The organism is Marinibacterium sp. SX1, assembly GCF_050389775.1.
In the GTDB taxonomy this organism is placed as follows: domain Bacteria; phylum Pseudomonadota; class Alphaproteobacteria; order Rhodobacterales; family Rhodobacteraceae; genus Marinibacterium.
Genome location: NZ_CP177144.1, coordinates 1,894,982 through 2,007,558 on the forward strand (window position 1 = coordinate 1,894,982; position 112,577 = coordinate 2,007,558).

The 112,577-nt window shown below is 68.0% G+C and carries 98 protein-coding genes and 1 tRNA gene (2 of these 99 running past the window's edge); 50 read left to right on the forward strand and 49 right to left on the reverse strand.

From position 1 onward, the window contains the following. The 3 genes in view from pgeF to lgt are tightly spaced (each overlapping or abutting the next) and all read right to left on the reverse strand, a layout consistent with a single transcriptional unit that may run on beyond the window. A protein-coding gene (gene pgeF, locus ACK3BB_RS08380; protein WP_428928269.1) for a peptidoglycan editing factor PgeF crosses the window boundary here: on the reverse strand, nt 1–621 show its 5' portion. It extends 135 nt beyond the left edge of the window; 621 of the gene's 756 nt are visible here — the first part of the coding sequence; it begins with the start codon at nt 619–621; its stop codon lies off the left edge, out of view. Further along, nucleotides 618–1,676: a class I SAM-dependent methyltransferase gene (locus tag ACK3BB_RS08385; protein ID WP_428928270.1), complete on the reverse strand. Its 1,059-nt coding sequence runs from the start codon at nt 1,674–1,676 to the stop codon at nt 618–620. Before ACK3BB_RS08385 ends, pgeF begins: the two co-directional genes overlap by 4 nt. Further along, complete coding sequence (gene lgt, locus ACK3BB_RS08390) at nt 1,673–2,593, reverse strand: prolipoprotein diacylglyceryl transferase (protein WP_428928271.1); 921 nt, start codon at nt 2,591–2,593, stop codon at nt 1,673–1,675. Before lgt ends, ACK3BB_RS08385 begins: the two co-directional genes overlap by 4 nt. 94 nt (nt 2,594–2,687) lie before the next feature. Between lgt and ACK3BB_RS08395 the strand changes: the two genes are divergently transcribed. The 4 genes from ACK3BB_RS08395 to ACK3BB_RS08410 all read left to right on the forward strand — a co-directional run bounded on the left by ACK3BB_RS08395 (nt 2,688) and on the right by ACK3BB_RS08410 (nt 5,300). Next, nucleotides 2,688–2,942, forward strand: a complete 255-nt coding sequence (locus ACK3BB_RS08395) for an accessory factor UbiK family protein (RefSeq protein WP_428928272.1) — start codon at nt 2,688–2,690, stop codon at nt 2,940–2,942. Between the two features lie 465 nt (nt 2,943–3,407). Then, nucleotides 3,408–3,908, forward strand: a complete 501-nt coding sequence (locus ACK3BB_RS08400) for a YbjN domain-containing protein (RefSeq protein ID WP_428928273.1) — start codon at nt 3,408–3,410, stop codon at nt 3,906–3,908. 248 nt (nt 3,909–4,156) lie between these two features. Further along, nucleotides 4,157–4,969 carry a pyrroline-5-carboxylate reductase gene (proC, locus tag ACK3BB_RS08405; protein ID WP_428928274.1) on the forward strand — a complete coding sequence of 271 codons (813 nt, stop codon included), beginning with the start codon at nt 4,157–4,159 and terminating at the stop codon, nt 4,967–4,969. Then, nucleotides 4,962–5,300 (forward strand): tRNA-binding protein, encoded by a 339-nt coding sequence (locus ACK3BB_RS08410; protein ID WP_428928275.1) that lies wholly within the window; start codon nt 4,962–4,964, stop codon nt 5,298–5,300. The genes proC and ACK3BB_RS08410 overlap by 8 nt, the downstream gene beginning before the upstream one ends. 245 nt (nt 5,301–5,545) lie before the next feature. Here the strand turns inward: ACK3BB_RS08410 and ACK3BB_RS08415 are convergent, their stop codons facing one another. The 3 genes from ACK3BB_RS08415 to ACK3BB_RS08425 all read right to left on the reverse strand — a co-directional run bounded on the left by ACK3BB_RS08415 (nt 5,546) and on the right by ACK3BB_RS08425 (nt 10,883). After that, entirely contained in the window at nt 5,546–6,142 is a 597-nt protein-coding gene (locus ACK3BB_RS08415) for a thymidine kinase (protein WP_428928276.1), read from the reverse strand. A gap of 246 nt (nt 6,143–6,388) precedes the next feature. Next, nucleotides 6,389–9,724 (reverse strand): carbamoyl-phosphate synthase large subunit, encoded by a 3,336-nt coding sequence (gene carB, locus ACK3BB_RS08420; protein ID WP_428928277.1) that lies wholly within the window; start codon nt 9,722–9,724, stop codon nt 6,389–6,391. Between the two features lie 124 nt (nt 9,725–9,848). Beyond that, nucleotides 9,849–10,883, reverse strand: coding sequence for a class I SAM-dependent methyltransferase (locus ACK3BB_RS08425; RefSeq protein WP_428928278.1), 1,035 nt, complete (start codon nt 10,881–10,883; stop codon nt 9,849–9,851). Between the two features lie 697 nt (nt 10,884–11,580). Here ACK3BB_RS08425 and aspS point away from each other — a divergent pair. The 3 genes from aspS to ACK3BB_RS08440 all read left to right on the forward strand — a co-directional run bounded on the left by aspS (nt 11,581) and on the right by ACK3BB_RS08440 (nt 16,119). After that, nucleotides 11,581–13,365: an aspartate--tRNA ligase gene (aspS, locus tag ACK3BB_RS08430; RefSeq protein ID WP_428928279.1), complete on the forward strand. Its 1,785-nt coding sequence runs from the start codon at nt 11,581–11,583 to the stop codon at nt 13,363–13,365. A 148-nt stretch (nt 13,366–13,513) separates the two neighbouring features. Beyond that, entirely contained in the window at nt 13,514–14,899 is a 1,386-nt protein-coding gene (locus ACK3BB_RS08435; protein ID WP_428928280.1) for a DUF1800 domain-containing protein, read from the forward strand. A gap of 11 nt (nt 14,900–14,910) precedes the next feature. After that, nucleotides 14,911–16,119, forward strand: a complete 1,209-nt coding sequence (locus ACK3BB_RS08440) for a DUF1501 domain-containing protein (protein WP_428928281.1) — start codon at nt 14,911–14,913, stop codon at nt 16,117–16,119. Between the two features lie 473 nt (nt 16,120–16,592). Here the strand turns inward: ACK3BB_RS08440 and ACK3BB_RS08445 are convergent, their stop codons facing one another. Continuing rightward, entirely contained in the window at nt 16,593–17,312 is a 720-nt protein-coding gene (locus tag ACK3BB_RS08445) for a response regulator (RefSeq protein WP_428928282.1), read from the reverse strand. A 129-nt stretch (nt 17,313–17,441) separates the two neighbouring features. On the opposite strand from ACK3BB_RS08445, the gene mce reads away from it, so the two are divergent. Next, nucleotides 17,442–17,846, forward strand: a complete 405-nt coding sequence (gene mce, locus ACK3BB_RS08450; protein ID WP_428928283.1) for a methylmalonyl-CoA epimerase — start codon at nt 17,442–17,444, stop codon at nt 17,844–17,846. A 3-nt stretch (nt 17,847–17,849) separates the two neighbouring features. Continuing rightward, a complete protein-coding gene (locus ACK3BB_RS08455; protein WP_428928284.1) occupies nt 17,850–18,125 on the forward strand; it encodes a DUF1467 family protein in 276 nt (91 codons plus the stop codon). A 154-nt stretch (nt 18,126–18,279) separates the two neighbouring features. Here ACK3BB_RS08455 and ACK3BB_RS08460 read toward each other — a convergent pair whose 3' ends face one another. The 3 genes from ACK3BB_RS08460 to ACK3BB_RS08470 form a co-directional block, all read right to left on the reverse strand. Next, nucleotides 18,280–18,990, reverse strand: coding sequence for an EI24 domain-containing protein (locus tag ACK3BB_RS08460; protein WP_428928285.1), 711 nt, complete (start codon nt 18,988–18,990; stop codon nt 18,280–18,282). After that, nucleotides 18,987–19,565: a nitroreductase family protein gene (locus tag ACK3BB_RS08465; RefSeq protein ID WP_428928286.1), complete on the reverse strand. Its 579-nt coding sequence runs from the start codon at nt 19,563–19,565 to the stop codon at nt 18,987–18,989. Before ACK3BB_RS08465 ends, ACK3BB_RS08460 begins: the two co-directional genes overlap by 4 nt. A gap of 570 nt (nt 19,566–20,135) precedes the next feature. Beyond that, nucleotides 20,136–21,245 (reverse strand): class II histone deacetylase, encoded by a 1,110-nt coding sequence (locus tag ACK3BB_RS08470; RefSeq protein WP_428928287.1) that lies wholly within the window; start codon nt 21,243–21,245, stop codon nt 20,136–20,138. Nucleotides 21,246–21,319: 74 nt separating this feature from the next. On the opposite strand from ACK3BB_RS08470, the gene ACK3BB_RS08475 reads away from it, so the two are divergent. Then, nucleotides 21,320–21,595: a DUF167 domain-containing protein gene (locus ACK3BB_RS08475; protein ID WP_428928288.1), complete on the forward strand. Its 276-nt coding sequence runs from the start codon at nt 21,320–21,322 to the stop codon at nt 21,593–21,595. Nucleotides 21,596–21,600: 5 nt separating this feature from the next. On the opposite strand, the gene ACK3BB_RS08480 is transcribed toward ACK3BB_RS08475, so the two are convergent. Then, on the reverse strand, nt 21,601–21,852 hold the full coding sequence (locus tag ACK3BB_RS08480; RefSeq protein WP_428928289.1) for a hypothetical protein: 252 nt from the start codon (nt 21,850–21,852) through the stop codon (nt 21,601–21,603). 461 nt (nt 21,853–22,313) lie between these two features. Between ACK3BB_RS08480 and ACK3BB_RS08485 the strand changes: the two genes are divergently transcribed. Next, a complete protein-coding gene (locus ACK3BB_RS08485; protein ID WP_428928290.1) occupies nt 22,314–23,021 on the forward strand; it encodes a M48 family metalloprotease in 708 nt (235 codons plus the stop codon). Nucleotides 23,022–23,164: 143 nt separating this feature from the next. Then, complete coding sequence (locus tag ACK3BB_RS08490) at nt 23,165–23,434, forward strand: DUF6455 family protein (protein WP_428928291.1); 270 nt, start codon at nt 23,165–23,167, stop codon at nt 23,432–23,434. Nucleotides 23,435–23,492: 58 nt separating this feature from the next. On the opposite strand, the gene rimO is transcribed toward ACK3BB_RS08490, so the two are convergent. The 5 genes from rimO to ACK3BB_RS08515 all read right to left on the reverse strand — a co-directional run bounded on the left by rimO (nt 23,493) and on the right by ACK3BB_RS08515 (nt 30,380). Beyond that, nucleotides 23,493–24,881 (reverse strand): 30S ribosomal protein S12 methylthiotransferase RimO, encoded by a 1,389-nt coding sequence (gene rimO, locus ACK3BB_RS08495; protein WP_428928292.1) that lies wholly within the window; start codon nt 24,879–24,881, stop codon nt 23,493–23,495. Nucleotides 24,882–25,138: 257 nt separating this feature from the next. Further along, nucleotides 25,139–26,635 (reverse strand): phosphomannomutase/phosphoglucomutase, encoded by a 1,497-nt coding sequence (locus ACK3BB_RS08500; protein WP_428928293.1) that lies wholly within the window; start codon nt 26,633–26,635, stop codon nt 25,139–25,141. Between the two features lie 23 nt (nt 26,636–26,658). Beyond that, a complete protein-coding gene (kdsA, locus tag ACK3BB_RS08505) occupies nt 26,659–27,492 on the reverse strand; it encodes a 3-deoxy-8-phosphooctulonate synthase (protein WP_428928294.1) in 834 nt (277 codons plus the stop codon). A 430-nt stretch (nt 27,493–27,922) separates the two neighbouring features. Continuing rightward, nucleotides 27,923–29,743 (reverse strand): capsule biosynthesis protein, encoded by a 1,821-nt coding sequence (locus ACK3BB_RS08510; protein WP_428928295.1) that lies wholly within the window; start codon nt 29,741–29,743, stop codon nt 27,923–27,925. Continuing rightward, the gene (locus ACK3BB_RS08515; protein WP_428928296.1) at nt 29,721–30,380 is read right to left on the reverse strand and encodes an ABC transporter ATP-binding protein; all 660 of its coding nucleotides are present in this window, start codon (nt 30,378–30,380) and stop codon (nt 29,721–29,723) included. The genes ACK3BB_RS08510 and ACK3BB_RS08515 overlap by 23 nt, the downstream gene beginning before the upstream one ends. Before the next feature lie 280 nt (nt 30,381–30,660). On the opposite strand from ACK3BB_RS08515, the gene ACK3BB_RS08520 reads away from it, so the two are divergent. The 4 genes from ACK3BB_RS08520 to ACK3BB_RS08535 all read left to right on the forward strand — a co-directional run bounded on the left by ACK3BB_RS08520 (nt 30,661) and on the right by ACK3BB_RS08535 (nt 34,044). Next, entirely contained in the window at nt 30,661–31,272 is a 612-nt protein-coding gene (locus ACK3BB_RS08520) for a uracil-DNA glycosylase family protein (protein ID WP_428928297.1), read from the forward strand. Continuing rightward, nucleotides 31,269–32,060: an SseB family protein gene (locus tag ACK3BB_RS08525; protein WP_428928298.1), complete on the forward strand. Its 792-nt coding sequence runs from the start codon at nt 31,269–31,271 to the stop codon at nt 32,058–32,060. Before ACK3BB_RS08520 ends, ACK3BB_RS08525 begins: the two co-directional genes overlap by 4 nt. 261 nt (nt 32,061–32,321) lie before the next feature. Next, nucleotides 32,322–33,059, forward strand: coding sequence for a class I SAM-dependent methyltransferase (locus ACK3BB_RS08530; protein WP_428928299.1), 738 nt, complete (start codon nt 32,322–32,324; stop codon nt 33,057–33,059). Between the two features lie 445 nt (nt 33,060–33,504). Continuing rightward, nucleotides 33,505–34,044, forward strand: coding sequence for a YHS domain-containing (seleno)protein (locus ACK3BB_RS08535; RefSeq protein WP_428928300.1), 540 nt, complete (start codon nt 33,505–33,507; stop codon nt 34,042–34,044). A gap of 137 nt (nt 34,045–34,181) precedes the next feature. Here ACK3BB_RS08535 and ACK3BB_RS08540 read toward each other — a convergent pair whose 3' ends face one another. Further along, nucleotides 34,182–34,781 (reverse strand): GcrA family cell cycle regulator, encoded by a 600-nt coding sequence (locus tag ACK3BB_RS08540; RefSeq protein ID WP_428928301.1) that lies wholly within the window; start codon nt 34,779–34,781, stop codon nt 34,182–34,184. A gap of 171 nt (nt 34,782–34,952) precedes the next feature. On the opposite strand from ACK3BB_RS08540, the gene ACK3BB_RS08545 reads away from it, so the two are divergent. From ACK3BB_RS08545 to argF, 3 genes are all read left to right on the forward strand, one after another. After that, entirely contained in the window at nt 34,953–35,753 is an 801-nt protein-coding gene (locus tag ACK3BB_RS08545; RefSeq protein WP_428928302.1) for an ABC transporter permease, read from the forward strand. 625 nt (nt 35,754–36,378) lie between these two features. Continuing rightward, the gene (locus tag ACK3BB_RS08550) at nt 36,379–37,560 is read left to right on the forward strand and encodes an aspartate aminotransferase family protein (RefSeq protein ID WP_428928303.1); all 1,182 of its coding nucleotides are present in this window, start codon (nt 36,379–36,381) and stop codon (nt 37,558–37,560) included. Between the two features lie 79 nt (nt 37,561–37,639). Next, nucleotides 37,640–38,566, forward strand: a complete 927-nt coding sequence (gene argF / locus ACK3BB_RS08555) for an ornithine carbamoyltransferase (protein WP_428928304.1) — start codon at nt 37,640–37,642, stop codon at nt 38,564–38,566. 167 nt (nt 38,567–38,733) lie between these two features. On the opposite strand, the gene hrpB is transcribed toward argF, so the two are convergent. Together hrpB and ACK3BB_RS08565 are read right to left on the reverse strand one after the other, a co-directional pair. Further along, a complete protein-coding gene (gene hrpB, locus ACK3BB_RS08560; RefSeq protein ID WP_428928701.1) occupies nt 38,734–41,181 on the reverse strand; it encodes an ATP-dependent helicase HrpB in 2,448 nt (815 codons plus the stop codon). Between the two features lie 471 nt (nt 41,182–41,652). Further along, a complete protein-coding gene (locus ACK3BB_RS08565) occupies nt 41,653–42,396 on the reverse strand; it encodes a DUF3108 domain-containing protein (RefSeq protein ID WP_428928305.1) in 744 nt (247 codons plus the stop codon). A 112-nt stretch (nt 42,397–42,508) separates the two neighbouring features. Here ACK3BB_RS08565 and meaB point away from each other — a divergent pair, with 112 nt between their 5' ends. From meaB to ACK3BB_RS08585, 4 genes are all read left to right on the forward strand, one after another. Further along, the gene (meaB, locus tag ACK3BB_RS08570) at nt 42,509–43,498 is read left to right on the forward strand and encodes a methylmalonyl Co-A mutase-associated GTPase MeaB (RefSeq protein ID WP_428928306.1); all 990 of its coding nucleotides are present in this window, start codon (nt 42,509–42,511) and stop codon (nt 43,496–43,498) included. Between the two features lie 300 nt (nt 43,499–43,798). Next, the gene (gene rpmB, locus ACK3BB_RS08575; RefSeq protein ID WP_428928307.1) at nt 43,799–44,092 is read left to right on the forward strand and encodes a 50S ribosomal protein L28; all 294 of its coding nucleotides are present in this window, start codon (nt 43,799–43,801) and stop codon (nt 44,090–44,092) included. A 259-nt stretch (nt 44,093–44,351) separates the two neighbouring features. After that, nucleotides 44,352–44,702: a hypothetical protein gene (locus ACK3BB_RS08580; RefSeq protein WP_428928308.1), complete on the forward strand. Its 351-nt coding sequence runs from the start codon at nt 44,352–44,354 to the stop codon at nt 44,700–44,702. Nucleotides 44,703–44,773: 71 nt separating this feature from the next. Beyond that, nucleotides 44,774–45,232, forward strand: coding sequence for a copper chaperone PCu(A)C (locus tag ACK3BB_RS08585; protein ID WP_428928309.1), 459 nt, complete (start codon nt 44,774–44,776; stop codon nt 45,230–45,232). A 43-nt stretch (nt 45,233–45,275) separates the two neighbouring features. Here ACK3BB_RS08585 and ACK3BB_RS08590 read toward each other — a convergent pair whose 3' ends face one another. After that, a complete protein-coding gene (locus tag ACK3BB_RS08590; RefSeq protein WP_428928310.1) occupies nt 45,276–46,016 on the reverse strand; it encodes an NAD-dependent deacylase in 741 nt (246 codons plus the stop codon). A gap of 37 nt (nt 46,017–46,053) precedes the next feature. Here ACK3BB_RS08590 and ACK3BB_RS08595 point away from each other — a divergent pair, with 37 nt between their 5' ends. Further along, nucleotides 46,054–46,506: a low molecular weight protein-tyrosine-phosphatase gene (locus ACK3BB_RS08595; protein ID WP_428928311.1), complete on the forward strand. Its 453-nt coding sequence runs from the start codon at nt 46,054–46,056 to the stop codon at nt 46,504–46,506. Nucleotides 46,507–46,529: 23 nt separating this feature from the next. On the opposite strand, the gene ACK3BB_RS08600 is transcribed toward ACK3BB_RS08595, so the two are convergent. Both ACK3BB_RS08600 and ACK3BB_RS08605 read right to left on the reverse strand, forming a co-directional pair. Continuing rightward, nucleotides 46,530–47,492 (reverse strand): LysR family transcriptional regulator, encoded by a 963-nt coding sequence (locus ACK3BB_RS08600; protein WP_428928312.1) that lies wholly within the window; start codon nt 47,490–47,492, stop codon nt 46,530–46,532. Nucleotides 47,493–47,833: 341 nt separating this feature from the next. Then, entirely contained in the window at nt 47,834–48,142 is a 309-nt protein-coding gene (locus tag ACK3BB_RS08605) for a hypothetical protein (protein ID WP_428928313.1), read from the reverse strand. Nucleotides 48,143–48,302: 160 nt separating this feature from the next. Between ACK3BB_RS08605 and lepA the strand changes: the two genes are divergently transcribed. The 3 genes from lepA to ACK3BB_RS08620 all read left to right on the forward strand — a co-directional run bounded on the left by lepA (nt 48,303) and on the right by ACK3BB_RS08620 (nt 51,267). Next, entirely contained in the window at nt 48,303–50,102 is a 1,800-nt protein-coding gene (gene lepA / locus ACK3BB_RS08610) for a translation elongation factor 4 (protein ID WP_428928314.1), read from the forward strand. Nucleotides 50,103–50,215: 113 nt separating this feature from the next. After that, on the forward strand, nt 50,216–50,638 hold the full coding sequence (locus ACK3BB_RS08615; RefSeq protein WP_428928315.1) for a hypothetical protein: 423 nt from the start codon (nt 50,216–50,218) through the stop codon (nt 50,636–50,638). Between the two features lie 155 nt (nt 50,639–50,793). Continuing rightward, nucleotides 50,794–51,267 carry a hypothetical protein gene (locus ACK3BB_RS08620; protein ID WP_428928316.1) on the forward strand — a complete coding sequence of 158 codons (474 nt, stop codon included), beginning with the start codon at nt 50,794–50,796 and terminating at the stop codon, nt 51,265–51,267. Nucleotides 51,268–51,295: 28 nt separating this feature from the next. Here the strand turns inward: ACK3BB_RS08620 and ACK3BB_RS08625 are convergent, their stop codons facing one another. After that, on the reverse strand, nt 51,296–52,081 hold the full coding sequence (locus ACK3BB_RS08625) for an alpha/beta fold hydrolase (RefSeq protein WP_428928317.1): 786 nt from the start codon (nt 52,079–52,081) through the stop codon (nt 51,296–51,298). Nucleotides 52,082–52,157: 76 nt separating this feature from the next. On the opposite strand from ACK3BB_RS08625, the gene ACK3BB_RS08630 reads away from it, so the two are divergent. After that, nucleotides 52,158–52,532 carry a hypothetical protein gene (locus tag ACK3BB_RS08630; RefSeq protein WP_428928318.1) on the forward strand — a complete coding sequence of 125 codons (375 nt, stop codon included), beginning with the start codon at nt 52,158–52,160 and terminating at the stop codon, nt 52,530–52,532. A gap of 64 nt (nt 52,533–52,596) precedes the next feature. On the opposite strand, the gene glyA is transcribed toward ACK3BB_RS08630, so the two are convergent. Then, a complete protein-coding gene (gene glyA, locus ACK3BB_RS08635; RefSeq protein WP_428928319.1) occupies nt 52,597–53,892 on the reverse strand; it encodes a serine hydroxymethyltransferase in 1,296 nt (431 codons plus the stop codon). 174 nt (nt 53,893–54,066) lie between these two features. Between glyA and ACK3BB_RS08640 the strand changes: the two genes are divergently transcribed. Continuing rightward, nucleotides 54,067–54,822 (forward strand): NAD kinase, encoded by a 756-nt coding sequence (locus ACK3BB_RS08640; RefSeq protein ID WP_428928320.1) that lies wholly within the window; start codon nt 54,067–54,069, stop codon nt 54,820–54,822. Nucleotides 54,823–55,005: 183 nt separating this feature from the next. Here the strand turns inward: ACK3BB_RS08640 and ACK3BB_RS08645 are convergent, their stop codons facing one another. The 3 genes from ACK3BB_RS08645 to ACK3BB_RS08655 all read right to left on the reverse strand — a co-directional run bounded on the left by ACK3BB_RS08645 (nt 55,006) and on the right by ACK3BB_RS08655 (nt 61,410). Then, on the reverse strand, nt 55,006–56,436 hold the full coding sequence (locus ACK3BB_RS08645) for an amidase family protein (RefSeq protein WP_428928321.1): 1,431 nt from the start codon (nt 56,434–56,436) through the stop codon (nt 55,006–55,008). 326 nt (nt 56,437–56,762) lie between these two features. Further along, nucleotides 56,763–58,667, reverse strand: coding sequence for a propionate-CoA ligase PrpE (prpE, locus tag ACK3BB_RS08650; protein WP_428928322.1), 1,905 nt, complete (start codon nt 58,665–58,667; stop codon nt 56,763–56,765). A gap of 460 nt (nt 58,668–59,127) precedes the next feature. Next, nucleotides 59,128–61,410, reverse strand: coding sequence for an NADP-dependent malic enzyme (locus tag ACK3BB_RS08655; RefSeq protein WP_428928323.1), 2,283 nt, complete (start codon nt 61,408–61,410; stop codon nt 59,128–59,130). 513 nt (nt 61,411–61,923) lie between these two features. Between ACK3BB_RS08655 and ACK3BB_RS08660 the strand changes: the two genes are divergently transcribed. Genes ACK3BB_RS08660 through ACK3BB_RS08670 form a run of 3 tightly spaced genes read left to right on the forward strand, consistent with a single transcriptional unit; the run spans nt 61,924 to nt 64,847 of the window. Beyond that, nucleotides 61,924–62,325: a cytidine deaminase gene (locus tag ACK3BB_RS08660; protein WP_428928324.1), complete on the forward strand. Its 402-nt coding sequence runs from the start codon at nt 61,924–61,926 to the stop codon at nt 62,323–62,325. Between the two features lie 3 nt (nt 62,326–62,328). Then, a complete protein-coding gene (locus ACK3BB_RS08665) occupies nt 62,329–63,633 on the forward strand; it encodes a thymidine phosphorylase (RefSeq protein WP_428928325.1) in 1,305 nt (434 codons plus the stop codon). Beyond that, nucleotides 63,633–64,847 (forward strand): phosphopentomutase, encoded by a 1,215-nt coding sequence (locus tag ACK3BB_RS08670; RefSeq protein WP_428928326.1) that lies wholly within the window; start codon nt 63,633–63,635, stop codon nt 64,845–64,847. The genes ACK3BB_RS08665 and ACK3BB_RS08670 overlap by 1 nt, the downstream gene beginning before the upstream one ends. Nucleotides 64,848–64,890: 43 nt before the next feature. Here ACK3BB_RS08670 and ACK3BB_RS08675 read toward each other — a convergent pair whose 3' ends face one another. The 3 genes from ACK3BB_RS08675 to ACK3BB_RS08685 form a co-directional block, all read right to left on the reverse strand. Then, on the reverse strand, nt 64,891–65,931 hold the full coding sequence (locus ACK3BB_RS08675; protein WP_428928327.1) for a zinc-dependent alcohol dehydrogenase family protein: 1,041 nt from the start codon (nt 65,929–65,931) through the stop codon (nt 64,891–64,893). Between the two features lie 132 nt (nt 65,932–66,063). Beyond that, a complete protein-coding gene (locus tag ACK3BB_RS08680) occupies nt 66,064–66,825 on the reverse strand; it encodes a class II aldolase/adducin family protein (protein ID WP_428928328.1) in 762 nt (253 codons plus the stop codon). Then, the gene (locus ACK3BB_RS08685) at nt 66,822–67,982 is read right to left on the reverse strand and encodes a TauD/TfdA family dioxygenase (RefSeq protein WP_428928329.1); all 1,161 of its coding nucleotides are present in this window, start codon (nt 67,980–67,982) and stop codon (nt 66,822–66,824) included. Before ACK3BB_RS08685 ends, ACK3BB_RS08680 begins: the two co-directional genes overlap by 4 nt. 120 nt (nt 67,983–68,102) lie before the next feature. On the opposite strand from ACK3BB_RS08685, the gene ACK3BB_RS08690 reads away from it, so the two are divergent. Continuing rightward, on the forward strand, nt 68,103–68,993 hold the full coding sequence (locus ACK3BB_RS08690; protein ID WP_428928330.1) for a LysR family transcriptional regulator: 891 nt from the start codon (nt 68,103–68,105) through the stop codon (nt 68,991–68,993). Between the two features lie 19 nt (nt 68,994–69,012). On the opposite strand, the gene ACK3BB_RS08695 is transcribed toward ACK3BB_RS08690, so the two are convergent. Both ACK3BB_RS08695 and ACK3BB_RS08700 read right to left on the reverse strand, forming a co-directional pair. Further along, nucleotides 69,013–69,087 (reverse strand) — tRNA-Gln (locus tag ACK3BB_RS08695). 220 nt (nt 69,088–69,307) lie between these two features. Next, nucleotides 69,308–69,793, reverse strand: a complete 486-nt coding sequence (locus tag ACK3BB_RS08700) for an SH3 domain-containing protein (protein ID WP_428928702.1) — start codon at nt 69,791–69,793, stop codon at nt 69,308–69,310. A 182-nt stretch (nt 69,794–69,975) separates the two neighbouring features. Here ACK3BB_RS08700 and ACK3BB_RS08705 point away from each other — a divergent pair, with 182 nt between their 5' ends. The 3 genes from ACK3BB_RS08705 (at nt 69,976) to ACK3BB_RS08715 (ending at nt 74,795) form a co-directional block, all read left to right on the forward strand. Further along, nucleotides 69,976–70,962, forward strand: a complete 987-nt coding sequence (locus tag ACK3BB_RS08705; protein WP_428928331.1) for a 2-hydroxyacid dehydrogenase — start codon at nt 69,976–69,978, stop codon at nt 70,960–70,962. A 273-nt stretch (nt 70,963–71,235) separates the two neighbouring features. After that, a complete protein-coding gene (ggt, locus tag ACK3BB_RS08710; RefSeq protein WP_428928703.1) occupies nt 71,236–72,984 on the forward strand; it encodes a gamma-glutamyltransferase in 1,749 nt (582 codons plus the stop codon). 407 nt (nt 72,985–73,391) lie between these two features. Continuing rightward, nucleotides 73,392–74,795: an FAD-binding oxidoreductase gene (locus ACK3BB_RS08715; protein WP_428928332.1), complete on the forward strand. Its 1,404-nt coding sequence runs from the start codon at nt 73,392–73,394 to the stop codon at nt 74,793–74,795. Nucleotides 74,796–75,095: 300 nt separating this feature from the next. Here ACK3BB_RS08715 and ACK3BB_RS08720 read toward each other — a convergent pair whose 3' ends face one another. Further along, entirely contained in the window at nt 75,096–75,749 is a 654-nt protein-coding gene (locus ACK3BB_RS08720; protein WP_428928333.1) for a DUF938 domain-containing protein, read from the reverse strand. A 327-nt stretch (nt 75,750–76,076) separates the two neighbouring features. On the opposite strand from ACK3BB_RS08720, the gene ACK3BB_RS08725 reads away from it, so the two are divergent. Next, the gene (locus ACK3BB_RS08725; protein WP_428928334.1) at nt 76,077–77,033 is read left to right on the forward strand and encodes an SHOCT domain-containing protein; all 957 of its coding nucleotides are present in this window, start codon (nt 76,077–76,079) and stop codon (nt 77,031–77,033) included. A gap of 148 nt (nt 77,034–77,181) precedes the next feature. Then, nucleotides 77,182–77,613 carry a CBS domain-containing protein gene (locus ACK3BB_RS08730; protein ID WP_428928335.1) on the forward strand — a complete coding sequence of 144 codons (432 nt, stop codon included), beginning with the start codon at nt 77,182–77,184 and terminating at the stop codon, nt 77,611–77,613. A gap of 138 nt (nt 77,614–77,751) precedes the next feature. Here ACK3BB_RS08730 and ACK3BB_RS08735 read toward each other — a convergent pair whose 3' ends face one another. The 9 genes from ACK3BB_RS08735 to ACK3BB_RS08775 all read right to left on the reverse strand — a co-directional run bounded on the left by ACK3BB_RS08735 (nt 77,752) and on the right by ACK3BB_RS08775 (nt 89,046). Next, nucleotides 77,752–78,819 carry a BMP family ABC transporter substrate-binding protein gene (locus tag ACK3BB_RS08735; RefSeq protein WP_428928336.1) on the reverse strand — a complete coding sequence of 356 codons (1,068 nt, stop codon included), beginning with the start codon at nt 78,817–78,819 and terminating at the stop codon, nt 77,752–77,754. 38 nt (nt 78,820–78,857) lie between these two features. Further along, entirely contained in the window at nt 78,858–79,775 is a 918-nt protein-coding gene (locus ACK3BB_RS08740) for an ABC transporter permease (RefSeq protein ID WP_428928337.1), read from the reverse strand. Between the two features lie 175 nt (nt 79,776–79,950). Next, nucleotides 79,951–81,033 (reverse strand): ABC transporter permease, encoded by a 1,083-nt coding sequence (locus ACK3BB_RS08745; protein WP_428928338.1) that lies wholly within the window; start codon nt 81,031–81,033, stop codon nt 79,951–79,953. Nucleotides 81,034–81,288: 255 nt separating this feature from the next. Then, a complete protein-coding gene (locus ACK3BB_RS08750) occupies nt 81,289–82,803 on the reverse strand; it encodes an ABC transporter ATP-binding protein (protein ID WP_428928339.1) in 1,515 nt (504 codons plus the stop codon). After that, nucleotides 82,800–83,936, reverse strand: a complete 1,137-nt coding sequence (gene xdhC / locus ACK3BB_RS08755) for a xanthine dehydrogenase accessory protein XdhC (RefSeq protein WP_428928340.1) — start codon at nt 83,934–83,936, stop codon at nt 82,800–82,802. The genes ACK3BB_RS08750 and xdhC overlap by 4 nt, the downstream gene beginning before the upstream one ends. Further along, nucleotides 83,926–86,268, reverse strand: a complete 2,343-nt coding sequence (gene xdhB / locus ACK3BB_RS08760; protein WP_428928341.1) for a xanthine dehydrogenase molybdopterin binding subunit — start codon at nt 86,266–86,268, stop codon at nt 83,926–83,928. Before xdhB ends, xdhC begins: the two co-directional genes overlap by 11 nt. Beyond that, the gene (gene xdhA, locus ACK3BB_RS08765) at nt 86,265–87,626 is read right to left on the reverse strand and encodes a xanthine dehydrogenase small subunit (RefSeq protein WP_428928342.1); all 1,362 of its coding nucleotides are present in this window, start codon (nt 87,624–87,626) and stop codon (nt 86,265–86,267) included. The genes xdhB and xdhA overlap by 4 nt, the downstream gene beginning before the upstream one ends. Before the next feature lie 518 nt (nt 87,627–88,144). After that, the gene (locus tag ACK3BB_RS08770) at nt 88,145–88,621 is read right to left on the reverse strand and encodes an SRPBCC family protein (protein ID WP_428928343.1); all 477 of its coding nucleotides are present in this window, start codon (nt 88,619–88,621) and stop codon (nt 88,145–88,147) included. 86 nt (nt 88,622–88,707) lie between these two features. After that, nucleotides 88,708–89,046 carry an ArsR/SmtB family transcription factor gene (locus ACK3BB_RS08775; RefSeq protein WP_428928344.1) on the reverse strand — a complete coding sequence of 113 codons (339 nt, stop codon included), beginning with the start codon at nt 89,044–89,046 and terminating at the stop codon, nt 88,708–88,710. 298 nt (nt 89,047–89,344) lie between these two features. On the opposite strand from ACK3BB_RS08775, the gene dnaE reads away from it, so the two are divergent. Further along, a complete protein-coding gene (gene dnaE, locus ACK3BB_RS08780; protein ID WP_428928345.1) occupies nt 89,345–92,845 on the forward strand; it encodes a DNA polymerase III subunit alpha in 3,501 nt (1,166 codons plus the stop codon). 23 nt (nt 92,846–92,868) lie between these two features. Here the strand turns inward: dnaE and ACK3BB_RS08785 are convergent, their stop codons facing one another. Together ACK3BB_RS08785 and ACK3BB_RS08790 are read right to left on the reverse strand one after the other, a co-directional pair. Then, the gene (locus ACK3BB_RS08785) at nt 92,869–93,264 is read right to left on the reverse strand and encodes a GFA family protein (protein WP_428928346.1); all 396 of its coding nucleotides are present in this window, start codon (nt 93,262–93,264) and stop codon (nt 92,869–92,871) included. A 27-nt stretch (nt 93,265–93,291) separates the two neighbouring features. Further along, nucleotides 93,292–93,486: a SlyX family protein gene (locus ACK3BB_RS08790; protein ID WP_428928704.1), complete on the reverse strand. Its 195-nt coding sequence runs from the start codon at nt 93,484–93,486 to the stop codon at nt 93,292–93,294. Between the two features lie 789 nt (nt 93,487–94,275). On the opposite strand from ACK3BB_RS08790, the gene hisS reads away from it, so the two are divergent. Genes hisS through hisG form a run of 3 tightly spaced genes read left to right on the forward strand, consistent with a single transcriptional unit; the run spans nt 94,276 to nt 97,546 of the window. Further along, nucleotides 94,276–95,769, forward strand: a complete 1,494-nt coding sequence (hisS, locus tag ACK3BB_RS08795) for a histidine--tRNA ligase (RefSeq protein ID WP_428928347.1) — start codon at nt 94,276–94,278, stop codon at nt 95,767–95,769. Then, on the forward strand, nt 95,769–96,857 hold the full coding sequence (locus tag ACK3BB_RS08800) for an ATP phosphoribosyltransferase regulatory subunit (RefSeq protein ID WP_428928348.1): 1,089 nt from the start codon (nt 95,769–95,771) through the stop codon (nt 96,855–96,857). Before hisS ends, ACK3BB_RS08800 begins: the two co-directional genes overlap by 1 nt. Next, entirely contained in the window at nt 96,854–97,546 is a 693-nt protein-coding gene (hisG, locus tag ACK3BB_RS08805; protein WP_428928349.1) for an ATP phosphoribosyltransferase, read from the forward strand. Before ACK3BB_RS08800 ends, hisG begins: the two co-directional genes overlap by 4 nt. On the opposite strand, the gene ACK3BB_RS08810 is transcribed toward hisG, so the two are convergent. Then, a complete protein-coding gene (locus tag ACK3BB_RS08810; RefSeq protein WP_428928350.1) occupies nt 97,543–97,701 on the reverse strand; it encodes a hypothetical protein in 159 nt (52 codons plus the stop codon). The genes hisG and ACK3BB_RS08810 overlap by 4 nt on opposite strands. Before the next feature lie 47 nt (nt 97,702–97,748). Between ACK3BB_RS08810 and ACK3BB_RS08815 the strand changes: the two genes are divergently transcribed. Then, nucleotides 97,749–98,741 carry a GNAT family N-acetyltransferase gene (locus ACK3BB_RS08815; protein WP_428928351.1) on the forward strand — a complete coding sequence of 331 codons (993 nt, stop codon included), beginning with the start codon at nt 97,749–97,751 and terminating at the stop codon, nt 98,739–98,741. A 75-nt stretch (nt 98,742–98,816) separates the two neighbouring features. Here the strand turns inward: ACK3BB_RS08815 and ACK3BB_RS08820 are convergent, their stop codons facing one another. Then, nucleotides 98,817–99,248 (reverse strand): DUF1489 family protein, encoded by a 432-nt coding sequence (locus ACK3BB_RS08820; protein WP_428928352.1) that lies wholly within the window; start codon nt 99,246–99,248, stop codon nt 98,817–98,819. A 153-nt stretch (nt 99,249–99,401) separates the two neighbouring features. Between ACK3BB_RS08820 and ACK3BB_RS08825 the strand changes: the two genes are divergently transcribed. Then, nucleotides 99,402–101,903: an adenosylcobalamin-dependent ribonucleoside-diphosphate reductase gene (locus tag ACK3BB_RS08825; protein WP_428928353.1), complete on the forward strand. Its 2,502-nt coding sequence runs from the start codon at nt 99,402–99,404 to the stop codon at nt 101,901–101,903. 315 nt (nt 101,904–102,218) lie between these two features. Further along, nucleotides 102,219–102,467, forward strand: coding sequence for a hypothetical protein (locus tag ACK3BB_RS08830; protein WP_428928354.1), 249 nt, complete (start codon nt 102,219–102,221; stop codon nt 102,465–102,467). Nucleotides 102,468–102,775: 308 nt separating this feature from the next. Here ACK3BB_RS08830 and ACK3BB_RS08835 read toward each other — a convergent pair whose 3' ends face one another. Beyond that, entirely contained in the window at nt 102,776–103,675 is a 900-nt protein-coding gene (locus ACK3BB_RS08835) for a LysR family transcriptional regulator (protein WP_428928355.1), read from the reverse strand. Nucleotides 103,676–103,807: 132 nt separating this feature from the next. On the opposite strand from ACK3BB_RS08835, the gene ACK3BB_RS08840 reads away from it, so the two are divergent. From ACK3BB_RS08840 to ACK3BB_RS08850, 3 genes are read left to right on the forward strand one after another with little or no spacing between them, the layout of a single operon-like run. Further along, a complete protein-coding gene (locus tag ACK3BB_RS08840; RefSeq protein ID WP_428928356.1) occupies nt 103,808–104,956 on the forward strand; it encodes an MFS transporter in 1,149 nt (382 codons plus the stop codon). A gap of 12 nt (nt 104,957–104,968) precedes the next feature. After that, nucleotides 104,969–105,802: an SDR family NAD(P)-dependent oxidoreductase gene (locus ACK3BB_RS08845; RefSeq protein WP_428928357.1), complete on the forward strand. Its 834-nt coding sequence runs from the start codon at nt 104,969–104,971 to the stop codon at nt 105,800–105,802. A 32-nt stretch (nt 105,803–105,834) separates the two neighbouring features. Then, nucleotides 105,835–106,662, forward strand: a complete 828-nt coding sequence (locus tag ACK3BB_RS08850; protein ID WP_428928358.1) for an aldo/keto reductase — start codon at nt 105,835–105,837, stop codon at nt 106,660–106,662. A gap of 916 nt (nt 106,663–107,578) precedes the next feature. Here the strand turns inward: ACK3BB_RS08850 and ACK3BB_RS08855 are convergent. Both ACK3BB_RS08855 and ACK3BB_RS08860 read right to left on the reverse strand, forming a co-directional pair. After that, nucleotides 107,579–108,694 carry a metallophosphoesterase gene (locus ACK3BB_RS08855; RefSeq protein WP_428928359.1) on the reverse strand — a complete coding sequence of 372 codons (1,116 nt, stop codon included), beginning with the start codon at nt 108,692–108,694 and terminating at the stop codon, nt 107,579–107,581. Nucleotides 108,695–108,800: 106 nt separating this feature from the next. Beyond that, the gene (locus tag ACK3BB_RS08860) at nt 108,801–110,018 is read right to left on the reverse strand and encodes an NAD(P)-dependent alcohol dehydrogenase (protein WP_428928360.1); all 1,218 of its coding nucleotides are present in this window, start codon (nt 110,016–110,018) and stop codon (nt 108,801–108,803) included. A gap of 397 nt (nt 110,019–110,415) precedes the next feature. Between ACK3BB_RS08860 and ACK3BB_RS08865 the strand changes: the two genes are divergently transcribed. Together ACK3BB_RS08865 and ACK3BB_RS08870 are read left to right on the forward strand one after the other, a co-directional pair. Beyond that, nucleotides 110,416–111,207 carry an SDR family NAD(P)-dependent oxidoreductase gene (locus ACK3BB_RS08865; RefSeq protein ID WP_428928361.1) on the forward strand — a complete coding sequence of 264 codons (792 nt, stop codon included), beginning with the start codon at nt 110,416–110,418 and terminating at the stop codon, nt 111,205–111,207. Between the two features lie 170 nt (nt 111,208–111,377). After that, nucleotides 111,378–112,577, forward strand: the 5' portion of a protein-coding gene (locus ACK3BB_RS08870; RefSeq protein ID WP_428928362.1) for a multidrug effflux MFS transporter. 39 nt of this gene lie beyond the right edge of the window; only the first 1,200 of its 1,239 coding nucleotides appear in the window; the start codon lies at nt 111,378–111,380; its stop codon lies beyond the right edge, outside the window.

Below are 112,577 nucleotides of genomic sequence, written 5' to 3' on the forward strand. Positions count from 1 at the left end.
GCGCAGCCGGTGCAGCCCGTAGGCCGGCAGGTCGAATTGCAGCCGATCGCCCTGGCCATTGGCAAAGAACCGGGCATTGTCGGGCGTCTCGGCCAGGAAGGTATCCAGGAATTCCGGGCCGACCTCGTAATTGCGCTGGCTGATCGTCGGGCCGATCACGGCAACGATATCCGCTCGCCGGGCGCCCGCCGCTTCCATCGCCTCGACGGTGGCATCCAGCACCCCGTCCAGCGCCCCGCGCCAGCCGGCATGGGCCGCGCCGACCACGCCGGCCCTGGGATCGGCAAAGAGCACAGGCTGGCAATCGGCGGTCAGCACGCTCAGCACCAGGCCGGGCGTGGCGGTGACGATGGCATCGGCCTCGGTCTCGGGGTCGAGCGGCCCGTCGACGGTGATCGCCCGGGCCGAATGGACCTGGCGCACGCCGACCAGGGCGTCGTGGTCGGCATCCATGGCCTCGGCCACCCGGGCACGGTTGATCGCCACGGCCTCGGACTGGTCCGAAGACCCCCGGCCGCAGTTCAGCCCGGCAAAGATGCCGGAGGACGCCCCGCCGCGGCGGGTGAAGAACCCGTGCGAGACGGGAGAGAGTTCGGCGGAAGTGAGACGTTCGAGCATCAAGTCTGGAACCCTGCGGGAGGGATGGCTCGTGCCGGATGGAAGCCCAGCACCTTGAACAGGTTTCCCATTTCCTGCGGATGCGTCAACCGCCGATGTGCGGCAATGTGGCTGTCGAGCGCCGCGTCGCGCAGACCGCGGGCCAGCGCCTGGGCCCGGGCGGTGATGCCCAGCCGTTCGAGAAAGACACCCTGCGGGGTCATGGCCGTCACCGCCGAGGGCGTGGCCCGGGCCAGGGCCTCGAAATCCACATGGGCGGTCAGGTCGGCGGTTCCCGGGGTGTCCAGCACGTCGACCGGCGCATGGGCGCGCAGGGCCTGAAGCGTGTCGCCGCGCGAACGCCAGTCGCCGTAATCGATGATCAGCGCCGCGCCGCCATGGGATTCGATGCGCTGTCCGATCTCTTCGGCGATGGCCGGCAGGGCGGGGCAGATCTCGACCAGGTCACCGTCGCCCGTATCGGCCAGCCGCCCGGCCAGGGCCGGCTGCGGGCCGGTCGGCCCCAGGCCCCAGGCCAGCGCCTCGCCTTCCAGCCCGATCCGCCGCTCGCGCCAGCCCGCGCCGTCTCGGACGAACTGGCGGATCGGCAGGGCGTCGAAGAATTCGTTGGCCACCAGCCAGAGCGGGGCGTCGGGCAGGGCGCCGGCATGGTCGATCCAGTGCGGCGCGTGGGGCGCCAGCGTTGCGGCCTGGGCCTTGCGCAGGGTGGGCGATGCCTCGACCAGCACGATCCGCGCGGCCTGGTGAAACCCGGGCACGGCGGCCGTGGCGCGCATCACGTCGGCCATCAGCGTGCCCCGGCCCGGCCCCAGCTCGGCCAGGGTAAAGGCCCCGGGCGCGCCCTGGTCCAGCCAGCTTTGCGCCAGGCACAGGCCCAGCATCTCGCCGAACATCTGGCTGATCTCGGGGGCGGTGGTGAAATCGCCCGCCGCGCCCAGCGGATCGCGGGTGGTGTAATAGCCATGGACGGGGTGCAGCAGGGCATCGCCCATGTAATCGGCCAGGCTCAGCGGCCCCTCGGTGCGAATCCGCGCGGCGAGGTGATCGGCCAGGCTCATGCGCCGGCCTTGCGCCCCGCGTCCCCCGCCCGGGCCCGGCGCTGCGCGCGCAGAGCCAGCCACAGGCCGAAGGCGATCATCGGCAGCGACAGGGCCTGGCCCTGGGTCAGCCCCCAGCCGCCGACCTGCCAGGCCAGGCCCAGCGGGTTGCCCGGGGTGATGAACTGGGGATCGGGCTGGCGGAAGAACTCGACGATGAACCGGGCCATGCCGTAGCCCGCAAAGAACGTGCCGCAGACCAGCCCCGGTTTCTTCAGCGCCCCGCGCCGCCAGACCATGACCAGCAGCAGCCCGCCCAGCAACAGGCCTTCGAGCCCGGCCTCGTAGAGCTGCGAGGGATGGCGCGCGCAGACCCCGGCCACGCCGTCGCAGATCTGCGCCCGCGGATCGGGAAAGATCACGGCCCAGGGCGCATCCGAAGCCCGGCCCCAAAGCTCGCCATTGACGAAATTGGCCAGCCGGCCCAGCAACAGGCCCGGCGGCACGGTGCAGGCAATGAGGTCGGCGGCCTGCATCTGGGCGATGCCCTGGCGCCGGGTATAGAGCCAGGCCGCCACGATCACGCCCAGCAGCCCGCCGTGAAAGGCCATGCCGCCCTGCCAGATTCGCAGGATCTCGCCCGGATGGGTCAGGTAATAGCCCGGCTGGTAGAACAGCACGAAGCCCAGTCGCCCGCCCAGGATGACGCCCAGGATGATCCAGGTCAGCATGTCCTCGATCTGGCGGTCGGTCATCGGCGGGCTGTCACCCGGCCACAGCTGCGGCCGGCGCACGGCGGCCACGCCCAGCCGCCAGGCAATCAGGATGCCGGCGATATAGGCCAGCGCGTACCAGCGCAGGGCAAAGGCGAATCCGCCGATCTCGAAGGACAGCAGTTCCGGCGACAGGTCGGGGAATTGGAGGGCAGCGGCGATCATGGCGGCTCCTTTGCCTGCGGTCCGGGCGCGCGTCAACCTTGCCCCTTCCGCCCGGTGCCTCCATATAACGGACAAGCCCACAGGGAGATGACAGATGCAGACCCGCAACAAGCTCATGGACGATATCTCGCAGCTGGTGACCAACGCCATGGGCGTGGCGCACGGTGCGCGGGAAGAAGCCGAAACCGCGATGAAATCGATGATCGACCGCTGGCTGGCCGACCGCGATTTCGTCACCCGCGAGGAATTCGACGCCGTGCGTGCCATGGCCCAGAAGGCCCGCGAGGAAAACGCCGCCCTCGAAGCGCGCCTGGCCGTGCTGGAAGCCAAGGCCGCCACGCCCGAGTGATCCCCGGCCCCCGGTTTTCCGGGCCGGGATGACCACAGATGCTGCACGCCCCCGCTGTCCCGGCGGGGGCGTCACTTTTTCGTGGCCCGCCTTTGGTGCCCGGTTGTCCGGCCCGGCCCGCCGGTCTGCCCCGGCGCCATGATCCGGGCGTGCCGGCGCGGGATTCGCCCCTTTACCCGCGCCGCGGCCCCTGTCACACCGCATGCCCTTGCGTCCATGTTCCGCCTTGGGCCGGCCCGGCGCAGGATCCGCGCATCCCGGCGCCCGGGTTTGACGACATTTCGGTGCGTTTGCCCGGTCATCCACAAGTAATTGGGCTTATCCCCAAAATAATGGTTGCCACGGGCTTTCTGCGCCCGCACCATATTTAGTGCGGGCACGGGGGCGAGCCCCGGCTTGTAGAACAGGCACCTAAGGGTCGGGGGCCATTGGCTCACTTACCCCAGCGATACACGAGGTGGCACCATGGCCCTTTCCGAGCATTATCTGGAAGACGAGATTCACCCCATCGACATCGTCGAGCACCTGGCCGAACACCATGACTGGGATTTCGACCGGATCGGCGATGACCAGATCGCGATGGCCGTCGAAGGACAATGGCGCACCTATTCGATCACCCTGGCCTGGTCGGCCTATGACGAAACCCTGCGCATGGTCTGCACCTTCGAGATGGAACCGCCCGAAGAGCGCCATTCCGATCTCTACGAACTGCTCAACCTGGTCAACGATCAGTGCTGGACCGGGTCGTTCACCTTCTGGGCGGCGCAGAAACTGATGGTCTACCGCTACGGGCTGGTCCTGTCGGGCGGCCAGGTTGCCACGGCCGACCAGATCGACACGCTGATCACCGCGGCCGTGCTGAACGCCGAACGGTTCTACCCGGCGATGCAGCTGCTGGTCTGGGGCGATCGCAGCCCGGCCGATGCCATGCAGGTGGCCATTGCAGAGGCCTACGGTCGCGCCTAATGTCCCGGCCTCGGGGCCCGGTCGGGCCGGGCCCCTCTACAGGATGTGGGGGGCTGGCTGGACCGGCCTCCGGTGCGGGGTGACCGCCGGGGCCGACAGGCCCGGGCCATCCCGCCGGTCGGGGCCGCGCATGCCGTGCCCCGATGCCATGAAAGGGCCGGGGCAGGGCGCGTGTCCCCCCGGGCCGTGAACACGCGGGGCCGCAAGCAGACCGGATGGCCCCGCACAGGGACTTGGGGGCCAGGATCATGAACATGGATGAACTCGCGTCCCGGGGGCTGGTGCTCCTGGGCTGTGGCAAGATGGGCTCGGCGATGCTCGAAGGCTGGCTGTCCGGCGGCCTGCCGGCCACGTCGGTCTGGGTGCGCGACCCGCGCCCGGGCGATTGGCTGACGGCCCAGGGCGTCCATCTCAACACCGATCTGCCCGCCGATCCGGCCATCGTGCTGGTGGCCGTCAAACCTCAGATCATGGCCCAGGCCCTGCCCGAGCTGCAGGCCTTCGGCGGCGGGCGCACGGTCTTCCTGTCGGTCGCGGCCGGCACGCCCATCGCCTATTTCGAAGAGGTGCTCGGCGCGGCGACCCCGGTGATCCGGGCCATGCCCAATACCCCGGCCGCCATCCGCCGGGGCATCACCGCCGTGGTCGGCAATGACCACGTGGCCGATGCCGAGCTCGACCTGGCCGAGGCGCTATTGTCGGCCATCGGCCGCACCGTCCGGCTGGACAGCGAGGCCCAGATCGACGCCGTCACCGGGCTCAGCGGTTCGGGCCCGGCCTATGTCTTTCACATGATCGAAGCCATGGCCGCCGCGGGCGAGGCCCAGGGCCTGCCGGCCGACATGGCCATGCAACTGGCCGTATCCACCGTGGCCGGGGCCGGAGCGCTGGCCGAAACCTCGGGCGAGACGGCCGAACAGCTGCGCATCAATGTCACCAGCCCCAACGGCACCACCCAGGCCGGGCTCGATGTGCTGATGGCTCCCGACGGGCTGAAACCCCTGATCGCCCGCACCGTGGCCGCGGCGACCGACCGGTCGAAGGAACTGGCCAATGGATGAGATCAGCTTCGACGATTTCCTCAAGGTCGACGTGCGCGTGGGCACCGTGCTGCGGGCCGAGCCCTATCCCGAGGCCCGCAAGCCGGCGATCAAGCTCTGGATCGATTTCGGCCCCGAGATCGGCGAGAAACGCTCCTCGGCCCAGATCACCGTGCATTACGATCCGGCCAGCCTGGTCGGCAAGCAGGTCATGGCCGTGGTCAATTTCCCGCCCCGCCAGATCGGCAAGTTCATGTCCGAAGTGCTGGTCCTGGGCTTCCCCGACGCCGAAGGCGCCATCGTCCTGGCCCGCCCGGATCTCGACGTGCCCAGCGGCGGCCGTCTGCACTGATCCCGTCCCCGGGCCCCCTCGGCCCGGGGCTGCTTCCCGGCCCGACCGACCACCCGGCCACCACCCGTCGCCCAGTCGGGGGCGTCTCGTCCGGCCCTGTCTTCTTCTTGGCAAAAATACCAGACACAACGCCCGCCACCCCGCGCCGCACTTTCCATTCCGGGCGCCCCCTCCGACGACGCCCGCCACCCCGCGCCGCACTCTCCATTCCGGGTCTCAACCCCCGGCGACGGCCAGTCCGAGCCTCAGCCCTCGGCGACGTCCGCCCGGTCGCCCACCGCTTCCCGCCAGTGCCGCCGGCACAGCGACACATAGCTCTCGTTCCCGCCGATCTGCACCTGTGCACCCTCGGTGATCACCGCGCCATTGGCCTTGCGCACCACCATCGTCGCCTTGCGCCCGCAATGGCAGATCGTGCGCACCTCGCGCATCTCGTCGGCCAGCGCCAGCAGAACGGCCGAGCCCGGGAACAGCTCGCCCCGGAAGTCCACCCGCAGCCCGTAACACATCACCGGCACGTTCAGATCGTCGACCACCCGCGCCAACTGCCAGACCTGCTCTGGTGTCAGGAACTGGGCCTCGTCGACAAAGACGCAATTGACCGGCGCCTCGGCCTGCACCGCCGCGATCCGGGCCTGCAGGTCGTCCTCGGGCAGGAAGGTCTCGGCCTCGGCCGCGATGCCGATGCGCGAGGCAATGCGGCCTTCTCCCGCCCGCGCATCGATCCGCGCCGTCAGCAGGAAGGTCCGCATGCCCATTTCCCGGTAATTGTAGGAGGCTTGCAGCAGAACCGCCGACTTGCCGGCGTTCATGGTCGAATAATGAAAGAAGAGCTTGGCCATGGCCGCGGTCTACGCGGGATCGCGGGCGGCGGGCAAGCGGTGTTTGGACAGCGTGTCAGCGGGGTGGCCAAGGCGCACCCCGCGCCGGATCAGATGATCGGGATCAGCGGCACGCCGCGCCCGCAGGCCGCAAGCGCGGCGAGGAGGGTCAGGGCGAGGGCAGGGCGGATCAGGCGCATTTTGCGCTCCTTTGGGTGGGGTGCTCGATGCGGCGAAGTCTCCGCCGCATCGCGCCTTGCGTCAAGCTCAGGCGTCGGCGCCCTGCAGGGATTTCACGCTGACGCCGCCTTCGTTCTGTGCCCGGATCGCCAGCGCCGCCGCATGGGCCCCGGCTGCCGTGGTGAAATAGGGGATCTTGTCGTACAGCGCGATCGACCGGATCGACCGGCTGTCCTCGACGGCCTGCGCCCCCTCGGTCGTGTTGATCACCAGCTGCACGCCCCCGTCCTTCATCAGGTCGGTGATGTCGGGCCGGCCTTCATAGACCTTGTTGACCTGCTCGCAGGCCACGCCCTGGTCCTTGAGCCAGGCCGCCGTGCCCCGGGTGGCCACGATGGCAAAGCCCTGGCCGGCCAGCACCTGCGCCGCCTCGACCATCTGCGGCCCCTTGTCCAGGTCGCGGATCGACACGAAGGCACAGCCCGTCGACGGCAGCACCATGCCCGCGCCCATCTGCGCCTTGAGGAAGGCTCGCGGGAAATCGCGGTCCCAGCCCATGACCTCGCCGGTCGAACGCATCTCGGGGCCCAGGATCGTGTCGACGCCCGGGAAGCGGGCGAAGGGCAGCACGGCCTCCTTGACCGAGAACCACGGCATGTTCGGATCGGCCAGCGTCATCGGATCGGCCAGCGGCAGGTTGGTGTCGTAATCGACATCGGCATAGGGCGCGCGCAGCGGGAAGGTCGTCAGCGGCTCTCCGGCCATGACCCGCGCGGCGATCGAGGCGATCGCGCTGTCGGTGGCCTTGGCCACGAAGGGCACGGTGCGCGAGGCGCGGGGGTTGACCTCGATCAGGTAGATCTCGCCGTCCTTGACCGCGAATTGCACGTTCATCAGGCCGACGACATTCAGCGCCTTGGCCAGCGATTCGGTCTGGCGCTTGACCTCGTCGATGATCTCGGCCGGCAGCGAGTAGGGGGGCAGCGAACAGGCGCTGTCGCCCGAATGCACGCCGGCTTCCTCGATGTGCTGCATGATGCCCGCCACATGCACCTGGGTGCCGTCCGACAGGGCGTCGACATCCAGCTCGACCGCGCCCGACAGGTAGCTGTCGAGCAGCACCGGGCTGTCGCCCGACACGACCACGGCCTCGTTGATGTAACGTTCCAGCTGGCCCATGTCGCGGACGATCTCCATCGCCCGCCCGCCCAGCACGTAGGACGGCCGGATCACCAGCGGAAAGCCGATGTCCTTGGCGATCTTCAGCGCCTGCGCGTCGGTCGAGGCAATGCCGTTGACCGGCTGTTTCAGGCCCAGGTCCTGCACCAGCTTCTGGAACCGCTCGCGGTCCTCGGCCAGGTCGATGGCGTCGGGCGTGGTGCCCAGGATCGGGATGCCCTCGGCCTCCAGCGCATTGGCCAGCTTCAGCGGCGTCTGGCCGCCGAACTGCACGATGACCCCGTGCAGGTTGCCGGCCGATTGCTCGACCCGCAGGATTTCCAGCACGTGTTCCAGCGTCAGCGGTTCGAAATACAGCCGGTCCGACGTGTCGTAATCGGTCGACACGGTCTCGGGGTTGCAATTGACCATGATGGTCTCATAGCCCGCATCGGTCAGCGCAAAGCAGGCATGGCAGCAGCAATAGTCGAACTCGATCCCCTGGCCGATCCGGTTCGGCCCGCCGCCCAGGATGACGACCTTTTTCTTGTCCGACGGCCGCGCCTCGCATTCGACCTCGCCCATCATCGGCACTTCATAGGTCGAATACATGTAGGGCGTCTGGGCCTCGAACTCGGCCGCGCAGGTGTCGATGCGCTTGAACACGGCCGTGACGCCCAGGTTGTGGCGGGCGCGGCGGACGTTGGCCTCGTCGCGCCCGGTCAGCTCGCCCAGCCGGGCATCGGTGAAGCCCATCATCTTGAGCGCGCGCAACCCGGCTTCGGTGACCGGCAGGCCCTCGGCGCGGATTTCGGCCTCGGCATCGACGATCTCGCGGATGCGGTCCAGGAACCAGGGGTCGAATTTCGTGACCGCCTGGATTTCGTCATTGGTCAGCCCGTGGCGCATGGCCTGGGCGATGGTGCGCATGCGGTCCGGCGTCTGGACCGAGATCGCCTTGATCACGGCAGCCTTGTCGGGCGCGCCGGGGATGTCGACCTCGTTGAAGCCCGTCAGGCCCGATTCCATCGATGCCAGCGCCTTTTGCAGCGATTCGTGGATCGTGCGGCCGATGGCCATGGCTTCGCCCACGGATTTCATCGCGGTGGTCAGCAGCGGTTCGGAGCCGGGGAATTTCTCGAACGCGAATTTCGGGATCTTGGTGACGACATAGTCGATGGTCGGCTCGAAGGAGGCCGGGGTCACCTTGGTGATGTCGTTGTCCAGCTCGTCCAGCGTGTAGCCCACGGCCAGCTTCGCCGCGATCTTGGCGATCGGGAAGCCGGTAGCTTTTGAGGCCAGCGCCGAAGAGCGCGACACGCGCGGGTTCATCTCGATCACGACCATGCGGCCGTCCTCGGGGTTGATCGCCCATTGCACGTTCGACCCGCCGGTCTCGACGCCGATCTCGCGCAGGACGGCAATCGAGCCGTTGCGCATGATCTGGTATTCCTTGTCGGTCAGCGTCAGGGCAGGGGCCACGGTGATCGAGTCCCCGGTGTGCACGCCCATGGGATCGACGTTTTCGATGGAACAGACGATGATGGCGTTGTCGGCGGTGTCGCGGACCACCTCCATCTCGTATTCCTTCCAGCCCAGCAGGCTTTCATCGACCAGGATCTGACCCACGGGCGAGGCATCCATGCCGGACCGGCAGATCGCCTCGTAATCGTCGCGGTTATAGGCCACGCCGCCGCCGGTGCCGCCCATGGTGAAGGCGGGGCGGATGATGGCCGGCAGGCCGATGTCTTCAAGCGATTCGAGCGCCAGCTGCACGCCGGCGGCCAGGTCTTTCTTGCCGTCGACCTTGGGGGCGGTGACGATGGTGGCGCGGGGGTTTTCGATGCCCAGCCGGTCCATCGCCTCGCGGAAGAGCTTGCGGTCCTCGGCCATCTCGATGGCCTCGCGCTTGGCGCCGATCATCTCGACGCCGAATTTCTCGAGCACGCCCATCTCTTCGAGCGCCAGCGAGGTGTTCAGCCCGGTCTGCCCGCCCATGGTCGGCAGCAGCGCGTCGGGGCGTTCCTTTTCGATGATCTTGGCGACGATCTCGGGGGTGATCGGCTCGATATAGGTGGCGTCGGCCAGGCCGGGGTCGGTCATGATCGTGGCCGGGTTCGAGTTCACCAGGATGACCCGGTAGCCTTCCTCGCGCAGGGCCTTGCAGGCCTGGGCGCCGGAATAGTCGAACTCGCAGGCCTGCCCGATGACAATGGGTCCTGCACCGATGATCATGATCGACTTGATGTCGGTACGCTTCGGCATGGAGGGCCCCTTTCTGACATGCTGGCGATTCCCGGCGCGAGCGCGCCCGGTCAAATCGGCCTGCGTTATAGGCAAGGGGCGCACGGGCGCAAGGCCCCCATGCGCGTTTATGCGGGCCGCGGCCCTATTCGGCCGCCGCGATGGCCCGGGCGCCGGCGCCGGGCGGATAGAGATACTCGCGGGTAAGTGGCAGGGTTTCAACGGATTTCGCCAGTTGCAGCTGGAAAACCCCGTGCGGCTGTTCTTCGAAGGCCATGATGCAGGCGGTCAGGTAATACTCCCACATTCTCACGAAAGTCTCGTCGTACATCTGGCGGACCCGGTCGACATTGGCGCGGAACCGCGTCTGCCACTGGCGGATCGTCAGGGCGTAATGCAGGCGCAGGGTCTCGACGTCGCAGGTCCACAGCCCGGCCCGTTCGACCGGCACGGCCAGTTCCGACAGCGAGGGGATATAGCCGCCGGGGAAGATGTAGCGGTCGAACCAGGGGCTGGGCGTTGTCGGCGGAGCGGCCCGGCCGATGGTATGGACCAAGGCGACGCCATCGTCGCGCAGCAGCCCGGCCACCTTGTCGAAATAGGTGCCGTAGTGGGGCAGGCCCACGTGTTCCAGCATGCCCACGCTGACCACCCGGTCGAACTGCCGGTCGATCGCCCGGTAATCCTGCAGGCGGAAGTCGACCATGTGCTCCAGCCCGGCCTCGCGGGCCCGGGCCCGGGCGGTGGCCAGCTGGTTGTCCGACAGGGTGACGCCGGTCACGCGCACGCCGTGGTCGCGGGCCAGGGTCAGGGCCATGCCGCCCCAGCCGCATCCGATGTCGAGCACCTCCATTCCCGGTTCAAGCGCCAGCTTGGCGGCGATATGGGCCTTCTTGGCGGCCTGCGCTTGGTCCAGGGACATGTCGGGCCGGGCGAAATAGGCGCAGGAATATTGCATGTCGGCATCCAGGAAGAGCCGGTAGAGATCGTCGGATATGTCGTAATGATGCGCCACGTTGGCCCGCGACCGGGCGGCGGTGTTGTGCTGCAGGATGCGGCGAGCGGCGTAGAGCGCGCGGTCGGCCCAATCGACCCAGAAAGGCATCGTGCCGGGCCGGCGGTTGCGGATGATCAGCCGCAGGAAGGCATCGAGATCGTCGGGCACGAAGGTGCCGGCCATGTAGGCCTGGCCCAGGCCCAGGTCGGGGTTGAGGCAGAGCGCCCGGATCGCCGAGGCATCGGTGAAGCGGACGGCTGTCGTGATCGGCGCGCGGTGTTGCGGATTGCCGGCTTGTCGGGCGGAGAAGGGGGCCGATCCGGGATCCCCGCCCGGATCCCCGCCCTGTGCCGCTGCGGGCCGGTGTCTCGGCCCCTTGGCAGGTGGTCTGTCTGATGTTGGCCCGTTTGCCGTTTGAACGTCCGGTCCGGTCTGCGGCCCGGTGCCCGGTTGGCCGTCCTGTCCCGTGGCCTGCTCCGCAGCCTGCCGCCTGTCCTGTTGCGCTTGCGGCCCCGCATCCTGCCGCGAGGCCGGTGCCATGTCCGGCCCGGTGCCTTGCGCAGAGCCTTGGCCAATGCCTTGCCCCGCATACGGCCCCGTGTCGGGCCTTTGGTCATCGCCGTATCGCTGCCGGCGCCCGTCGGGATATGTGACCGTCAATGCCCCGGTGCGAACGAGGCGCGTCAATGTCGTGTGTAATACCGTTTCCCACATGGAACTCACCCAGATGGTCGTTTGACCTCCCTTTCACGGTTAACAAACTAGGGTGTCGGAAGGTTTTTCCCAAACTCCGCGCGGCACATTCACGGCCAAGCTTGACTTCACCGCCCGCGCGATGTGTATCGGCGCGGAACTTTTCAGCACTCCGGGAGCCGCTTTCATGCATGCCTATCGCAGCCATACCTGCGCCGATCTGACCAAAGCCGAGGTCGGCCAGACCGTTCGGCTGTCCGGTTGGGTGCACCGCGTCCGAGATCACGGCGGCGTGCTCTTCATCGACCTGCGCGACCATTACGGCATCACCCAGGTGCTCTGCGACCCCGACAGCCCGGTCTTTGCCGCGGCCGAGAAGGTGCGCTCGGAATGGTGCATCCGCATCGACGGCACGGTGAAGGCGCGCGACGAGAGCCTGATCAATCCCAAGCTGCCCACCGGCGAGATCGAGGTCTATATCCGCGACATCGAAGTGCTGGGCGCGGCCGAGGAACTGCCGCTGATGGTCTTCGGCGACCAGGAATATCCCGAGGAAACCCGCCTGCGCTATCGCTACCTCGACCTGCGCCGCGAGGCGATGCAGCGCAACATGACCCTGCGCTCGGACGTGATCGCCTCGATCCGCCGGCGGATGTGGGACAAGGCGTTCCGCGAATACCAGACCCCGGTCATCACCGCCTCGTCGCCCGAAGGCGCACGCGACTTCCTGGTGCCCTCGCGGCTGCATCCGGGCAGGTTCTATGCCCTGCCGCAGGCGCCCCAGCAGTTCAAGCAGCTGATCATGGTGTCGGGCTACGACAAGTATTTCCAGATCGCGCCCTGTTTCCGCGACGAAGACCCGCGGGCCGACCGCTCGCCCACCGATTTCTACCAGCTCGACATGGAGATGTCCTTTGTCGAGCAGCAGGATGTCTTTGACACCGTGGCCCCGGTCATCGCCGGGATCTTCGAAGAGTTCGGTGGCGGCCGCAAGGTCGATGCCCCCGGCGACTGGCCGCAGATCCCCTATGCCGAGGCGGCGCTGAAATACGGCACCGACAAGCCCGACCTGCGCAACCCGATCGAGATGCAGATCGTGTCCGAGCATTTCGCCGGCTCCGGCTTTGCCATCTTTGCCAAGCTGCTGGAACAGGACGGCACCCAGATCCGCGCCATCCCGGCCCCCACGGGCGGCTCGCGCAAGTTCTGCGACCGGATGAACGCCTTTGCCCAGAAAGAGGGCCTGCCGGGGATGGGTTATATCTTCTGGCGCGACCAGGGGGACGGCATGGAAGCCGCAGGCCCGCTGGCCAAGAACATCGGCCCCGAGCGCACCGAGGCGATCCGCCAGCAGCTGGGCCTGGGCGTGGGCGACGCGGCCTTCTTCCTGGGCGGCAAGCCGGCGTCCTTTGAACGGGTTGCCGGCCGGGCGCGCGATGTCATCGGCGACGAGCTGGGACTGACCGACAAGGACCGTTTCGCCTTTGCCTGGATCGTCGATTTCCCGATCTACGAGAAGGACGAGGAAACCGGGGCGATTGATTTCGAACACAACCCCTTCTCGATGCCCCAGGGCGGGATGGACGCGCTGAACGGCGACCCGCTGGCCGTGCGCGGGTTCCAGTACGACCTGGCCTGCAACGGCTATGAACTGGTGTCCGGCGCGATCCGGAACCACAAGCCCGATGTCATGCTGAAAGCCTTCGAGATCGCCGGCTATGGCGAGGACGAGGTCAAGAACCGCTTTGGCGCGCTCTACAATGCCTTCCATTTCGGCGCCCCGCCGCACGGTGGCTGCGCGGCGGGCATCGACCGGATCGTCATGCTGCTGGCCGACCAGGAAAACATCCGCGAGGTCATCATGTTCCCGATGAACCAGCGGGCCGAGGACCTGATGATGCAGGCCCCGTCCGAGCCGACGTCGGACCAGCTGATGGAACTGGGCCTGCGGGTCATTCCGCAGGACAGCTGACCCGCGCGGGGCAGGGGCGGCAGGAACCGGCCGCCCGCCGACCGCTGTGGTTGCAAAGTGACCCCGGGCCCGTGACGGCGGGCGCGGGGTATCCTATATCTGGGAGCAGATGCCCGGCCGTCCGGCCGGCCCGAAAGGGAAGATCTGCGTGACGTTTTCGCCCTACCTTGCCGAGATCCGCTTTGGCTGCGGCCTGTCCCCGGTGTTGGATCCGCCGGCTGATGCCGCGGCCCTGCTTGACGGTCTGTCGGCCCTCGACGCGATGGTCCAGCGCCATCCGATCGAGGATTTCGCCGGGTTCAACGAACGCATCCTGCGCATCCAGGGCCTGTATCGCCAGCGCAACGAGGCCGGCGAGACGGCCGAAAGCGACCGGCTGACCGAAGAGATCCGCGCCCTGCGCCGCGACACCGATCAATCCAGGGTGCGCTGGGCGATGCAACGCTGCCTGCGCTGGGCCCATACGACGACCGGTTTCCGCGAGCGGCTTGTGCAGTTCTGGGCCGATCATTTCACGGCCACGGGCAAGACCGACCTGATGCTCTATTCCAACGCGGCCTTTGTCGAATCGGCCATCCGGCCCAACCTGGCCGGGCGGTTTGCCGATCTGCTGATTGCGGCCGTGACCCATCCGGTCATGCTGAACGCCCTCGACCAGATGAACTCCGCCGGGCCCAACAGCCCGGCCGTCGCCCGCCAGAAGAACCTGAAGGGCATGAATGAAAACCTCGCCCGCGAGGTGCTTGAGCTGCACACGCTGGGCGCCGGCGGGCCCTATGGCCAGGGTGACGTGCGCGAGTTTGCCGAGCTGCTGACCGGCATCACCTATCGGGCCAAGCACGGCGGGCTGCGCTATTTCGAAGGCTGGGCCGAGCCGGGCGCCGAGACCCTTCTGGGGCGCACCTACGGGGCGGAGCCGGGGCTGGACAATATCCACGACGCGCTGACCGACCTGGCCCGCCACCCGGCCACGGCCGCCCATGTCGCCCGCAAGCTGGCCGTGCATTTCGTGGCCGACCGGCCCGATCCCGATCTTGTCGCCCATGTCGAACGCCGGTTCACCGAGACCGACGGCGACCTGGCCCAGGTCTATGCCGCGCTGCTCGAACATCCCGCGTCCTGGGCGCCGGGCCTGTCCAACGTCAAGCCGCCCTTCGATTTCATGGCCTCCGCCGGGCGGGCGCTGAACCTGCCCGACGAACCGGCCGGCCAGATGGATCACGGCCAGCTCTACGGGCTGCTCTTTGCGCCTTTGGCCCTGATGGGCCAGCCCTGGGCCGAACCCTCGGGCCCCGACGGCTGGCCCGAAGAGGACGAGGCCTGGATCACGCCGCAGGGCCTGTCGGCGCGCATGCGGTGGGCCATGGACGCGCCCCAGCGGTTCCGCCCCGATCTGCCCGACCCGCGCGAGTTCGTCGACCAGGCGCTGGGGCCCTATGTCACCGAGCCCGTGCGCTTTGCCGCGCGCGCCGCCGAAAGCCGGTCCGAGGCCATCGGCCTGGTCCTGTCGTCCCCGGCCTTTCAGCGCCGATAGGAGGTGTTGCCATGCGTTCCGACCGCCTGACCCGCCGCGCCCTGCTGGGCCGTGCCGCGCTGCTGGGATGCTCCGCCGCGGCCAGCCCCTGGATGACGCCCGTCAGCCTGGCCGCCGCGCCCTGGGACACGCGGGTTGTCGTCATCATCCTGCGGGGCGGGATGGACGGGCTGGATGCGTTGCGGCCCTACGGCGATGCCGCGTTTTCCGACCTGCGGCCGGCCGCCGCGGCCACCCGGGCCGAGGCGCATGAGCTGGCCGGCGGCTTTGCCATGCACCCCGCGCTGGGGCCGCTGATGCCGCTGTGGCAGGCCGGCCAGCTGGGGTTTGTCCATGCGGTGTCGACGCCCTATCGCGACAAGCGCAGCCATTTCGACGGCCAGGACATCCTCGAGGCGGGCACCGCCGGGGTGGGCCAGCGGCGTGACGGCTGGCTGAACCGGATGTTGCAGGAAATGCCCGGGGTCGAGGCCCAGACGGCCTATGCCGTGGGCCGGGGCGAGATGAAGGTGCTGCTGGGCGCGGCCGAGGTGGCCGACTGGACGCCGGACGCGCGGTTGCAGATGAGCCCCCAGGCGCTGCGCCTGGCCGAGCGGATGATGGAAGAAGACCCGGCCTTTCACGCGGCGCTCAGCGAGGCGGTGATCCTGTCGGACGAAGGCGACGGAATCATGGCGGCCGGCACGCCGATCGAGCGGGACATGGTCCGGGCGATGCGCGGGGCGCAGCATGTGAAGATGGCCGAATTCGTCGGCGAGCGGCTGCGGGGAGACACCCGCGTGGCGGCCTTTTCGCTGATGGGCTGGGACACCCACCGCAACCAGGACCGTGACATCGGCCGCTCGCTGGGCCGGCTGGCGGATACGCTGCTGGGCCTGCAGAGGGCGGCCGGGGCGGATGTCTGGAACCGGACGGCTGTCGTGGCGATGACCGAATTCGGGCGCACGGCGCGGCTGAACGGGACGAACGGCACCGATCACGGCACCGGCGGACTGATGGTGCTGGCCGGCGGGGCGGTGCGCGGCGGCCGGGTGCTGGGCGACTGGCCGGGCGTGGCCGAGGCCGATCTCTATGCCGGGCGCGACCTGGTGGCCACGGGCGATGTCCGCGCGCCGGCGGCCTGGATGCTGAAGGCCGCCACGGGGCTGGACCGGGCCATCCTGGAAAGCGTGGTCTTTCCGGGGCTGGACATGGGCGCCGATCCGGGCGTGATGCTCTAGGCTCTAGGCTCTAGGCTCTAGGCTCTAGGCTCTAGGCTCTAGGCTCTAGGCTCTAGGCTCTAGGCTCTAGGCTCTAGGCTCTAGGCTCTAGGCTCTAGGCTCTAGGCTCTAGGCTCTAGGCTCTAGGCTCTGGCCCTGGCTCTGGCAATGATTCACGCGGTGGATCTATGCCGCAGCCGAAGGCCCGCCGCCTGACCCGTAACAGCCCTTTCCGACCACGGCCCCGGAACGCCATGCCACATCGCCGCCCAACACATTCCCCGGGCGCCGGTCACTCGGAGGACCGGCGTGTCAGCCCACCGGCGGGCGCCAGGGCCGTTTGCGGCGGTGCGGCCTGAGGTCGCGGGAGGGGCCGCGCGGGCGGCTGCGGACAGGGCGGGCAGAGGGGCGGGGGCCGGTCAGGAGCAGGATTGCAACGGCTCCCAGCAGCAGCGCCAGCCCGTGCAGGGCGACAAGGGTTGCGCCATCCATCGTCACACCACCTGCCGGTCGGCCAGCCGGGTCTGGACCAGGCCTGCCACCTGCGCGGCGAAGAACGCCACGGGCCGGCCGTTGCGCCGGGCGTCGGCCAGGTCTTCGGCCGCCCGGGCCAGCGGCTCATCGGCCGCGCTGCGGGCAACCCCGCCGACAAACTGGGCGACGTAATCCAGCGCCTTGGAATCCTCCATGTCCGACAGCACGTCGGCGGCATGGGCCATGTCGTCCTGGTAGGCGATCGGATCGGGGCGGATCAGCTCGTCCGTGGGCAGCGACAGGGTGGCGGGCCGCCGGTCGGCGGGCAGGCGCTGCAGGATGGCTTCCTGGAAAGCGGCAAGGGATTCAATGGGTTTTGGCAGGTAGCCATCGGCGCCGGCGGCGATGGCCGCGTGTTCGGCAAAGCGGTCGCCCGAGGTGCCCAGGATCACCGGCACCCGGGGCGCGGTGTCGATCATCTCCTGGATCAGGTCCAGGCCCGAGCCGTCCGGCAGGCCGAGGTCGACGATGATCACCGAAGGCCGGTAGACCCGCAGGTGGCGGCGGGCGGATTTCAGGCAATCGGCCCGGCGGACGCGCGCCCCGCTGCGCAGGCACAGAAGGCGCAGGGCCTCGCAGGCAAAGCGGCTGTCTTCGACCACCAGCACGGTGATGCCCAGCAGCGGGCGGGACGGGGTCGGCGCCGGCCCGGGCGGGCCGTAGAGTTCAGATTCGGGCATCGCGTGTCCTCCGGTCTGTTATCCGACGAGGCTACGGCCAGGTTTGCTAACACCCGGTTAATGCGCCCGGGCCTTGCCCCTGCCGGGCGCTGTGCCATAACCGGGTGGATCTGTGTTTCGGAGGACCCCATGATCGGACGTCTCAACCACGTAGCCATCGCTGTCCCGGATCTCGAGGCGGCATCCGAGCAATACCGCAGCGCCCTGGGCGCCAAGGTCGGCGCCCCGCAGGACGAACCCGACCACGGGGTGACGGTGGTCTTCATCGAACTGCCCAACACCAAGATCGAGCTGCTCTACCCGCTGGGCGACGACAGCCCGATCAAGGGGTTTCTCGACAAGAACCCGTCGGGGGGCATCCACCATGTCTGTTACGAGGTCGAGGACATCCTGGCCGCGCGCGATCACCTGAAGGCCACGGGCGCCCGGGTGCTGGGCAGCGGCGAGCCGAAGATCGGGGCTCATGGCAAGCCGGTGCTGTTCCTTCACCCGAAGGATTTCAACGGCTGCCTGGTCGAGCTGGAACAGGTCTGAGCCATGTCCATCACCGCCGGAATCGTGCTTTTCGTTGTCATCTGGTTCATGACTTTCTTCGTCGTCCTGCCCCTGCGCCTGCAGACCCAGGGCGAGGCCGGGGCGGTTGTGCCCGGGACCCACAAGGGCGCGCCCGAAGAGCATAACCTCAGGCGCAAGGCCATCATCACGACGCTGGCCGCGGCGGTCATCTGGGGGATCGTGGCGACGATCATCGTGACCGGGGCGATCAGCGTGCGCGACTTCGACTGGTTCAACCGGATGCCGCCGCTGGAGTGATGTCCGGGCCGGGCCGATGGCGTGACGTGGCGGCGCGTGCGGGCAGAAAGTGCGCGGGCAGGATGCGGTCTTGCTCAGGACTGCGACACGGCGAGGAGACAGGCCAAGTGCCGTGCAGGGGTAGGATGGGTGCTTGCACCCATCCTACGGGCGGTCAGACCGAGCTGAGCCGCGGGTCCTTGCGGGCCAGGGCGTGGTAGACATGGGTAAAGGTCGCCGCGCCGAAGATCGGCACCAGCAGGTTCAGGATCGGGATCGTCAGGGGCAGGGCCATCAGCGTGCCGGCCGCCCAGATCGTGGCCATGTGGCGTTTGCGGGCAGCCTTGGCATTGGCCCGGCCGATCCGGCGCATGGCCACCAGGGTGAAATACTCCCGGCCCAGCAGGTAGCCGTTCATCAGGTAGAAGATCAGCGGCGCCAGCGGGGCGAAGACCAGGTAGAGCGCCAGGGCCAGGATGTTGGCCAGGATCAGCACGCCCAGCATGCCCAGCCCGTCGATGAACCCGTCGAGCAGGGGCACCGGATCGACATGGGGCAGGCTGGGGTAATGCACCTCTTCGACGGCCTCGGCCACCTGGTCGAGGAACATCGACGAGATCGCCGCGGCCACGGGGATCATCAGGAAGACCGACAGGCCCATCATCAGCACCAGCGAGCCCCAGCCCAGCAGGCTGTCGACCCAGGTCACCGTGCCGATCAGGGGCAGGGTCATGCTGTCGCCGGCCAGCCAGCCGACGACAAAGAACACGATGGCATAAAGCGCCACCAGCAGGGCCAGGGTCAGGCCGATGCCCAGGAACAGCACCTTGCGAAAGCGCGGATCCCCGGCCTGGCCCAGGGCGCGCATGAAGGATGTCAGGATCATGCGGAAACCCAGGTCGTCACGGTGGCCAGGTCGGGCCGGGGCCGGTCGGGCGGGGTGGCGCTTTCGGTGCCGATATGGATCAGCCCGGCCACGGTCTCGTTGTCGGCCAGGTCCAGCGCCTCGGCGCAGAAGCCCCGGTCATGGCTGGGCCAGCCCGACAGCCAGTTGGCCCCCCAGCCCGCAGCCAGCGCGGCGTTGAGCAGGGCCAGGCAGGCCGCCCCGGCGGCATAGGTCATTTCCACGGCCGGGATCTTGTCGGAGGGTTTCTGCACCTCGATCACGGCCACGGCCAGCGGGCTGATCTCGTAAGCCAGCCGGGCCTTGGCAATGTCGTCGTCGGACTTGCCCAGGGCCGTGCCCCGGGCCGACACGATATCGGCCAGCCGGCGCAGGGCCGGGGCTTCAAGCACGATCAGCCGCCAGGGTTCCAGCTTGCCGTGATCGGGCGTGCGCAGGGCGGCGGTCAGGATCGGCTCGAGCGCGGCCCGGTTGGGCACGGGCTGGCCCAGCGTCTTGTAGGGCCGGGACCGGCGCGTCAGCAGGAAATCGAGCGCGGCGGGATTGGGATCGGGCATGGATGTGACGCCTTTTTACATTTGTCCTGCCCTATCTCTTCGTCCTGCCCGGCAATTTCAAGAGGCGGGGCGGATGGCAGGTGCGGGGGAAGGGCAGCGCGGCCGGTGGGCGGGCCTGGCGGAGATTGGTGGCGGGGGCCCGGTGGGCGGCCTGGCGGGGATGGACGGCGAGACACCGGTGGGTGCCTTTGCGGGGATGACGGGCCGGTTGCTGGCCCGGCGAGGATAAACGGTGGGCCCGATGGCTGTCCCGGAGTGGATTGACGGTGGGACTGGCCTAGCGAGCGGCGAGGTCGGCGGACTGGCCAGGGCGATCGGCGCGATCGATGCGCTGGCCCGGCGCGGATGGATGGCGCGCCCGGTGGGCTGGCCCTGGGAGGTTGTATGGCGGGTCAGGCGGGGCGCCCCGGCGCGGACAAAGGCAGCGCCGGGAGCGGCCTGGCGAGAAGGAGCGGGGCGCGTACCGGGCCTTGGACCGGCCGGGGTGCGCTCCACCTTCATGGCCGGTCGGCCCGGCGATGTGAGGCCGCCATGGACCTCGGCCGGCGCCGACCGTCTGGCCAATGGTGCTCAGCCCTCGGCAAAGATCTCCTCGGCCAGGCGCTCGACCTCGTCGAGCAGGAAGGCATCGAACCGGCCGCGCGGCTGGCGGGCGGCCACGGCGGCGGCCAGCGGATCTGGCGCCTCGATCGACGAGCCGGACAGGGCGGCAATGGTCGCATGGCCGGCAAAGGGCACGTAGACCTCGGAATAGCCGCCCTCGTGCACCAAGACCAGCTTGCCACCGCAGAGCCGCCGGGCGGCGTCCTTCACGCGCAGGGTCATCTGGGCAAAGGTCTCGGCCGTGGCCTGCATCCGGGCCAGCGGGTCGACCACCGCCGCGTCGAACCCGCAGGCCACGACGATCAGGTCGGGCCGAAAGGCCTCCAGCGCGGGCAGCACGATCCGGTCCATCGCTGCCAGATAGGCCTTGTGGCCGGTCCCCGCGGGCAACGGCACGTTGATGTTGTGGCCCAGCCCCGCGCCCTTGCCCCGGTCGGTCACCGCCCCGGTGTCGGTCGGATAATTGCCTTCCTGGTGCAGGCTGATCGTCAGCGTGTCGTCGCGGTCGTAATAGATCGCCTCGGTGCCGTTGCCGTGGTGCACGTCCCAGTCGATCACGGCCACCCGGCCCAGCCCCTGGTCGTCCCGCGCGGCTTCGACGGCAATGGCGATATTGGCCAAGAGGCAGAAACCATTGGGGAAATCGGGCAGGCAATGGTGCCCCGGCGGGCGCGACAGGGCATAGGCATCGGGCAGCTCGCCGGCCACGACATCGCGGACGGCGGCCTTGGCCAGCCCGGCCGACACCGTGGCGATCTCATAGCCGCCCCGGGCGAAGGGTGTGCGCAGGCCCAGCTCGCCGCCGCCGGCATCGGACAGGCGCTTGAACTCGTCGAGATAGGAGGCCGGGTGGACGCGCAGCAGGTCCTCGCGGGTGACCTCGGCCGGACCTCGGCGGTCCAGCTCGGCCAGAAGGCCGGTGACCTCCATCAGGTTCTTCAGGCGGCGCTTGGTCTCGGGGTTTTCCGGCAGCCCGCCGAAGACCGGCTGGACCAGCCCGCCCACGGGCAGGGTAAAGGCATAATTGCCGCCCGCATGCCAAAAGCAGCGTTCGTCAGAGAAAAATCCGGTTGTCATGTCTGTCCTTCCCTGCGGCCAGGTCGCGGCCGCGGATGCTTTGCAACGGCGCCACGGTGTGGCAGGCAGGGGCCATGGGCAAGGCGAAATACAGGGATCTGACGGATCTGTCCGGCCTGGCCGTGGCAGGGGCCGAGATAAGCGTCAGGGTCACGCCCCGTGCCGGGCGCGACCGGTTGCTGGTCGAGGATGACCAGCTGAAGGCCCATGTCACGGCCGTGCCCGAGAACGGCAAGGCCAATGCGGCGGTCGGGCGGATGCTGGCCACGGCGCTTGGCGTGGCGCCGGGGCGGGTCGTGCTGATCCGGGGCCAGACCGCGCGGGACAAGACCTTTCGCATCGCCGGCTGACGGGGCTAGCCCCGCGTGGCCGCACCCTCGGCGGGCAACTGGTAGACCCCTTCGGGCAGGTTCAGCGCGGCGGCCAGGTCGCGGACCTGTTCGGGCGACAGGGTGATGCGCATGACCGTGTCGGTGCGCGCGTCGAATTGCTCGATGGTGAAACATTCCGAGAAGGCGTTGATGATCACGTCTTCCTGGAGCGGCGTGCTGCCGTCATCGACCAGGGTGATGACGGTCGAGTCGAATTCATGCTCGATGCTAAACATGGGTCCACGATGCCTGTCCGGCAGGCGGGTTACAAGGGGGCATTGGGTGGGCATGCCAGGGGGATACGCGGGTGACCGAGGGGTGATCTCGGGATGACTTAAGAGGTGGCTCCGGGGTGACACATGTGGTGATCCGAAGGTGGCTGGGGAGATGATCGCGGGGCGCTACTGGGGGAGATCGGCTAGTGAATCAGTGAGTAACCCCGGGATGACAGATGGGGCCATCACAAGGTGAACCGTGAGTGTTCTTCAGGCACTCTGGCGGGCCCGTCACCGCGGGAAAGCACCGCGCATCGGCGCGTGCTGGCCCGGGCGGCCGCCAAAGCGGGCAGGGCGGTCGGGGCCGGCCCGATCGGGCCTCCGGCGGGCGCCGGGGCACTGGCCGCGGGCCGGCGCAGGGCCTATACAGGCGGAACCCGGGCCGTGATCCGGGACGAGGCGCAGGTGGGACAGGAAACGACATGCGACGGATCGTGATGCTCTTGGCCGGGCTGGGCACGGCCCTGCTGGCCGGTTGTACCCTGCCCAGCGGTCTGCCCGGCCCCGGCGGGGCCCCGGGTTGGGAGGCCAACCCGGTCTACGCGACCTTCACCGAGGTGGCCGGCCGGATCGAACCGGTCGCCGAGCGGATCTGTCGGCGCGAAGGCGCGGTGCGCGACTGCAATTTCGAGATCGTCATCGACCGCAATCCCAACCAGCCGCCCAATGCCTACCAGAGCGTGACCGACAGCGGCCGCCCGGTGCTGACCGTGACGGCCACGCTGATCGAGGAAATGCAGAACCAGGACGAGCTGGCCTTCGTGCTGGGCCACGAGGCCTCGCATCACATCCTGGGTCATCTCGACCGCCAGCAGGCCAATGCCGAGGCCGGGGCGGCGATCTTTGCCGGGCTGGCCGAGCTGACCGGCGGGTCGCAGGCCGATGTGCAATCGGCGCTGGAACTGGGCGCGGCGGTGGGCGCCCGCAGCTATTCCAAGGATTTCGAACTGGAAGCCGATGCGCTCGGCACGGTGATCACCTTCGACGCGGGATACGATCCGCTGAAGGGCGCGGAATATTTCACGCGCCTGCCCGATCCGGGCAACCGGTTCCTGGGCACCCATCCGCCCAATGCCGCCCGGGTGCAGATCGTGCAGATGACGCTGCAACAGCTCAAGGCCGCGCGCTAGGCCCGGCCGGGCGTCCTTGATCTGCGTCAAGGGGCGAGGGGGACGGGCAGTCTATGTTGGCCCCGCGCGGCTGGACGGCCGCGCAAGACCGGCCCGACGCGGCGGAATTGCCGCGCATCATTGGCCCAGCCAGGGAGAGAGACATGCCCCGACGCGGAGAGATCATGCAACATTGGCGGTTGGTCAGCCGGATGGCCCGGACCACCGACACCGATCTTGTCACGGCCTTCGACGAGGGGCGGCTGTCGTCCGAGGCCTGGGCGGGCATGGTCAATGCCTGCCGGGGCTGTGCCTGGGCCGAGCGCTGCGACGGCTGGCTGGCCGGCCACGATCACCAGGACGCCGCCCCGCGGCCCTGCTGCAACCGGGCCCGCTTTGCCGCCCTGCGCGCGGGCCACAGCGTCGAGGCCTGAGAGCGCCCCCGCCCGACGGGTGACGGGCGTCAGGCGCGCGGGCTTGCCAGGCCCGGGCTCAGACCCGGCGGCCCCAGAGATCGTATTCGCCGGCCTCGTCGACCTCGACGGTCACGATGTCGCCGGGTGACAGGTCCTGGAACCCTTCGTCGATATAGAGATGGCCGTCGATCTCGGGCGCATCGCCCATGGTCCGGCAGGTTGCGGCCTCGCCGTCGATCTCGTCGACGATGACCTCGATCCGCCGACCGACCCGGGCCTGCAGCCGGGCCTCGGAAATCGCCTGGGCCTTTTCCATGAAGCGGTTCCACCGGTCCTGCTTGACCTCGTCGGGCAGGTGGTCGGGCAGGTCATTGGCCCGGGCGCCATCGACGTTTTCGTACTTGAAACAGCCCACGCGATCCAGCTGGGCCTCGTCGAGCCAGTCCAGCAGGGTCTGGAACTCGGCCTCGGTCTCGCCGGGATACCCCACGATGAAGGTCGAGCGCAGGGTCAGGTCGGGGCAGATCGCGCGCCAGGCCGCGATCTCGTCCAGGGTCCGGGCTGCCGCGGCGGGCCGGGCCATGCGCTTGAGCGTGTCGGGATGGGCGTGCTGGAACGGGATGTCGAGATAGGGCAGCAACCCGTTTTCAGGGTCGGCCATCAGCGGGATCAGGTCGCGCACGAAGGGGTAGGGATAGACGTAATGCAGCCGCACCCAGGCGCCCAGCCGGCCCAGTTCGCGGCTGAGATCCAGGATATGGTCGCGGATCTCGCCGTCTTTCCACGTCGACATCGCATGCTTGCGGTCCAGCCCATAGGCGCTGGTGTCCTGGCTGATCACCAGCAGTTCCTTCACCCCGGCGCCGACCAGCCGCTCGGCCTCGCGCAGGACCGACCCGGCGGGACGCGAGACCAGCCGGCCGCGCATGTCGGGGATGATGCAGAACTTGCACTTGTGATTGCAGCCTTCCGAGATCTTCAGATAGCTGTAGTGGCGCGGGGTCAGGTGCACGCCCGAGGCCGGCACGAGATCCACGAAGGGATCGGGCGCCGGGGGCACAGCCTTGTGCACGGCATCGAGCACCTGTTCGTATTGATGCGGCCCGGTCACGGCCAGAACCCGGGGATGCACCCCGGTGATGTAATCCGGCTCGGCGCCCAGGCAGCCGGTCACGATGACCCGGCCGTTCTCGGCCAGGGCCTCGCCGATGGCTTCCAGGCTTTCCGCCTTGGCGCTGTCGAGGAACCCGCAGGTGTTGACGATGACCGCATCGGCCCCGGAATAATCCGGCGACACGCCATAGCCCTCGGCCCTGAGCCGGGTCAGGATCCTTTCGCTGTCGACCAGCGCTTTCGGACAACCGAGTGAAACCATGCCCACCATGGGCTGCCCGGGCCTGCGGGCTTCGGGAAGACGGATGGCGGGCGCTATGTCGGGGCGCAGCTGGGGCGGGTTCTCACTCATGGGCGTGACATAAAGACAACTGCCGCGCCCCGCAATCCATGCCGTGCCGCCCGACCTTCCGACGTGACGCTCCACGGCGGGGACGGCGTGGGGATACTTTGGAAGAGAAAGAAGCAGCAGACCTGTCCTGCCCCGTCAACCGGTGCGGCGGCGGGACAGGGCGCGCGCGTTCCTGCTTCTTTCTCTTTTCAAGTATTCCCGGGGGAGTCCTCCAACGGAGGACGGGGGCAGCGCCCTCATCGCTCCGCCAGCCAGGCTCAGATCGTCTGGTCGTAATCGCCCACGGCGTCTTCGGTGCGGATGAAGCCGTCGATCTCCTTGAAGATCGCCCGCATCTCCGCGTCGCTGTCCGAGCTTTCGCAGACCACCACCAGGTTCGGCGTGTTCGACGAGGCGCGCACCAGCCCCCAGGAGCCATTGTCCAGGATCACCCGGGCGCCGTTGACCGTCACCACCGTCGCGATGTCGCGGCCGGCGAATGTGCCGCCGTCCTCGGCATGCTTGACGATCCTGGCCACGATCCGGTCCAGCACGTCGTATTTCTCGGTGTCGGCGCAATAGGGCGACATGGTCGGCGTCGAGAAGGTCTGCGGCAGGGCCTTGCGCAGGTCCGACATCTTCATGTCCGGGTTGCGGTCCATCAGCTTGCAGATCTCGACTGCCACGCGCATGCCGTCGTCATAGCCCCGGCCGACCTCGCCGGCCATGAAGTAATGGCCCGATTTCTCGAACCCGGCCAGCGCGCCCAGCTCGTGCACCCGGCGCTTCATGTGGGAATGGCCGGTCTTCCAGTAATCGGCCTTGGCGCCGGCCGCGATCAGCTCGGGGTCCGAGGCAAAGAGCCCGGTGGATTTCACATCCGCAACAAAGGTCGAGCCGGGGTAGAGCTTGACCAGGTCGCGGGCCATGATCACGCCGACCTTGTCGGCAAAGATCTCTTCGCCCTCGTCGTCGACCACGCCGCAGCGGTCGCCGTCACCGTCGAAGCCCAGGGCGAAATCGGCGCCCGATGCCTTCACCGTGTCGGCCATGTCGTGCAGCATTTCCATGGCTTCGGGGTTGGGGTTGTAATGGGGGAAGGTGTAATCGAGCGTGTTGTGCGAGGGCACGACCTCGACGCCGATGCGCTCGAAGAGCGCCGGCCCATAGGCCGAGGCGGTGCCATTGCCCGTGGCGCAGACGACCTTGAGCTTGCGCGACATTTTGAAATCGCCGACCAGGTCGTCCATGTAGGCGTCCCAGACGCCGGGCACGAATTCATAGGCCCCGCCTTCGGCCGGCTCGCCCTTGCCGTTCAGCACGATGTCCTTGAGCTCGGCCATCTCGTCGGGGCCATGGGTCAGGGGCATGGCAAAGCCCATCTTGACCCCGGTCCAGCCGTTGGGATTGTGCGAGGCGGTGACCATGGCCACCCCGGGCACGTCCAGGTGGAAGGACGAGAAATAGGCCATCGGCGTGATGCAGGGGCCGATGTCCTTGACCTGGATGCCGGCCTGCATCAGCCCGATCACCAGGGCGTTCTTGATGGCCAGCGAATAGTCGCGGTAATCGTTGCCCACGGCAATGACGGGCTTCAGCCCGTGGCGGCGCATCTGCGTACCCAGGCCCAGGCCCAGGGCGGTCATGCCGGGCAGGTTGATCTCGTCAGGGTATTTCCAGCGCGCATCATATTCGCGAAAGCCCGTGGGCTTGATCATTGCGTCGCGCAGGAATTCCCAGCTGTTGGGCGTGACGTCGGAGAGGGGTTTGGTCATGTCAAAATGTCTCGTGAAGAAGTTCAGATATCGAGCGGGTTGGCCTTAGCAAGCGCATCAAAGCGCATCAATGTGTCAATCAATCGGGGCATCTGCCCGAGCGGAACCATGTTCGGCCCGTCCGAGGGTGCGGCATCGGGGTTTTCATGGGTTTCGATGAAAACGGCGGCAATTCCAAGCGACACGGCCGCCCGGGCCATGACCGGCGCAAACTCGCGCTGACCGCCTGAAGACCCGCCCATGCCGCCGGGCTGTTGCACCGAATGGGTGGCGTCCATGACCACCGGGTATCCCGTCCTGGCCATCTGGGGCAGGGCGCGCATGTCGGCCACGAGGGTGTTGTAGCCAAAGGACGTGCCGCGTTCGGTCAGCAGGATGCGGCTGTTGCCGGTGCTTTCGATCTTGGACACCACGTTGGGCATGTCCCAGGGCGCGAGGAACTGGCCTTTCTTGACATTGACCACCGCGCCGGTCTCGCCGGCGGCGATCAGCAGGTCGGTCTGGCGGCACAGAAAGGCCGGGATCTGCAGGATGTCGGCCACCTCGGCCACGGGGGCACATTGGTCGGGGCCGTGGATGTCGGTCAGGACGGGCACACCGATGGCGTCCTTGACGCCCTGCAGCACCTTCAGCCCCTCGTCCATGCCCAGGCCGCGCCGGCCGGTCAGCGAGGTGCGGTTGGCCTTGTCGTAGCTGGCCTTGAAGACATATTGCGCGCCGGCGGCGGCACAGGCTTCCTTCATCGCGCCGGCGATCATCTGGGCATGGTCGGCGCTTTCCAGCTGGCAGGGGCCGGCGATCAGGGTGAGGGGCAGGTCGTTGCCGATGGTCAGATCGGCGAGAGAGACATGTGTCATGGGCTACCGGGCGTTGGTCTGACGGGTGGCGCCCGGCCGGGGCCGGTCGCGCCGTCTTGTTGGCACAGTCGGGCGCGCGGGTCAAAACCCGCGCGCCCGGGGCGGTGGCGCCTTTCCGCCCGGTCGGGGCGGAAAGGCAGGTTCGGGTCGGGTTGCGCGGGATCGGTTCGCTTGCGCCGTTACTTGGGATCCGGCCGGGCGGGTTACCGCGCGGGATCGGGTCGTGCAGGTGGTCATTCGGGATCGGGTCGCGAAGGTCGTCTCCGGGTATCGAGTCGCGTTTGCGGTAACCCGGGCTGCGCTGGCGGTCACCCGAGTTGCGCCGGCGGTCAGCCGGCATCCGGCCGGGCGGCGTGTCTTCCGCGGTCGCACCGCGCCGACGGTGACCCGGGTGCCGGCCGCGGAGGCCGTCACCCGGGCTACGCTGGTGTCACGAGGTGACCTGTTCGCGCAGGATCGAGGCCGTCAGCGAGATCATCAGGTAAACACCCGAGAAGATCAGGAAGGCCAGGATCGTGTCCTCGAACGACCGCGGATAGCTGGGCGATTGCGAGGGCACGGGCAGCACCGAGGTGGTCAGGTAACGCACCTGGCGGTTGGCCTCCATCCGGGTCTGTTCGACCTGTTGCAGGGCCGATTGCAGCAGCAGGTCGCGCGTGGCCAGGTCGGCCTGGGCCATCTGGATGCGCGCGGTCAGCTGGGCCAGCGAATTCTCGCCCTTCGAGGCATCGGTCATCTTGGTGTTCAGCTCGTCCAGCAGGTTCTGCAACCGCCGGATATCGCCGCGCGCGCCTTCGACCCGGGCCTGGTTGGGCCGGGCATTGTCGGTCAGGGCGGCCAGGTCCAGCTGGCGCTCCTGCAACTGCACCTCGACATTGGAAATCTGCGCCCGCAGCGAGCTGATCACGCCCTCGGGGTCGAGCAGGGCGCCTTCCTGTTGCAGCCGGACCAGGTGTTCCTGGGCCGCCCGGCGGTCGTCCTGGCTTTTCTCGAAGCTCTGCAGCGCGTCGCGCATTTGGTCTTCGCGCTTCTTCTCCGAGAGGTTGTTGACCCGTTCCTCGGCATAGGTGATCAGCTTGCGCGCGAATTCGGCGCTGATCTCGGGATCGGCGGCCGAGATTTCCATGCGGATGACGCCTTCGGTCGGGTCATAGCCGATCTTCACCCGCTTCTTGTAGACCTTGTAGGCCTGTTCGTTGTCGGCATCGGGGGCCAGCCGCTGGATCGGGTCTATCCAATCCTGTTCGAAATGCGCCTTGAAGCCCACGTCGCGGTCCAGGCGCAGCATGGCATCCTTGGATTCCAGGTAGGATTGCACCGCGATGGCATCCTGGTTGGTGGCAAACTGGGTGCCGGCCAGCAGCCCGCCGATCCCGCCGCCGCCGGTGTTGTCGGCCTGCAGGATGAGGAATTCGGCCTTGGTCGAATACATTGGCGTGGCCGCGACATAGAAATACCAGCCCGCCAGGAAGGTCGGCAGGAAGACAAAGAACGACAGCCGGGCCAGCAGCAGCAGCATCTTGCGCCGGCGGCGCAGCATGATGTCGCGCTGGATGCCGGCAATCTCGCGGTTGCGCCGTTCGGCCGGGCTGAGATCGGTCGAAGGCAGGGTTTCGCGCGCTGTCTCGGGCAGGGTCTGGGGCAGCTTGGCGATTGGGTGGCGGTTGGATGTGTCCCCGCCCGCCGGGGGATCGCCCGCGCCGCCCTGGGCCGCACTACCACTGTCGCGTGAGCGGGGCACGACCAGTTCCAGCATGTTCGAATGGCGGAACGGGTCGATGCCGGCCTTGCGCAGCTGGAACACCGCGTCGAAATCCGAGGTCACGTCAAGATTGTGCTTTTCCGCCACGCGCCGGGCCATGCGCAGCTGGCGGCTGGTCAGCCCTTCGCGGCGGATGGCCTCGATGCCGTCCTCGCCGGCCACCTCGTCGGGGGGCGAGACCTGGCCGCTGCGCGCGACGGGCTCTTCGGCGCCGGGCGCGGTGCTGGCCGGGCGCGTGGGGCGCGACGGGGTTGATGGCCCGGTACCCCGGGTCACGCCGGGCCCGGCGCCCAGGCGGATCGGTGTGTCGCCATCGGCCATGTCGCGCGGCGCCGGCCGTTCGCGCGGCGCCGTGTCGGCGCCGGTGCGGGGCGGCATCGTGTCCTCGTCGTCATCGGGCATGGCGGCGGTGGCGGCGGCCGAACGGATCAGCGTGCCGGCTCCGCCGCGCTTGATGCGAAACTTTCTAGCCTTTGGTTTCATAGTCATAGAGCTGTTTCGCTTCTTCCAGAGTGTCGAACATGTAGAGCTGCCCGGCCGACAGGACGGCCGCCTGGCGGGCAAACTTTTCCAACGTCTTGGGGTCGTGGCTGACGATGATGATCGTCGTCGAATTCAGCCGTTCCTCGATGATCGAACCGGCCTTGCGGTTGAATTCCACATCCGTCGTGGCCGGCATGCCCTCGTCGATGAGGTAGATGTCGAAATCCAGCGCCAGCATCAGCGCAAAGGAGAATCGCGCCCGCATGCCCGAGGAATAGGTGCCCACCGGCTGGTCGAAATATTCGCCCAGCCCGCAGACCCAGCGGCAATAGGCCTCGACGTAATCGGGGTCCAGCCCGTAGAGCCGGGCGATGTAGCGGGCGTTTTCCATGGCCGACACCCGGCTGACCAGCCCGCCCATGAAGCCCAGCGGGAACGAGATGTTGCACGAGCGGATGATCTCGCCCTCGTCGGGTTTTTCCAGCCCGCACATCATGTTGATCAACGTCGTCTTGCCGGTGCCATTGGGCGCCAGCACACCGAGCGACTTGCCCAGTTCGACATTGAAAGACACCTTGTCCAGGATCACCTTGCGCTGCGATCCGGTCCAGAAGGATTTGCTGACGTTCTTGAATTCCAGCATGTCCGTTCCGGGCTTCTGCCCGGCCTTCGGCGGTTTCGGTCTGGCCCTTGGCCTGCTCATCGGGCCCGCCCGGCGACGCACCGGTCTGGCGCGTCCACGGCGCGGGGCACGTTCCGTTTTTATGTCAAATAGATATATAGGTCGTTTACGCCCGGAAATAGGGGGAATCTGGTGCATTGCGTGGTTTTTAAGGGTCAGGAATGTGGCGCGCCCGGGCCGGTCCCGGGGGTGGGGCAGGGCGATGGGGCCTGATCGCCAAGCCTTTGATGGCGCCGGGGAAATGCCGTCTGCGAGCGGGCCGGAAACGGCCGGAGAGCTGGCTGGGCGCATTCGGGCCTGCCGGCTCTGCGCCGATCGCTTCGCGGCCACCCGGACGGCCCATGCCCCGCGCCCGGTGGCCTGGTTCCGGCCCGGCGCGCGGCTGCTGATCGCCGGCCAGGCGCCCGGTGCGCGGGTCCATGCCTCGGGCCGGCCCTTCACCGATCCCTCGGGCGACCGGCTGCGCGACTGGCTGGGGCTGGATGACGCCACCTTCTACGACCGCGACCGGGTGGCCATCGTGCCCATGGCTTTCTGCTTTCCGGGCTACGATGCGCGCAAGGCCGACCTGCCGCCACCGCCGCTCTGCGCGGCGACCTGGCATGGCCAGGTCATGCAGGCCCTGCCCGGGGTTCGCCTGAAAGTCCTGGTGGGCGCCCATGCCATCCGCTGGCATCTTGGCGCCAAGGCTCCGCTGACCGGGGTGGTGAAGGGCTGGCGCGACCATTGGCCGGACGTCATGCCCTTGCCCCATCCGTCCTGGCGCAATACCGCGTGGCTCAAACGCAATCCCTGGTTCGGGGACGAGGTCCTGCCCGTCCTGCGCGCCCGGGTCAGAGAGGTTCTTTCATGACTGACCGCACAGCGCTCGACGATGCCCATGCCGCGATGGATGCCGCGCCCCGGGACGATGCCGCCCGCCTGCGCTTCTTTGAACGGCTGGCCGACAGCGAGCTGTTCCTGATGCTGGAAGCCGAGGCCGAGGGCGAGACCATTCGCCCCGAGATCTTTGCCGTGGCCGACGGGCAATTCGTGCTGGCCTTCGACCGCGAGGACCGCCTGGCCCGTTTTGCCGGCCGTCCCGCGCCCTATGCCGCGCTGTCGGGCCGGGCGATTGCCATGATGCTGACCGGCCAGGGCATCGGCCTGGCCGTCAACCCCGAGGTCGCGCCGTCGTCGATCCTGGTGCCGGCCGAGGCCGTCGACTGGCTCTGCGCCACCCTGGGCGAAGGCCCCGACGAGGTCGAACACCGCATCACCGAGCTTCTGCCTCCGGGCGGCGTGCCCGAGCGCCTGCTGACCGCGCTGGATGCCAAGCTGGCCACGGCCGCCGGCCTGGCCGCCTCGGCCTATCTCGTCGAAGCGGCCTATGGCGAGGGCGGGCGGGGCCATGTGCTGGGCATCATCGACGCCCGGCCCGGGGCCGAACCGGCGCTGGCACGGGCGGTGAACGAGGCGCTGACCTTCTCGGGCATCGAGGCCGGAGCGCTCGACGTGGCCTTCTTTGCGGCCTCCGACCAGATGGCCGCCCGGCTGGCCCGGGTCGGCCTGCGCTTTGATCTGCCGCAGCCCGAGACCCGCGCCGAGGTCGTCCGCCCGGCGCCCGGCTCGGACCCCGACAAGCCGCCCATCCTGCGCTGACCTGTGCCGGGGCGTGATCTCGGCCCGCGCTCCGGTTCCCCCGCGAGCCATGGCCCCCCGCAAGCTGAAGCACTCCGCGACCGGGGCCCCTGTGCGATCCGTGGCCCCCGATCCGGCGCGCCGCGCTTGCCGTGTGGCGCGTCCTGGGCTTTGATCGACCCGACAAGCGGCGGGCACGCGGCCCACATGGGGACGACGCGTGGCCGCTACGGGGCCGGGACAGCACCGGCCCGGCCCGGGGCCAGAGGGGGGGGAGACCAGATGACCGAGATCACCGAGGATTGGGCCGCGGCCTTTACCCTGCCCGAGCCGGGCAACATGATGGAAAACCACGCCAACCGCGAACAGGTCTTCATCCGTCAGGGCACGCGCATGGCCGCGACAATCCGCACCTGCATCGAGACATATACCGGCCGGCCGATCACCGATCAGCGCATCCTGGATTTCGGCTGTGGCGTCGGCCGGGTGGCCATGCCGCTCTACCATTACTTCCGCAAGCCCGATGTCTGCGTCGATGTCGATGCCGCGGCCATCCGCTACCTGCGCCCCCAGATCCCCGATGCAGCCTGCCGGGTCACCCGGTTCGACCCGCCGCTGCCGTTCCGCGACCGGGCCTTTGACGCGGTCTTCTCGGTGTCGATCTGGACTCATCTGAATGCCGACAGCGCCGAGGCTTGGCTGGCCGAGATCCGGCGCATCCTGAAACCGGGCGGATATGCCTTCCTGACCACGTCCAGCTACACGATGCTGCAGATCCGCCGGTCCAACATGGTCACCGCCGCGCTCGGCTGGGCCGAGGTCAGCGACGAGATGCTGCGCGAGACGGGCTTTGTCTTCATCGAGACGCCCTCCACCCGGGGCACCGGCACCTATGGGCTGGCCTCGCATGATCCGGCCTATATCCGCCGCGAATGGTCCCGCCACATGGAAGTCGTCGACATCCTGCCCGGCGCGATCCTGGGCGGGCAGGACATGAACGTGCTGCGCAAGGGCGACTAGGGTTCGGCAGGAGCAGGCGCCGGCGGGTCAGGGGTTCGGGGCGGCGGGGGACCGGTGCAGCCAAGGGGCGGCGCGACTGGGGACCGGTGCAGCCAGGGGGCGGCGCGACTTGGGTTCGGCGCTGCTAGGAACCGGCGTGACTGGGGGCTGATGCTGCGGAGGACCGGTGCGACTTTGGTCCGGGACAACTCGCGGCCGGGACGACTGGGGACCGGCGCGATTGGCGGAAGGGCGTGGCGTCGGGGCCGCCCCCGGGGGCGGCCTGCGAAGGGCCTGCCCGCGATCCGGGCGGATGTCCTGTAACATATCCCCGCCGATCCATCACGCCGGCTGAGCCTGTCTCACCAACGCGCGAGGCGGGCTTCGCAGCGGCGCCGACATGTCACAGATTGCCCGCAGGCCGGGCGCTTGCCCGGCTCCGTGAGCACACCTGGAGGATCTTCCCATGTTCCGCACCACCCCTCGCAAGCTGCTGTCGGCGGCGGCCGTCGCCGCAGCCTTCGCCCTGCCGGCGCTGCCCGCCCTGGCCGGTGAGCAATTCGTCGACACCACGGGCTTTGCCGTGTCGGGCTACGATGTCGTGGCCTATTTCGACCTCGAACAATCGCCCGTCGGCACGGCCCAGCCCGCCCCGGTCCCGGGCAAGGCCGCGATCACGGCCGACTACAACGGCGCGACCTTTGCCTTCTCGACGGAGGAAAACCGCGACAAGTTCCTGGCCGACCCCGCGCATTACGCCCCGCAATACGACGGCCATTGCGCCTATGGCGTGTCCAAGGGCGGCAAGGTGCCGGGCAACCCATTCCTGTGGCGGATCGTCGACGACAAGCTCTACCTCAACATCACGCCCGTCGTCGTGGGGTTCTGGGAAGAAGACATCCCCGGCAATCTCGACCTGGCCGCGGACAATTGGGTGTCGATCGAGCCGCAGGCCGCCTCGACCAACCCGATCCCGAAATTCACCTCGCAGGCCCCGCTGAACTGAGCCCGGCCCTGGGGATCGACATGATGCCGCCCGGCCCCCGCGCAGGGGCCGGGCACCAGAACGCCCGGCAGGGGATCTGCCGGGCGTTTGGTTTTTCGTCGCGTCTTGTTGTGCCTGGTGCCCTGCGCGGGCCGGGCTCAGCGGCGGCGGTCGCGCCGGGCGCTCATCGGCTGGAAGGCCACACCGACATGGGCCTCGCAATAGGGCTTGCCGGCCTGGGCGGGCAGGCCGCAGAACCAGAAATCATCGGTGGCCGGGTCGCCCACGGGCCATTTGCAGGTCCGCTCGGTCAGCTCCATCAGGGTGAGCTTCTTGGATTTCTTCTCGACCTCGGACACCTTGGCCAGGGCCTCGGGGCTGATCTCGTTGGCCGAGGGCTGCGGGGGCAGCGGCTGGCCGGCGGGAATGATCTGCTTGCGCGCAGGGATGCGGGTCTCGGTCTCTTCGGCCGGCGCGGCGGCGGTTTCCGGCTCGGCCGCCGGCTCGCTGCGCGGGGCCGGCTTGGCCTTGGCCTCGGGCCGGGGCGCGGCCTTGGGCTTGGCCTCGGCCTTGGGGGCCGGGCTGGCCGCCGGTGCGGGTCCTGCCCCCGAGGTGCGGTTCGACAGGCCCAGCCGGTGCACCTTGCCGATCACGGCATTGCGCGTCACACCGCCAAGCTCCTTGGCGATCTGGCTGGCCGACTGGCCTTCGCTCCACATCTTCTTCAGCAGTTCAACCCGTTCGTCAGTCCACGACATTCGCGACCCTTCCCAAAAAAAGCGGGCCGCACCCGGCGGCCGCACTCGACATCTCCAGCAGACCCCTATTTTAGTCGGCGCCGGCGGAGTTACAAGGCGCTGCCACAGAAGACGACGTCGGGACCATGGCCGCGTGGCGGCCAGGACGACAGAAGACAGGAGCGGGATCGGATGAACGAAGCAGAACTTGGGGTCCGGCGCTTCGGGCGGATCAACTGGCTGGGGCTGGAAACGCTGATCGAACGCGAGATCCGGCGGTTCAGCGCGGTCTGGACGCAGACCCTGCTGGCGCCGTTGGTGACGGCCGGGCTGTTCCTGATGATCTTCACCCTGGCCATCGGGCCGCGGCGGGGCGATGTCATGGGCGTGCCCTTCGCGGCCTTCCTGGCGCCGGGCATCCTGACGATGACGGTGATCCAGAACGCCTTTGCCAATTCCTCGTCGTCGATCATGGTGGCCAAGGTCCAGGGCAATATCGTCGACACGCTGATGCCGCCGCTGTCGGGGACCGAGATGACCATCGGCTACCTGGCCGGGGCCGTGGCCCGCGGGCTGACCGTGGCCGTGGCCATCGCCCTGGCGATCTGGCTGGTGCTGGGCCATGCCCCGGCGCATCCGCTGGTGGCGCTGGGGTTTGTCGTGCTGGGCTCGGTCATGATGGGCGGGCTGGGCATCATCGCCGCGCTTTATGCCCAGAAGTTCGACCAGATGGCGGCGATCACCAATTTCATCATCACGCCGCTGTCGTTCCTGTCGGGCACGTTCTATTCGGTCGAGACCCTGCCGCCGGTGCTGGCGGTGATCACCCACCTGAACCCGGTGTTCTACCTGATCGACGGCGCGCGCTATGGCATGATCGGCGTGTCCGACAGCTCGCCCTGGCTGGGGGCGGCGGTCTGCCTGGTGACGTCGGCGGCCATCGTGGCGGCGGCGCGCTGGATGCTGCGGACAGGGTACCGGCTGAAGCCCTGAGGCCGGGGCCGGGCAGGTGGCGACGGGCCCGCAGGCCGATCCCGGCGTATAGGTGGCTTGGCCGCCGGCGCGATGCCGACAGTGGCGGCCGTGGCCACCAAGAGCAGCGCGGCGGCAAGGTGCCGTTTGCGGTGGATCGCAAGCCTGCCCGGCCATTGCGGCGAAGTGGTTGGTGCGGCAAGAGGGGGCGCTGCCCCCGTCCTCCTTTGGAGGACTCCCCCGGGAATACTTGAAAAGAGAAAGAAGCAGGATAGCCGGCGACCGCCCCGAGCTGGTCAGGACCTGTGCCCGTCTCGGGCCGGGCGGTCGGCCGGGGCGGGGCGCGGCATTGCTGCTTCTTTCTCTTTCCAAATATCCGGCATGACGGGGCCACATGCGATCTGCAAGGCAAGGGCACCTGCGCAATCAGGGGCTTCCCAAGTGGGGCAATTGGCTGTAAGCGCAAGTCATGATCCGCATTGCTGCATATCGCACTCTCCGACGCCGACGCGCCTGAAACGCGCGCCGCGATCTGCCGATCGTACCCCATTCGGGCCCTTTCCCGGCCCGACCCATTCCCGAAATCGTTGACGCATGGTCCCTGCTGAGGCACTGACAGGGCCTGACCCATGAGAAGGATGATCCGATGATCCCCTCCGTTCTGCCGACCTATTCCCGCGCGCCGCTCGCCTTTGTTAAGGGCGAAGGCACCTGGCTGATCGAAGCGGATGGCCGACGTTTCCTCGACCTGGGCGCCGGGATCGCGGTGAACGCCCTGGGCCATGCCAACCCCGATCTGGTCGCCGCCCTGACCGACCAGGCCCAGGCGCTGTGGCACGTGTCGAACCTCTATCGCATCCCCCAGCAGCAGGCCCTGGCCGACAGGCTGGTCGAGGCAACCTTTGCCGACACGGTGTTCTTCACCAATTCGGGCACCGAATCCTGCGAACTGGCCGTCAAGATGGCCCGCAAGTACTGGTTTGACCTGGGCCAGCCCGAAAAGACCGACATCATCGCCTTCACCGGCTCGTTCCACGGCCGGTCCTCGGCCGGCATCGCCGCCGCCGGGTCCGAGAAGATGGTCAAGGGCTTCGGCCCGCTGCTGCCGGGCTTCGTGCACTTGCCCTGGGGCGACCGCGCGGCGCTGGAAGCTGCGATCACCGACACCACCGGGGCGATCCTGATCGAACCGATCCAGGGCGAAGGCGGCATCGTGCCCATGGCCGACGACGATCTCAAGGCCCTGCGCGCGCTCTGCGACGCCCGCGACATCCTGCTGATCCTCGACGAGGTGCAATGCGGCATGGGCCGGACGGGCAAGCTCTTCGCCCATGAATGGGCCGGCATCACGCCCGACATCATGATGGTCGCCAAGGGCATCGGCGGGGGCTTTCCGCTGGGCGCCGTGCTGGCCACCGAACGGGCAGCCTCGGGCATGACCGCCGGCACCCATGGATCGACCTATGGCGGCAACCCGCTGGGCTGTGCCGTGGGCTGCAAGGTCATGGACATCATCTCCGATCCAGCCTTCCTGGCCGAGGTCAACCGCAAGGCCGGCCTGCTGCGCCAGAAGCTCGAAGGCCTGGTCGCCGCCCATCCGGAGGTCTTCGAAGCCGTGCGCGGGTCGGGGCTGATGCTGGGCATCCGCTGCAAGGCGGCCAATGTCGATGTCGTCAAGGCCGGCTACGACCAGCTGGTTCTGACCGTGCCCGCCGCCGACAACGTCGTCCGCCTGCTGCCGCCGCTGACCATCTCGGACGACGAGATCGACGCCGCCGTGACGCGCCTCGACGCCGCCGCGACCGCGCTGGTCCGGGAAACCGCCTGATCCTTCTTCTTGGCTGAAATACCCTCGGGGGTTTGGGGGCAGCGCCCCCAATGCCCGACAAGAACACGAGATATCCGACATGAATCACTTCCTCGACATCCACAAGACCGACCCGACCGAACTTCGGGGCATGATCGACCAGGCCGCGGCAATGAAGACCGCCCGCGCCGGCCAGCTGCATGCCGCACCCGATGCCGAGCAGCCGCTCAAGAACCACATGATCGCCCTGATCTTCGAAAAGCCCTCGACCCGCACCCGGGTCAGCTTTGACGTCGGCGCGCGCCAGATGGGCGCCCAGACCATGGTGCTCTCGGGCGCCGACATGCAGCTGGGCCATGGCGAGACCATCGCCGACACCGCCCGGGTGCTCAGCCGCTACGTCGACCTGATCATGATCCGGACCTTCGACGAGACCGTGCTGACCGAAATGGCCGAATTCTCGGACGTGCCGGTGATCAACGGCCTGACCGACCGCACCCATCCCTGCCAGATCATGGCCGATGTCCTGACCTACGAGGAACATCGCGGGCCGATCGCCGGCAAGAAGGTCGTCTGGTGCGGCGACGGCAACAATGTCTGTTCGTCCTTCCTGCATGCCGCCGGCCAGTTCGGTTTCGATCTGACCTTTGCCGGCCCGCAGGTCCTGGACCCCGAGCCGGAATTCGTCGAATTCGCCCGGAGCAAGGGCTCGACCATCGAGATCACCCGCGATGCCGAGGCCGCCGTGGCCGGGGCCGACCTGATCGTGGCCGATACCTGGGTGTCGATGCATGACGCCCAGTCGGCCCGCGAACGGCGCCACAACCTGCTGCGGCCCTACCAGGTCAATGCCGCGCTGATGGCCCGGGCCCGGGAGGATGCGCTGTTCATGCATTGCCTGCCGGCCCATCGCGGCGAGGAAGTCACTTCGGAGGTCATGGACGGCCCGCAATCGGTGATCTTTGACGAGGCCGAGAACCGCCTGCATGCCCAGAAGGCCGTCATGCGCTGGTGCCTGGGCGTCTGATCAAGGATCGGCGGGGGCTGCGGGGAGGCTTGTCCCGTGCGTTCCGGCGCGGGACTTTTGGGCCGGGTGTCTTGACCCGAACTGTCCGGCCCGAGATTTTTCCGGAGAAAAATCTTGTGCCCCCGGGCTGGCCGTTGTGCCGCCCCGGGGCGCGCGCCTCCGCGGGGTCAACGCCGGCGAGGCTTGGCCCGCAAGGTCGGGTCGGCCTGGGTCGGGTCTTCGGGCCAGGGATGCTTGGGATATTGCGCACGCATGTCCTTGCGCACGTCGGCATAGGATCCGGCCCAGAACCCCGGCAGGTCCCGCGTCACCTGCACCGGTCGCCCGGCCGGTGACAGCAGGCTGATCTTGATCGGCGCCCCGCCGGCCACCGGATGCGTCGTCACCCCGAAAAGCTCCTGCAGGCGCAGGGCGATCTCGGGCCCCTCGTCGACGTAATCGATGGCCACCTTGCGCCCCAGCGGCGTGACAAAGGCCCCCGGCGCCAGCCGGTCGACCAGCTGGCGCTGATCCCAGCTCAGCCCGGCCTCGAGCGCGGGCAGCGGATCGAACCGCTTCCAGTCCTCGGCTGTCCGCACCCCGGTCAGCATCGGCAGCAACCACGTCTCCAGCCGCGCCATCAGCCCGTCGACCGAGTAATCCGGCACATCCGCCCCGCCGGCCCGCACCAGCTCGACCCGCCGGGCCAGCCGGCCGGCGCCCTTCTCCAGCCGCAGACCCAGGTCGCGCACGCCGTCCAGCATCGCCCGGGCCACGGCCTCGTCGGGCACATCCGTCCAGGCCTCGTCCTTCAGCGCCACCGCGCCCAGCATCTCTTGCCGCCGGGCCAGGACCCGCCGTTCGCGCCGCGACCAGGTACAGCTTTCGACCGCTTGCAACTGATCGGCAAAGGTCTCGCGGATCTGGCCAGCCGAGATCGGCGCGGCCAGCCGGGCCCGGGCCTCGCGCGGGTTGCCGTCGCTGTCCAGCAGCACCAGCCAGGGCGTACCGGCCAGCGGATCGCCCTCGTCCAGCACCGCGCCCTTGCCCCCCGACAGCACGTAGCGCGGCGCCTCGCCCCGGCGGCGCTGGCCGATCCGGTCGGGATAGGCCAGCGCGGCCTGTTCCTCGGGCGGCAGCCCGGCCTCGGGGCCGGCCCGTTTGGCCAATCGCCGGGCCTCGGCCCGGATGCGGTCGATGGCCGGCCGGTTCAGCTGGTAGGTCCGTTCGCGCCCGAACCGGGCCGGATCGCGCAGGGCCTCCAGCCGCAGGGCCAGGTCGACCGGCGCGCCGCGCAACGGGTCGCGCTCTTCGAGCAGGGCCGCCAACGGCGCGGCCGACGGCCCGGCGCGCATCAGCATATGGGCCAGCCGGGGGTGCAACGGCAGCCGGGCCAGCGCCCGGCCATGGGCCGTGATCCGCCCCTTGTCATCCAGCGCGCCCAGCATGGCCAGCAGGGCGCGGGCCTCGGCATAGGCGCCTTCGGGCGGCGGGGTCAGAAAGGCCAGGTCTTCGGGCCCGGTGCCCCAGACCGCGCAATCCAGCGCCAGCCCGGCCAGGTCGGCCGCCGCGATCTCGGGCGGGGGGAAGGCCGCCAGGCTGCCATGTTCGCCCCGGGTCCACAGCCGATAGCACACCCCTTCGGCCACCCGGCCCGCCCGGCCGGCCCGCTGCACGGCCTCGGCCCGGGTCACCCGTTCGGTGACCAGCCGGGCCATGCCCGCGCCGGGATCGAACCGCGACCGCCGGGCCTGGCCGCCATCGACGACCACCCGCACGTCGGGAATGGTCAGCGAGGTTTCGGCGATCGACGTGGCCAGCACGATCTTGCGCCCCGAGGTCAGCGGGGCCAGCGCGGCCTGCTGATCGGCAAACGGCAGGGCGCCATAGAGCGGGCGGACCTGGCAATCGCCGGGCAGGCGCCCGGCCAGCGCCGCGGCACATTGGCGGATCTCGCCTTCGCCCGGCAGGAAGGCCAGGATCGTCCCGCCGGTCGCCCGGGTCTCGCTCTCGGCCCGGCGGATCAGGTCGGCCAGGGCCTGGGGCCGCCGGCTGCGCGGGGGCAGGGCGGCATCGAGCCAATGCTCGGTTACCGGAAAGCTGCGCCCCTGCGAGGTGACCACCGGCGCGCCCATCAGCGCGGCCACCGGCTCGGCATCCAGCGTGGCCGACATGACCAGCAGCTGCAGGTCGTCGCGCAGGGTTTCGGTGACTTCGAGGCAGAGCGCCAGGCCCAGGTCGGCCTGCAGCGAACGTTCGTGGAACTCGTCGAAGATCACGATGCCCACGCCGGGCAGCTCGGGGTCGTTCTGCAGCATCCGGGTCAGGATGCCTTCGGTCACCACCTCGATCCGCGTGGTCCCGGAGACCTTGGTCGTGCCCCGGATCCGATAGCCCACGGTCTGGCCCGGGCGTTCGCCCAGCTGGTCGGCCATGCGCTCGGCCGCGGCCCGGGCGGCCAGCCGGCGGGGTTCGAGCATCAGGATGCGGCCGGTGATGCCGGCGTCCAACAGGGCCAGGGGCACCCGCGTGGTCTTGCCCGCCCCGGGCGGCGCCTGAAGCACGGCCCGGCCGGCCCGCGACAGGGCCGCAAGCAGGTCGGGCAGGGCGTCTTCTATGGGCAGGGTGGCGGCCATCGCCGCCTTATCGGCAATCACGCGGACAAGGTCCAGCGCCGCCGCATCTGTGGGCGACCAGCTGGCCCGGCACGACCGGGACTGTGCACCGTGTCGTGGCTCGGCGCTGCTGCGCCTGTCTGTCACCGCCGCCCCGTGCCGCCGCGCTGGGGTGCCCCTAGTTGGCCCGGCGCTGCCGTGTGTGTGCACCGTTTGCTGGCTCGGCGCTGCTGGATCCGTCAATCGCCGCCCGGCCTCGTGCTGCCGTGCCTGGGGGCCACCTTCCGGCCCTGAGCGGTCAGTCCGAACGCCGGTGCCGGACCGGGCACCGTGCTGGTCGCGCTCTCGATCGCCGATCTTGTTGCATTCCCGGTTGCCGTCTTTCTTGTCGGCCCCGTCTTTGTTGTGGCCCGGGTTATCCGGCCGCCCCGCCTAAGCTGCCAGCAGGGCGGCCTTTCGCGTCGCCACCCATGCCGCCACCCGCGACCCCGATCACTGGCGCGTCAGCGTCGCCGGCCCGTAATCCGTCATCAGCCGAACCTGCTGGGCCTGCATCACCGCCCCGGCCCGGGCATAGGTCACCTCCAGCGCCAGCACCTGGCGCTGGCCCTTTCGGGCATCCGATGGATAGCCCGCGATCCGCCGGAACTGGCCGCCGCAAACGATCTGGTCGGCGGTTTCCGTCACCCGGGTCAGCTCGACCACCGTGCGCCGCTCGCCGTCAAAGACAAACTGGCGCAGGGGCGGGCAGACCTCTTCGGGCGGCTGGTCGCGCAGCACCATGAAGATTGCCGTCAGCGGGTCGACCGTGTCGGCCTGGCCCTCGACGGCCAGCGCATCGTCGCCGCGTTCCTCGGCCTTGAACCCTTCGGGCCGGGGCACGCCGCCGCTGTAGGCCAGCGCGCCGATCTTGCTGTCGCCGCCTTCGGTCACCGTCTCGTCGTAGCGTGCGGGCCGGAAGCGGTTGCCGGCCTGGCTGCCCCGGGCCTTGCCCAGGTAGTGCACGTCGCTCAGCGCGCTGACGATGCCCCGGGTCGACAATTCGCCGGTCACGTCATAGCGCCCGCCCCCCGTCCGCCCATCCAGCGCGATCGCCGCCAGGGTGGCCACCGACAGGCGCACGACAAAGCTGGCATCGGTCGTCACCTGCTGGGCGGCGGCCGGACGGGCCGTGGCCAGGGTCAGCACGGCCAGCAGGCCGATCAGGGCCCTGGGGGCCGGTGCACATCGCATCATCATCACTCTCCGCTCACCGCATCGGCCGTTCCGGCCGGGCCTGCGCCCTAAGGCGGGCTGGACAAGCCGGCGCCGGGCAAGGCAAGACATGACCCAACCATATGGAGCGCACATGGATCTTGCACAGCTGTCCGACAGGATTTTGTCCGGAGATCGGCGGGCTCTTGCCCGGGCCATCACCCTGGTCGAAAGCAGCCGCGAGGATCACCGGACCCAGGCCCGCGACCTGCTGGAGCGGCTGCGCCTGTCGGGCCGCGAGGCCGTGCGCATCGGCCTGTCGGGCACGCCTGGGGTGGGCAAGTCGACCTTTACGGAAAGCTTCGGCATGATGCTGGTCGGGCAGGGACTGCGCGTGGCCGTGCTGGCCGTCGACCCCAGCTCGGCCCGGTCGGGCGGTTCGATCCTGGGGGACAAGACCCGGATGGACCGGCTCAGCCGCGTGCCCCAGGCCTTTATCCGGCCCAGCCCCAGCCAGAGCCAGCTGGGCGGCGTGGCCCGCCGCTCGCGCGAGGCCGTGGCCCTGTGCGAGGCCGCGGGGTTCGACGTGGTCATCATCGAAACGGTCGGCGTCGGCCAGTCGGAAACCGTGGTGGCCGAGATGGCCGATCTCTTCGTCCTGCTGCTGGCCCCGGCCGGTGGTGACGAGTTGCAGGGCGTCAAGCGCGGGATCATGGAAATTGCCGACCTGATCCTGGTGAACAAGGCCGATGGCGATCTCAAGCCCGTGGCCACGCGCACCTGTGCCGATTATTCCGGCGCCCTGCGCCTGTTGCGCCGGCGGCCGCAGGATCCCGATGATTTCCCCAAGGCCATGATGGTCTCGGCCATGGCCGAAACCGGGCTGGCCGAGGCCTGGGACGAGATGCAGGCCCTGGTCGGCTGGCGCCGTTCGGCCGGGTTCTGGACCAGCCGCCGGGCCGAGCAGGCGCGGTACTGGTTCGACCAGGAGGTGCGCCATGCCCTGCTGGCCCAGCTGGAAACCGCCGGCGCCCGGGCCGAGCTGGACCGCCTGGGCCGCGAGGTGGCCGAGGGCCGGCTGACCCCCGGTGTGGCGGCCGGGCAGATGCTGGCCGGGCTGGACGCCACGCGCCGGGCTGGGTAGGGCGGGGCTGGCCCCGCCGTTGGCCTGACATGGTCGCGCGGAATCGGGTCCCCATCGCGGCCCCGGAATTTTCGAAAATTCCGGCCAAAATTCTTCAAAGAATTTTGTCGCGCCCGACCCCGCCGCCGGGCGGAGGTGAAGAAACCTTGGGGAAATCGGCGGCCGGGCCGGGTCGGGCCTTGACTGCCAAGGCGATTCCCCATATGGACGCTGAACCGAATTCCGGGCGCTGCCATTGGCCGCGCCCCTTCTATTTGGCGCCGGGCGAGAGAGCCGCGCCGCAAGACAGAGGATACGCTTATGTCGCGCCGTTGCGAACTGACCGGAAAAGGCCCGATGACTGGCAACAATGTCAGCCATGCAAACAACAAGACCAAGCGCCGGTTTCTGCCGAACCTGAATGATGTGACCCTGCAGTCGGAAACCCTGGGCCGTGGCGTCAAGCTGCGGATTTCGGCTTCGGCCCTGCGCAGCGTCGATCACCGGGGCGGGCTGGATGCCTTCCTGGCCAAGGCCAAGGACGAGGAACTCTCGGCCGCTGCCCTGAAGGTCAAGAAAGAAATCGCGAAAGCCAAGGCAGCCACCGCCGCCTGATCGGGCTTCCGAGGGACAGATGAGACCCCTCGCGCCGTCATGGCGCGGGGGGTTTTTCCGTTTCCGCACTGTGTGCCGGCGCGGTTGGCACATCCGGCCCTGTCCGGGACCGGCAGGTGTTTCCGTCCGGCGCACGCCCGCCTGGCCATGCCTGCCTGCCCATGCCTGCACACCCGCCATGCCCTGCGCCAATCGGGCGCTGGCCCGTGGCCATCCGCCCCCTTGCCGCCCCGGCGGGGCTGGGGCAGTGTCCGGCCCGATGATGCGTGCGCTGCCCTTCCTCCAGTCCCTTGGCCTGGCCCTGCTGCTGGTCGTGACCGGCCAGGCCCTGGCCGTGGCCCGTGGCGCGCCGCTGCCCGCCGGCCAGGTCGAGCTTTGCACCGGGTCCGGCCCGGTCATGGTCCTGCTCGACAGCCATGGCCAGCCCATCGACGCCCCGCATTACTGCCCCGAAGGTGTCCTGGCCCTGTTGCTGGCGGTGGCCCTGCCCATGCCCGACGCCCGGCTGGCGCCCGTGTCGCGCCGGCTGGATGCGCCCGTGCCCGCCCCGGGCCGGCCGCTTGGCCTGGCCCCGGCGCCCCGTGCCCGGGCGCCCCCTCTGGCGGCCTGATCCCCCAATGCCATTCCCGGCGCGGCCCGCGTGCCCGCCGGATACCGACCCGGACTTACGAAAGACTGCACATGTTCCCGAAATCCCTCACGGGCGCCGCCCTGGCCGCCTGCCTTCTCGCCGTTCCCGCCCTTGCCGGCGAAATCTCCGTCAGCGATGCCTATGCCCGTGCCTCCTCGCCGGTGGCCAAGTCGGGCGCGGCCTTCATGACCCTGCGCAATGCCGGCGACACCGACGACCGCCTGGTCGGCGTCAGCAGCGAGGCCGCGGCCAAGGTCGAACTGCACACCCACAAGGACGATGGCAACGGCGTGATGCAGATGCTGCATGTCGAGGAGGGCTTTGTCGTGCCCGCCGGTGGGATGCACATGCTGGAACGCGGGGGCGATCACGTCATGCTGATGGGCCTGACCGGCCCGATGACCCAGGGCGATACCGTCACCCTGACCCTGACCTTCGAGCATGCCGGCGACATGGTCGTCGACGTGCCCGTCGATCTCGAACGCCAGCCGGCCGCCCATTCGCACTGACCCCATGGTCGCGTCCCCCTGCGGGGGCGCGGCCCTTGCCGCCTCAGGTGACCGGGCGTTCCGGGTCGGCCTGGGCCGCCTGTCCGCCCGCCGCTCCGGCCAGCATGTCATCGACCCAGGCCGGCACGACCTGGCTGGCCAGCCCGGTGCTCACCTCGTCGAAATCATGGGCAATGTCGGAAGGATCGAGGTTCAGCTCGATCGTATGGGCCCCGGCCTCGCGGGCCTGCTGCACGAAGGCCGCGGCCGGATAGACCTGGCCCGACGTGCCGACCGAGGCGAAGATGTCGGCGCTGTCCAGCAGGCCGGCGATCTCGGCCATGTGATAGGGTATCTCGCCGAACCACACCACGTCGGGCCGCGTCCGGGCCGCGCCACAGGACGGGCAGGCCAGGGTGACCGACATGTCCGGCGGGGCCGGCCAGCGATGGTCGCAGCCCTGGCACAGCGCCCCGGCCAGTTCGCCATGCATGTGCAGAACCCCGTCCGACCCGGCCTTTTCATGCAGCCCGTCGACATTCTGGGTCACGATGGTCACCGGCCCGGGCCATTCCGCCTGCAGCCGGGTCAGCGCCCGGTGGGCGGCGTTCGGCTGGGCTTCGGCGGCCCGGATACGGCGGATGTTGTAGAAATCGTGCACCAGGCCCGGGTTGCGGGCAAAGCCGCCGGGCGTGGCCACGTCTTCTATGCTGTATTGCGTCCAGAGGCCGTCCGCATCGCGAAAGGTCCCCATACCGCTTTCGGCCGAAATACCGGCCCCTGTCAGAATCACAATATTCCCCATGGCTCTTTCATGCCATAGTTTGGCCACAAGGAAACAAATGATGCGCATCCTCTTCGTCTGCCTCGGCAATATCTGCCGGTCGCCCGCCGCCGAGGCAGTGGCCCGCACGCGCCTGGGCGACATGCCCGTGGCCTGCCTGGTCGACAGCGCCGGCACCTCGGGCTGGCACGAGGGCGAGCCGCCCTATCCGCCCATGGTCCGCGCGGCCGGGGCCCGGGGCGTGGCCATGACGGGGCTTTATGCGCGCAAGGCCATTGCCGACGATTTCGAGCAGTTCGACCTGATCCTGGCCATGGATGGCGACAACCTCGCTGCGCTCGAAGATCTGCGCCCGGCGGGCAATGACACGCCGCTGCGGCTTTTGACCGATTTCATCGACGGCGCCGTCTCGGCCGTGCCCGACCCGTATTACACCCGCGATTTCAACGGCGCGCTCGACCTGATCGAAAGCGGGGTCGACGGGTTGGCCCGGTGGCTGGCCGCGCGCTGAGAGAGGCGCTTTGGAAAGGCGGCTCAGGCCTCGATGACGCGCAGGTCGCCGGCCAGCCAGGGCAGGCGACCGACGGCCGGATCGATCATGTGACCCTGGACCAGCCGACGCATGGACTGGGCCACGTCCAGCGGCACGCTGGTGCTGAAATCCCGCCGGGCAAAGAGCGAGATCGTCCGGGCGGCGCCGGTGAAGGGCAGGGGGAAGCAGCTCATCTCGTCGTGGAACCGGGCCGCGCGCATGTAGCCCAGCGGAGTGGTCACGGCCCAGCCGATGCGCCGGGCGACCATGGCCATCATGGCCAGGTGGCTGCCGATCTCGAACCGGTCCTCGAAATCCAGCGACTGGCGGTCCAGCAGCGATTCCACCTGGCGGGCGATCAGCTGCTCGCGGGCATAACGCAGCAGGGGAAGGGCGGCGAGATCGTCCAGCAGGGTCTCGGGCGCGCCGACCATGTCGCGCGGGGCGACAACGACAAAGGGATCGCGCACCAGGGGGTATTCGGTGACCCCGTTCAGCATTTCTCCGGTGCTGGCGGCCACGGCGATGTGAAAGACGCCCTCGGTCATGGCCTGGCTGATCTCGCGGCTGGGCGCGGTGATCAGCTTGAACCGGCAGCGGGTCAGGCTGTCGGCCAGGATGGTCACCAGGCGCGGGGTCAGGTCATTGTCGAAATCGTCGATCAGGCCGATGTCGAGCGAGGGCAGGTCCGACAGGTCCATGACGCTCAGCTCGCTGCGGGCCATGCGCAATTCGCGCAGGGCGGCCTCGGTCCGGGCCAGGAAGCCCCGTCCGGCCCGGGTCAGGCGCATCGGCCGGCGGGCCCGTTCGACCAGCGTGGCGCCGACGGCCTTTTCCAGGTTGGTCAGCTGCTGGCTGACGGCCGGCTGGCTGAGGCCGGTGGCCTCGGCGGCGGCGGCGACCGAGCCATGAGCGGCCAGGGCTTCGAAGACTTCGAGCCCACGCAGGGTGACGCCCTTGAGCATGTTCGGGATCCGGGAGCTGGGTACGCGATCCTTCTCGGCCGACGGGCCTTCGGGGTCAAGCCCCGGCCCCTGCCCATGGGCAAGGGCGCGCCGTGTCCCGCCGAACTGCCCGCTGCCGACGGCGGATGCCCGCAAGCCGGGCGGGTGTCCTCATGTCATCGTGGCGCGGGCGGCGAATGCGGAGACGGGTATTTTTGCCAAGAAGAAGACAGGGCCGCGCGCCCTTGCCGTCGCGGATCGCCCGGGGGGCCTGGTGCTCTCCCCTGTCTTCTTCTTGGTCCAAGTACCCCACGCACCATCGGCCACGGGCACGACGCCGGGCGGCCGGGTGCCGGCGCGGTTCAGCTGCAGATATCCGCGGCCCGGGTGCTGTAGCTGCGGTAGCGTTTCCAGAAGGCTTCGTCCGAGGGGCGGTCGGATTGCCGGGTGTCCTGGGCCCGCTGCGGATCCTTGAAGAATTTCGCGGCCTTGCGCTGATCGCGCCGCGACAATTCGCCCTTGGCCACCCGGTCCAGGCAGGCGCACAGGCTGCTGGACGCGCCCTTGCGCCCCGAATCCATGCAGGCCCGGCTGATCGGGCCGGCCTCTGCCAGAAAGGGGAGGGAAATCAACACGACCGCCATACCGGCGGCCCATCTTGTCCTGGTCATCTGCCTGCTCTCGCCTCGTGCCGGTGTACCCCGGCTTTCGGCGCAATATGGCCCAGAACCGGCACATTCGCAATTGCGCGCCCCGTCACATGCCGACAAGGTGATCGCGCGCTTGTCAGTACGCTTGACCGGCCCTTGTTTCCAACGCATATGGCCCGTCATGACAGAGCTTTCGCATATCCGTAACTTCTCCATCGTTGCCCATATCGACCACGGGAAATCCACCCTGGCCGACCGGCTGATCCAGGAGACCGGCACCGTCCAGGACCGGGACATGAAAGAGCAGTTGCTCGATGCCATGGATATCGAGCGCGAGCGCGGCATCACCATCAAGGCCAACACCGTGCGGATCGACTATGTTGCCGACAACGGCGAGGCCTACGTGCTGAACCTCATCGACACGCCCGGCCATGTCGACTTTGCCTACGAGGTCTCGCGGTCCATGCGCGCCGTCGAAGGCTCGCTTCTGGTCGTCGATTCGACCCAAGGTGTCGAGGCCCAGACCCTGGCCAATGTCTACCAGGCCATCGACGCCGACCACGAGATCGTGCCGGTGCTCAACAAGATCGATCTGCCCGCGTCGGATTGCGAACGCGTGGCTGAGCAGATCGAGGATGTCATCGGCATCGACGCCTCGGAGGCCATCCAGGTTTCGGCCAAGACCGGCCAGGGCATCCACGACACGCTGGAAGCCATCGTCCACAAGCTGCCCGCGCCCGTGGGCACTCTGGACGCGCCGCTCAAGGCCATGCTGGTCGACAGCTGGTACGACGCCTATCTCGGCGTCATCGTCCTGGTCCGCATCATGGACGGCACCCTGAAGAAGGGCGAGCGCGTCCGTTTCATGTCGAACGGCACCATCCACCATGTCGACCGCATCGGCGTCTTTCGCCCCGCGATGCAGATGGTCGACAGCCTCGGCCCCGGCGAGATCGGCTTTCTGACCGCGTCGATCAAGCAGGTCCGCGACACCCGCGTCGGGGACACGATCACCCATGAGAAGAAGGGCGCCGAAACGCCGCTGCCCGGGTTCAAGCCGTCGGTCCCGGTGGTCTTCTGCGGGCTCTTCCCCGTCGATTCGGCCGAATTCGAAGACCTGCGCGACGCGATCGAGAAACTGGCCCTGAACGACGCCTCCTTTTCCTACGAAATGGAAACCTCGGCCGCGCTTGGCTTTGGCTTCCGCTGCGGGTTCCTCGGGCTGCTGCACCTCGAGGTCATTCGCGACCGGATCGAACGCGAATACGATATCGAGCTCATCACCACCGCGCCCTCCGTAGTCTACCACGTCTACATGCGCGACGGCACGATGATCGAGCTGCACAACCCCGCCGACATGCCCGACCTGACCCATGTCGACCACCTGGAAGAGCCGCGCATCAAGGCCACGATCCTGGTGCCCGACGATTACCTGGGCGACGTGCTCAAGCTGTGCCAGGACCGCCGGGGCATCCAGATGGACCTGACCTATGCCGGGCCGCGCGCCATGGTCGTCTATGACCTGCCGCTGAACGAAGTGGTCTTCGATTTCTACGACCGGCTGAAATCGGTGACCAAGGGCTATGCCTCCTTCGATTACCAGATGACCGGTTACCGAACCGATAACCTGGTCAAGATGCAGATCCTGGTGAACGACGAGCCCGTCGATGCCCTGTCGACCATGGTGCATCGCGACCGGGCCGAGATGCGCGGCCGGGCGATGGTGGAAAAGCTCAAGGACCTGATCCCGCGCCACATGTTCAAGATCCCGATCCAGGCCGCCATCGGCGGCAAGGTCATCGCGCGGGAGACCCTGTCGGCCATGCGCAAGGACGTGACGGCCAAGTGTTACGGTGGCGATGCCACGCGGAAACGCAAGCTGCTGGACAAGCAGAAGGCCGGCAAGAAGAAGATGCGCCAGTTCGGCAAGGTCGACATCCCGCAGGAAGCCTTTATCTCGGCCCTCAAGATGGACAGCTGATGACCACGGGGCGCGCGGGTCTTTTCGCCCGCCCCATGGTCGCAGGACGCTGAAAAACCCTTGATTCGCGGCGCATTCTGACCTTCCATGGGCCAAACCCGGAGGTTCCCGCCATGCGCCGCATCATCCTTGCCACATTCCTCGGCCTGGCCTCGGCCAGCACGGCCCTGGCCGTCGAATGGCCCTGGACCAAACCGTCGATCTACTCGCTGACCCGGGGGCTGAATTGCCAGTCCTGGGATCTGAGATCCACCTCGGACCGGGCGCCGATCTATGGCGCGCTGCCCAACTGGATGGTCTTCAACGAAGGCCCGTCGGCCGTGGCGATCCGGGGCCCGGGCAGCCGGTCGCGCGACATCCCGCCCTTTGACGGCCCGCTGGTCACGGCCTTTGGCAAGTCGGAGGTCGATTATTCGATCAAGCTCGACGGTGAAGATTCGCGCGACGTGATCTCCGCCCGCAGCGTGCTTGGGTCCAGCTATACCGTCGGGCTGGCCACCGCCGGTTCGGCCCGGGTGCATCTCTGCCGGTTGTGACAAGATACTGGAATTGCTGAAGAAAGAGGGGCCTTGGCCCCTCTTTGCGCATGATCCTACGATCACCCTGCCGGCGACGCACCAGCGCCCCATTCCCGACCTTTTTCACGGGTCTACACGCCCTTGGGTTGTTAACCAGAACCAACGAGGCCCCCGTGAAAAAACTTGCCATCCTTCCCCTTTGCGGGATCCTGTCGGCCTGCGCCGAACAGCCGTCGAATGTCGAAGCCGCCTATGTCAGCTCGAACGCCTTCCGCGATCGGTCCTGTCATCAGCTGATGGCCGAGCGCAACGATATCGTGCGCGAAGTCAATGACTTGACCCAACAGCAGAAGAAGGCCGCCGATTCCGATGCAATGCTGATGGGGGTCGGGCTGGTGCTGTTCTGGCCGGCCGTGCTGGCCGTGGGCATGACCAATGACAAGTCCAACGCGCTGGCCGGGGCCAAGGGCAATTACAATGCCATCACCCGCCAGATGACCCAGATGGGCTGTGCCCTGCCGGCCGAGACCCTGACCGGCCAGGCCGTGCCTCACCAGACCCATGCATCGACCCAGCATGCCGGCACGACCAGCGCGCCGGCGACGACCGGCCGGGGCACCTCCGGCTCGTATTGGGATACCTACTGAGCCCGTCCTGGTGGCCGCGCTGCGGCCATCAGCTGCCCGGGGCAGGGGCCTTTGGGTCGGGCGCGTCCAGCACGGCGCGGACCGTGGCTTCGAATTCGCGCGGCTTGTCGGCATGCAGCCAATGGCCGGCGCCGGGCAGCTTGGCAAACCGTGCGTTGGGGAAGAGGCGTTTGATCTCGGGGCGATAGTCCGGGAGCACGTAATCCGAGTCCGCCCCGGCCAGCATGATCGCCGGGCCGGTGAACTGGCTGTCGAGCGCCGGAAAGCCCAGGATGTCGGCCATGTCGCGGGCCAGCACATCCAGGTTGATGCGCCATTTCTTCTCTTTCAGATCAAGGCTTTGCGTGAAGAACGAGCAAAGCGCCTTTTCGACACCCAGCGCGCTCAGCTGGGCCTCGGCGTCCGACCGGCGCTCGACCTTGTCCAGGTCGACGCCGCGCATGGCCTCGATATACTGCATCTGGGTGTGGCCATAGGGCACGGGCGCAACATCGGCCACGATCAGCCGGCGCACCAGTTCGGGCCGGGTCAGGGCCAGGACCATCGCCGCCTTGCCGCCCATCGAATGGCCCAGCACGTCCATCGGCGCGCCATGGGCGTCGATCACCTCGGCCAGATCTCCGGCCATCGCCATGTAGTCATGGGGCTCAAGCCATTGGGAATAGCCGTGATTGCGCTGATCGACGGTCACGACCTCGCGGCCGTCCGACAGCCGTTTCGCGATGACCGACCAGTTGCGCGCCGAGCCGAACAGCCCGTGCACGATCAAGAGCGGCGTGGCCGGGCCACCGCCATAGGACACCTGATTCAACATGGGTCGGTCTTACGCCGCCCCGCCGGCCCATGCCAGCCCCATTGAGCCCGCCCGGCGCCGGCGCTAATCTGCGGCCATGACAGAGACCAGCGATCTGGCCGGACGGATGCAGGATGTATCCCGGCTTCTGAAGGAAAAACATGGGGTTCGGGGGGCAACCCTGGCCGCGCGCCTGCGCCGGGCCAATGGCCGTCTGCCGCGCCGGATTCGCCAGGATGCGCGGGTTCTGACCGAGGCCGAGGCCCTGGCCGATCATCCCCGCCTGGCGCTGACCCTGGACGATGCGCGCTACATGCGGGCGGCGGATGCCGTTGCCGGGCATCTCGGCACGATCGACGTGGCCGACCGGCGCAAGGGCTTCTGGCTGGGGGTGTTGGGGGGGATGGCCTTCAACCTGCTGGCAGTGCTGGTTCTTTTCATCTGCGCCCTGGCCGTTCTGGGCTATATCTAGGGCCGTTCGGCCCGGGGTGGGCAGCGCCGGTGCCGGCGCCGCCCCTGTCACGTGGATCTTGTGATCACAGGCCGGGGTAGACCGGGAAGCGCGCGCAGAGCTCGGCCACTTCGGCCTTGACCTTGGCTTCGACCGCGCCGTTGTCTTCCTCGCCATTGGCGGCCAGCCCGTCGACGACCTCGATGATCCAGTCACCGATCTGGCGGAATTCGGCCTCGCCGAAACCGCGGGTCGTGCCGGCGGGCGAGCCCAGGCGCACACCGCTGGTCACGGTGGGCTTTTCGGGATCGAAGGGCACGCCGTTCTTGTTGCAGGTGATATGGGCCCGGCCGAGCGCCTGCTCGGTCGCGTTGCCCTTGACGCCCTTGGGCCGCAGATCGACCAGCATGACATGGGTGTCGGTGCCGCCGGTCACGATGTCCAGCCCGCCCTTCATCAGCTGATCGGCCAGGGCCTGGGCATTGGCGATGACCTGGCGGATGTAGTCCTTGAACTCGGGGCGCAGGGCTTCGCCGAAGGCCACGGCCTTGCCGGCGATGACATGCATCAGCGGGCCGCCCTGGATGCCCGGGAAGATGGCCGAGTTGAACTTCTTGGCCAGCGCCTCGTCATTGGTCAGGATCATGCCGCCACGCGGGCCGCGCAGGGTCTTGTGGGTCGTCGTCGTGGCGACATGGGCATGGGGGAAGGGCGAGGGATGTTCGCCCGCCGCGACCAGGCCGGCGAAATGGGCCATGTCGACCTGCAGGTAAGCACCCACGGAATCGGCGATTTCGCGCATCTTGGCGAAATCGATCTGGCGCGGGATGGCCGAACCGCCGGCGATGATCAGCTTGGGCTTGTGCTCGGCTGCCAGCTCGGCGACCTGGTCGTAATCCAGCCGGTTGTCCTGCTGGCGCACGCCGTATTGAACGGCGTTGAACCACTTGCCCGACTGGTTCGGCCGGGCGCCGTGGGTCAGGTGGCCGCCGGCATCCAGGCTCATGCCCAGGATCGTGTCGCCGGGCTGGATCAGCGCCTGAAAGACCCCCTGGTTGGCCTGGCTGCCCGAGTTCGGCTGGACATTGGCAAAGGCACAGCCGAACAGCTGCTTGGCCCGTTCGATGGCCAGGGTCTCGGCGACGTCGACATATTGGCAGCCGCCGTAATAGCGCCGGCCGGGGTAGCCTTCGGCATATTTGTTGGTCATGACCGACCCCTGCGCGGCCATCACCGCGGCCGAGACGATGTTCTCGGAGGCGATCAGCTCGATCTCGTCGCGCTGGCGACCAAGTTCGGACTGGATGGCGCCGAAGATCTCGGGGTCGCGGTCGGAGAGGGCTTCGGTGAAGAAACCGGGGTCACGGGTCGTGGCGGTCATGGCAAGCTCCGGATGGACAAGGGAATTGGCGCCGGTCGTAGCGCAAGGGCGGGCGCTGTGGAAGGCCGGAATGCGACCAAAGCGGTGCCGGAGGCGGCCAAGGCTGGTGCAGCGGGAAAAGGTGTGGTTGTTTCGGATCCAAGAGCCGTAGACCGGAAACTCCTGAGTACAATCATGAAACTAGCCTTCCTGTCCAATTCCGCCCCGGCCGCCGAGGAAGGGCTGGGTGAACTCGTGGCGCGCTACGGCAATGTCGATCCGATGGAGGCCGACGTGATCGTGGCGCTGGGGGGGGACGGTTTCATGCTGCGCACGCTGCACCGCACCCAGGAATTGTCGGCGCCGGTCTATGGCATGAACCGGGGGACGGTCGGGTTCCTGATGAACGAATATTCCTGCGACGACCTGCTCGACCGGCTGGCCGCGGCCGAGGAAGAGGTGGTCAACCCGTTGGAAATGCGGGCGATGGACCAGAGCGGCGCGCTGCACGAGGCGCTGGCGATCAACGAGGTGTCGCTGCTGCGGGCCGGGCCCCAGGCGGCCAAGCTGCGGATCACCGTCGACGGGCGAGAGCGGCTGGAAGAGCTGGTCTGCGATGGCTGCCTGCTGGCCACCCCGGCGGGGTCGACGGCCTATAACTACTCGGCCCATGGCCCGATCCTGCCGATCGGCGCGGATGTTCTGGCGCTGACGCCCATCGCGGCGTTTCGGCCCCGGCGCTGGCGCGGGGCGCTGTTGCCCAAGACGGTGACCGTGCGGTTCGAGGTCCGCGAGGCAGCCAAGCGCCCGGTCATGGCCGATGCCGATGCGATCCAGTTCAACGATATCGACTGGGTCGAGATCCGCTCGGTGCCGACGATCTGCCACCGCATCCTGTTCGACCCGGGCCACGGGCTGGAAGAGCGGGTCATTTCCGAACAATTCACCTGAGGTCCAAGATTTTTCTCGAAAAATCTCGGCTTGTGTGACCCATTTCACAGAAATTGCCCGGCCGGGCGGGGCAATCTGGATGCACGGGGATTCATCCCGCCCCGTGTCAAAGTGACGTAAGAGTGACTTGTCCCAAAGGAGCGGGCGCGGCGAGGCCGGCGTCCGCTCCGCCCTTTCCGGGGGTCAGGCCATCCGGTCCCACAAGGTTTCGTAAAGCCCGCCGATCCGCGTTTCGATCGAGCGCATGGCCCGCACGATGAGATCCTCGCGCCAGCGCCGGCCGACGATCTGCACGTTGATCGGCTGGGGCCCCTGGGGCAGCTTGGCCAGCCGGGTCGGCAGGTTGCCCGCGGGCAGGCCCATGAAGTTCATCGAATAGGACCAGATCGCCGATCCCAGCGCCTCGCGCACGCCTTCGGCGCCTTCGGCATCGCGATCGGGGCGGAAGAAGGGCTGGGGCAGGAAAGGCGTCAGGAGCAGCGGGTAATCTTCGAGGAAGAGCGACCAGGCCCGGGCGTAATGGGTCCGCCGGGCCATGGCTTCCAGCAGGCGGGGGCCGTCGAAGGGCGGGAATTCATCGAAATAGACCGCGAAGATCTGCTTGATCGTGTCCGAGCCCAGGGCGTCGATATCGGGTTTCATCAGCGCCGCAACCTCGCCCATCAGGGCGCGATAGCCGTCCTCGCCGGCCTGGCGGGCCAGGGGCGGGTCGACCTCTTCGACGATGTAGCCGGCGTCGCTGAGCGCGTCGGCGGCCAGTTCGAGGGCGGCGGCGACCTCGGGATGCAGATCGTATTCGAAACACTCGCGGGTAAAGGCCACCTTGATCGGGGCTTCGAGCGCCGGGCCGACATAGGGCACCGGCACGTGGAAGGGATCACGCGGGTCGGGGGCGATGAGCGCGGGCATCGACAGGGCCAGGTCGCCGGCCGTGCGGGCGATCAGGCCCTGGACGGACATCGACTGGGCCAGCAGGCCGCGTTCGGCCTTTTGCCCGGGGTTCCAGGCCGGCACCCGGCCCAGCCCGGGCTTGACCGTCACCGCGCCGTTGGCCGCGGCCGGAAAGCGCAGCGATCCGCCGATGTCGTTGCCATGGGCCAGCGCACCGATCCCGGCCATGACAGCCGAGCCCGCCCCGCCTGACGATCCGCCGGGCGAGATATGCGCGCCCCAGGGGTTCTGGGTGCGGCCGAAGAGCGGGTTGTCGGTGTCGGCGCGGAACGAGAATTCGGGCGTGTTGGTCCGCCCGATCACCACGGCCCCGGCCTTGAGCAGGTTGTCGACGACCGGCGCATTGGCCGGGGCGATGGCCTCGGCCAGGGCGGGAATGCCGTTCGACGTGGCATGGCCCTTCTGGTCGACGTTGATCTTGATGGTCACCGGCACGCCGTGCAGCGGCCCGGGTTCGGCCCCGTTGCCCCGGGCCTTGTCCAGCTCGCGCGCCCGTTCGAGCGCGCTGTCGCCCAGGTCTTCGACCACTGCGTTCAGCCCGGGGTTCACCGCGTGCATCCGGCCGATGGCCGAGGCCACGGCATCTTCGGCGGTGATCTCGCCGTCGCGGATCTTGCGGGCGGTTTCGGTCGCGCTCAGGCGCCACAGGTCGGATGCGGCCATGCTCATTCCCTTCTGGTTCTCGCGCGGAGCCTAGGCGCCGGCGCCCGGGTTTGCCAAGCGGAACACCGCGCAAGGCAGGTTTGCGCTGTGCGAACGGCTGTTTTGCGGGGCGGAAAGGGCGTGCAGGACGACGGGCCGGGGCGCGTCATGCATCCCGGCGGTCGGCCCGCGACATGGTCAGGTCAGGCGGCGCAGATCAGGCAGATCAGGCGGTGAAGGCCAGGCAGATCAGGCGGTGAAAGTCAGGCCGCTCCGATCAGTTGGTGACGACCAGGCCGCACCTTCAGTTGGCGAAGGCCTGGTCGTACAAGCTCGGGCCGCGCGGATCAGGCAGGGGCGGTGTCCCGGGCATAGCCCAGGGTCTGCAATGCCGTGCGGATCTCGTCCAGGATGGCCGGATCGTCGATCGTCGCCGGCATCTTGAACTCGGCATTGTCGGCGATCCTGACCATGGTCGCCCGCAGGATCTTGCCCGACCGGGTCTTGGGCAACCGGTCGACCACCACGGCCAGCTTGAAGGCCGCCACCGGCCCGATCTGGTCGCGCACCAGCTTGACGCATTCCTGCGTGATCTCGGCATGTTCGCGGTTCACGCCCGTTGTCAGGCAGAGCAGGCCCAGCGGCAACTGGCCCTTGAGATCGTCGCTGACGCCGATCACGGCGCATTCGGCCACATCGGGATGGCCGGCCAGGACCTCTTCCATCGCGCCGGTCGACAGGCGGTGGCCGGCCACGTTGATCACGTCGTCGGTGCGCGCCATGATGTACAGGTAACCCTCGTCGTCGATCATGCCCGCGTCGCCGGTTTCGTAATAGCCGGGGAAGGTGGTCAGGTAGGATTTGCGGAACCGCTCTTCGGCGTTCCACAGGGTCGGCAGCGTGCCCGGGGGCAGGGGGAGCTTCACCGCGATCGCGCCCAGCTCACCCGGTTTCATCGGGTGGCCGGCCTCGTCCAGGATCTGCACGTCATAGCCCGGCATCGGCACCGAGGGCGAGCCCAGCTTGACCGGCAGCGCCTCGATGCCCAGCGGGTTGGCGGCGATGGCCCAACCGGTTTCGGTCTGCCACCAATGGTCGATGATCGGCAGGCCGGTCAGGTTTTTCGCCCAGTTGATCGTATCGGGATCGGCGCGTTCGCCGGCAAGGTAGATCTGTTCCAGGCAGGAGATGTCGTACTTGCCCAGGAACGTGCCCTTGGGGTCCTCGCGTTTCACGGCGCGAAAGGCGGTGGGGGCGGTGAAGAAGCTCTTGACCTTGTGGTCCGCGATGACCCGCCAGAAGGTGCCGGCATCGGGCGTGCCGACGGGCTTGCCTTCGAAGGCGATGGTGGTGTTGCCGGCGATCAGGGGGCCGTAGCAGATGTAGGAATGGCCCACGACCCAGCCGACATCGGAGGCCGCCCAGAACACGTCGCCGGGATCGACGTTGTAGATGTTCTTCATCGACCAGTTCAGCGCGACGAGGTGGCCGGCGGTCGGGCGGACGACGCCCTTGGGCTGGCCCGTCGTGCCGGAGGTATACAGGATATAGGCCGGGTGGTTGCCTTCGACCGGCACGCATTCGGCCGGCTCGACGCCGTATTGGAACCCGTGCCAGGAATAATCGCGGCCCTCTTCCAGGTGGGCGACTTCCTGTTCGCGCTGGAAGATCACGCAGAAATCGGGCTTGTGGGCGGCCTGGTCGATGGCCCCGTCGAGAAGCGGCTTGTAATGCACCACGCGGCCCGGTTCGATCCCGCAGGAGGCGGCGATGATCGCCTTGGGCCGGGCATCGTCGATCCGCACGGCCAGCTCATGGGCCGCAAAGCCGCCGAAGACCACCGAATGGATCGCGCCCAGCCGGGCACAGGCCAGCATGGCTTCCAGAGCCTCGGGGATCATCGGCATGTAGATGATGACCCGGTCGCCCTTTTCCACGCCCTTGGCCCGCAGCGCCCCAGCCAGCGAGGCCACCCGGTTGCGCAGTTCCACGTAGGAGATCTTGCGCACCGTGCCGGTGACGGGGCTGTCGTGGATGATGGCCACCTGGTCGCCACGGCCGTTTTCGACATGGCGGTCGACGGCGTTCCAGCAGGTGTTGACCCGGGCGTCGGTGAACCATTCGTAAAGCGGGGCGGCGCTGTCATCCAGCGCGCGCGTCGGCTTGTCGACCCAGTCGATCGCCTCGGCGGCCTCCATCCAGAAGGCCTCGGGGTCCGACGTCCATGACTTGTAGACCTCTGCGTAGCTCATCGCGATGCTCCTCCATCCCGCGTGATCCCTGCATTTCGGGCAAGTAAACGGCGGGTCGAAGCATCGCGCAAGCGGCGATGACCTGCGACATATGCGGTGTTTGCGATATCAAGCGGCAAAAGCGCGGCCGAGCAAACGGGTTTTACAGTGGCTGATAACGCTTGAAAATTTCTTCGCAGCTGCCGTGGCGGCATGGGCCGGGCAGGGCCGGGCGCGACGGGGGCGATCACATCGCTTGTAACGCATGGCACGGCGCTTGCGGAATCGGCCGCACCGGCGCCTTGATCAGCGCCAGGGCCGGCATTCCGCCGGCCCCCTTGCACAGGACACAACGCCCATGGGCGACAAGAAGCAGAAGCCGGCCAAGCCCGGCACGAAGACCGTCAAGAAGTGACGGCCCGGCCGCGTCGCCCGTCCCGGCAATGGCCGGGCGGCGCGGCCCCTGTTCGCGGCGCGGGGCTCAGCCGTATTGCGCGACCGGCGTGCCGGCGATGGCCGCCATGTTCAGCAGACCCCGGGCGGTGATCGACGGCGTGACGATATGGGCTCGGTTGCCCATGCCCATCAGGATCGGCCCGACTTCCAGCCCGTTGCCCTTCAGCCGCAGGATGTTGCGCACGCCGTTGGCCGCATCGCCATGGGCAAAGACCAGGATGTTGGCCGCGCCTTTCATCCGGCTTTCCGGCAGGTGGCGCGCCCGGGTTTCCGGGTCCAGGGCACTGTCGACGTTCATCTCGCCTTCATAGACGAAATCCACCCCGCGGGCGTCCAGAATGGCCATGGCCTCGCGCATGCGCCGGCCGCTCTCGGTGTCGAGGTTGCCGAATTGCGATTGCGAACACAGCGCCACGGCCGGTTCCACGCCAAAGCGCCGGGCGTGGCGTGCCGCGCCGATGGCGCTTTCGGCGATTTCCTCGGGGCTGGGTTCGGGCCGCACCTGGGTGTCGGCGATGAACAGCGGCCCGTCTTCCTGGATCATCATGCTCAGCGCGCCATGCGGGCGCAGGGTGGGCGTGCCCAGCACCTGGTTGATGTAGTTCAGGTGCCAGCGGTACTGGCCGAAGGTGCCGCAGATCATGCTGTCGGCCTCGTCGCGATAGACCATGACCGCCGCGATGGCCGTCAGGTTGGTGCGCATGACGGCCCGGGCCAGGTCGGGGGTGACCCCCTGGCGGCACATGATCTTGTGATAGGTTTCCCAGTAATCGCGGTAGCGCGGGTCGTTCTCGGGGTTCACCACCGGGAAATCGACATTCGGCCGCACCTTCAGGCCCAGCCGTTCGCAGCGCATCTCGATCACCTCGGGCCGGCCGATCAGGATGGGCTTTTCGGTGGTCTCTTCCAGCATGGCCTGGGCGCAGCGCAGCACGCGTTCCTCTTCGCCCTCGGCCAGCACGATCCGGCGCGAGGCCGAGGTGGCCGCGTCGAAGACCGGGCGCATCAGCAGGGCCGACCGGAAGACCGAGCCCTGCAGCTTCTCGCGATAGGCCTTGATGTCGACCGGACGGGTGGCCGCGCCGCTGTCCATCGCCGCCTTGGCCACGGCTGTCGACACGACTTCCATCAGGCGCGGGTCAAAGGGCTTGGGGATCAGGTAATCGGGCCCGAAGGTCATCTGTTCGCCCTGGTAGGCCGCGGCGGCCTCGGCGCTGGTGGTCTGGCGGGCCAGCTCGGCGATGCCCTCGATGCAGGCCAGCTGCATGTCGTCGTTGATCTCGGTCGCGCCGACATCCAGCGCGCCACGGAAGATGAACGGAAAGCACAGGACGTTGTTGACCTGGTTCGGCACGTCCGACCGGCCGGTGGCGATGATCGCGTCGGGCGCCACGGCGCGGGCGGCGTCGGGCTGGATTTCCGGGTTGGGATTGGCCAGGGCAAAGATGATCGGCTGGCGGGTCATCCGCGCGACCATCTCGGGCTTGAGCACGTTGGGCCCCGACAGGCCCAGGAACAGGTCCGCGCCGTCGATCACCTCATCCAGCGTGCGCAGGTCGGTGGGCTGGGCATAGGCCGCCTTTTGCGGGTTCATGTCCTCGGTCCGGCCTTCGTAGACCAGCCCGTGCAGGTCGCACAGCCAGACGTTCTCGCGCTTGACCCCCAGTTTCAGCAGCATGTTGAGGCAGGCGATGCCCGCCGCGCCGCCGCCCGTGGACACGACCTTGATGTCCTCGAATTTCTTGCCCGTCACATGCAGCGCATTCTTGGCCGCCGCGCCCACGACGATGGCCGTGCCGTGCTGGTCGTCGTGGAAGACCGGGATGTTCATCCGCTCGCGGCAGAGCTTTTCCACGATGAAGCAGTCCGGCGCCTTGATGTCTTCGAGGTTGATCGCCCCGAAGGTCGGTTCGAGCGCGCAGACGATGTCGGCCAGTTTCTCGGGATCGGTTTCGTTGACCTCGATGTCAAAGCAATCGATGCCCGCGAATTTCTTGAACAGGACCGCCTTGCCTTCCATCACCGGCTTGGAGGCCAGCGCGCCGATATTGCCCAGGCCCAGCACGGCCGTGCCGTTCGACACCACGGCCACCAGGTTGCCCCGCGAGGTATAACGCGCGGCATTGGCGGCTTCGTCCCGGATCTCCAGGCAGGCCTCGGCCACGCCGGGCGAATAGGCGCGGGCCAGGTCGCGGCCGTTGGCCATGGGCTTGGTTGCCCGGATCTCGAGTTTCCCGGGCTTGGGATGCTCGTGATAGAACAATGCGGCCTGGCGCAGGGTCTCGTTGTCGGACGGTTGGTCAACCATTTTGGGGCGGGCTCCGGAGTTCTGGGGTAGTTTAGTGTTAAACTATATTCGATTGGGGTGGAATCGGCCATCCCGTCTCACCCCCTTATCACGCGCCCGCTTGATATTTGCGACCCTCCTCGCCACTCTCCGCCCAGGAGAGAGAGGACAATGGCCCACGAGCTTGCCCAGATGCCTGCCCCGATGCGGCCGGCCCGGTGGCGGCCGCCCGGTCGGGGCGGTGCCGTGCATGCCGGGCGGGGCCGGGCGCGCGCGGGCACGTACCCCTATGCCACCGGCGGCATCCCGCCGGTGCCGCCAGTGCCGAAGGGCCGCCCGATTGCCCGCCTTTCCGCCGATCCTCCGCCGGTCCGGGCATTTTCCCGCGTGGTTGACGCCGGGGCCGGCTTGCGCCCTGTTTGCGCGGATGGGGCAGTGCATTACATGTGACACCCCATTGATCCCCCCGCCGATCCGCCAGCCGGATTCGCGCCCCACACCCTGCCGATCAACCTCAAGAGCCCGCCTGTCCCCATGTCCAGCACCGATCTCAAGACCGCCGCAACCGCCATCCGCGAACGGGCCTATGCGCCCTATTCCAACTTCAAGGTCGGCGCGGCGATCCGCGGGGCGTCGGGCGCGATCTATCCCGGGGTGAATGTCGAGAACGTGGCCTATCCCGAAGGCACCTGCGCCGAGGCCGGGGCGATCGCGGCGATGATCGCGGCCGGCGATACCCGGCTGACCGAGGTCTATGTCATCGCCGATTGCCCCACGCCGGTGCCGCCCTGCGGCGGCTGCCGCCAGAAGCTGGCCGAGTTCGGTGACGGCGACACGCCGGTCACCCTGGCCACGACCGACGGGGCCGAGATGCGCACCACCCTGGCCGACCTGCTGCCCGGGGCCTTCACGCTGGCGCATATGGAGAAAAGCTGAGCCATGGATGCGCGCACGATCCTTGCCGACCTCCGCCATGGTGTCTCGCCCACGCCGGAGGCCCTGGGCTGGTTCATCCGGGGCCTGACCGACGGGGCGATCAGCGACGCCCAGACCGGGGCCTTTGCCATGGGCATCTGCACGACCGCCCTGTCGCCCGAGGGTCGCACCGCCCTGACCCTGGCCATGCGCGACAGCGGCCATGTCCTGCGCTGGGACCTGGGCGGGCCGGTCGTCGACAAGCATTCGACCGGCGGGGTGGGCGATTGCGTGTCCTTCGTCGTGGCTCCGGCGCTGGCCGCCTGCGGGGCCTTTGCGCCGCTGCTGTCGGGGCGCGGGCTGGGCCATACCGGCGGCACGCTGGACAAGCTCGAAGCGATCCCCGGCGTGTCGACCCAGGTCAGCGAGGACCGGCTGCGGGCGATCATCGACGCCGCCGGCTGCGCCATCGTCGGGGCCACGGCCGACATCGCTCCGGCCGACAAGCGGCTTTACGCGGTGCGCGATGTGACCTCGACGGTCGACAGCCTCGATCTGATCACCGCCTCGATCCTGTCCAAGAAACTGGCCGCGGGCACGCAGACGCTGGTACTGGACGTCAAGACCGGCTCGGGTGCCTTCATGAAATCGCCCGACGCGGCCCGGGCGCTGGCCCGGGCGCTGACGGACACGGCCAATGCCGCGGGCTGCCGGACCCGGGCGGTGATTTCCGACATGAGCCAGCCGCTGGCTCCGGCCATCGGCAATGCGCTGGAGATCGAGGAAGCCATGAAGGTGCTGGCCGGCCAGGCCGAAGGCCCGCTGCTGGAGATCAGCGCCCGGCTGGGCGGCATGGCCCTGGCCGATTCGGGCCTGGCCGCCGATGATGACGAGGGCGCGCAGAAGATCCGGGCGGCCGTGTCCGGTGGCGCTGCGGCCGAGCATTTCGGGCGCATGATCGTGGCCATGGGCGGGCCGATCGTCTTTGCCGAGAACTGGCAGCGGTTCCTGCCCGAGGCCAACGTGATCACCGAGGTCTCCGCCGGCCGGGCAGGCTATGTCACGGCCATCGATGGCCAGGCGCTGGGGCTGGCCGCGGTTGCCCTGGGCGGCGGGCGCAAGGTGGAAAGCGACGTGATCGACCCGGCGGTCGGCCTGTCGCGCATCGTCGGGCTGGGCACGCGGGTCGAGGCCGACAGCGCCCTGGCGCTGGTCCATGCCGCCCGCGAGGATGCCGCGGCCGAGGCCGTGGCCGCCCTGCGCGCGGCGATCACCATCAGCGACACCCCGGCCGAAGCGCCGGCACTGATCCGCGAGACCCTGGGCTGATGGCGCGGGCGTTCCTCGTGGTGATGGATTCGGTGGGCATTGGCGGCGCGCCGGACGCGGGATCCTATTTCAACGGCTCCATTCCCGACACCGGGGCCAATACCCTGGCCCATATCGCCGAGGCCTGCGATGCCGACCGGGCCGAGACCGGCCGGTCAGGCCCGCTGCACATGCCGGCGCTGGCCGGGCTGGGCCTGGGCGCGGCGGTGCGGCTGGCCTCGGGCGACCTGGCCCCGGGGCTTGAGGCCGAGCCCCGCGGGCTCTGGGGTGCGGCGACTGAACAATCGCGCGGCAAGGACACGCCGTCGGGCCATTGGGAGCTGGCCGGCCTGCCGGTGCCCTGGGATTGGCATTACTTCCCCGACGAGGTGCCGGCCTTTCCCGACGACCTGACCCGGGCGGTGGCCGAGGCCGCGGGCACCGATGGCGTGCTGGGCAATCGCCATGCCTCGGGCACGATGATCCTGACCTCGCTTGGCGCGTCGCACATGAAGACCGGCTGGCCGATCTGCTACACCTCGGCCGACAGCGTCTTTCAGATCGCGGCGCATGAAGAGACCTTTGGCCTCGACCGGCTGCTTGATCTCTGCGCCACCGTGGCCCCGCGGCTGCATGCGATGAATGTCGGCCGGGTGATCGCGCGGCCGTTTATCGGCACGCCGGAGATCGGCTTTCAGCGCACGACCAACCGCCGCGATTTCGCCGTGGCCCCGCCGGCGCCGGTGCTGACCGACTGGGTGCAACAGGCCGGGCGGCGGGTTCATGCGGTGGGCAAGATCGGTGACATCTTTTCGATGACGGGCATCGACGAGTTGCGCAAGGGCGACGATGCCACGCTGATGGGCCACCTGTCGGACCTGGTCGACACGGCCGAGGACGGCAGCCTGACCTTTGCCAATTTCGTCGAGTTCGACAGCCTTTACGGCCATCGCCGCGACGTGGCGGGCTATGCCGCCGCGCTGGAACGGTTCGACGCCGGGATTGCCGCGATCCTGCCCCGCCTGCGCGAGGGCGACATGCTGGTGCTGACCGCCGATCACGGCAACGACCCCAGCTGGACGGGCACCGACCACACCCGCGAACGGGTGCCGGTGCTGGTTGTCGGGCGCGGGGCGGGCTGTATCGGCCAGGTCGGTTTTGCCGATGTGGCGGCCTCGGTCGCCGATCACCTGGGCGTGCCGTCCCAGGGGCCGGGGCGGTCCTTCCTGGGCTGACGCGCCGGGGCCGTGGTGCGGCCCCGGGCACTTGGGCGTTGGATCAGAACCGGGTGATGACCGTGGCGCCGACCGACTGGAAACGGTCCATGGTCATCAGCGCCTCGGGCGCGTCATCCAGCGCGATCTGCTGGCCGACCAGCCGCTCCGGGGCCAGCTTGCCGGACTGGACCATGTCGAGCATCGCGCCATAGCGATGGGCCTGCATGCCGTGGCTGCCCAGGATCTCAAGCTCGTGGGCGATCACCCGGTCCATCGGCACCGGCGGCGTGGCCTGGTCGGCAAGCATCAGCCCGACCTGCACATGCTTGCCCCGCCGGCGCAGGCTCAGGACGGAATTCACGCAAGTGACCGGATGCCCCAGCGCATCGAGCGAGACATGCGCTCCGCCCCGGGTGATCTCGCGCACGGCCTCGGGCACATCGGCCACTGTGCTGCCGTCGACAACGGCCAGCGCGCCCAGCTCTCGGGCCAGGGCCAGCTTGGCCGGATCGATATCGATGGCCACGACTTGCGCGCCCAGGGCATTGGCGATCATCACGGCCGACAGGCCCACCCCGCCGCAGCCATGCACGGCCACCCATTGTCCGGCCCCGGCCCGGCCCTGGTCGACCACGGCGCGGAACGACGTGGCAAAGCGGCATCCCAGGCTGGCGGCGGTGGCGAAATCCATGTCGTCGGCCAGGCCCACGAGGTTCATGTCGGCATGGTGGATCGAGACATATTCCGCAAACGAGCCCCAATGGGTAAAGCCCGGCTGGAACTGGTCCTGGCAGACCTGCTGATGGCCGGCATGGCATTCCGGGCAGGCACCGCAGCCACCGACGAAGGGCACGGTCACGCGGTCGCCGACCGACCAGCGGGTCACGTCGCGGCCCACGGCCCGGATCGTGCCGGCCAGTTCATGGCCGGGCACATGGGGCAGGGTGATGTCGGTGTCATGGCCCATCCAGCCGTGCCAGTCGCTGCGGCAGACCCCGGTGGCCCCGACCTGCAAGACCACACCATGAGGTTCGGGCGTCGGGTCGGGCAGGGTGGCGATGCGCGGGGGCTGCTGGAATGTCTCGAACATGACGGCCTTCATCGGCGCATCTCCTGTGCTTTGGGGACGCGGCCGGGCACCCGGCCGGACCCTTGGCATATCCGGCCGGGAATACATGTCAAGCGCGGGACATGATGCGCGCCGGCCCCGTGGGGGCCGGGTGCCGCAGCTCTGTCAGGCCAGCGGCGGCAGCTGGCGGCGGAGATAGGCGAAATGGCGGTCGGCCATGCCGCTGTAGGCCTGCCAGCCCTCGGCCGTGTGCCGGGCCACGGCGTCCGACAGCACGGCCAGCGGCTCTCCCGTCGAGCGGGCCAGGATCAGCGTCTGCGCGGCCTTTTCAAAGAAATAGAGGTCTTCGAAGGCCGCGGCCACGCTTTCGCCCAGGATGGTCACGCCGTGGTTGCCCATGACCAGCACCGATTTGTCCCCCAGCGCATCGGCCAGCCGTTCGCCTTCCTCGGCGGCATCGGCAATGCCGCCGAAGGACAGGTCATAGGCCGTGCGCCCGTGAAACCGCGCGGTGTTGTTGTCGATGGGCACCAGCGTCGGGTCCTTCAGGCAGGCCAGGGCGGTGGCATAGGGCGAATGGGCATGCAGCACGACGCGCGCATCAGGCCGGCGGCGGTGCAGCGTGCCGTGGACGCACCAGGCCGAAGCATCGGGCGGCTCCGGCCCGTCCAGCACCGTGGCATCCCGGCAATTGAGCAGCAGCAGGTCCTCGGGGGTGATCGTGTCGAAATGCTGCCAGCGCGGGTTCAGCAGGAACCGCTGGCCATCGTCCGAGACCGCCGCGCTGAAATGGTTGCCGACGCTTTCGCTCCAGCCGAGCGCATGGCAGATGCGAAAGGCATCGGCCAGCTCGGCGCGCAGCCGGGCTTCGCGATCGGCCGGGTCGGCCGGGTCCATCGCGGCGATCGGGGGCAGGGGCGCGTTCATGCCTTGAACCGCCCTTCGCTGACCAGCGCGCGATAGGTCGACCGCATCTCGGCCCGGTCGACGTAACAGCCCCGCAGGTAACGGTCGCCGCTCGACGCGGTATAGGCCGCCCGGCCATGCACGATGCGGTGGTTGTCAAAGACCATGCATTCGCCGCCCTTCATCATGAAGCGCATCATGAACCGGTCGTCCTGCAACATCCGGCCAAAGCGGCAGAAGGCGGGGTAATAGGCATCCAGCAGCTTCTGGTCGAGGTCGAAGATATCGGCCATGTGCTGGCTGATCGTCAGGCCCGAGACCTCGCCATGGGCGTCCAGTTCGATCACGTGCTGGCGCGACCGGGCGTCATAGCTGTCGTGTTCGCAGAAGAACGGGATCGGCACCTCGCTCAGCAGGCGAAACCCCTCGGGATCGGCGGCGCGGAAGGCATTGGCCACGGCCACCCCGTCGGCATACAGGCTTTCGCCCCCGGCCACGGTGTTGACCCGGCAATGCAGGAACTGGATGCCGGGGGCGTGTTCTTCGGCCGGGGTGTCGGTATGCAGTTCGAGCGCGCCGGCGGTATAGGCCGTGTTGGTCGGATTGATCTTGGTGCGCACGTCGAAATAGGTGCCGAAGAAGGTCGGCCGGACAAAGCCCATCAGCTCGGCCGTTTCGGTCAGCCCGGCATCGCTGTCGGGCATGTCGGTGACGATGGTGAACCCGTGCACCAGCATGGCCTCGATCCAGGCCGCGCGCAGGCCGTCATCGGCCACCAGGTCGGGCTGCGAGAAGCGCGGGACGGACATGTAGTGATCGCTGAACCAGGCCCGGCGGGGCAGGTCGGCCGGATCGGGCCGCGACCGGCCCCCGGCATAGGTGTCCAGCCAGGCCAGGGGCATGCGGGTGACATGGGCCTCGTCCTGCCAGGCGATGACCAGGGTATCGTCTTCGATGTCGGCCGAACGGGCGCGCGGGGCGGTGTCGAGATGAAAGATGTCAAAGCTGCGTTCGCGGGTGACCGGGCTGAACGAGCTGGGGCAATTGTCGCGCAGCCAGTAATAGTTGAAGTAATGCGCCCGGCCGTCGGCCAGGGTGATGTCGAGCCCCGTCTCGCCGAGCGCCAGGACGGCGGGGGCAGCGGGCGGGGCGGTCATCGGAGAGCTGAGATCGTTCATGGCAGGGCTTCCGCTTGGCTGGAGGGGTTATGGATGGCCCTCAGCATCCCACGGCGGGGCCTTTCCAGACAGATCGTTTCGTGTGATCCTTGCATAACCATCTGCTTAAGTTGTCATGCCATGGATCACCTGCCGCCCCTGCGCCTGCTCGTCACCTTCGAAGCTGTCTCGCGCCATGGATCGATGCGCGATGCCGCCGCCCGGCTGAACGTGACCCAGCCGGCGGTCAGCCAGGCCCTGCGCCTGCTCGAAGACCACGTCGGCACGGCTCTGCTCGACCGGTCGGTGCGCCCGGCCCGGCTGACCGAGGCCGGCGAGCTGCTGTCGCGGGCGGTGCGCGAGGGGCTGGGGCGGATCGCGGCCACGCTGGAGGACATCCGCGCCCTGCATGCCGAGGGTGAACGCCAGGTCACGGTGTCCTGCACGCTGGGCATGGCGACCTACTGGCTGATGCCCCGCCTGCCGGCCTTCTATGCCGACAATCCCCAGATCACCGTCAACGTGCAGGCCCCCGCGACCGATCTGCCGGTGCTGACACCGGGCATCGACGTGGCCCTGCGCTATGGCATGGGCGGCTGGCGCGAAGGGCGTACCGAGAAGCTGTTCGACGAAAAGATCTGCCCGGTGGGCGCCCCGGCGCTGGTCGACCGGCTGCTGGCCGAGGGCCGGGGGCTGGACAGTGTGCCGCTGATCCACGTGCGCAGCCCGGCCAACCAGCATTGGGCCGGCTGGCCGGACTATTTCCAGGCCCGCGGCCTGGCGCGGGGGCGGGCCGGGGGGCAGCATTTCGACAATTACGTGCAGGCCGCGCAGGCGGTCTATGACGGGCGGGGGCTGATGCTGGGCTGGCGGTCGATCACCGGCCGGGCGGTGCAGGCGGGCACCCTGCGCCACTGGCCCGGGGGCACGGTCGACCTGGGCACGTCGTATTTCCTGACGACCAATGCCATGCCATCGCAGGACACGGGCGTATTCGTCGACTGGGTCCGGGCGCAGGTCGCAGCCGAGTGATGGATCTGTCTGAGAGAAGTGGCTGGGGTGGTAGGATTCGAACCTACGGTACACGGTACCAAAAACCGCTGCCTTACCGCTTGGCTACACCCCAACGTGGTGGAGCGCTGATTACTTTGACTGATCGGGCAGCGCAAGGGCCATGGAGAGATTTTTTGCCATTTCCCATGCGGCACCTTCGAAACCGCGCCTGCGCCGTGGCCGGCCGTGATGCCGCCGGGCCGTCTGGCCGGGGGAGGGGCGGGAAAGGCATGGGAAAAGCAGGATGGATCTCCCCGGGGAGCGACGCCGTTAGGATGCCGGGGAGGGGCGGATCAGTCGCGCAGCTCGTCGGGGCTGACACCCCACAGGGCGGTCTTCTGGACCCAGCCCTTGTAGCCGCCCGCCGAAATCCGGCACCAGTCGGGTTCGCAATCGCCCAGCTTGGCCACGACGCCGGTCTCGAACATGGCCGTCACCGGCGCGGTCGGGTCGGGCCGGGTGTGGCCTTCGACCATGTCCTGCTGGATCAGCACGGTGCGCACGCCCGAGATCAGCGCGTAATGCACCCAGCCGCCGGCGCCGTCGCGGTCCTGGACCCGGCGCCAATGGCCATGTTCCGCCGTGATCATCAGCGGCATGCCCCGGCGCTTGAACACCCAGTCGATGCGATGCGCCCGCGACGGGCCGCGGCGCACGTTGCCCTCGGCGGCCTTCATCGAGACGTAGCGTGGAAGCGGAAGGTTGGTGACCGGCCCACGGCGGGTATCCGCCGGCTGGGAGGCCACGGCGGTCGCGGCCAGAAGGGCCGTTGCGACCATGGAAAAGACAAGAGCCCTGCCCGATGCCCTGAGTACCACCTTGGTGTGTCCGTTTGCCTGTTTTTTCTGCCCGGTCGTCACCCTATAAGGGTTCCGAATGGTCACGCGGGGTCTTGCGCCCCGTTGGCCATGGTTCACCATGCCACGGCAAGGGCACGGATGGAAAGCAAGCGGAGGCAGGTATGGCAAGAGATCGGCTGAGTGTTGTCGTGACGCGACGGTTGCCGGAGGCGGTCGAGAAACGGATGAGCGAGCTCTTCGACGTCGAGCTGCGCGAGGATGACACGCCCATGGACCGGACCGAACTGGTCGCCGCGGTGCAACGGGCGGATGTTTTGGTGCCGACGATCACCGACCAGATCGATGCGGCCCTGATCGGCCAGGCCGGCGAACAGCTGAAGCTGATCGCCAATTACGGGGCCGGGGTGAACAACATCGACGTGGCCACGGCGCGCCAGCGGGGCATCCTGGTGTCCAACACGCCTGATGTGCTGACAGAGGACACGGCCGACATGACCATGGCCCTGATCCTGTCCGTGACCCGGCGGATCCCGGAAGGGTTGGCGGTGATGCAAAAGGGCGAATGGCCGGGCTGGGCGCCGACGGCCTACCTGGGCGGGCGAATCGCCGGGCGGCGGCTGGGCATCCTGGGCATGGGCCGCATCGGCCAGGCCGTGGCCCGGCGGGCCCAGGCATTTGGCATGCAGGTGCATTACCACGACCGCGGCCGGCTGCGCCCGGAAACCGAGGCCGAGCTGAACGTGACCTGGTGGGAAAGCCTGGACCGGATGGTGGCGCGGATGGACATCCTGACGATCCACACCCCGGCCACGCCCTCGACCTTTCACCTGATGAATGCGCGCCGGCTCAAGCTGATGAAGCCCGATTCCGTGCTGGTGAACACCTCGCGCGGCGAGGTCGTCGACGAAAACGCCCTGACACGGATGCTGCGGGCCGGCGAGATCGCCGGGGCGGGGCTGGATGTCTACGAGTTCGGCACCGACATCAACCCGCGCCTGCGCGAGCTGCCCAACGTGGTGCTGCTGCCGCACATGGGCTCGGCAACGGTCGAAGGCCGGATCGAGATGGGCGAGAAGGTGATCATCAACATCAAGACCTTCGAAGATGGCCACCGGCCGCCCGACCAGGTCGTGCCGTCGATGCTGTAGACGTTTCCTGCGCAGGAAACGGACCGGAATTTTCGAAAATTCCGGGCGCCCGGTGGTGATCGCCGGGGGAAACCCTGCCGATTGGTCCCATGGACGCAGCCCGGGTTTTGCATCGCGCCCGGGCTCGGGTAGCGTGGCGACCAGGAGAGGGAGACCCACACCATGCGCCTGAAGATCATGTCCGCCGCCCTGGCCTCGTTCGGGGCCTCATCCACGGGCCCGGTCGCGGCCCCGCGACCGGCCCGCGCCGTCACCCGGGCGATTGCCCGGCTGATGCTTCTTGCCCTGGCCGGGCCGCTGGCCGCCCAGCAGGCCGCCGATGCGGTGGCGCCCGAGGCCCCGACGGCCCTGGCCGCTGGCCACGAGGATGCGGCAATTGATGCCGCCCTGCGGGCCAAGGCCGAGGGCCGGCCCGTCGAAGCCCATGACTGGATGGTGGCCGCGGCCAACCCGCTGGCCGTGGCCGCCGGCGCGCGCATCCTCGAACGCGGGGGCAGCGCGGTGGATGCGATGATCGCCGTCCAGACCGTGCTGGGCCTGGTCGAGCCGCAATCCTCGGGGCTGGGGGGCGGGGCCTTCCTGGTCTACTGGGACGCCGCCGAAGGCCGGCTGACCACCCTGGACGGGCGCGAAACCGCGCCCCTGCGGGCCACTCCGACGCTGTTCCAGGACGAGGCCGGTGCGCCGCTGAAATTCTACGACGCGGTGGTCGGCGGCCGGTCGGTCGGCACGCCGGGCACGCCGGCGCTGATGGAACGCGCCTACAAGCACTGGGGCCGTCTACCCTGGCCCGAGCTCTTCGACGATGCGATCCGCCTGGCCACCGACGGGTTCGAGGTCTCGCCCCGGCTGGCCGGGCTGGTGGCCGGCGATGCCGAGCGGCTGGCGCGCTTTCCGGCCACGGCGGCCTATTTCCTGCCCGACGGCCAGCCCATCGCGGCCGGCGACACCCTGACCAACATGCCCTATGCCCTGACCCTGCGCCTGCTGGCGGCCAACGGGGTGCGGTCGTTCTACATGGGCAAGCTGGCCGGCCAGATCGTGCAGGCGGTGACCACGGCGCCGGGCAATCCCGGCGTGCTGGGCCAGGCCGACCTGGCGCTCTACCAGGTGGTCGAACGGCCGGCGGTCTGCCAGCCCTACCGGGCCTTCGAAGTCTGCGGCATGGGCCCGCCCTCGTCGGGCGCGCTGACGCTCGGCCAGATCCTGGGCCTGCTCGACGGGTTCGACCTGGCTGCCCTGGGGGCCCAGGATCCGCAGGCCTGGCGGCTGATCGGTGATGCCTCGCGCCTGGCCTTCGCCGATCGCGGGCGCTACATGGCCGACAGCGATTACGTGCCGGTGCCGGTCAAGGGCCTGCTGGCCGCCGATTACCTGGCCGAACGGGCGGCGCTGCTGCAGGGCGAGACGGCGCTGGAAGAGGTGGCGCCGGGCACGCCAGACTACGACCACGCGCTGAACTGGGCCGATGACACGGCCATCGAATTCCCCTCGACCTCGCATATCTCGATCGTCGATGCCGAGGGCAACGTGCTGTCGATGACCACGACGATCGAAAACGCCTTTGGGTCGCGGCTGATGGTCGGAGGGTTCCTGCTGAACAACGAGCTGACCGATTTCTCGTTTCGTACCCATGCCGACGGCCGGCCGATCGCCAACCGGGTCGAACCGGGCAAGCGCCCCCGGTCGTCCATGGCGCCGACCATCGTGATGCGCGACGGCGCGCCGGTGCTGGCAATCGGCTCGCCCGGGGGCAGCCGGATCATCGGCTACGTGGCCCAGGCCGTGATCGGCTGGGCCGATTGGGGGCTGGACGTGCAACAGGCCCTGGCCATGCCCCATGCGGTCAACCGGTTCGGCACCTATGATGTCGAGACCGACAGCCAGGTCGCCGGGCTTGAGGCGCTGGGATACGAGGTCAACCAGCGCGAGCTGAACTCGGGCCTGCATGCGATCGAGATCGGCAAGACGCTGAAAGGCGGGGCCGATCCGCGGCGCGAGGGCATCGCGCTGGGGCAATAGGCGGGGTTGTCGACTGGCGTGCCGGCGTCGCGGGCAACAGGCGGGGCCGACCTGTGGCGCGCGGCCCTTGCACCAGGGGCGCAACGGGCACCGATCCGCCGCCCAAGCGCACTGCACCGGGATCACGGGGGTGACCGATCCGCGGCGCGTGGGAATCGCATCGGGGCAATAGTTGGAGCTGATCCCGGCGTGGAGCCATCGCACCGGGGCGACTGGCCGGACTGTTCCCCGGCGCGGCGGCATCGCGCCGGGGCCGTCGGCCGATGCGCTGTCGGCCGGTGCGACCCACGGGCCAATGACCGGCCGGGGCCGGGCGCGTGAAACCGGCGGGCGGAGGCCGTTCCCGGGCTCTTGCCCCGGGCGGCGCGGCGGTCCAGAGTGCGCCCGACTTTTCAAGGGGAATATCCATGGGACGTGCCGAGCCGCTCGCGCGCAACGAGGCGGGGATCGCAACCGCTGTCGCCAGCCTCAAACAGCTTTTCGAAGACCGCCTGCAGACCGGCCGGTCGATCCGCGAACAGCATGGCCACACCACGACCTGGCTGGAAAACCAGCCGCCCGATGCCGTGGCCTTTCCCGAGACCACCGAAGAGGTGGCCGAGATCGTGCGCATCTGTGCCGCCCACAAGGTGCCGGTCATCGCCTTCGGCGTGGGCTCGTCGCTGGAAGGCCACGTGAACGCCCCGGCCGGGGGCATCAGCGTCGATTTCAGCCGGATGAACCGCATCCTGGCCGTGCATCCCGAGGATCTCGACGTGGTGGTCCAGCCCGGCGTGACCCGAGAGGACCTGAACGTGCACCTGCGCGACAAGGGCCTGTTCTTTCCCATCGATCCCGGTGCCAATGCCTCGCTGGGCGGCATGGCCGCGACCCGGGCCTCGGGCACCAACGCCGTGCGCTACGGCACGATGAAGGACAACATCCTGGCGCTGGAAGCCGTCATGCCCGACGGCACGATCATCCGTACTGCCCAGCGGGCCAAGAAGACCTCGGCCGGCTACGACCTGACCCGGCTGCTGGTCGGGTCCGAGGGCACGCTGGGCCTGATCACCGAAATCACCCTGCGCCTGCAGGGCATCCCCGAGGCGATCTCGGCCGCGCGCTGTTCCTTTCCCTCGCTCGATGCGGCTTGCCAGGCGGCGATGATGACCATCCAGTACGGCATCCCCGTCGCCCGGATGGAGCTGATGGACCGGCTGGCCGTGCGGGCGGTCAACCTGCATTCCAAGCTGGACCTGCACGAAGAGCCGCTGTTGCTTCTGGAATTCCATGGCTCGGACGCTGGCGTGGCCGAACAGGCCGAAAGCTTCGGGGCGATCTCCGAAGACGTCGGGGGCTCGGGGTTCGAATGGACGACCTCGACCGAAGAGCGCAACCGGCTGTGGAAGGCCCGCCACGATTTCTACTGGGCCTCACTGGAATTGCGCCCGGGCTCGACGGCCGTGGCCACCGATGCCTGCGTGCCGATCTCGCGGCTGGCCGAATGCGTGACCCGGGCTGCGGCCAAGGCCGAAGAGCTGGGCATCCTGTCGCCCGTCGTGGGCCATGTCGGTGACGGCAATTTCCACATGTCGCCGCTGATCGACCGCGACGATCCGGTCCAGCTGGAAAAGGCCGAGGCCTATATCGACTGGCTGGCCAACCTGGCGATCTCGATGGATGGCACCTGCACGGGCGAACACGGGGTCGGCCAGGGCAAGAAGTCCTTCCTGACCACCGAGATCGGCGCGGCGCTGCCCTACATGAAGGCGATCAAGGCCGCGCTGGACCCCGACAACATCATGAACCCGGGCAAGGTGCTGCCCGACTGACCGGTGACCCGGCGGGGTCGGAGGACAAGGGGAGATGGGCGCGCTTCGGGGGTAGGACCGAAGCGCGCCTGCCCCCGAATCGTTCCGTGAGTGACGATCCGCAGGCGAACAGAATGTGCACGGGCTCTGGGGATCGACATGGTCCCGCACTATCATTCTCAAGCTGAAACGCCCGGGCCGGCCGTTTCCGGCGCCGAAATCGCAACTTTTTCAGAAATTTTTATCGCAGCCGCCGGGCGCGGGGTGTCGTGGGTGCGACATCTGCCGTCAAGGAATTGGAAACACGCGATTTTCCGGGTGTCAGGGCCGTTTGGCCACCAGCGCCAGGTTGTTGGCGGGCATCTCGCGGGTCTCGACCAGGGTCAGCCCGCCGGCGGTCAGCCGGTCGCGCACGGCGTCGATCTCCTTGTATCCGATCCGCGGATCGGCCGCGCGCAGCTCGGCGTCGAACCGGGCATCACCATCGCTGGTCAGCCGGCCGGCGCGGCGGAACGGCCCATAGACGACGAACCGCCCGCCGGAGGCCAGGGCAAGGGGCACCTCGTCCAGCAGGGCCAGGGCCTCGTCCATGGGCACCAGGTGCAGCAGGTTGCACAGCACGATCAGATCCTGCCCGCCGTGCGCGGCGGCCCAGCCGGGGGTGCAGGCATCCAGCGGCCGGGCGGCCAGGATGTTGGCGTGGCCGGCGTCGCGGGCATGGGCGTCAATGCTCGCCCGGCGGGCGGCATCGGGTTCGGTGGGCTGCCAGGTCAGGCCGGGCAGGCGGGCGGCAAAGGTGACGACGTGCTGGCCGGTGCCGCTGGCGATTTCAAGCGCGCGGCCACGAGGCGGGGCGACATCGGCCAGCAGGTCGGCGATCGGCCCGGCGTTGCGGGCGGCCGAGGGGGCAAAGAGCCGGTCGCCCTCGCGCGGTTCGGCGACGCTGGCCGAGGGGGGCAGGGGGCGTTGGGTCATGGGCATGCGATCCGGTCGGTGGCGGGCCGGCGGCGGGCGCCGGCCGGGGGATGGGCCCAGATGTGGCACGGGAGAGCCGGTGGTGGAAGGGCGACCTTGGCCGGGTGCCGGTTTCTTGACCGCAGGGTGGGGCGAAGCTGTGCAAGGGGTGGACGGTCAGGGCGGGAAACAGGTCAGGTTCAGGGCTGAAGGCCGGGCCGCTTAAACACGCCGGGCGGTGCAGATGGGATTCCCCCTATCGGTCGGGCCGGGCGCATGTTACCCAGCGGCCGATCGCCAGACCATCGCGCGGTGCCAACCCCGATCAGACTGGATGGGAGCTTCCCGATGACCAATCTCACCCCCGAAGGCCAGACCATCGTCAACGACGTGGCCACGCGCCACGGGTTCAGCCCCGATGCCGTGACCCATGTGCTGGTCGCCCTGGACCAGGGCGGCGGCAGCCAGGCCCAGTTCAACCATTGGGAGCTGGGCGGCATGGGCCAATGGTCGCTGGGCGGCATGACCATGATCGGCGACATGTTCAACAACGGGCTCAAGGCCCGGGTCGACGGGCTGTGTGCCGAATTGTCCAACACGCTGGGTGGCGCGCGGGTCTTTCAGCCGCCGGCCGCCTGGCAGGGCCAGGGCGGATCGTTCCAGGGCCAGAGCCAGGGCGGCGGCCAGATGCAGATGCAGGGCGGCGGCGGTTTCGGCCAGTCGAGCCTCTTCGTGCCCGGGCCGGGCAGCGGCCAGTGGTGGCCCCAGGACCTGGGCCAGCCCGGATCGCAGGGCGCGCAGAACGATCTGAAATATGCCTATTTCCCGGCGATCTGCCGGCTGGCCATCCTGCTGAACGGGCAGGTCACGGTCTATGACACCGGGGCGCATAACATCGGCGGGTTCGGCCAGCAGCAATCGGGCGACCAGTCGCTGACCTTTACCAGCCAGTTCGGCATGGTCCGCGTGGCCGATCTGCCGGTGGTGCAGGCCGCCGATGGCGGCGCACCGATGCCCGGGCCCATGGAGGCGGCGGCCGATGGCATGGCCGAAATGGCGCCCGAGCCGTTCCAGCCCGAACCGCCCGTCGATCCCGGCCCGGCGCCGCAGGCCGGCTGGCAGCCCGATCCCGTCACGCCCATGACGCCGCCTGCCGCCCCGGCGCCAGGCGCAGGCGCCGTGCCGTCCAGCGACAGCGATGCCATCTTTGCCACGCTGGAAAAGCTGGGCGCGCTGCGTGACAAGGGCATCCTGTCCGACGAGGAATTCTCGGCCAAGAAGACCGAGCTTCTGTCCCGCCTCTGAGCGGCCCGTAGGATGGGTGCTTGCACCCATCCTACAGCGTGACGCCCGGATCAGAGGTTGCGGATCGGTCAGGGATTCCCGCCTGACGTGTGCGTCACATATCTGTTACATTGAGGCCTTTCGAACCCGTCATTGGATGGAGGAAGGCATGATCATTCGCACCATAGACGCGCTGATTGCCGGGCGCAGCCTGGTGTCGGTGCGCCAGGACGCCACGGTGCGCACGGCCTGCGGGCTGCTCAACGACCACAATGTCGGCGCCCTGGCGGCCATGGATGGCGGGGCGCTGACCGGCATCATGAGCGAGCGCGACGTCATCCGCCAATGCCTGCACGAGCCCGGGGCCCTGGACCGCATGCGCGTGTCAGACATCATGACCCGCGACCCGGTGACCATCCGGCGCAGCGCCGGCCTGGCCGATGCCATGGCCCGGATGCAGGACGGCGGCTTTCGCCACCTGCCGGTGCTGGATGACGACGGCCGGGTCGTGGGCATGATCTCGCTGCGCGACATCCCGACATCCTACCGCATGATGGCCGAGCGTTTCCGCGAATACACCGACGGCGACATCCCGGTCTGAGGTCGGCCGAGCGGGACGCGGCGGGCATGGGGATGGCGCCGCGCGACAGACCGGCAGACGACAGAAGGCCCCGCCGAACCGGCGGGGCCTTCTGCTCGTTCACATGACGGGGCCGGGCGACCGGCCCGGCGGCGGCGCTTACTGCGGGATCTCGCCGGTCAGGCCTTCGACATAGAAATCCATGCCGGCCAGGGTGCCGTCATCGGCCACTTCGCCGCCGGCCAGCCAGGGCGAGCCGTCCTGCTTGTTCAGCGGGCCGGTGAAGGGATGATACTGGCCGTTGGCAATGCCGTTCATGACCTCCAGCGCGGCGGCCTTGACGTCCTCGGGCACGGCGTCGGTGATCTCGCCGATCTCGACCATGCCGGGGGCGATGCCATCCCAGGTCATCGTGCTTTCCCAGGTGCCGTCCATCACGGCCTTTGTGCGCGCGATGTAATAGGGCGCCCAGTTGTCGATGATCGACGACACGCGCGGGGCGGGCTTGTATTCACCCATGTCCGACGCCTGGCCGAAGCCGATGACATTGCCGGCGGCCTTGGCCGCGGCCAGCGGGGCGGTGGAATCGGTGTGCTGCAGCACGACGTCCGCGCCCTGTTCGATCAGCACCTTGGCCGCGTCGGCCTCCTTGGCCGGGTCGAACCAGGTATAGGCCCAGACGATCTTGAACTCGACGTCGGGGTTGACCTTCTTGGCGTGGATATAGGCCGCGTTGATGCCCCGGATGACCTCGGGGATCGGGTAGGACCCGATGTAGCCGATGATGTTGCTTTCGGTCATCATGCCGGCGATCGTGCCCTGCACGGCGCGGCCTTCATAGAAGCGGGCCGAATAGGTCGAGACGTTGGGCGCGGTCTTGTAGCCGGTGGCATGTTCGAACTTCACGTCCGGGAACTTGGCCGCGACATTGATCGTCGGGTCCATGTAGCCGAAGGACGTGGTAAAGATCAGGTCGGCCCCGCCAAGCGCCATCTGGGTGATGACCCGCTCGGCATCCGGGCCTTCGGCCACGTTCTCGACATAGACGGTTTCGACGTCGTCGCCAAAGGCCTCTTCCACGGCCAGCCGGCCCTGGTTGTGTTCATAGGTCCAGCCGCCGTCGCCCACCGGGCCCACGTAGACAAAGCCGACCTTGGTCTGGGCCAGCGCGGCACCGGCCAGGCCCAGGGCCATGGCGACACCGGCCAGAAGAGAAGTGCGTTTCATATCTATCCCCTAGTTTTCAGGTTCTTGGCCCCGAGGCATCAGCTCGAGGCATGGAAGATCCGACCCAGAGAGGCCGGAGCATTGCTCTTGTCCGCCGACAGGATCACGAGCACGAGGATCGTGATCAGGTAGGGCGACATTGCAAGATATTCGACGGGTATCGCAACACCTGCCGCCTGCAGATTAAGCTGCAACACGGTGACGCCGCCGAAAAGGTAGGCACCGATCAGCACGCGCCAGGGTTTCCAGCTGGCAAAGACGACCAGGGCCAGGGCGATCCAGCCGATTCCGGCGGTCATGCCTTCGGTCCATTGGGGCACGCGGATCAGGCTGATATAGGCCCCGCCCAGCCCGGCACAGGCCCCGCCGAAGAGGATGGCCAGCACGCGGATGCGCTTGACCTTGTAGCCCAGGGCATGGGCGGCATCGTGGTTTTCGCCCACCGCGCGCAGGATCAGCCCGGCGCGGGTGAATTTCAGCACGGCCCAGGTGCCGGCCACGATCAGGATGCCGACGTACAGCATGGCATCATGGCCAAAGAGGATCGGGCCGATCACCGGCAGATCGCCGAGCGCGCCAAAGGCATCTCCTGTCTCGGGCGGCTTGATGCCCACGTAGGACTGGCCCATCAGGGCCGACAGGCCCAGGCCGAACAGCGTCAGGGCCAGGCCCGAGGCCACCTGGTTGGCCAGGGCGAACTGGGTCAGCACGGCAAAGAGCACCGACAGCAGCGCCCCGCCGATGGCCGCGGCGACAAAGCCCACGGCCGGCGAGCCGGTCTCGACCGAAATGGCAAAGCCGCAGATCGCGCCGGTGATCATCATGCCCTCGACGCCCAGGTTCAGGACGCCGGCCTTCTCGACGACCAACTCGCCGATGGCGGCCAGCAGCAGGGGCGTGGCCGCGACCATGAGCGAGGCGATCAGCAGGACGGGATTGATGGCGCTCAGGTCCATGGGGTGGCTCCCTTTGCGAAGACAGGGGCTGTGGTATGCGGGAGGGCAGGCCCGGACCGCGCCCACCCGTCGCCATCGTGCCCGGCCCGATGGCGCATCGAAGGGCGATCGCCGCTATCCGGGGCGGCCCGGCGCGCGGGGGGCTGGTGGCAGGGGGCATGCAACACCGGACGCATCACGCCACCTCGCTCTTTGCGAACCGGATGCGGTAATTGGTCAGCAGGTCGAAGGCCAGCAGGAAGAACAGCAGCATGCCCTGGAAGACCTGGATCGCCGCCGCCGGCAGGCCCAGGTTCGACTGGGCGATCTCGCCGCCGATATAGGTCAGGGCCATCAGCCCGCCGGCCAGCAGGATGCCGACCGGGTGCAGCCGGCCCAGGAAGGCTACGATGATCGCCGTGAACCCGTAGCCCACGTTGAAATCGATGGTGACCTGCCCGGCCGGCCCGGCCACTTCGAACAGCCCGGCCAGCCCGGCCAGCGCCCCCGACATGCCCAGGCAGAACAGCACCAGCCGCGCCGGTTTCACCCCGGAGAACCGCGCCGCCCGGGGGGCCTCGCCGGTCAGGCGGATCTGGAAACCCAGCATGTGCCGGTTGAGCAGCACATAGGCAAAGATCACGGCGATGAAGGCAAAGACCACGCCCCAATGCATGCCCGACCCGGCGATCAGCTCGGCATTGTGGGCCGAGGGGTATTGCTGCAGGTTGCGGCTGCCCGGAAAGCCAAAGCCCTCGGGGTTCTTGAGAAAGGACAGCGAGGCCGCGGCGAGGAATTGCTCGGCCACGTAGACCAGCATCAGCGACACCAGGATCTCGTTGGTTCCGAACCGGACCTTGAGCACGGCCGGGATCATCGCCCAGACCCAGCCGCCAAAGGCCCCGCCCAGCACCATCAGCGGAAAGACCAGCAGGCTTTCGGTGGGATAAAAGGCCAGCCCCACCGCCGCGCCGCAGATGGCGCCCATGATGTACTGGCCCTCGGCCCCGATGTTCCAGATGCCGGCGCGAAAGCCCAGCGACAGGCCGATGGCGATCAGCACCAGCGGCGCGCCCTTCACCAGCAATTGCGGCCGGTAGTAGAACGAGAACTCGCCAAAGAGCGGATCCCAGAAGATGGTGCGGATGGCCTCGGCCGGGTTCTTGCCCAGCAGGGCGAAGAGCAGCCCGCCAAAGACCATCGTGGCCAGCACCGCCACGACCGGCGTGGCCAGCGACCACAGGTCCGACGGCTGGGGACGTTTTTCCAGCTTGATCATGCGTCAGTCTTTCCGTGCTGCCCTGTCCAACCGCACCGCCCGGCGCAGCCGGTCAGCGGTGAGGTGGGGTTCAGGATCGTCCAGTGGACGATCCGCCCCCTCCGAACACCTCCCCCCGGAGGCCGCTTTGGCGATGTCATTGGCAACACGCGCGACATTGCCTCTTTTGAGCGCCCGAACCGACCCACCGGACCGAAGCGACCTCCAGGTCGGCGGCTACCCGGCTGCGCCTCTGTTTCAATCGTCGCTCCGACCTCACACATGCGCCACCTCCATGCCATGCGCGCCGCCCATCATCAGACCGATCTCGTCGATCGTCAGGCCGGATGTCGGGCGCGGGGCGGTCAGCCGGCCTTCGTTCAGCGCGGCGAAATTGTCGGCGATCTCCATCAGCTCGTCGAGATCCTGGCTGATCACCACCAGCGCCGCGCCTCCGGCGGCCAGGTCCAGCAGGGCCTGGCGGATCGCCGCCGCCGCGGCGGCATCGACGCCCCAGGTCGGCTGGTTGACCACCAGCACCTCGGGCTTTTGCAGGACCTCGCGGCCGATGACGAATTTCTGCAGGTTGCCCCCCGACAGCGACCGGGCGGCATTGCCCGGGCCGGGGGTGCGCACGTCGAAGGCCTGGATGATGCGCTCGGCAAACTGGCGGGCCGCGCCCCATTTCAGGAAGCCCCGGGTCACCAGCCCTTCGCGCAGGGCGCCGGTCAGCATGGCATTCTCGGTCAGGCTCATGTCGGGCGCCGCCGCATGGCCCAGCCGTTCCTCGGGCGCGGTCAGCAGGCCCAGCTCGCGCCGCCGGGCCGGGCCCAGCGTGCCGACGGGCCGGTCATGCAGGCGGACCGCATCGCCCCGGGTGCGGATCTCGCCCGAGAGCACGGCCAGCAATTCGTCCTGGCCGTTGCCGGCCACCCCGCCGATGCCCAGGATCTCGCCTTTGCGCACCGACAGGCCCAGGTCCTTGAGCGACGTGCCAAAGGCCGACGGCGAGGCCGCCGACAGCCCGCGGATCTCAAGCGCCACGGCGCCCAGTTCGCGCCCGGCCCGCTGCGGGGTCTGCAGGGCGGTGCCGACCATCATCTCGGCCATCTCCCGGGCGGTGGTCTCGCGCGGGATGCAGGTGCCGACGTTGCGGCCCAGCCGCAGGATCGTGGCGTTGTCGCAAAGCGTGCGGATCTCTTCCAGCTTGTGCGAGATGTAGAGGATGGCCGTGCCTTCCGAGCTGAGCTTGCGCAGGGTCTGGAACAGGATGTCGACCTCCTGCGGGGTCAGCACGCTGGTCGGTTCGTCCATGATCAGCAGCTTGGGGTCCTGCAGCAGGCAGCGGATGATCTCGACCCTCTGGCGCTCGCCGGCCGACAGGTCGCCGACGATGCGCGCGGGATCGAGCGGCAGGCCATAGGTTTCGGAGACCTCGCGGATGCGTCGGGCCAGGTCGCGCAGGGGCGGCGGGTTTTCCATGCCCAGGGCGATGTTCTCGGCCACGTTCAGCGCGTCGAACAGCGAGAAATGCTGGAACACCATGGCAATGCCGTCGGCCCGCGCGGCGCGCGGTTCGGCCGGGGCATAGGGCGTGCCGCGCAGGATCATCTCGCCGCTGTCGGGCTTGACCAGCCCGTAGATCATCTTGACCAGCGTGGATTTCCCCGCGCCGTTCTCGCCCAGCAGGGCATGGACCTCGCCGGGGGCGATGTCGAAGGACACGGTGTCGTTGGCCACGACGCCGGGATAGGCCTTGGTCAGGCCCCTGATGCTCAGGAGTGGGGTCATGCAATGGCCTCGCGACGCGCCGCCTGCGAGGGCGCGAGGAGCCGCGCCGCCACGCCGATGGCGATGGCATGGGGGTGCTTGCCCAGGGCCGGGTCGCCGATCGGGCAGGTGATCCGGGCGATCTCGCCCGGGCCGTGGCCCAGCCCGGCCAGTCGGGAGCGGAACCGCGCCCATTTGGTCTGCGACCCGATCAGCCCGGCAAAGGCAAAGCCATGGGTCAGCAGGGCATGGCACAGGTCCAGGTCCAGCGCGTGGGAATAGGTCAGGATCAGGTGTTCGGCGGCCTGCGGCGCATGGGGTACCAGCGCGGCCGGGGTGGCGGCCGGCAGGACCGTCACGCGGTCGGGCACGGTGGCGGGGAACCGCCCGGGCCCGGTGTCGACCCAGGTGATGGCCAGGTCGGGCAGGGGAGCCAGCACGTCGACCAGCGCCCGGCCCACGTGGCCCGCGCCCCAGATCCACAGCGGCCGCACCGCCCGGGCCAGCGGCTCGACCATCCAGCCGTCGACCAGCCCGGCCGCCGGCCGTTCACCCCGGTCCCTGGCCCGGGCCAGGATGCGTTCGACGCTCAGCGGCACCGGGCCAGCCCCAAAGGTCGCCGCCGTGACCGTTCCCGAAGCTTCCGCCGACACCGAAGAAGCCGCCGCTCCCGAAGATACCGCTGCCGGGGTTTTTGCCGAAGTCGCCGCTGCCGCTGCTGCCGAATACGCCCCGGCCTGCGCCAAAGACGAACGCGCCGCAGCCTCTGCCGACGACATCCCAGCCGCCGCTCCTGGCGCCGAAGACGCCAACGCCCCCACCGGCCGGGCCAGCACATCGGTCGTGCCGGCATCCAGCCGGGCCAGGTCGTCGCGGGTGAAGCCTTCGGTCAGCAGGGTCACCGCCCCGCCGCAGCACTGGCCCAGGTCGGGCCCCAGCGCCTGCCGGCTCAGCCCGCGCCGCCCGGCCCGGGCTGCCGCCGCGGCCTCGAATTCCAGCGTGCCGCCGCCGATCGTGCCGCTCTGGCCGCCGTCCCAGACCAGCATCGCCGCGCCGACCTCGCGCGGGGCCGAGCCCCGGACCTCGGCCACGACAACCCGGCTGACCGGCCCGTGGGCCAGGGCCGCGCGCAGCGCCTCGACATCAAATCCCATCTTCCATCCCCCGGATCGCGCGCCAGACCTCCTCGGCCGTCGCCGGCGCGTTCAGCCCGGGATAGCCGCCCCGGCCGCAGGATGCCACCGCATCGCTGAGCGCCAGCCAGGCCGAGATGCCCAGCATGAAGGGCGGCTCGCCCACGGCCTTGGACCGATAGATCGTCTCTTCCCGGTTCCGCCCGTCCCAGAGCGCCACGTTGAACACGTCGGGCCGGTCCGAACAGGCCGGGATCTTGTAGGTCGAGGGCGCATGGGTACGCAGCCGGCCCTTGTCGTCCCAGACCAGCTCTTCGGTGGTCAGCCAGCCGGCGCCCTGCACATAGGCCCCTTCGACCTGGCCGATATCCAGCGCCGGGTTCAGCGAGGCCCCGGCATCATGCAGCACGTCGGCCCGCAGGATGCGGTTCTCGCCGGTCAGCCGGTCGATGGCCACCTCGGTCACCGCCGCCCCATAGGCAAAGTAGAAAAACGGCCGGCCATCGCCCCGGATGCGGTCCCAGTCGACCTTGGGCGTCTTGTAGAACCCCGTCGACGACAGGCTGACCCGCCCGGCATAGGCCTTGCCCGCGGCCTCGGCGAAACTCATCCGCTCGGTGCCCACGGTGACGTGGCCGTCGGCAAAATGCACATCCGTCACGTCGGCCTGGTAGACCTGGGCCAGGTAGGCCGCCATGCGGTCGCGGATCGTGTCGCAGGCCGCCTTGACCGCCATGCCGTTCAGGTCGCTGCCCGACGAGGCCGCCGTGGCCGAGGTATTGGGCACCTTGGCCGTATCCGTCGCGGTGATCTTGACCGCGTCCATGCCCACGCCGAACCGGCTGGCCGCCACCTGGGCGACCTTCTGGAACAGGCCCTGGCCCATCTCGGTGCCACCGTGGTTGAGGTGGATCGAGCCGTCCTGGTAGACATGCACCAGCGCGCCGGCCTGGTTGAGATGGGTCAGCGTGAAGGAAATGCCGAACTTGACCGGCGAAAAGCCGATGCCCTTCTTCACGATCGGGTTGGTCGCGTTCCAGGCCGCCACGGCCTCCTTGCGCGCGGCATAATCCGACGAGGCCAGCAGCGCCTCGGTCATCTCGTGCAGCTCGAAATCCTCGACCAGCTGGCCATAGGGCGTGCGGGCCCTGGCCGATGCCGGTTCCGTTCCCGTGCCCCCCGCGCCGGGGGCATTGCTGGCCACCTCGCCGGCGGCGGGGTAGTAATTGCGCCGGCGCAGCTCGACCGGGTCGAGGCCCAGGTCGCGGGCCACGTGGTCCATGATCCGTTCCATGCCGATCATGCCCTGCGGCCCGCCAAAGCCGCGAAAGGCCGTGGCGCTCTGCATGTTGGTCTTCAGCCGGTGCGAGGTGATGCGCACCTCGGGGATCCAATAGGCATTGTCGGCATGCAGCATCGCCCGGTCGGCCACCGGCAGCGACAGGTCCATGCCCCAGCCGCAGCGGGTGTAATGGGTGACATCCACGGCCAGCAGCCGGCCGTCCTCGTCGAAACCGGCCCGGTAGTCGATGCGGAAATCATGGCGCTTGCCGGTGATCACCATGTCGTCGTCGCGATCATAGCGCATCGACGCCGCCCGGCCGGTGGCCCGGGCGACCACCGCGCAGGCGATGGCCAGCGCGTTGCCCTGGCTTTCCTTGCCCCCGAACCCGCCGCCCATGCGCCGGGTTTCCACCCGCACGGCATGCATCGGCACGCCCAGGGCCTCGGCCACCTTGTGCTGGATCTCGGTCGGATGCTGGGTCGACGATCCGACGATCATGTCGCCGCCTTCCTGGGGCAGGGCCATGGCCGCCTGGCTTTCCAGGTAGAAATGTTCCTGGCCGCCGATCTCGAACCGCCCTTCGACCCTGCGCGGCGCGCCGGCCAGGGCCGTGTCGACATCGCCCCGGCCATAGACCCGGGGGCCTTCCTCGAACCGGCTGTCGGCGGCCAGGGCGTCTTCGATCGTCAGGATCGGCGTGTCCTCGACATACTCGACCCGGGCCAGCCGCACCGCCTTGCGCGCGGCCAGGTGGCTGGTCGCGGCCACCAGGAACAGCGGCTGGCCGACGTAATGCACGCTGCCGTCGCTGAGCAGCGGCTCGTCATGGGCCGAAGGCGAGACATCATTGGCAAAGGGCAGGTCGTCGGCCGTCATCACGCAGGCCACGCCCGGCGCGGCGCGCACGGCATCGAGATCCATCGCCGCGATCCGCCCGCGGGCGATCTCGGACAGGCCGAAGGCCAGTTGCAGCGCGCCGGCGGGCAGGGGGATGTCGTCGACATAGCGCGCCTGGCCGGTCACGTGCAGGCGGGCGGCGTCGTGGGGCAGGGGCTTGGCCACGCTCATGCCCGCACCTCCAGGACCGACGTGGCCAGCCCGGCATCCTCGGCCCAGTAGCGTTCCAGCATCGCCCCGGCCGCATCCAGCCGATAGGCCGCCGAGGCGCGCATGTCGTCCATCGGGCTGAAATCGCGGGCCAGCGCCTCGCGCGCGGCGGCAATGGTCTCGCCGGTCCAGGGCCGGTCGCGCAGGGCGGCCTCGGTGTGGCCGGCCCGCCGGGGCACCCCGGCCAGTCCGCCGAAGGCAATGCGCGCGCCGGTCACCTGGCCCTTGTCGGTGGTGATGCTGAACGCCCCGCAGACGGCCGAGATGTCCTGGTCGAACCGTTTCGACAGCTTGTAGACCCGCAGCCGGTCGGCCTGGCGCGGAAAGCTCACGGCCTCGACGAATTCGCCGGGCTCGCGGTCCTGGCGGCCGTAGTCGAGGAAGAAGTCCTCGATCGGCAGGGACCGCCGGTCATCGCCCTTGCGCAGCCACAGGGTCGCGCCCAGGGCGATCAGGGCCGGCGGGTTGTCCCCGATGGGCGAGCCATTGGCGATGTTGCCGCCCAGCGTCGCCGCGCCGCGCACCTGCACCGAACCATACCGCCGGATCATCTCGGCATAGGACGGGTGCAGCGGGGCCATGGCCGCGCGCCAGCGTTCCATGTCGACCATGGCCCCGGCGCGCACCTCGGTCTCGGTGATGTCGATCGTCTTGAGATCCTCGCAGCGGCCCAGGAAGATCACCGGGGCGATGTCGCGCAGCCCCTTGGTCACCCACAGCCCGACGTCGGTCGCCCCGGCCACCAGCGTGGCCTGGGGTTCGGCGTGATAGATCCGGGCCAGCTCGTCGGCGCTGGCCGGGGCGTATTCCGACGTGCCCTCGGCCGGGGGCGGGGTGTCGCGCATCCAGTCGGGCACCGGTCGGTCGGCCGCCGCCTTGGCCGCCCGCACGATGGGCGCATAGCCCGTGCAGCGGCACAGGTTGCCCGCCAGCCGGTCGTCGAAATCGCGCTGGCCGTTGAGATGGGCGCAGGCCATCGAAGCCAGGAAGCCCGGCGTGCAAAAGCCGCACTGGCTGCCGTGATGGGTGATCATCTCGTCCTGGACCGGGTGCAATTCGCCATCCGGCCCGGCCAGCCCCTCGACCGTGCGCACGGCCTTGCCGTCAAGTTGGGGCAGCAACAGGATGCAGGCGTTCAGCGCCTTCGCCCCCGCCGCATCGGTCACGATGACCGAACAGGCCCCGCAATCGCCTTCGTTGCAGCCTTCCTTGGTGCCGGTCAGCCGCCGCTCCTCGCGGAGCCAGTCAAGAAGTGTCCCGGTGGCCGGAACATTGTCGAGCGTGACCGTTTCGCCGTTCAGACGGAACGTGATCTTCATGGGCGTCTGCCTGCCACTGTCTGTTTGTCCCGGGGCCTGTCGCGCGCCCCCGCCCGATGCGGCGGAAAGCAGGGGCGCAGCCCGTCATCCTGCACAGAAAAGCGGCAACGCCGGCCCTAGGCAAGAGGCTGGCGCGACAAGTTGTGTCTTTGGGTGGCAATCGCCTATTCCGATAGCGTTGCGAGGTGTGGGTGGCTGGCCACCACATCGCCAGTCCGGGCCGGCCGCATTTGAATCCGGGCCGGCCCTATTTGAAGGAGTGGCCCGCGGCCATCCCGCACCGGGTCACGGACCGCAGCGCCTGCCGGTTCCGCCCAAACCGCCCCTTGGGTAGCCCCGACGGCCGGCTCCGCCCGGGCCATTGATCGGGCCACCCCGTCGACTTGCGATGCCCGCGCCACCCATTGGGCGACCCCGGCGGCCGTTTCCACCCGCGCCGCCCATTGGGCCATCCAGGCGACCAGACCCGCCCACATCAGGTATCGGGCCGCCCCGGTGCCCGGTTCGACCCTGGGCGCTTAATCGGCCATCTCGGCGGTCAGCAGCCGGGTGAGATTGTCCAGCGCCCCGGTCCAACCCTCGGCATAGCCCGCCAGCGTTTCCGGCCCGGTCAGGCTGACGATCTGCAAGGTCACCTTCAGGTGGCTGCCCATGTCGTCGGGGCGGATTTCCTGCGTGACCAGCGACAGTGACAGCATGTCCCCGCCAACGGTCAGCGTTTCGGTCAGCACCAGCCGGCCGGGCCCGTCGACCACGTGGAAATCGGCCGTCGCGGTGAATTCCGGGTTGTCCTTCGGCCCGCAGCGCGCCACCTCGCGGCCGCCCGGGCGGATGTCGCAGGCATCGATCTCGATCACCACGTCATCCGACGGCGCGTTCCAGACCCTGCGGGCCGCCGCATCGGTCATCACCGCGAACAGCCGCTCGGGGCTGGCCGCAAAGCGGCGTTCCAACACGAGCGTCTCGAAATCGCAGGGGGGTGTCTCGTCATTCATCGGGCTTTCCTTTCACTGATCCTGTCACTGTCTTCTTTTGCATGCGGGGCCGGGCGCCGCCGTCTGTCATCTCCCGTCATCATCCGTCACGACCCGTCGCCGGCCTCGCGGTCCAGCCGCTCGGCCAGGGCGCCCAGCCGGTCCAGCCGGCCTTCCCACATCCGCCTCTGGCGCTGCAGCCATTCCTCGGCCTGGCGCAGCGGAGCGGCCTCGATATGGACCATCCGCACCCGGCCGATCTTTTCCGACCGCACCAGGCCGGACCCTTCCAGCACCTTGATATGCTTGAGGAAGGTCGGCAGCGCGATGTCATGCGGCGCGTGCAGCTCGCCGACCGGCGCCGGGCCGGCCACCAGCCGTTCGATCACCGCCCGGCGGGTCGGATCGGACAGGGCCGCAAAGAACGCATCCATTTGGTTAGTCATGTGGCTAACCAATCCGCAAATGCCGATTCGCGCAAGATACTTTTCCAAGTGACTAACTGTCCTCCGGCCATCGCCCGAGGTCTTGCGCCCCCTTCGGGGTCGCCGTGGCGCCAGGCCCGGCCATGTGCCCCTGCCGCCCGCCGCCCTTGCTGCCGTCGCCCCGACGCGCCCCTTCCTGCTTCTTTCTCTTTATAAATATCCGGCCGTTCCCCGCCGCCTTCACCCCCTCCCGTAAAAGGCACCGCCGCCGGTCTTTCCCCCCGTTGCCCGCCTCCCGCCGGGCCACTAATCTTGCGCCATGAGCAGCACCCCCGGATTCGTCCACCTCCGCCTTCACACCGAATATTCCCTCCTCGAAGGCGCCGTCCGCCTCAAGAAGCTGCCCGGCCAATGCGCCGGTCTCGGCATGCCCGCCGTTGCCGTCACCGACACCAACAACCTCTTCTGCGCGCTGGAATTTTCCGTCGGCGCCGCTGATGCCGGGGTGCAGCCGATCATCGGCATGCAGACCGACCTGGCCTATCTCACGCCGGAACCGGGCGGCAAACCCAAGCCGCCCGCGCCGCTGGTCCTGCTGGCCCAGAACGAGACCGGCTACGAGAACCTGATGGAGCTCAACACCTGCCTCTACGTCGGCAAGCAGGGCGACCTGCTGCAGGTCACGCTGGACCAGATCGAGGCCCATGCCGAAGGGCTGATCTGCCTGACCGGCGGCCCCGACGGCCCGGTGGGCCGGCTGTTGCAGACCGGCCACCGCGCCGAGGCCGAGGCCCTGCTGCAACGCCTGTCCCGGGCCTTTCCCGACCGGCTCTATGTCGAGCTGCAGCGCCACCCGGGCGAGGACGGCCAGCCCGACGCCGAGAAACAGACCGAGCGCGGCCATGTCGAAATGGCCTATGCGATGGACCTGCCGCTGGTGGCCACCAACGATGTCTACTTCCCCAAGTCCGACATGTACGAGGCCCATGACGCGCTGATCTGCATCGCCGAGGGCGCCTATGTCGACCAGCAGGATGCCCGCCGCCGGCTGACCGCCCAGCATTACCTGAAATCGCCCCAGGAAATGGCCACGCTCTTTGCCGACCTGCCCGAAGCGGTGGAAAACACCGTCGAGATCGCGAAACGCTGCGCCTTCATGGCCTATCGCCGCAAGCCGATCCTGCCGAAATTCGCCGATGACGAGGTTGTCGAACTGCGCCGCCAGGCGGTCGAGGGGCTGAAGGCCCGGCTCGAGGTCATCCCCCATGCCGCCCCGGTCTCGGAATACGAGGAGCGGCTGGAATTCGAACTGGGCATCATCGAGGGCATGGGCTTTCCCGGCTACTTCCTGATCGTGGCCGATTTCATCAAGTGGGCCAAGGATCACGACATTCCGGTGGGGCCGGGACGGGGCTCGGGCGCGGGCAGCCTGGTGGCCTATGCGCTGACCATCACCAACCTCGACCCGCTGCGCTATTCGCTGCTGTTCGAGCGGTTCCTCAACCCCGAACGGGTCTCGATGCCCGACTTCGACATCGACTTCTGCATGGACCGCCGCGAAGAGGTCATCCGCTACGTCCAGGAGAAATACGGCCACGACAAGGTCGCCCAGATCATCACCTTCGGTGCGCTGCTGTCCAAGGCCGCCGTGCGCGATGTCGGGCGGGTGCTGCAGATGCCCTATGGCCAGGTCGACCGCCTGTCCAAGATGATCCCCGTCGAAGGGGTCAAGCCGGTCAGCATCGAAAAGGCCCTGCAGGACGAACCCCGCCTGCGCGAGGAGGCCCGCAACGAAGAGGTCGTCAAGCGCCTGCTGGATTATGGCCAGCAGGTCGAGGGCCTGTTGCGCAACGCTTCGACCCACGCCGCGGGCGTGGTCATCGGCGACCGGCCGCTCGACAAGCTGGTGCCGCTCTACCAGGATCCGCGTTCGGACATGCCGGCCACCCAGTTCAACATGAAATGGGTGGAACAGGCCGGGCTGGTCAAGTTCGACTTCCTCGGGCTCAAGACCCTGACCGTCATCCAGAACGCCATGGACCTGATCCTGAAATCCGGCCGTCCGCTGCACGTGGCGGCCGATGGCACCGAGCTCTACGAGCCGGTGGCGGGCACCGAGAACGACATCGACGCCATCCCGCTGGACGACGAGGCGACCTACAAGCTTTATGCCGCGGCCAAGACCGTGGCCGTGTTCCAGGTTGAAAGCTCGGGCATGATGGATGCGCTCAAGCGCATGAAACCCACCTGTATCGAGGACATCGTGGCCCTCGTGGCGCTCTATCGCCCGGGGCCCATGGAAAACATCCCGACCTATTGCGAGGTCAAGAACGGCCAGCGCGAGATCACGTCGGTCCATGCCTCGATCGACCATATCCTGGCCGAGACCCAGGGCATCATCGTCTACCAGGAACAGGTGATGCAGATCGCCCAGGTCATGGCCGGCTACAGCCTTGGCGGCGCCGACCTTCTGCGCCGGGCCATGGGCAAGAAGATCAAGGAGGCGATGGACGCCGAACGCCCGAAATTCACCAAAGGCGCGATGGAAAACGGCGTCGACGAGGCCAAGGCCAAGGAGGTTTTCGACCTCCTGGAGAAATTCGCCAACTACGGGTTCAACAAGTCCCACGCCGCGGCCTACGCGGTGGTCAGCTACCAGACCGGCTGGCTCAAGGCCAATCACCCGGTGGAATTCATGGCCGGGGTGATGAATTGCGATATCCACCTGACCGACAAGCTGGCCATCTACTTCCAGGAGGTCCGCAAGGGTCTGGGCCTGCCCTACGTGCCGCCCTGCGTCAATCGCTCCGAGGCCACGTTCGACGTGATCGAAGGCCGGCTGGTCTATGCCCTGGGCGCGCTCAAGAATGTCGGCCTCGACGCCATGCGCCTGGTGGTCGACGGGCGGGGCGGGCAGCCCTTTGTCAATCTCTACGATTTCGCCCGCCGGGTCGATCTGAAGAAGGTCGGCAAGCGGCCGCTGGAAATGCTGGTGCGGGCCGGGGCCTTTGACACGCTCGACGGCAACCGCCGGCGGGTCTTTGACAGCCTCGATGCCCTGGTCGGCTATTCGGCCGCGATCCACGAACAGCGCGCCTCGGCCCAGGTCTCGCTCTTTGGCGAGGCCGGCGAGGACCTGCCCGAACCGCGCCTGTCACCGGTGTCGGACTGGCTGCCGGCCGAACGGCTGGGCGAGGAATTCAAGGCCATCGGCTTTTACCTGACCGGCCATCCGCTCGACGATTACATGGGTCCGCTGCGCCGCCAGAACGTGCTGACCTTCGACGAGGTCACGGCCAAGGCCCAGAACGGCCCGCTGATCGCCAAGTTGGCCGGCGTGGTCACCGCCCGGCAGGAACGCAAGTCGGCCAAGGGCAACCGCTTTGCCTTCGTCGGCCTGTCCGATCCCACCGGCAATTACGAGGTCACGCTGTTTTCCGAGGCGCTGGAAGCCTCGCGCGAATTCCTCGAGGCCGGGTCCAATGTCGTTGTCACGGCCGAAGCCACGCTGGAGGCCGACCAGCTCAAGCTGCTGGGCCGGTCGATCGCCCCGATCGACAGCGCCGTGGCGGCGGGCGGGTCGTCGGGCCTGCGGATCTTCATCGACGATGCGGCGGCCGTGTCGGTCGTGGCGGCCGTGCTGGAACAGGCCCGGGCGGCGGCGAAACAGGCCGCCCGCGGGCCGGTCCAGCTGTGCCTGCAACATCCCTCGCTGCCCGGCGAGGTCGACATGGACCTGGGCGCCGATTTCACCGTCAGCCCCCAGGTCAAGGGCGCGCTGAAATCGCTCGACGGGGTGATCACGGTCGAGGAGCTGTAGGGCGGGGGGCACCCCGCCGCTCCTCACGCTTTCTTTGGCAGGTCGTCGTCGATCGTCACGATCCGGCTGTCGTAGAAGAAATGGCTCTGCGCCGACAGCTCCTCGGGCAGGGCGCCCAGGCTGCGCGCGATCAGGTGCTGCGACACCACCCGCCAGCCCATGGCGTTGGTATTGTAGAGAACATCGCCACAGGCCCGGCAGAAGACCTTTTTCATCTTCAGCGCCGGATGCTGTGCCTCGACCAGCATCTCGCGGCCCCGGGTGACGCTGGCCTGGTCGCTGTCCCAGGCCGTGACCGAATGATAGGGCGTGCCCAGCAGCGTCCGGCAGGCATTGCAATGGCAATGGCCGCGCACCCGGGGCTGTCCGGTCAGGCGCAGCCCCACGGCGCCGCAGGTGCAGGTCAGGTCATGGCTCATGGTCCGGTCCCTTCGCGGTGATGGACATCAGTAATGCGGCGGGGTCTCGTCGCCAAAGACCACCCCGCCGGTGCCCTCGGCCTCGCGTTGGGCCTCGCGCTGCATCAGCATGGCCACGCGCCGGTTCAGCAGCTCGATCTCGCGTGCCTGGCCGGACACGACGTCGCTCATTTCGTCCACGCTGCGCATCAGGTGCGCCAGCTTCTCTTCCAGCGCCTGCAGGGACCTGTCCATCTTGCACCTCTCGCCCGATCACTGCCCGCCACATAGGACACCCCGCGCCGCCGTCCAAGCCATGGGAGCGGGAAAAGCGCCGCTAGGTGCGCCGGTGGGCGCGGGGGCGTAGTCGGCGGCGAAGCACGGATGGGGCACGGTATGCGGGCGGTGGGGCGGAACACGGGCGAGACAGAGACATTGGGGGCAGCGCTTGGACGCAGCCGCAACCTTCATGGGCGGTGAACGACCCGACCAGTGGGCGCCGCCGGAACTCGCGTGGGTGCGGAAAAGGGCGGGGCGGAGTGTGGGCTTCGGCGGAGCCGGGATGCAGGAGAACATGGGCGGACCCTGAGATGAGGGAGGGAACGCTCGTGGGCGCGGAAGAAGGGCGGCGGCCACGGATGTGGACCGGACATGGCCAGTCCAGAACAAGAGTTGAGGCGACGCAGGGGGCACAGGCGGAACCCGCGTTGGCGCGGAACAATGGACGGCGCGGCGCACGGGCCCAGACGGAACAGGCATGGGCGCGGAGCAAAGGCAGGGCAGAGCACGGGTCAAGGCCGGACACGGACAGAGCTGAACACGGACGAGGGCGCAACACGGCCGAGGTCTTGCGCGTCCGCTGGACGCGCGGTGGCGCCAGGCCCGGCGACGGTGCCGGGGCCGTCCGGGCCTGCAGCTTCTTTCTCTTTCCAAATATCCCGCCCCGGCCTCACCGCCTGGGCAACGCCGCAGCGCCTTGCTCCGCCCCCGCCCTTGGGCTAGACCCCGCCGCGAAAAAGGGGGAAACGACCCATGGCCAAGCCGAAGAAAATGCCCCGTCCCAAGGCGGAGACTCCGAAAGGGTTCCGCGACTATTTCGGGCCGGACGTCACCGAACGGGCAGAGATGCTGCGCACGATCGCCGGGGTCTATCATCGCTACGGCTTCGACGCGCTGGAATCGAGTGCCGTCGAGACGGTCGAGGCCCTGGGCAAGTTCCTGCCCGACGTCGACCGCCCCAACGAAGGCGTCTTTGCCTGGCAGGAAGAGGACAGCGACTGGGTCGCCCTGCGCTACGACCTGACGGCCCCGCTGGCCCGGGTCTATGCCCAGCACCGCAACGACCTGCCCACGCCCTATCGCCGCTATGCCATGGGCCCTGTCTGGCGCAACGAAAAGCCCGGTCCCGGCCGGTTCCGCCAGTTCTATCAATGTGATGCCGATACCGTCGGCACCGCCTCGATGGCCGCCGATGCCGAGATCTGCGCCATGCTCTCGGACGCCCTGGAAGAGGTCGGCATCCCGCGCGGCGATTACGTTGTGCGCGTCAACAACCGCAAGGTTCTGAACGGCGTGATGGAAGTGGCCGGCGTGCTCGACCCGTCCGACCCGGATGTCCGTGCCCACGAGCGCGGCATTGTCCTGCGCGCCATCGACAAGCTCGACCGCCTCGGCCCGGATGGTGTGCGCGCGCTGCTGGGCGAGGGGCGCAAGGATGACAGCGGCGATTTCACCGAAGGCGCCGGGCTTTCGCCCGAACAGGCCGAGATCGTCATGGGCTTTACCGAGGCCGGACGTGACACCGGCGCGGCCACCGTCGCCCGGCTGAACGAGCTGGTCAAAGGCTCGGCCACCGGCGAGGAAGGCGTGCGCGAGCTGGAACAGATCGCCGAACTGCTCGATGCCGGGGGCTATGGCGCCGACCGCATCCTGATCGATCCGTCGGTCGTGCGCGGCCTGGGCTATTACACCGGCCCGGTCTACGAGGCCGAACTGACCTTCGAGATCTTCGACGAGAAGGGCCGCAAGCGCCAGTTCGGCTCGGTTTCGGGCGGCGGGCGCTATGACGACCTGGTCAAGCGCTTCACCGGCCAGTCGGTGCCTGCCACCGGCATTTCCATCGGTGTCGACCGTCTGTTGGCCGCCCTGCATGCCAAGGGCCGGCTGACCTCGGCGTCCCAGGGGCCGGTTGTCGTGACCGTGATGGACCGCGACCGCATGGCCGATTACCAGGCCATGGTCGCCGAACTGCGTAATGCCGGCATCCGGGCCGAGGTCTACCTGGGCAACCCGAAGAATTTCGGCAACCAGCTCAAATATGCCGACCGGCGCGACAGCCCGGCGGCGGTGATCGAGGGCGCCGACGAGAAGGCGCGCGGCGTGGTGCAGGTCAAAGACCTGATCCTGGGCAAGAAAATCGCCGAGAACGCCACGCTGGAGGAATGGAAGGAACGGCCCAGCCAAGTCGAGATTCCGCGCGCCGAGCTGGTGGCGACCATCCGCAAGATCCTGGACGGGCAGGGCTGATGGCCGCCCGCGCCGAGATCCTAGCCCTGGCCGCCCGGCTGCGGTCCGGTTTCGAAGCCCAGGGCGCCCGGGCCGTCGAGACACCGATCCTGCAGCCGGCCGATGCGCTGCTGGACCTCTACGGCGAAGAGATCCGCGCCCGGGCCTATACCGCCACCGACGCCCTGCGCGGCGAGCAGATGATGCGCCCGGACTTCACCGTGCCGGTCGTGCAGATGCACATGTCGCAGGGGGCCGAGCCTGCGCGCTATACCTATGCCGGCGAGGTCTTTCGCCGGCAAGAACATGACCCGGACCGGGCCAACGAATACATCCAGGTCGGTTACGAGGTCTTTGACCGCACCGATCCGGCCGCGGCCGATGCCGAGGTCTTTGCCCTGATCGCCCAGGCGCTGGGCGGGCTGTCGCTGCGGGCGGCCACCGGCGATATCGGCATTCTCAAGGCCGCGATCCTGGGGTTGCAGACGACCGAGACGCGCAAGGCCATGCTTCTGCGCCACATCTGGCGGCCGCGCCGGTTCCGCGCCCTGCTGGACCGCTATGCCCATCCCCAGGCTCCTGCGCCGGCCCGGGCCGCGCTGTTCACGGCCGCAGATCCCTTTGCCGAAGCCGGGCCCGAAATCGGCCTGCGCTCGCGTGCGGAAATCGCCCGTCGGTTGCACGCCCTGCGTGACGATGCGGCCACCGCGCCGATCAGCCACCACGAGCTGACGATGATCGACGCGCTGCTGACCGTGCGCGAAACCGCGCCCTTCGCCCTGCAGCAGCTGCGCGACATCGCCGTCGACCTGCCGGCGATCACCCCGGCCATCGACGGGCTGGACGCCCGGTTCACGGCCCTGGCGGCCCGCGGCATCGACACCGAGAACCTCGATTTCGAAGCGGCCTACGGCCGGACCTCGATGGAATATTACGACGGCTTCGTCTTCGGGTTCTACGCCGAGGGCCGCCCCGATCTGCCCCCCGTCGCCACCGGCGGGCGGTATGATGCCCTGACCCGCGAGCTGGGGCAGGGGGCCGAGATCCCGGCTGTTGGGGCGGTGCTGCGCCCCGGCCTGATGCTCGAGCTGCAGGAGGTTTCGCGATGACCCTGAAGCTGGGCGTGCCGTCCAAGGGGCGGTTGATGGAAAAGACCTTCGACTGGTTCGACCGGGCCGGCATCCGCCTGTCGCGCTCGGGCTCCGACCGGGAATATGCCGGCATGGTCGAAGGGATCGAGGGCGTGTCGCTCGTGCTGCTGTCGGCCGGGGAGATCCCGCGCGAACTGGCTGCCGGGCGCATTCACCTGGGCGTCACGGGCACCGACCTGATCCATGAAAAGCTGGCCCGCTGGGAACAGCAGGTCGAAGAGATCCGGCCCATGGGCTTTGGCGATGCCGACCTGGTTCTGGCCGTGCCGCGCTTCTGGGTCGATGTCGACACACTCGACGATCTCGACGCCGCGGCGGCCGAATTCCGGGCGGTGCATGGCCAGCGCCTGCGGATCGCGACCAAGTACCACCGGCTGGTGCGCGAATTCCTGCGCGACGAAGGTGTGGCCGACTACATGCTGGTCGACAGCCAGGGCGCGACGGAAGGCACGGTCAAGAACGAGACCGCCGAGGCCATTGCCGACATCACCTCGACGGGCGAGACCCTGCGGGCGAACCACCTGCGCATCCTGTCGGACGGTCTGATCCTGCGCAGCCAGGCGACGCTCTGGCGCAGCCGTGTGGCCGATTACGACAATGGCGATCGTCAGGCATTGAGCGAACTCCTCGATCGGGTCGGAGGCTAGCGCAACAGGCGCCAGCCCAATTCCAGCGCGCCCAGCACTGCGCCGGCGGGCAAGGATATGACCAGGGCCAGCCAAAGGGCCCCGGCGCGGGTCGGTCGGGCGCGGGCAATGGCATGGCCATGAACGCGCTTGGGCGGTGGTCTGGTCGTTTTCATGTCGGTTGTTTACGCCGATTTAGGTTCTTGTCCGGTTAATGCCGGACATGGATTGGCAGATAACCGAATGTCCCTTGCCCGATGGCGCCCCGGTCCCGATGCAGCAGCATCCGTTCTACGGCCGGGCCTGCACGGCCATGGGCTCGCGCGTGATCACGTTGTGCACCGGCCCGCCCGAGGATCCGCTGGCCCGGGCGCAGGTCCTGTTGCGCCGCTGGCCGCTCTTCGGCGACTTTGCGCTTCTGGCCCGTGGTCCCGCCTGGGCGCCGGGCACGTCGCTGGCCACAATGCGCCAGGGCACGGAGGCGCTGGCCCGCCACCTGCGTCGCGATTGCCGAGGCGTCATGGCCACCTGCGAACCTGTCGAGGGTGTTGATCCGCTGGCTGGCGCCGGCCTCCTGCCCATGGTCACCCCGGGTGGCCAGGCCCGGCTGGCCCTGTCGGCGCCCGATGACATGCTGGCCCGCCAGCACGGCAAGTGGCGCAACCGCCTGCGCCGCGCCCAGGATGGCCCCCTGCGCGTCGATCACGCGCCCTTGCCCGACGTCGCCGACCATTGGCTTCTGCTCCGGGAAGAGGCCCAGTCTCGCCGCCGCGGCTATCGTCGCCTGCCGATCCGATTCACGCAGGCCTGGCGCCATGTCAACGGCCCTCGCGCCACGCGCCTGTTCACCGCCCGGTATGGCAAGACCCCGGTGGCGGCCATGCTCTTCCTGTTGCACGGAAAATCGGCCAGCTACCATATCGGCTGGTCAGACGAGCTGGGCCGGCAATGCCATGCCCATTCCCTGTTGCTCTGGCAGGCGGCCTGCTGGCTCCAGGCCCGCGGCTACGCCTGGCTGGATCTCGGCACGCTGGACACCGAAACCACCCCGGGCCTTGCGCGTTTCAAGCTGGGCTCCGGCGCCAGGCCGTTCCAGATAGGTACCACGTGCCTCGACGCCCCGGGCGCACGAGCGCTGGCCCGGCTCTGCGGCCACGGTCCGGTGATCACCCGCCCCACCACATCAACGCCCGCCCGGCCGCTGGAACATCTCTGACGATGCTGCTTCTTTCTCTTTCCAAATATCCCGGCCCTACACAGCGCGTCCCGCGCATGTCCCCGGGCAAGGGCGCTAGCGCACCCCGATATCGGCGAGCGCTGCGGCCAGTTTCGGTGGCAATACGTCCTCCTGGGCCCGGCCTTCGCCCAGGTCTTCGGGCGCATCTCCGGCGGCCAGGTAACGCCAGCCCTGGAACGGCCGGCGGGGCAGGGCCCGGGTGCGGATCACCTCCGGGTCCAGCACGATGGCGCAGCGGTCAATCCCGTCTTCGCCGGTCACCCGCTCCAGCCGCAGCACGCGCTGACGGCACAGGACCAGGCCCTTGAACACCCAGTAGAGCGACCCGCCGTTCAGCAACTCGGCCTCGCGCTTGGGCCACATCCGCGTGACATGGCGCGGCAGATTGTCCGGCCAGCGCCCGCGGGACGTGGCCTGCCAGGCCAGCAGGTCGTCCACCGCTTCGGCCCCGACGCAAAGCTTCACAAGATTGACGTATTTGTCCAATGGACTCGGCCCCAAGCTATCCCCTTAGTATAGTAGTGGCCAAGGATCTGAACTCAAGGTGTTGAGGTGAAGGCGCCAGTCGCGTTATCTTTGGCTTCCGCTTTCCACTGTGAATCGCCCCTCCCGAATAGACCCGGTCAAAGGAAGCCGCCGATGAGCCGTTTTGCCGCCCCCATTGCCGAACAGATCTGGGACATGAAGTACCGCTTCAAGGATGCCGATGGCAGCCCGATCGACCAGACGGTCGAGGACAGCTGGCGCCGCATCGCCCGCGACCTGGCCCGGGTGGAACAGGATCCGGCACATTGGGAAGAGCGGTTCTATGCCGCCCTGGAGGATTTCAAATACCTGCCCGCCGGCCGCATTACTGCCGGGGCGGGCACGGCCCGGGCCGTGACGCTGTTCAACTGCTTTGTCATGGGCACGATCCCCGACAGCATGGGCGGCATCTTTGAAATGCTGCGCGAGGCTGCGCTGACCATGCAGCAGGGCGGCGGAATCGGCTATGATTTCAGCACGATCCGCCCGCGCGGCGCCAATGTGACCGGGGTGGCCGCCGATGCCTCGGGCCCGCTCAGCTTCATGGATGTCTGGGACGCCATGTGCCGCACGATCATGTCGGCCGGCTCGCGCCGCGGCGCGATGATGGCCACGATGCGCTGCGATCACCCCGACATCGAGGATTTCATCACCGCCAAGTCGGATTCCGCCCGGCTGCGCATGTTCAACCTGTCGGTCCTGGTGACCGATCCCTTCCTCGAAGCCGTCAAGGCCGATGGCCCGTGGGAGCTGGTTTTCGACGGCAAGGTCTATCACACCGTCCAGGCCCGCGACCTGTGGAACCGCATCATGAAGGCGACCTATGATTACGCCGAACCGGGCGTGATCTTCATCGATCGGATCAACCAGGCCAACAACCTGGCCTATTGCGAGACCATCGCCGCGACCAACCCCTGCGGCGAACAGCCTCTGCCGCCCTACGGCGCCTGCCTGCTGGGGTCGATCAACCTGGCCCGGCTGGTCGATCAGCCCTTTGCCCCGGGCGCCACGATCGACACCGACGCGCTGACCGAGCTGGTCGCCACGGCCGTGCGCATGATGGACAACGTCGTCGATGCGTCGAAATTCCCGCTTCCGGAACAGGCGGCGGAGGCCCAGAACAAGCGCCGGATCGGCCTGGGCGTGACCGGGCTGGCCGATGCGTTGCTGATGATGGGCCTGCGCTACGGCTCGGACGAGGCAGCCCGGCAGACCGAGGATTGGCTGCATGCCATCGCACGGGCGGCCTACCTGGCCTCTGTCGACCTGGCCCGGGAAAAGGGCGCCTTCCCGCTGTTCGACGCCGAAGGTTACCTGGCCTCGGGCACCATGGCCCAGATGGATGACGACGTGCGCGAGGCCATCCGTGCTCATGGCATCCGCAATGCGCTGCTGACCTCGATCGCGCCGACCGGGACGATCAGCCTGTATGCCGGCAACGTGTCCTCGGGGATCGAGCCGGTCTTTGCCTATGCCTATACCCGCAAGGTGTTGCAGAAAGATGGATCGCGCACCGAGGAAGAGGTGGTCGATTACGCCGTCCAGCTTTGGCGCGACATGTTCGGCGATGCCCCGCTGCCCGACCATTTCGTCAATGCCCAGACCCTCGACCCGGCCGACCACGTCAAGATGCAGGCCGCAGCGCAGAAATGGGTGGATTCGTCGATTTCCAAGACGATCAACTGCCCCGAGGACATTTCCTTCGAAGCGTTCAAGGACGTCTACATGCAGGCCTGGGAAACCGGCTGCAAAGGGTGCACGACCTACCGGCCGAACGACGTGACCGGGTCGGTTTTGACGGTTGCAGAGCAAAAGCCCGCCCAGAGCGTCGAGGTCTCTGGCGATTTGAAGGGGCGTCTGACTGCCTTGATCGAGGCAAGAAACACCTCCATGCGAAAGGTGTCGCTCGATGCGGGCCTGGGCGCAGGCTATGTTCAGAGTGTCGTTTCCGGGCAGATCGAACCAACGGTCGGCAACGTGGAAAAGCTGGCGGGCGTTCTGAAGGTGTCCGTCGCAAGCCTGATCGGGGGGAGCGCGCCCGAGGTGGTTGCAACCGACAGTGCCGAACCGCTTCAGCCCCATGGCGACGTGATCTACATGTCCGAGCCGCTGGACCGTCCGCAGGCTCTGGAGGGGCAGACCTACAAGCTGAAATGGCCTGACAGCGAACACGCGATCTACATCACGATCAACGACATCATCATCGGCGGGCACCGCCGGCCTTTCGAAGTTTTCATCAATTCCAAGAACATGGAGCATTTCGCCTGGACAGTGGCGCTGACCCGCATGATCTCGGCGGTGTTCCGGCGCGGGGGCGATGTGTCCTTTGTCGTCGAGGAGCTGAAGGCGGTGTTCGACCCGCGCGGCGGGGCCTGGATGCAGGGCAAGTACATCCCGTCGATCCTGGCGGCTATCGGTGGCGTGATCGAGCGCCACATGATTGCCATCGGTTTCATCGAGGGCGAGGGCATGGGCCTGAAATCCGATCCCCAGGCCGATGTCGTCAACCTGGGCACTCCGCGAGGCCCGGCCTGCCCGAGCTGTGGCCAATACGACATGCGCATGGTCGAGGGATGCATGACCTGCGCGTCCTGCGGTCATTCGAAATGCGGGTGAGGGCGGCGGCTGGCGGAGTCAGAGAAAGCAGATGAATGCGCAAACGGAAGCATAAGTCTGCGCAAAGGGTGTCAAGGGCGAAACGTACCGCCTGGTGTCCCTGGGCTGCTCTCTGAAAGACGGTGATAGAGGCGCTGGGGCGGACGCTCCGGCGCCTTTCGCGTATGAAGGGGATGTGCGGTTCGTGGCATGAGGCGGGGATCTGGCGGAGGGCCGTTGTGCCCTCCCTGTAAGAGCCTGAGCATGGCGCAGTGGGGCTGGCTTGTGATGGTGAGACCGTGGACACGAGGTCGCTTAGAAGCAGTGGGAACTCCGATGAAGACCATTAAGCCGACGCAAGCTGTCGCTACGATCCTCAGCCGATATCAGCGTCGGAGAATTTGTCAGGTGTCCGTCACAGCAACGGACGTCTACGGCGACACCATTGCTCGCTTCTGTGGAGACGACGTTGACCTTGACCCCGTCGAACTGGGCCGCATCCATCTAAAGCGCCAGAAGGTGATTTCCGGCCGCAGACTCGTCACCCTTCTTGCCCGCCATCAGCGCGAGATCAGAGCTGAGTGACGCCTCCCGAGGGTTTCCTGGGGGACTGGGCTCAACACCAGATACGAATACACGAAGCGTCGTCGCTCTTGGGAGCGAATGGTTTGCTTCAAGGGGTCATAGTCACCGCTCACGTCCGGCACAGTATGTTGAACTGCCCTGGCTCCAATGGCGGGAAGTAGTCGTTTGCCGCGGCCTGCACCATTGGCCGCTAATCGAAATCAAAATAGGTAGTTGCCACCGTCGGCATTTCCTCTCTCCCATTAACCAGGAGCTAGCCTTCGAGCATAGGGTCAGCTCCTCCCACAATGGCAGCTTTCAGATCCCGGTCACACTCTGTTGGCTTGCATCGACCTCAGTAGTGCGCGGAGCGCTTCTGGCAACTGCCTGCGGCTGGGATAGTAAAGGTGGAACGCCGGGCCCATGGACGACCACTCCGGCAAAACGTGCAGCAGCTCGCCGGTTTCCAATTCGGTCCGGACCCGATCTTCCAGCGTGTAGCAGATTGCCCCGCCGCCTTTCGCGATCTCCAGTGACAGGATCGTTTCAATGACGATGACTGACCAGTCGAGAGACAGTTCGACCTCTTCGTTGCCGCGCTCCAATTCCCAGTTGTAGATCCGGCCGGTCCCCATGCGCAGCCCGATGCAGCGATGGTTCTTCAGGTCGTTGGGATGGGTAAGGGGCGGTGCCGAGGCGAGATACTCCGGCGAGGCCACAGCCAGCCAGCGCAGCTCGGGGCCGATCGGCAAGGCGATCATGTCCTCAGGCACGGTGCCGCCGTAGCGGATGCCCGCGTCGTAGCCTTCCTGCACGATGTCGATGACGTGGTCGTTGATCTCGACCTCGACCCTGACTTCGGGAAACTGCCGCATGTACCCCGCAAGGATCGGCGCCAGCACAAGCCGTGCGGCATCCGTCGGCACGTTGATCCGCAGGTTGCCTGCGGGACGATCCCGGTAGCGGTTGAGGCCTTCCAACCCACCCTCGATGGCGTCGAGACCCGCCTGCACATGTGACAGAAGCTCCCGCCCCGCATGCGTCAGGGTCACGCTGCGATTGGTCCGGTTGAACAGGCGCACGCCCTGGCGTGCCTCCAGCCCGCGCATGGCATGGCTGAGCGCGGAAGGCGAAAGATCCAGCTCGGCCGCAGCCTTCCGAAACCCGCCCGTCTCGGCGATGGTGCGGAAGAGATTGAGATCGCCAAGGTCAGTGCGGTTGAGGGTCATCGGTGCTCCTTTGACGCTCACATAACACGTTTTGTGTTTAGTTTCACTCATCACTGCGTGCAGCTTTGCTTGCCTTATCGTGCCTCTGTCGTGCCGCTATCTGCTGCCCAAAGGCAAGACAGGAGGCCCCGCATGCAGATCGCCATCGCTCAATTCGTCCTCGCCCTTGGCGGGCTGTTCCTCGGCACGGCCGAGTTCGCGGCCATGGGGCTGCTGCCCTCGATCGCCGAAACCTTTGAGGTGGACGTGCCGACGGCGGGTCATCTGGTGAGCCTCTATGCCATCGGGGTCGTGGTCGGCGCACCGCTGCTGACGGTCGTCACGGCGCGCATGGAAAAGCGCAAGCTGCTCATGGGCCTTGCCGTGCTGATCGTGCTGGGCAACGCCGGCTCGGCACTGGCGGCGAGCTTTGGCCAGATCGGCGTGGCACGCTTTGTCGCCGGGCTGCCGCACGGGGCCTATTACGGGACGGCGGGGCTGGTGGCCGCCTCGCTGGTGGCGCGCGAAAAGCGCACGCAGGCCATTGGCCATGTCATGCTGGGCCTTGCCGCCGCGAATGTGGCGGGCGTGCCGCTGGTGACCTGGATGGGGCAGGTCTTTGGCTGGCGCTCGGCCTTCGGGCTGGTGGCGGCAGGCGGTGTGCTGCTGGTCTTCCTGCTGCCGCTGGTGGTCCCTACGCGGCCCGCAGAAAAGGACGCCTCGCCGCGGTCCGAACTCTCGGCCTTCGGCTCGCTTCAGGTCTGGCTGACGCTGGCGACGGCGGCGATCGGCTTTGGCGGCATGTTCGCGGTCTACAGCTACATCACCCCGACTCTGACCGAGGTCACGGGGATCGCCGAGGCCCGCGTGCCGTGGATGTTGGCGCTCTGGGGGCTCGGGATGGTCGTGGGCAATACGCTCGGCGGCTGGCTGGCTGACCGGTCGCTGACCGGTGCGATCCTGGGGTTCTTCGCTTGGACGGTGGTGACGCTGGCGCTCTTTGGCGCGGTGGCGGCCAATGTCTGGCTGGCGGGGCTGGCGCTGTTCCTCGTGGGCATCGGGTTCGCGCTGGTCCCGGCGTTGCAGGCCCGGTTGCTGGACGCGGCCCCACGCGCACAGTCACTGGCCTCGGCCATGAACCACTCGACCTTCAACCTCTCGAATGCCATCGGCGCCTGGACCGGTGGGCTTGCGATCTCGGCGGGCCTCGGCTGGGCCTCGACGGGCTACGTCGGCGCGGCGCTGGCGGTGGCCGGGCTCTGCATCTTTACCTTCGCGCTGGAACTTCAACGAAAGGACTGATCCATGACACGCATGCAAGACATCATCGCCCCCGGGAATGCTGCCGTCATCACCGGCGCGGCGAAGGGCATCGGGGCCGCCATCGCCGAAGACCTCGCCGCACGTGGCATGGAACTGGCGCTGTTCGACCGTGACGCCGAGGCGCTTGATGCGCTCGCAGACCGCCTGAACACCGACGTGCTGACGGTGACCGGCGACGTGTCCAAGCGCGAGAATTGCGAAAACCTGCATGGCGCGGTGACCGACCGCTTCGGCGTACCGCAGCTGCTGATCAACAATGCAGGCATGATGCGCCGTCCGGGTCCGTGGTCTTCGCCTGAAGAGTGGCGCGAGGTGCTGGACGTGAACTTCACCTCTACCCTGAGGATGCAGCACCTCTTCGTGCCGGACATGATCGCCGGCGACCAGCCCGGCGCCATCGTCAACCTCGGCTCCAAGGAGGGCATCACGACCCCGCCCGGCCAGGCCGCGTATTCCGTCGCCAAGGCAGGCATCAAAGTGCTGACCGAGCAGCTGGAGCACGAGCTGCGCAACGCCACCGACGGCCGTCTTTCAGCGCACCTGCTGGTGCCGGGCTACACCTACACGCCCATGAATTTCCCCGAGGCACAGCCCGGTGACAAGAAGCCCGACGCCCCGTGGTCCGCTGAACAGATGGTCGATTACTTCATGGCGCGTCTGCTGAACGGCGACTTCTACATCCTGTGCCCCGACAACGAGGTGACGCCCGCGATGGACGCGAAACGCATCCGCTGGGCCGCCGAGGACATGGTGCGCAATCGCCCGGCGCTGTCGCGCTGGCACCCCGATTACAAGGAGGATTTCGCCCAATGGATGAAATCGTGAAACCCCACGCCCCGACCAGACAGGACAAGACAATGCATAACGCAAAGGCAAATGGTGCCGCGATCCCCGCACTCGGCTTTGGCACCTTCCGCATGAACGATGCCGAGGTGGCCGCCGTGTTGCCCGAGGCGTTGAAGCTCGGCTTCCGCCATGTCGATACCGCGCAGGTCTACGGCAACGAGGCCGCCGTGGGCGCCGCGATCAAGGCCTCCGGCGTGGCCCGCGACGCGATCTTCCTGACCACCAAGGTCTGGGTGACCGAATTCGCCGAGGCCGATTTCCTGCCCTCCGTGGAGGAAAGCCTCGCGAGGTTGGGCGTCGACCACGTTGACCTGCTGTTGCTACACTGGCCCCATGGCAACGACACGCCGCGCGAGGTGCAGATCGCGGAGCTGAACAAGACCGTGACCAAGGGCATGGCCCGCCACATTGGTGTCAGCAACTACAACGTCGCCGAGATGCACGAGGCGGCGGAACTCTCCGACGCACGGCTGGTCACCAACCAAGTCGAATACCATCCTTACCTCTCTCAGGCGCCTATCCTGAAGGCCTGCGAGGACCTCGGCATGGCGCTGACCGGGTATTACGGCATGGCCGATGGCCTGGTGCCGCAGGATGAGGTGCTGAAGGATATCGGTGCCGCCCATGGCAAGACGGCGTCGCAGGTGGCTCTGCGCTGGCTGGTCCAGCAACCCCGCGTCGTGCCCCTGTCGAAGACCGCGAAACTCAAGCGTGTGCCCGAGAACTTCGGCATCTTCGACTTCGAGCTGAGCGATGCCGAGATGCAGGCCATCCACGGCCTCGCGCGCAAGGACGGGCGGATCGTCTCGCCACAGGACATGTCTCCCGAATGGGACTGACCCCGGACTGGTCCGTCCCATGCCCTCGCCGCGCCCTCCGGCGGGGGCATTTTCTACCGGAGACCCGCGATGCCTCTTCAAGCCTACGATCCGATCTTTCCGATGCTCTTCCCCCAAGAGGCTGAGCTACAGTGTCTCGTTTCCAGTAGCGGCTGGCTCGAAGGCCCCACCTGGCTGCCGAGCCCCGGCATCCTTGTCTTCAGTGACATTCCCAACGACCGCCAGCTGACTCGACGCACCGCTGACACAGCTGACATCGGAGTATCGCGGCGGTTCGGGGCATTTCGTCAACGGCACGACGGGTGCCGACGAAGCGCTGGCAATATGCGAGCACGGGATCCTCGCGCTGACCCGGCTGATGCCGGATGGCATGCGGGAGGTTCTGGCAACGCATTACGACGGCGGGCGGCTCAACATTCCGAACGACGTCGCGATGGTGGCCGACGAAGCGCTCTGGTTCACAGTCCCCAGCTATGGGAACGAGATCGAGGGCCAAGGGATCGCGGGGCCATAGGAGCAGCCTGTGAACGGCGTGTACCGATGGTACCGAGGGCAGTTGACGCACGTATTCCCCGATGTCGCCTATCTCAACGGTATTGCCTTCGGGCCATCCGGGGATCTGGCCTATATTGCGGATTCCGGCGGCAGCCTTGCAGAGGGCAGCGACACATCCGCCGGTTCTACACGACGGGTGATCATTGGTCGGGCGGTGAGGTCTTTGCCATCTGCCCGAACGGTGTCTTCGACGGGTTCCGGGTGGACGCTGCCGGGCGGCTCTGGGCGAGTGCGGGAGGCGTTTACGTCTAGGCTCCAGACGGCGTTTGCCTCAGACGCATCCCGGTGCCGGAAAAAGTCAGCAACCTGTGCTTCGGTCCAGGGTGCTTGTTCATCACCGGCGCGACATGCCTTAACGGCATTACGCTCGCTGCAAGGTAAATACCGTCAGTTCCGCTGGTACGCCGAGCCGTACGGCAAAGCCGGGCCAGAGCGCCGTGCCGTTGTTGACGTAGAGCGCGGTGTTACCCAGCCGGTAAAGCCCAGAGACGAAGCCGTCATTGAAACGGGCGATGAGCGCATCGAGGCCCCGGATCATGCCGCCATGAGTATGTCCGGCGAGATGCAGGGCAACGCCTGCCTCGGCCGACAGATGAGCGTCGGCGGGCTGATGGTTGAGCAGGATCACCGGCAGACCCTCTGGCGCGCCTTGCAAGGCGGTGCCGAGATTAGGGCCCGGAAGGCCGAACCGATGCGCAGATCGATCAGGGACACCGGCCAGGACCAGACCGTTGTCTGGGGCCCCCAGGACGACGTGTTCGTTGTGCAGAATGGTCATGCCAAGGTCCGCGTAATGCGCCATCCACCGGTCATGATCGAAGTAATATTCGTGGTTGCCGGAAACGACAAAGACCCCATCCGCCGCCCGCAGTCCTGCCAGTGGCGCGACATCTGCCTCCCGCGCCTCGAGCGTACCGTCGATGAGGTCCCCGGTGATCAGGATGGCATCCGCCTCCAGAGCATTGGTCCGGCGGACCAGTTCCTCGGCCCAGCGGGTCTGAAACAGGCGGCTCAGGTGCAGGTCGGTGAGTTGCACGACGCGGTATCCGTCGAAGCTTTCCGGTAGATCGGCGACGGCCACCTCGATGTGTCGCACCCCCGGCTGACCGATGGCGGAGATCACGCCAATGCTCCCGAATAGCATGGCCACCCCAACAACACCCCAGCCAGCGGCTCTCGGCAAAGGTGTCCAGGTCATCCTGACAAGAGAAAGGGCCAGCCGCAGCACGTCCAGCACGACAAACATCACCGCGGCAAACACGATGGCCGCGAAGAGGACGTTCACCCCGATCAGCATGACACGCGGCACCTCGGCCGAGAACATCGTGCCGAAGGCGAGCCTTGTCAGGGCATGATGCTGCGAGACCAGCAGCAGGCCGAGACAGGTGACAACACGCAGCAGGATCGACGCGGGCAACAGGGGCCAGAGGTGCGCGCAGACGAAGAGGCCGAGCGCCCAGGTCGTCAATTGAAACACGGAAAAAGATCCTTTTCGGGAGGGGCGGGCTGCCAAATGTAGCGCAGAAAATACAAAGAGGTCGCCCAAATTACAGGGGCGACCTCGCTTTGCAACGCGAGTGAATTCAGGCGTTCTGGATGTCGATCACGTAGCGGTAACGCGCCCGTTTCTCGATCACGTCTTCCCAGGTCTGGTTGAGGTCCTCGAAGCCGATGAGCTGGTATTCAGGTGCGATGCCGTGCAGGTCGCAGAAGTCGATGACCTCCTGCGTTTCGCGGATGCTCCCGATCAGCGACCCGGCGAAGGAATTGCGCCCCTGGATCGTGGTGAAGGGCGACAGCTGGTTTGGCGCGGTCACATCGCCGATCCCGACGAGGCACATGGTCGCGTCACGCTTCAGCTGCGTGACCAGCGGGTCCATGTCGTGCTGCACGGGCACCGTGTTCAAGATGAAGTCGAGCGACTTGCGGTGCGCGTCCATCTTGGCTTGGTCATAGTTCACGACCACATCCGTGGCTCCGAAGGCCCGCGCGTCCTCTTCCTTGTCGGCGCTGGTGGTGAAGACGACCACCTCGGCGCCAAGTGCATGGGCGATCTTCACCGCGAAGTGGCCAAGGCCACCCATGCCGACGACGCCGACCTTGGCCCCCTTGCGGATGTTCCAGTTCCGCAGCGGAGAGTAGACCGTGACGGCGGCGCACATCACCGGACCGGCAGCGGCCAGATCGAAGGTCTCGGGGATGCGGATCACGAAATCCTTGTCGACGACGACGCCAGTGGAATAGCCGCCCTGCGTTGTCTCGGTCGGCTCGATGTCCGCGGAGACACCCGTGCCATAGGTCATGGTCGAGCCATTCTCGCAGTATTGCTCAAAGCCCGCGTCGCATTCGCCGCAATGGCCGCAGGAGTTGACCATGCAGCCGACGCCAACGCGGTCCCCCACGCGGAAATCGCTGACGCCGCTGCCGACCGCGGTGACGATGCCGGCGATCTCATGGCCCGTCACCAGCGGATAGCGCTGCTGGCCCCAGTGGCCGCGTGCGGTGTGGATGTCGGAATGGCAGACGCCGCAGTAATGGATTTCGATTGCGACGTCGTTGGTGCCGACGGCGCGGCGGTTGAAGCCGAAGGGCGCGAGCGCCGAGTCCGCAGATTGCGCTGCATAGCCGGAGACAGGGAACGGAGCGTTGAAGGTGGCAGGGGCGGCGTCCGTTGCGGCATAGGCCGCGCGGCTGCCCGCGAGCCCCGCCGCGCCCAGGGCGCCCGTGCCAGCGGCGAGCCTGAGGAATTTGCGGCGGCCCGCGTTGTCGGCCAGTTGATCGGCATCAATGGTGTCGGTCATGATAGCTCCTGTTGGATAGGCGCGCGGGGGAGGTCCGCGCATGTCGGAAAGCTATGCATCCCCGCGATTGTTTCGCTGGGGCTGTGGCTCAACACGGTGATCGACCGGACTGAACACAGGTGTTTCGAGACATGGCCAAGGGGCGCCGCCAAGCCATTCACCGAAGGTGGCTGCGCGCGGTTACCGGGTCATCGGCGCGGTCCGCAACGCTGGCCACCAGGATCCGCCGCACCTTTTTGCTTCGCTCTGTTTGGTATCCTGTTGAGACAGGAGCTATGCCCTTGGTGCCTGTTCACTGATGAATGCTCTTCAATGCCGCGTGAAATTCCCGTCGCCTAACGGCTGGGCAGTGAACGCTCTAATCTCCGGGGTCAAACCAACTGACCGGAGTTTCCAAATGCATGCCACCGATCGGCAAAGAGCCCTCATCACGGGCGGTTCCGCAGGCATCGGCCTTGAAATCGCGAAGCTGCTGGCGGCGGATGGCTACGAACTGATCATCGCCGGGTCCAGCGCCCGCGTCGAAACGGCCGCCCTGCAACTGCGCGACTACGGAACCGAGGTCATCGGCGTCCAATCCGATCTTTCAACGCCGGAGGGCGTCGCAGACGTCGTCAACGCGGTGAAGAACGCAGGCCGCCTCGACGTGATGGTCCTGAACGCGGGCATAGCCCTTGGCGGGGCCTTCCTCGAACTCACGCTTGAGCAACACCTGCAGCTCGTAGACCTCAACATCGGGTCGACCGTGCGCCTGAGCTACGCACTGCTTCCCATGCTGCTGGACAGCCGTGGCAAGATCCTGATGGTGAGCTCGCTTTCGGCCTATGGCCCCACACCTTACGAAAGCGTCTACGGCCCCTCGAAGGCCTTCATGACCTCCTTCGGCCATGGTCTGCGCGAAGAGCTGCGCGGGACGGGCGTGGGCGTGACCATTCTTCACCCCGGCGCAACGGCAACCGAGTTCCATGACAGGGCCGGCATGCAGGCCACGCGTTTCGGCGACAACAGCTGGAAGAACGATCCCGCCCTCGTGGCCCGGCAGGGGGTCGAAGCCCTGATGTCAGGCGTGAGCAGCGCCATCGGCGGCGACGAACGGACCCAGCAGGCGGGGGCCGAGAAACGGTTGCAATCGGAAGAGGACAAGGCACGCCATCACGCCGACCAGATGAACCGCCCCGAACGGCAGTGACACGCCCATGGCAGTCCCGGCGGCGTTCCAGAAAGTGTGGTTTGCCGCCGGGACTGCCACAGCTCAGCGAACGGGACGGCAGTGGCCACACCGTCACCACTCGCCAGCTTTCTAGACGTCCAGAAGGCCGAGGAAACGCCTCTGCCTTCCGCCCCCCTCCAGAGTCCCCCATGCTGCCCAAGCCCCCCCTTGACCTCTCGCGCGGTGAGATGATCGGCCTCGTTGCCGCCCTCATGGCGCTCAATTCGCTCGCCATCGACATCATGCTGCCCGCGCTTCCCTACATGGGGACGGCTCTCGGGGTGGCTGAGGAGAACGAGCGGCAGTTCATCATCTCGGCCTACATGCTGGGCTATGGCATGGGTGAAATCGTCTTCGGACCGCTGTCGGACCGCTATGGCAGGCGGGGGCCGCTGCTGGTGGGCGTCGCGCTCTATGTCGTTGCCGCGGCGGCGGCGATGTTTTCGCCGAGTTTTGCGGCGGTGCTGGCGCTGCGCTTTGCCCAAGGGATCGGGGCCGCAAGCACGCGGGTCATTGCCACTTCGATCGTGCGCGATCGGTTCTCCGGCAATGCCATGGCCGAGGTCATGTCCATGGCCTTCATGCTGTTCATGGCAATCCCGATCCTGGCGCCGGGTCTGGGCCAAACCCTGCTGTTCTTCGGGCCCTGGCAGGTGATCTTTGCCTTCATGGCGGTGCTGGGCTTCGGCGTCGCGATATGGACAGCGCTCAGACTGCCCGAGACCTTGCCGCCGGCGCGGAGGCGCTCAATCGGGCCACGCGCGGTGCTGCAGGGCTTCCGGATCGTCACCACGCACCGCACGGCCTTTGCCTACGGGCTCTCCGGTACATTCATGTTCGCGGCCCTGTTCGGCTTCCTGAACACCGCGCAGCAGATCTACGTCGGGATCTATCACCTGGGGAACTGGTTCCCCGTGGCCTTCGCCTCGGTTGCGGCGCTGATGGGGCTTTCGTCCTTCACCAATTCGCGGCTGGTGGCGCGGCTCGGGATGCGCCGGCTGTCCCACACGGCGATCCTTGTCTTCACGGGCGTCAGCGGCCTCTGGCTGGCCTTGGCGAGCGTCCAACCTCTGCCGTTCTGGCTGTTCCTGCCGTTGCTGGCGATCATCATGTCCTGCTTCGGATGGGCCGCCGCCAACATGAATTCGCTTTCGATGGAGCCGCTTGGCGAGGTCGCGGGCATGGCGTCTTCGGTGTTCGGGTTCATCCAGACGGTGGGCGGTGTGATCATCGGCAGCTATATCGGCCAGCAGTTCAACGGCACCGTCATCCCCGTGGCGGCGGGCTATTTCCTGATGGGGCTCCTGTCGCTCGCCGCCGTTCTGGTGGCCGAGAAGGGCAAGCTGTTC

Coding starts and splice junctions, on each gene's coding strand:
- ACK3BB_RS08385 (WP_428928270.1), bottom strand. CDS start 1,676: ATGAGCCTGGCCGATCACCTCGCCGCGCGGATTCGCACCGAGGGGCCG.
- lgt (WP_428928271.1), bottom strand. CDS start 2,593: ATGATCGCCGCTGCCCTCCAATTCCCCGACCTGTCGCCGGAACTGCTG.
- ACK3BB_RS08395 (WP_428928272.1), top strand. CDS start 2,688: ATGCAGACCCGCAACAAGCTCATGGACGATATCTCGCAGCTGGTGACC.
- ACK3BB_RS08400 (WP_428928273.1), top strand. CDS start 3,408: ATGGCCCTTTCCGAGCATTATCTGGAAGACGAGATTCACCCCATCGAC.
- proC (WP_428928274.1), top strand. CDS start 4,157: ATGAACATGGATGAACTCGCGTCCCGGGGGCTGGTGCTCCTGGGCTGT.
- ACK3BB_RS08410 (WP_428928275.1), top strand. CDS start 4,962: ATGGATGAGATCAGCTTCGACGATTTCCTCAAGGTCGACGTGCGCGTG.
- ACK3BB_RS08415 (WP_428928276.1), bottom strand. CDS start 6,142: ATGGCCAAGCTCTTCTTTCATTATTCGACCATGAACGCCGGCAAGTCG.
- carB (WP_428928277.1), bottom strand. CDS start 9,724: ATGCCGAAGCGTACCGACATCAAGTCGATCATGATCATCGGTGCAGGA.
- ACK3BB_RS08425 (WP_428928278.1), bottom strand. CDS start 10,883: ATGGCCGGCACCTTCGTGCCCGACGATCTCGATGCCTTCCTGCGGCTG.
- aspS (WP_428928279.1), top strand. CDS start 11,581: ATGCATGCCTATCGCAGCCATACCTGCGCCGATCTGACCAAAGCCGAG.
- ACK3BB_RS08440 (WP_428928281.1), top strand. CDS start 14,911: ATGCGTTCCGACCGCCTGACCCGCCGCGCCCTGCTGGGCCGTGCCGCG.
- ACK3BB_RS08445 (WP_428928282.1), bottom strand. CDS start 17,312: ATGCCCGAATCTGAACTCTACGGCCCGCCCGGGCCGGCGCCGACCCCG.
- mce (WP_428928283.1), top strand. CDS start 17,442: ATGATCGGACGTCTCAACCACGTAGCCATCGCTGTCCCGGATCTCGAG.
- ACK3BB_RS08455 (WP_428928284.1), top strand. CDS start 17,850: ATGTCCATCACCGCCGGAATCGTGCTTTTCGTTGTCATCTGGTTCATG.
- ACK3BB_RS08460 (WP_428928285.1), bottom strand. CDS start 18,990: ATGATCCTGACATCCTTCATGCGCGCCCTGGGCCAGGCCGGGGATCCG.
- ACK3BB_RS08465 (WP_428928286.1), bottom strand. CDS start 19,565: ATGCCCGATCCCAATCCCGCCGCGCTCGATTTCCTGCTGACGCGCCGG.
- ACK3BB_RS08470 (WP_428928287.1), bottom strand. CDS start 21,245: ATGACAACCGGATTTTTCTCTGACGAACGCTGCTTTTGGCATGCGGGC.
- ACK3BB_RS08475 (WP_428928288.1), top strand. CDS start 21,320: ATGGGCAAGGCGAAATACAGGGATCTGACGGATCTGTCCGGCCTGGCC.
- ACK3BB_RS08480 (WP_428928289.1), bottom strand. CDS start 21,852: ATGTTTAGCATCGAGCATGAATTCGACTCGACCGTCATCACCCTGGTC.
- ACK3BB_RS08485 (WP_428928290.1), top strand. CDS start 22,314: ATGCGACGGATCGTGATGCTCTTGGCCGGGCTGGGCACGGCCCTGCTG.
- ACK3BB_RS08490 (WP_428928291.1), top strand. CDS start 23,165: ATGCCCCGACGCGGAGAGATCATGCAACATTGGCGGTTGGTCAGCCGG.
- rimO (WP_428928292.1), bottom strand. CDS start 24,881: ATGAGTGAGAACCCGCCCCAGCTGCGCCCCGACATAGCGCCCGCCATC.
- ACK3BB_RS08500 (WP_428928293.1), bottom strand. CDS start 26,635: ATGACCAAACCCCTCTCCGACGTCACGCCCAACAGCTGGGAATTCCTG.
- kdsA (WP_428928294.1), bottom strand. CDS start 27,492: ATGACACATGTCTCTCTCGCCGATCTGACCATCGGCAACGACCTGCCC.
- ACK3BB_RS08510 (WP_428928295.1), bottom strand. CDS start 29,743: ATGACTATGAAACCAAAGGCTAGAAAGTTTCGCATCAAGCGCGGCGGA.
- ACK3BB_RS08515 (WP_428928296.1), bottom strand. CDS start 30,380: ATGCTGGAATTCAAGAACGTCAGCAAATCCTTCTGGACCGGATCGCAG.
- ACK3BB_RS08520 (WP_428928297.1), top strand. CDS start 30,661: ATGCCGTCTGCGAGCGGGCCGGAAACGGCCGGAGAGCTGGCTGGGCGC.
- ACK3BB_RS08525 (WP_428928298.1), top strand. CDS start 31,269: ATGACTGACCGCACAGCGCTCGACGATGCCCATGCCGCGATGGATGCC.
- ACK3BB_RS08530 (WP_428928299.1), top strand. CDS start 32,322: ATGACCGAGATCACCGAGGATTGGGCCGCGGCCTTTACCCTGCCCGAG.
- ACK3BB_RS08535 (WP_428928300.1), top strand. CDS start 33,505: ATGTTCCGCACCACCCCTCGCAAGCTGCTGTCGGCGGCGGCCGTCGCC.
- ACK3BB_RS08540 (WP_428928301.1), bottom strand. CDS start 34,781: ATGTCGTGGACTGACGAACGGGTTGAACTGCTGAAGAAGATGTGGAGC.
- ACK3BB_RS08545 (WP_428928302.1), top strand. CDS start 34,953: ATGAACGAAGCAGAACTTGGGGTCCGGCGCTTCGGGCGGATCAACTGG.
- ACK3BB_RS08550 (WP_428928303.1), top strand. CDS start 36,379: ATGATCCCCTCCGTTCTGCCGACCTATTCCCGCGCGCCGCTCGCCTTT.
- argF (WP_428928304.1), top strand. CDS start 37,640: ATGAATCACTTCCTCGACATCCACAAGACCGACCCGACCGAACTTCGG.
- hrpB (WP_428928701.1), bottom strand. CDS start 41,181: ATGGCCGCCACCCTGCCCATAGAAGACGCCCTGCCCGACCTGCTTGCG.
- ACK3BB_RS08565 (WP_428928305.1), bottom strand. CDS start 42,396: ATGATGCGATGTGCACCGGCCCCCAGGGCCCTGATCGGCCTGCTGGCC.
- meaB (WP_428928306.1), top strand. CDS start 42,509: ATGGATCTTGCACAGCTGTCCGACAGGATTTTGTCCGGAGATCGGCGG.
- rpmB (WP_428928307.1), top strand. CDS start 43,799: ATGTCGCGCCGTTGCGAACTGACCGGAAAAGGCCCGATGACTGGCAAC.
- ACK3BB_RS08580 (WP_428928308.1), top strand. CDS start 44,352: ATGATGCGTGCGCTGCCCTTCCTCCAGTCCCTTGGCCTGGCCCTGCTG.
- ACK3BB_RS08585 (WP_428928309.1), top strand. CDS start 44,774: ATGTTCCCGAAATCCCTCACGGGCGCCGCCCTGGCCGCCTGCCTTCTC.
- ACK3BB_RS08590 (WP_428928310.1), bottom strand. CDS start 46,016: ATGGGGAATATTGTGATTCTGACAGGGGCCGGTATTTCGGCCGAAAGC.
- ACK3BB_RS08595 (WP_428928311.1), top strand. CDS start 46,054: ATGATGCGCATCCTCTTCGTCTGCCTCGGCAATATCTGCCGGTCGCCC.
- ACK3BB_RS08600 (WP_428928312.1), bottom strand. CDS start 47,492: ATGCTCAAGGGCGTCACCCTGCGTGGGCTCGAAGTCTTCGAAGCCCTG.
- ACK3BB_RS08605 (WP_428928313.1), bottom strand. CDS start 48,142: ATGACCAGGACAAGATGGGCCGCCGGTATGGCGGTCGTGTTGATTTCC.
- lepA (WP_428928314.1), top strand. CDS start 48,303: ATGACAGAGCTTTCGCATATCCGTAACTTCTCCATCGTTGCCCATATC.
- ACK3BB_RS08615 (WP_428928315.1), top strand. CDS start 50,216: ATGCGCCGCATCATCCTTGCCACATTCCTCGGCCTGGCCTCGGCCAGC.
- ACK3BB_RS08625 (WP_428928317.1), bottom strand. CDS start 52,081: ATGTTGAATCAGGTGTCCTATGGCGGTGGCCCGGCCACGCCGCTCTTG.
- ACK3BB_RS08630 (WP_428928318.1), top strand. CDS start 52,158: ATGACAGAGACCAGCGATCTGGCCGGACGGATGCAGGATGTATCCCGG.
- glyA (WP_428928319.1), bottom strand. CDS start 53,892: ATGACCGCCACGACCCGTGACCCCGGTTTCTTCACCGAAGCCCTCTCC.
- ACK3BB_RS08640 (WP_428928320.1), top strand. CDS start 54,067: ATGAAACTAGCCTTCCTGTCCAATTCCGCCCCGGCCGCCGAGGAAGGG.
- ACK3BB_RS08645 (WP_428928321.1), bottom strand. CDS start 56,436: ATGGCCGCATCCGACCTGTGGCGCCTGAGCGCGACCGAAACCGCCCGC.
- prpE (WP_428928322.1), bottom strand. CDS start 58,667: ATGAGCTACGCAGAGGTCTACAAGTCATGGACGTCGGACCCCGAGGCC.
- ACK3BB_RS08655 (WP_428928323.1), bottom strand. CDS start 61,410: ATGGTTGACCAACCGTCCGACAACGAGACCCTGCGCCAGGCCGCATTG.
- ACK3BB_RS08660 (WP_428928324.1), top strand. CDS start 61,924: ATGTCCAGCACCGATCTCAAGACCGCCGCAACCGCCATCCGCGAACGG.
- ACK3BB_RS08665 (WP_428928325.1), top strand. CDS start 62,329: ATGGATGCGCGCACGATCCTTGCCGACCTCCGCCATGGTGTCTCGCCC.
- ACK3BB_RS08670 (WP_428928326.1), top strand. CDS start 63,633: ATGGCGCGGGCGTTCCTCGTGGTGATGGATTCGGTGGGCATTGGCGGC.
- ACK3BB_RS08675 (WP_428928327.1), bottom strand. CDS start 65,931: ATGAAGGCCGTCATGTTCGAGACATTCCAGCAGCCCCCGCGCATCGCC.
- ACK3BB_RS08680 (WP_428928328.1), bottom strand. CDS start 66,825: ATGAACGCGCCCCTGCCCCCGATCGCCGCGATGGACCCGGCCGACCCG.
- ACK3BB_RS08685 (WP_428928329.1), bottom strand. CDS start 67,982: ATGAACGATCTCAGCTCTCCGATGACCGCCCCGCCCGCTGCCCCCGCC.
- ACK3BB_RS08690 (WP_428928330.1), top strand. CDS start 68,103: ATGGATCACCTGCCGCCCCTGCGCCTGCTCGTCACCTTCGAAGCTGTC.
- ACK3BB_RS08700 (WP_428928702.1), bottom strand. CDS start 69,793: ATGGTCGCAACGGCCCTTCTGGCCGCGACCGCCGTGGCCTCCCAGCCG.
- ACK3BB_RS08705 (WP_428928331.1), top strand. CDS start 69,976: ATGGCAAGAGATCGGCTGAGTGTTGTCGTGACGCGACGGTTGCCGGAG.
- ggt (WP_428928703.1), top strand. CDS start 71,236: ATGCTTCTTGCCCTGGCCGGGCCGCTGGCCGCCCAGCAGGCCGCCGAT.
- ACK3BB_RS08715 (WP_428928332.1), top strand. CDS start 73,392: ATGGGACGTGCCGAGCCGCTCGCGCGCAACGAGGCGGGGATCGCAACC.
- ACK3BB_RS08720 (WP_428928333.1), bottom strand. CDS start 75,749: ATGACCCAACGCCCCCTGCCCCCCTCGGCCAGCGTCGCCGAACCGCGC.
- ACK3BB_RS08725 (WP_428928334.1), top strand. CDS start 76,077: ATGACCAATCTCACCCCCGAAGGCCAGACCATCGTCAACGACGTGGCC.
- ACK3BB_RS08730 (WP_428928335.1), top strand. CDS start 77,182: ATGATCATTCGCACCATAGACGCGCTGATTGCCGGGCGCAGCCTGGTG.
- ACK3BB_RS08735 (WP_428928336.1), bottom strand. CDS start 78,819: ATGAAACGCACTTCTCTTCTGGCCGGTGTCGCCATGGCCCTGGGCCTG.
- ACK3BB_RS08740 (WP_428928337.1), bottom strand. CDS start 79,775: ATGGACCTGAGCGCCATCAATCCCGTCCTGCTGATCGCCTCGCTCATG.
- ACK3BB_RS08745 (WP_428928338.1), bottom strand. CDS start 81,033: ATGATCAAGCTGGAAAAACGTCCCCAGCCGTCGGACCTGTGGTCGCTG.
- ACK3BB_RS08750 (WP_428928339.1), bottom strand. CDS start 82,803: ATGACCCCACTCCTGAGCATCAGGGGCCTGACCAAGGCCTATCCCGGC.
- xdhC (WP_428928340.1), bottom strand. CDS start 83,936: ATGGGATTTGATGTCGAGGCGCTGCGCGCGGCCCTGGCCCACGGGCCG.
- xdhB (WP_428928341.1), bottom strand. CDS start 86,268: ATGAGCGTGGCCAAGCCCCTGCCCCACGACGCCGCCCGCCTGCACGTG.
- xdhA (WP_428928342.1), bottom strand. CDS start 87,626: ATGAAGATCACGTTCCGTCTGAACGGCGAAACGGTCACGCTCGACAAT.
- ACK3BB_RS08770 (WP_428928343.1), bottom strand. CDS start 88,621: ATGAATGACGAGACACCCCCCTGCGATTTCGAGACGCTCGTGTTGGAA.
- ACK3BB_RS08775 (WP_428928344.1), bottom strand. CDS start 89,046: ATGACTAACCAAATGGATGCGTTCTTTGCGGCCCTGTCCGATCCGACC.
- dnaE (WP_428928345.1), top strand. CDS start 89,345: ATGAGCAGCACCCCCGGATTCGTCCACCTCCGCCTTCACACCGAATAT.
- ACK3BB_RS08785 (WP_428928346.1), bottom strand. CDS start 93,264: ATGAGCCATGACCTGACCTGCACCTGCGGCGCCGTGGGGCTGCGCCTG.
- hisS (WP_428928347.1), top strand. CDS start 94,276: ATGGCCAAGCCGAAGAAAATGCCCCGTCCCAAGGCGGAGACTCCGAAA.
- ACK3BB_RS08800 (WP_428928348.1), top strand. CDS start 95,769: ATGGCCGCCCGCGCCGAGATCCTAGCCCTGGCCGCCCGGCTGCGGTCC.
- hisG (WP_428928349.1), top strand. CDS start 96,854: ATGACCCTGAAGCTGGGCGTGCCGTCCAAGGGGCGGTTGATGGAAAAG.
- ACK3BB_RS08810 (WP_428928350.1), bottom strand. CDS start 97,701: ATGAAAACGACCAGACCACCGCCCAAGCGCGTTCATGGCCATGCCATT.
- ACK3BB_RS08815 (WP_428928351.1), top strand. CDS start 97,749: ATGGATTGGCAGATAACCGAATGTCCCTTGCCCGATGGCGCCCCGGTC.
- ACK3BB_RS08825 (WP_428928353.1), top strand. CDS start 99,402: ATGAGCCGTTTTGCCGCCCCCATTGCCGAACAGATCTGGGACATGAAG.
- ACK3BB_RS08830 (WP_428928354.1), top strand. CDS start 102,219: ATGAAGACCATTAAGCCGACGCAAGCTGTCGCTACGATCCTCAGCCGA.
- ACK3BB_RS08835 (WP_428928355.1), bottom strand. CDS start 103,675: ATGACCCTCAACCGCACTGACCTTGGCGATCTCAATCTCTTCCGCACC.
- ACK3BB_RS08840 (WP_428928356.1), top strand. CDS start 103,808: ATGCAGATCGCCATCGCTCAATTCGTCCTCGCCCTTGGCGGGCTGTTC.
- ACK3BB_RS08845 (WP_428928357.1), top strand. CDS start 104,969: ATGCAAGACATCATCGCCCCCGGGAATGCTGCCGTCATCACCGGCGCG.
- ACK3BB_RS08850 (WP_428928358.1), top strand. CDS start 105,835: ATGCATAACGCAAAGGCAAATGGTGCCGCGATCCCCGCACTCGGCTTT.
- ACK3BB_RS08860 (WP_428928360.1), bottom strand. CDS start 110,018: ATGACCGACACCATTGATGCCGATCAACTGGCCGACAACGCGGGCCGC.
- ACK3BB_RS08865 (WP_428928361.1), top strand. CDS start 110,416: ATGCATGCCACCGATCGGCAAAGAGCCCTCATCACGGGCGGTTCCGCA.